The 113,757-nt window shown below is 68.8% G+C and carries 98 protein-coding genes, 1 pseudogene and 1 riboswitch (1 of these 100 only partly in view); of the genes and pseudogenes, 39 read left to right on the top strand and 60 right to left on the bottom strand.

From position 1 onward, the window contains the following. Positions 1–102: 102 nt before the first annotated feature. Together sucC and sucD are read left to right on the top strand one after the other, a co-directional pair. The gene (gene sucC, locus ACTJKH_RS06765) at positions 103–1,269 is read left to right on the top strand and encodes an ADP-forming succinate--CoA ligase subunit beta (protein ID WP_056309122.1); all 1,167 of its coding nucleotides are present in this window, start codon (positions 103–105) and stop codon (positions 1,267–1,269) included. Between the two features lie 27 nt (positions 1,270–1,296). Beyond that, entirely contained in the window at positions 1,297–2,199 is a 903-nt protein-coding gene (gene sucD, locus ACTJKH_RS06760) for a succinate--CoA ligase subunit alpha (protein ID WP_056309120.1), read from the top strand. Positions 2,200–2,247: 48 nt separating this feature from the next. Here sucD and ACTJKH_RS06755 read toward each other — a convergent pair whose 3' ends face one another. Both ACTJKH_RS06755 and ACTJKH_RS06750 read right to left on the bottom strand, forming a co-directional pair. Beyond that, positions 2,248–3,177: a homocysteine S-methyltransferase family protein gene (locus ACTJKH_RS06755; protein WP_440736278.1), complete on the bottom strand. Its 930-nt coding sequence runs from the start codon at positions 3,175–3,177 to the stop codon at positions 2,248–2,250. A gap of 122 nt (positions 3,178–3,299) precedes the next feature. Then, complete coding sequence (locus ACTJKH_RS06750; RefSeq protein WP_210097251.1) at positions 3,300–4,718, bottom strand: NCS2 family permease; 1,419 nt, start codon at positions 4,716–4,718, stop codon at positions 3,300–3,302. 91 nt (positions 4,719–4,809) lie between these two features. Here ACTJKH_RS06750 and ACTJKH_RS06745 point away from each other — a divergent pair, with 91 nt between their 5' ends. From ACTJKH_RS06745 to ACTJKH_RS06710, 8 genes are all read left to right on the top strand, one after another. Next, complete coding sequence (locus tag ACTJKH_RS06745) at positions 4,810–6,204, top strand: cell division protein PerM (RefSeq protein ID WP_440736277.1); 1,395 nt, start codon at positions 4,810–4,812, stop codon at positions 6,202–6,204. A gap of 43 nt (positions 6,205–6,247) precedes the next feature. After that, complete coding sequence (gene purN, locus ACTJKH_RS06740) at positions 6,248–6,835, top strand: phosphoribosylglycinamide formyltransferase (protein ID WP_440736276.1); 588 nt, start codon at positions 6,248–6,250, stop codon at positions 6,833–6,835. A 40-nt stretch (positions 6,836–6,875) separates the two neighbouring features. Then, positions 6,876–8,483, top strand: coding sequence for a bifunctional phosphoribosylaminoimidazolecarboxamide formyltransferase/IMP cyclohydrolase (gene purH / locus ACTJKH_RS06735; RefSeq protein ID WP_440736275.1), 1,608 nt, complete (start codon positions 6,876–6,878; stop codon positions 8,481–8,483). 164 nt (positions 8,484–8,647) lie between these two features. Then, positions 8,648–10,159, top strand: coding sequence for a DNA-3-methyladenine glycosylase 2 family protein (locus ACTJKH_RS06730; protein WP_440736274.1), 1,512 nt, complete (start codon positions 8,648–8,650; stop codon positions 10,157–10,159). Next, positions 10,156–10,653, top strand: coding sequence for a methylated-DNA--[protein]-cysteine S-methyltransferase (locus tag ACTJKH_RS06725; protein WP_440736273.1), 498 nt, complete (start codon positions 10,156–10,158; stop codon positions 10,651–10,653). The genes ACTJKH_RS06730 and ACTJKH_RS06725 overlap by 4 nt, the downstream gene beginning before the upstream one ends. A gap of 270 nt (positions 10,654–10,923) precedes the next feature. Beyond that, positions 10,924–12,864: an ABC transporter ATP-binding protein gene (locus tag ACTJKH_RS06720; RefSeq protein ID WP_440736272.1), complete on the top strand. Its 1,941-nt coding sequence runs from the start codon at positions 10,924–10,926 to the stop codon at positions 12,862–12,864. Beyond that, a complete protein-coding gene (locus tag ACTJKH_RS06715) occupies positions 12,861–14,675 on the top strand; it encodes an ABC transporter ATP-binding protein (RefSeq protein ID WP_440736271.1) in 1,815 nt (604 codons plus the stop codon). The genes ACTJKH_RS06720 and ACTJKH_RS06715 overlap by 4 nt, the downstream gene beginning before the upstream one ends. 122 nt (positions 14,676–14,797) lie before the next feature. After that, entirely contained in the window at positions 14,798–15,601 is an 804-nt protein-coding gene (locus ACTJKH_RS06710) for a hypothetical protein (protein ID WP_440736270.1), read from the top strand. Positions 15,602–15,651: 50 nt separating this feature from the next. Here ACTJKH_RS06710 and ACTJKH_RS06705 read toward each other — a convergent pair whose 3' ends face one another. From ACTJKH_RS06705 to ACTJKH_RS06675, 7 genes are all read right to left on the bottom strand, one after another. Beyond that, positions 15,652–17,088 carry a GH1 family beta-glucosidase gene (locus ACTJKH_RS06705; protein WP_440736269.1) on the bottom strand — a complete coding sequence of 479 codons (1,437 nt, stop codon included), beginning with the start codon at positions 17,086–17,088 and terminating at the stop codon, positions 15,652–15,654. Beyond that, entirely contained in the window at positions 17,085–19,319 is a 2,235-nt protein-coding gene (gene yicI / locus ACTJKH_RS06700) for an alpha-xylosidase (RefSeq protein ID WP_440736268.1), read from the bottom strand. Before yicI ends, ACTJKH_RS06705 begins: the two co-directional genes overlap by 4 nt. Beyond that, complete coding sequence (locus tag ACTJKH_RS06695; RefSeq protein WP_210097262.1) at positions 19,319–20,206, bottom strand: carbohydrate ABC transporter permease; 888 nt, start codon at positions 20,204–20,206, stop codon at positions 19,319–19,321. The genes yicI and ACTJKH_RS06695 overlap by 1 nt, the downstream gene beginning before the upstream one ends. Further along, positions 20,206–21,171, bottom strand: coding sequence for a carbohydrate ABC transporter permease (locus tag ACTJKH_RS06690; RefSeq protein WP_440736267.1), 966 nt, complete (start codon positions 21,169–21,171; stop codon positions 20,206–20,208). The genes ACTJKH_RS06695 and ACTJKH_RS06690 overlap by 1 nt, the downstream gene beginning before the upstream one ends. A 61-nt stretch (positions 21,172–21,232) precedes the next feature. After that, positions 21,233–22,540, bottom strand: a complete 1,308-nt coding sequence (locus ACTJKH_RS06685) for an ABC transporter substrate-binding protein (protein WP_440736266.1) — start codon at positions 22,538–22,540, stop codon at positions 21,233–21,235. A gap of 125 nt (positions 22,541–22,665) precedes the next feature. Further along, complete coding sequence (locus ACTJKH_RS06680) at positions 22,666–23,700, bottom strand: LacI family DNA-binding transcriptional regulator (RefSeq protein ID WP_440736265.1); 1,035 nt, start codon at positions 23,698–23,700, stop codon at positions 22,666–22,668. 189 nt (positions 23,701–23,889) lie between these two features. Continuing rightward, entirely contained in the window at positions 23,890–24,348 is a 459-nt protein-coding gene (locus tag ACTJKH_RS06675; protein WP_210097266.1) for a GNAT family N-acetyltransferase, read from the bottom strand. A gap of 180 nt (positions 24,349–24,528) precedes the next feature. Here ACTJKH_RS06675 and ACTJKH_RS06670 point away from each other — a divergent pair, with 180 nt between their 5' ends. Next, a complete protein-coding gene (locus ACTJKH_RS06670) occupies positions 24,529–26,748 on the top strand; it encodes an NADP-dependent isocitrate dehydrogenase (protein WP_210097267.1) in 2,220 nt (739 codons plus the stop codon). Between the two features lie 72 nt (positions 26,749–26,820). Here ACTJKH_RS06670 and ACTJKH_RS06665 read toward each other — a convergent pair whose 3' ends face one another. Together ACTJKH_RS06665 and ACTJKH_RS06660 are read right to left on the bottom strand one after the other, a co-directional pair. After that, positions 26,821–28,341, bottom strand: a complete 1,521-nt coding sequence (locus ACTJKH_RS06665; RefSeq protein WP_440736437.1) for a L,D-transpeptidase family protein — start codon at positions 28,339–28,341, stop codon at positions 26,821–26,823. Between the two features lie 95 nt (positions 28,342–28,436). After that, a complete protein-coding gene (locus ACTJKH_RS06660; protein WP_440736264.1) occupies positions 28,437–28,847 on the bottom strand; it encodes a RidA family protein in 411 nt (136 codons plus the stop codon). A gap of 25 nt (positions 28,848–28,872) precedes the next feature. Here ACTJKH_RS06660 and ACTJKH_RS06655 point away from each other — a divergent pair, with 25 nt between their 5' ends. The 5 genes from ACTJKH_RS06655 to nagB all read left to right on the top strand — a co-directional run bounded on the left by ACTJKH_RS06655 (position 28,873) and on the right by nagB (position 36,380). Continuing rightward, on the top strand, positions 28,873–30,090 hold the full coding sequence (locus ACTJKH_RS06655; RefSeq protein WP_440736263.1) for an alanine racemase: 1,218 nt from the start codon (positions 28,873–28,875) through the stop codon (positions 30,088–30,090). Next, positions 30,081–33,335, top strand: a complete 3,255-nt coding sequence (locus ACTJKH_RS06650; protein WP_440736262.1) for a family 20 glycosylhydrolase — start codon at positions 30,081–30,083, stop codon at positions 33,333–33,335. The genes ACTJKH_RS06655 and ACTJKH_RS06650 overlap by 10 nt, the downstream gene beginning before the upstream one ends. Before the next feature lie 79 nt (positions 33,336–33,414). Continuing rightward, positions 33,415–34,602, top strand: coding sequence for an ROK family transcriptional regulator (locus ACTJKH_RS06645; protein ID WP_440736261.1), 1,188 nt, complete (start codon positions 33,415–33,417; stop codon positions 34,600–34,602). A 40-nt stretch (positions 34,603–34,642) separates the two neighbouring features. Continuing rightward, on the top strand, positions 34,643–35,608 hold the full coding sequence (locus ACTJKH_RS06640) for an ROK family protein (protein ID WP_440736260.1): 966 nt from the start codon (positions 34,643–34,645) through the stop codon (positions 35,606–35,608). Then, positions 35,601–36,380 (top strand): glucosamine-6-phosphate deaminase, encoded by a 780-nt coding sequence (gene nagB / locus ACTJKH_RS06635; protein WP_440736259.1) that lies wholly within the window; start codon positions 35,601–35,603, stop codon positions 36,378–36,380. The genes ACTJKH_RS06640 and nagB overlap by 8 nt, the downstream gene beginning before the upstream one ends. 11 nt (positions 36,381–36,391) lie before the next feature. Here the strand turns inward: nagB and ACTJKH_RS06630 are convergent, their stop codons facing one another. From ACTJKH_RS06630 to ACTJKH_RS06605, 6 genes are all read right to left on the bottom strand, one after another. Further along, complete coding sequence (locus ACTJKH_RS06630; RefSeq protein ID WP_440736258.1) at positions 36,392–36,799, bottom strand: NUDIX hydrolase; 408 nt, start codon at positions 36,797–36,799, stop codon at positions 36,392–36,394. Beyond that, a complete protein-coding gene (locus ACTJKH_RS06625; protein WP_440736257.1) occupies positions 36,792–38,156 on the bottom strand; it encodes an FAD-binding oxidoreductase in 1,365 nt (454 codons plus the stop codon). The genes ACTJKH_RS06630 and ACTJKH_RS06625 overlap by 8 nt, the downstream gene beginning before the upstream one ends. After that, positions 38,153–38,524, bottom strand: a complete 372-nt coding sequence (locus tag ACTJKH_RS06620) for a YrdB family protein (RefSeq protein WP_259160119.1) — start codon at positions 38,522–38,524, stop codon at positions 38,153–38,155. Before ACTJKH_RS06620 ends, ACTJKH_RS06625 begins: the two co-directional genes overlap by 4 nt. A 29-nt stretch (positions 38,525–38,553) precedes the next feature. Then, positions 38,554–40,620: a sigma-70 family RNA polymerase sigma factor gene (locus tag ACTJKH_RS06615; protein ID WP_440736256.1), complete on the bottom strand. Its 2,067-nt coding sequence runs from the start codon at positions 40,618–40,620 to the stop codon at positions 38,554–38,556. 474 nt (positions 40,621–41,094) lie between these two features. Next, positions 41,095–42,261 (bottom strand): N-acetylglucosamine-6-phosphate deacetylase, encoded by a 1,167-nt coding sequence (gene nagA / locus ACTJKH_RS06610; protein ID WP_440736255.1) that lies wholly within the window; start codon positions 42,259–42,261, stop codon positions 41,095–41,097. Continuing rightward, positions 42,258–43,784, bottom strand: a complete 1,527-nt coding sequence (locus tag ACTJKH_RS06605) for a family 20 glycosylhydrolase (protein WP_440736254.1) — start codon at positions 43,782–43,784, stop codon at positions 42,258–42,260. The genes nagA and ACTJKH_RS06605 overlap by 4 nt, the downstream gene beginning before the upstream one ends. Positions 43,785–43,836: 52 nt before the next feature. Then, positions 43,837–43,921, top strand: a riboswitch (ZMP/ZTP riboswitch). A gap of 36 nt (positions 43,922–43,957) precedes the next feature. On the opposite strand from ACTJKH_RS06605, the gene glyA reads away from it, so the two are divergent. Further along, positions 43,958–45,232, top strand: a complete 1,275-nt coding sequence (gene glyA / locus ACTJKH_RS06600) for a serine hydroxymethyltransferase (protein ID WP_440736253.1) — start codon at positions 43,958–43,960, stop codon at positions 45,230–45,232. Next, complete coding sequence (locus ACTJKH_RS06595) at positions 45,229–46,107, top strand: bifunctional methylenetetrahydrofolate dehydrogenase/methenyltetrahydrofolate cyclohydrolase (RefSeq protein ID WP_440736252.1); 879 nt, start codon at positions 45,229–45,231, stop codon at positions 46,105–46,107. Before glyA ends, ACTJKH_RS06595 begins: the two co-directional genes overlap by 4 nt. A gap of 103 nt (positions 46,108–46,210) precedes the next feature. On the opposite strand, the gene ACTJKH_RS06590 is transcribed toward ACTJKH_RS06595, so the two are convergent. Both ACTJKH_RS06590 and ACTJKH_RS06585 read right to left on the bottom strand, forming a co-directional pair. Beyond that, positions 46,211–46,765 (bottom strand): hypothetical protein, encoded by a 555-nt coding sequence (locus ACTJKH_RS06590; RefSeq protein WP_440736251.1) that lies wholly within the window; start codon positions 46,763–46,765, stop codon positions 46,211–46,213. Positions 46,766–46,823: 58 nt separating this feature from the next. Beyond that, positions 46,824–47,384 carry a TetR/AcrR family transcriptional regulator gene (locus ACTJKH_RS06585; RefSeq protein ID WP_440736250.1) on the bottom strand — a complete coding sequence of 187 codons (561 nt, stop codon included), beginning with the start codon at positions 47,382–47,384 and terminating at the stop codon, positions 46,824–46,826. A gap of 66 nt (positions 47,385–47,450) precedes the next feature. On the opposite strand from ACTJKH_RS06585, the gene ACTJKH_RS06580 reads away from it, so the two are divergent. After that, the gene (locus ACTJKH_RS06580) at positions 47,451–47,927 is read left to right on the top strand and encodes a DUF4188 domain-containing protein (RefSeq protein WP_440736249.1); all 477 of its coding nucleotides are present in this window, start codon (positions 47,451–47,453) and stop codon (positions 47,925–47,927) included. 20 nt (positions 47,928–47,947) lie between these two features. Here ACTJKH_RS06580 and ACTJKH_RS06575 read toward each other — a convergent pair whose 3' ends face one another. From ACTJKH_RS06575 to ACTJKH_RS06535, 9 genes are all read right to left on the bottom strand, one after another. Next, entirely contained in the window at positions 47,948–48,670 is a 723-nt protein-coding gene (locus tag ACTJKH_RS06575) for a DUF6882 domain-containing protein (RefSeq protein WP_440736248.1), read from the bottom strand. A gap of 22 nt (positions 48,671–48,692) precedes the next feature. Further along, complete coding sequence (locus ACTJKH_RS06570; RefSeq protein WP_440736247.1) at positions 48,693–49,334, bottom strand: hypothetical protein; 642 nt, start codon at positions 49,332–49,334, stop codon at positions 48,693–48,695. A gap of 66 nt (positions 49,335–49,400) precedes the next feature. Continuing rightward, the gene (locus ACTJKH_RS06565) at positions 49,401–49,940 is read right to left on the bottom strand and encodes an MFS transporter (protein ID WP_440736246.1); all 540 of its coding nucleotides are present in this window, start codon (positions 49,938–49,940) and stop codon (positions 49,401–49,403) included. A gap of 59 nt (positions 49,941–49,999) precedes the next feature. Then, on the bottom strand, positions 50,000–50,803 hold the full coding sequence (locus ACTJKH_RS06560; protein WP_440736245.1) for an HpcH/HpaI aldolase family protein: 804 nt from the start codon (positions 50,801–50,803) through the stop codon (positions 50,000–50,002). Next, a complete protein-coding gene (locus ACTJKH_RS06555; protein WP_440736244.1) occupies positions 50,788–51,573 on the bottom strand; it encodes a 2-keto-4-pentenoate hydratase in 786 nt (261 codons plus the stop codon). Before ACTJKH_RS06555 ends, ACTJKH_RS06560 begins: the two co-directional genes overlap by 16 nt. Positions 51,574–51,611: 38 nt before the next feature. After that, entirely contained in the window at positions 51,612–52,772 is a 1,161-nt protein-coding gene (gene hpaD, locus ACTJKH_RS06550; RefSeq protein ID WP_440736243.1) for a 3,4-dihydroxyphenylacetate 2,3-dioxygenase, read from the bottom strand. Positions 52,773–52,786: 14 nt separating this feature from the next. Next, positions 52,787–54,283, bottom strand: coding sequence for a 5-carboxymethyl-2-hydroxymuconate semialdehyde dehydrogenase (gene hpaE, locus ACTJKH_RS06545; protein ID WP_440736242.1), 1,497 nt, complete (start codon positions 54,281–54,283; stop codon positions 52,787–52,789). Continuing rightward, positions 54,280–54,966 (bottom strand): GntR family transcriptional regulator, encoded by a 687-nt coding sequence (locus ACTJKH_RS06540; protein WP_440736241.1) that lies wholly within the window; start codon positions 54,964–54,966, stop codon positions 54,280–54,282. Before ACTJKH_RS06540 ends, hpaE begins: the two co-directional genes overlap by 4 nt. After that, positions 54,963–56,444 carry a fumarylacetoacetate hydrolase family protein gene (locus ACTJKH_RS06535; protein ID WP_440736240.1) on the bottom strand — a complete coding sequence of 494 codons (1,482 nt, stop codon included), beginning with the start codon at positions 56,442–56,444 and terminating at the stop codon, positions 54,963–54,965. Before ACTJKH_RS06535 ends, ACTJKH_RS06540 begins: the two co-directional genes overlap by 4 nt. Before the next feature lie 142 nt (positions 56,445–56,586). Between ACTJKH_RS06535 and ACTJKH_RS06530 the strand changes: the two genes are divergently transcribed. Then, complete coding sequence (locus ACTJKH_RS06530; RefSeq protein WP_440736239.1) at positions 56,587–57,966, top strand: MFS transporter; 1,380 nt, start codon at positions 56,587–56,589, stop codon at positions 57,964–57,966. Positions 57,967–58,081: 115 nt separating this feature from the next. Here the strand turns inward: ACTJKH_RS06530 and ACTJKH_RS06525 are convergent, their stop codons facing one another. After that, positions 58,082–58,783: an IclR family transcriptional regulator gene (locus ACTJKH_RS06525; protein WP_440736238.1), complete on the bottom strand. Its 702-nt coding sequence runs from the start codon at positions 58,781–58,783 to the stop codon at positions 58,082–58,084. A 132-nt stretch (positions 58,784–58,915) separates the two neighbouring features. Here ACTJKH_RS06525 and ACTJKH_RS06520 point away from each other — a divergent pair, with 132 nt between their 5' ends. Beyond that, positions 58,916–60,787 carry an FAD-dependent monooxygenase gene (locus tag ACTJKH_RS06520; RefSeq protein ID WP_440736436.1) on the top strand — a complete coding sequence of 624 codons (1,872 nt, stop codon included), beginning with the start codon at positions 58,916–58,918 and terminating at the stop codon, positions 60,785–60,787. A gap of 78 nt (positions 60,788–60,865) precedes the next feature. Next, entirely contained in the window at positions 60,866–61,246 is a 381-nt protein-coding gene (locus tag ACTJKH_RS06515; RefSeq protein WP_210097292.1) for a VOC family protein, read from the top strand. 34 nt (positions 61,247–61,280) lie between these two features. Here ACTJKH_RS06515 and ACTJKH_RS06510 read toward each other — a convergent pair whose 3' ends face one another. Genes ACTJKH_RS06510 through ACTJKH_RS06500 form a run of 3 tightly spaced genes read right to left on the bottom strand, consistent with a single transcriptional unit; the run spans position 61,281 to position 64,282 of the window. Next, entirely contained in the window at positions 61,281–61,715 is a 435-nt protein-coding gene (locus ACTJKH_RS06510) for an NUDIX hydrolase (protein ID WP_259160102.1), read from the bottom strand. 35 nt (positions 61,716–61,750) lie between these two features. Continuing rightward, positions 61,751–62,605, bottom strand: coding sequence for a PhzF family phenazine biosynthesis protein (locus ACTJKH_RS06505; RefSeq protein WP_440736237.1), 855 nt, complete (start codon positions 62,603–62,605; stop codon positions 61,751–61,753). Positions 62,606–62,632: 27 nt separating this feature from the next. Then, positions 62,633–64,282 carry a thiamine pyrophosphate-binding protein gene (locus ACTJKH_RS06500; RefSeq protein ID WP_440736236.1) on the bottom strand — a complete coding sequence of 550 codons (1,650 nt, stop codon included), beginning with the start codon at positions 64,280–64,282 and terminating at the stop codon, positions 62,633–62,635. A 204-nt stretch (positions 64,283–64,486) separates the two neighbouring features. On the opposite strand from ACTJKH_RS06500, the gene ACTJKH_RS06495 reads away from it, so the two are divergent. The 4 genes from ACTJKH_RS06495 to ACTJKH_RS06480 are packed head-to-tail and all read left to right on the top strand — an operon-like array spanning position 64,487 to position 68,485. Then, complete coding sequence (locus ACTJKH_RS06495) at positions 64,487–66,166, top strand: circularly permuted type 2 ATP-grasp protein (protein ID WP_440736235.1); 1,680 nt, start codon at positions 64,487–64,489, stop codon at positions 66,164–66,166. Continuing rightward, on the top strand, positions 66,160–67,086 hold the full coding sequence (locus tag ACTJKH_RS06490; protein ID WP_210097296.1) for an alpha-E domain-containing protein: 927 nt from the start codon (positions 66,160–66,162) through the stop codon (positions 67,084–67,086). Before ACTJKH_RS06495 ends, ACTJKH_RS06490 begins: the two co-directional genes overlap by 7 nt. Next, positions 67,083–67,928: a transglutaminase family protein gene (locus ACTJKH_RS06485; RefSeq protein WP_440736234.1), complete on the top strand. Its 846-nt coding sequence runs from the start codon at positions 67,083–67,085 to the stop codon at positions 67,926–67,928. The genes ACTJKH_RS06490 and ACTJKH_RS06485 overlap by 4 nt, the downstream gene beginning before the upstream one ends. 47 nt (positions 67,929–67,975) lie before the next feature. Then, positions 67,976–68,485, top strand: a complete 510-nt coding sequence (locus tag ACTJKH_RS06480; protein WP_210097298.1) for a phosphoribosyltransferase — start codon at positions 67,976–67,978, stop codon at positions 68,483–68,485. 7 nt (positions 68,486–68,492) lie between these two features. On the opposite strand, the gene ACTJKH_RS06475 is transcribed toward ACTJKH_RS06480, so the two are convergent. The 8 genes from ACTJKH_RS06475 to ACTJKH_RS06440 form a co-directional block, all read right to left on the bottom strand. After that, positions 68,493–70,016: an ATP-dependent DNA ligase gene (locus ACTJKH_RS06475; protein WP_440736233.1), complete on the bottom strand. Its 1,524-nt coding sequence runs from the start codon at positions 70,014–70,016 to the stop codon at positions 68,493–68,495. Between the two features lie 79 nt (positions 70,017–70,095). Continuing rightward, positions 70,096–70,866, bottom strand: coding sequence for an enoyl-CoA hydratase/isomerase family protein (locus ACTJKH_RS06470; RefSeq protein ID WP_440736232.1), 771 nt, complete (start codon positions 70,864–70,866; stop codon positions 70,096–70,098). Between the two features lie 10 nt (positions 70,867–70,876). Continuing rightward, a complete protein-coding gene (paaE, locus tag ACTJKH_RS06465) occupies positions 70,877–72,055 on the bottom strand; it encodes a 1,2-phenylacetyl-CoA epoxidase subunit PaaE (protein ID WP_440736231.1) in 1,179 nt (392 codons plus the stop codon). Beyond that, a complete protein-coding gene (gene paaD, locus ACTJKH_RS06460; RefSeq protein ID WP_440736230.1) occupies positions 72,055–72,561 on the bottom strand; it encodes a 1,2-phenylacetyl-CoA epoxidase subunit PaaD in 507 nt (168 codons plus the stop codon). Before paaD ends, paaE begins: the two co-directional genes overlap by 1 nt. Further along, the gene (gene paaC / locus ACTJKH_RS06455) at positions 72,555–73,385 is read right to left on the bottom strand and encodes a 1,2-phenylacetyl-CoA epoxidase subunit PaaC (protein ID WP_440736229.1); all 831 of its coding nucleotides are present in this window, start codon (positions 73,383–73,385) and stop codon (positions 72,555–72,557) included. The genes paaD and paaC overlap by 7 nt, the downstream gene beginning before the upstream one ends. Further along, on the bottom strand, positions 73,382–73,687 hold the full coding sequence (gene paaB / locus ACTJKH_RS06450) for a 1,2-phenylacetyl-CoA epoxidase subunit PaaB (protein ID WP_056308954.1): 306 nt from the start codon (positions 73,685–73,687) through the stop codon (positions 73,382–73,384). The genes paaC and paaB overlap by 4 nt, the downstream gene beginning before the upstream one ends. After that, positions 73,687–74,682, bottom strand: a complete 996-nt coding sequence (gene paaA / locus ACTJKH_RS06445) for a 1,2-phenylacetyl-CoA epoxidase subunit PaaA (RefSeq protein WP_440736228.1) — start codon at positions 74,680–74,682, stop codon at positions 73,687–73,689. The genes paaB and paaA overlap by 1 nt, the downstream gene beginning before the upstream one ends. Positions 74,683–74,766: 84 nt before the next feature. Continuing rightward, positions 74,767–75,186, bottom strand: a complete 420-nt coding sequence (locus ACTJKH_RS06440) for a pilus assembly protein CpaE (protein ID WP_440736227.1) — start codon at positions 75,184–75,186, stop codon at positions 74,767–74,769. A 94-nt stretch (positions 75,187–75,280) separates the two neighbouring features. On the opposite strand from ACTJKH_RS06440, the gene ACTJKH_RS06435 reads away from it, so the two are divergent. Continuing rightward, positions 75,281–77,404: a RecQ family ATP-dependent DNA helicase gene (locus ACTJKH_RS06435; RefSeq protein ID WP_440736226.1), complete on the top strand. Its 2,124-nt coding sequence runs from the start codon at positions 75,281–75,283 to the stop codon at positions 77,402–77,404. A gap of 29 nt (positions 77,405–77,433) precedes the next feature. On the opposite strand, the gene paaK is transcribed toward ACTJKH_RS06435, so the two are convergent. Genes paaK through ACTJKH_RS06405 form a run of 6 tightly spaced genes read right to left on the bottom strand, consistent with a single transcriptional unit; the run spans position 77,434 to position 84,013 of the window. After that, positions 77,434–78,753 carry a phenylacetate--CoA ligase PaaK gene (paaK, locus tag ACTJKH_RS06430; protein WP_440736225.1) on the bottom strand — a complete coding sequence of 440 codons (1,320 nt, stop codon included), beginning with the start codon at positions 78,751–78,753 and terminating at the stop codon, positions 77,434–77,436. A 14-nt stretch (positions 78,754–78,767) separates the two neighbouring features. Further along, positions 78,768–79,160 (bottom strand): hydroxyphenylacetyl-CoA thioesterase PaaI, encoded by a 393-nt coding sequence (gene paaI / locus ACTJKH_RS06425; protein ID WP_440736224.1) that lies wholly within the window; start codon positions 79,158–79,160, stop codon positions 78,768–78,770. Next, entirely contained in the window at positions 79,157–81,238 is a 2,082-nt protein-coding gene (gene paaZ / locus ACTJKH_RS06420) for a phenylacetic acid degradation bifunctional protein PaaZ (protein ID WP_440736223.1), read from the bottom strand. Before paaZ ends, paaI begins: the two co-directional genes overlap by 4 nt. Further along, positions 81,235–82,101, bottom strand: a complete 867-nt coding sequence (locus ACTJKH_RS06415) for a 3-hydroxyacyl-CoA dehydrogenase family protein (protein WP_440736222.1) — start codon at positions 82,099–82,101, stop codon at positions 81,235–81,237. Before ACTJKH_RS06415 ends, paaZ begins: the two co-directional genes overlap by 4 nt. Beyond that, a complete protein-coding gene (locus ACTJKH_RS06410; protein WP_440736221.1) occupies positions 82,098–82,829 on the bottom strand; it encodes an enoyl-CoA hydratase/isomerase family protein in 732 nt (243 codons plus the stop codon). The genes ACTJKH_RS06415 and ACTJKH_RS06410 overlap by 4 nt, the downstream gene beginning before the upstream one ends. Next, a complete protein-coding gene (locus tag ACTJKH_RS06405) occupies positions 82,826–84,013 on the bottom strand; it encodes a thiolase family protein (protein WP_440736220.1) in 1,188 nt (395 codons plus the stop codon). Before ACTJKH_RS06405 ends, ACTJKH_RS06410 begins: the two co-directional genes overlap by 4 nt. Positions 84,014–84,124: 111 nt before the next feature. On the opposite strand from ACTJKH_RS06405, the gene ACTJKH_RS06400 reads away from it, so the two are divergent. Continuing rightward, the gene (locus ACTJKH_RS06400) at positions 84,125–84,736 is read left to right on the top strand and encodes a TetR/AcrR family transcriptional regulator (protein WP_440736219.1); all 612 of its coding nucleotides are present in this window, start codon (positions 84,125–84,127) and stop codon (positions 84,734–84,736) included. Positions 84,737–84,752: 16 nt separating this feature from the next. Here the strand turns inward: ACTJKH_RS06400 and ACTJKH_RS06395 are convergent, their stop codons facing one another. After that, entirely contained in the window at positions 84,753–85,589 is an 837-nt protein-coding gene (locus tag ACTJKH_RS06395; protein ID WP_440736218.1) for an IclR family transcriptional regulator, read from the bottom strand. A gap of 90 nt (positions 85,590–85,679) precedes the next feature. Between ACTJKH_RS06395 and dhaK the strand changes: the two genes are divergently transcribed. Genes dhaK through ptsP form a run of 3 tightly spaced genes read left to right on the top strand, consistent with a single transcriptional unit; the run spans position 85,680 to position 89,805 of the window. Beyond that, complete coding sequence (gene dhaK / locus ACTJKH_RS06390) at positions 85,680–86,672, top strand: dihydroxyacetone kinase subunit DhaK (protein ID WP_440736217.1); 993 nt, start codon at positions 85,680–85,682, stop codon at positions 86,670–86,672. After that, positions 86,672–87,313 carry a dihydroxyacetone kinase subunit DhaL gene (gene dhaL, locus ACTJKH_RS06385; RefSeq protein ID WP_440736435.1) on the top strand — a complete coding sequence of 214 codons (642 nt, stop codon included), beginning with the start codon at positions 86,672–86,674 and terminating at the stop codon, positions 87,311–87,313. The genes dhaK and dhaL overlap by 1 nt, the downstream gene beginning before the upstream one ends. Beyond that, positions 87,313–89,805 carry a phosphoenolpyruvate--protein phosphotransferase gene (gene ptsP / locus ACTJKH_RS06380; RefSeq protein ID WP_440736216.1) on the top strand — a complete coding sequence of 831 codons (2,493 nt, stop codon included), beginning with the start codon at positions 87,313–87,315 and terminating at the stop codon, positions 89,803–89,805. Before dhaL ends, ptsP begins: the two co-directional genes overlap by 1 nt. Before the next feature lie 58 nt (positions 89,806–89,863). Here ptsP and ACTJKH_RS06375 read toward each other — a convergent pair whose 3' ends face one another. Next, on the bottom strand, positions 89,864–91,183 hold the full coding sequence (locus ACTJKH_RS06375; protein ID WP_440736215.1) for an MFS transporter: 1,320 nt from the start codon (positions 91,181–91,183) through the stop codon (positions 89,864–89,866). Between the two features lie 261 nt (positions 91,184–91,444). Here ACTJKH_RS06375 and ACTJKH_RS06370 point away from each other — a divergent pair, with 261 nt between their 5' ends. Further along, positions 91,445–92,725, top strand: a complete 1,281-nt coding sequence (locus ACTJKH_RS06370; protein ID WP_440736214.1) for a hypothetical protein — start codon at positions 91,445–91,447, stop codon at positions 92,723–92,725. 30 nt (positions 92,726–92,755) lie between these two features. Here ACTJKH_RS06370 and ACTJKH_RS06365 read toward each other — a convergent pair whose 3' ends face one another. Genes ACTJKH_RS06365 through pdhA form a run of 3 tightly spaced genes read right to left on the bottom strand, consistent with a single transcriptional unit; the run spans position 92,756 to position 96,308 of the window. Then, positions 92,756–94,168 (bottom strand): dihydrolipoamide acetyltransferase family protein, encoded by a 1,413-nt coding sequence (locus tag ACTJKH_RS06365; RefSeq protein WP_440736213.1) that lies wholly within the window; start codon positions 94,166–94,168, stop codon positions 92,756–92,758. Then, a complete protein-coding gene (locus ACTJKH_RS06360; RefSeq protein WP_440736212.1) occupies positions 94,165–95,208 on the bottom strand; it encodes an alpha-ketoacid dehydrogenase subunit beta in 1,044 nt (347 codons plus the stop codon). Before ACTJKH_RS06360 ends, ACTJKH_RS06365 begins: the two co-directional genes overlap by 4 nt. After that, positions 95,205–96,308: a pyruvate dehydrogenase (acetyl-transferring) E1 component subunit alpha gene (gene pdhA / locus ACTJKH_RS06355; RefSeq protein WP_440736211.1), complete on the bottom strand. Its 1,104-nt coding sequence runs from the start codon at positions 96,306–96,308 to the stop codon at positions 95,205–95,207. Before pdhA ends, ACTJKH_RS06360 begins: the two co-directional genes overlap by 4 nt. Positions 96,309–96,459: 151 nt before the next feature. Between pdhA and ACTJKH_RS06350 the strand changes: the two genes are divergently transcribed. The 3 genes and pseudogenes from ACTJKH_RS06350 to ACTJKH_RS06340 all read left to right on the top strand — a co-directional run bounded on the left by ACTJKH_RS06350 (position 96,460) and on the right by ACTJKH_RS06340 (position 99,936). Next, positions 96,460–96,897 carry an Lrp/AsnC family transcriptional regulator gene (locus tag ACTJKH_RS06350; protein WP_440736210.1) on the top strand — a complete coding sequence of 146 codons (438 nt, stop codon included), beginning with the start codon at positions 96,460–96,462 and terminating at the stop codon, positions 96,895–96,897. 134 nt (positions 96,898–97,031) lie between these two features. Next, positions 97,032–98,477, top strand: coding sequence for an aldehyde dehydrogenase family protein (locus ACTJKH_RS06345; RefSeq protein ID WP_440736209.1), 1,446 nt, complete (start codon positions 97,032–97,034; stop codon positions 98,475–98,477). Beyond that, positions 98,474–99,936, top strand: a pseudogene (locus tag ACTJKH_RS06340) (GMC family oxidoreductase). Before ACTJKH_RS06345 ends, ACTJKH_RS06340 begins: the two are co-directional and overlap by 4 nt. A 79-nt stretch (positions 99,937–100,015) precedes the next feature. Here ACTJKH_RS06340 and ACTJKH_RS06335 read toward each other — a convergent pair. Genes ACTJKH_RS06335 through ACTJKH_RS06325 form a run of 3 tightly spaced genes read right to left on the bottom strand, consistent with a single transcriptional unit; the run spans position 100,016 to position 103,995 of the window. Beyond that, positions 100,016–101,665, bottom strand: a complete 1,650-nt coding sequence (locus ACTJKH_RS06335) for an amidohydrolase (RefSeq protein WP_440736208.1) — start codon at positions 101,663–101,665, stop codon at positions 100,016–100,018. A gap of 1 nt (position 101,666) precedes the next feature. Next, positions 101,667–102,506: a molybdenum cofactor biosynthesis F family protein gene (locus tag ACTJKH_RS06330; RefSeq protein WP_440736207.1), complete on the bottom strand. Its 840-nt coding sequence runs from the start codon at positions 102,504–102,506 to the stop codon at positions 101,667–101,669. A 31-nt stretch (positions 102,507–102,537) separates the two neighbouring features. Next, the gene (locus ACTJKH_RS06325; RefSeq protein WP_440736206.1) at positions 102,538–103,995 is read right to left on the bottom strand and encodes an APC family permease; all 1,458 of its coding nucleotides are present in this window, start codon (positions 103,993–103,995) and stop codon (positions 102,538–102,540) included. A gap of 241 nt (positions 103,996–104,236) precedes the next feature. Here ACTJKH_RS06325 and ACTJKH_RS06320 point away from each other — a divergent pair, with 241 nt between their 5' ends. The 3 genes from ACTJKH_RS06320 (at position 104,237) to ACTJKH_RS06310 (ending at position 107,534) form a co-directional block, all read left to right on the top strand. Then, complete coding sequence (locus tag ACTJKH_RS06320; RefSeq protein WP_440736205.1) at positions 104,237–104,983, top strand: SDR family NAD(P)-dependent oxidoreductase; 747 nt, start codon at positions 104,237–104,239, stop codon at positions 104,981–104,983. A gap of 70 nt (positions 104,984–105,053) precedes the next feature. Further along, positions 105,054–105,869: an SDR family NAD(P)-dependent oxidoreductase gene (locus ACTJKH_RS06315; RefSeq protein ID WP_440736204.1), complete on the top strand. Its 816-nt coding sequence runs from the start codon at positions 105,054–105,056 to the stop codon at positions 105,867–105,869. Between the two features lie 507 nt (positions 105,870–106,376). Then, positions 106,377–107,534 carry a DUF222 domain-containing protein gene (locus tag ACTJKH_RS06310; protein WP_440736203.1) on the top strand — a complete coding sequence of 386 codons (1,158 nt, stop codon included), beginning with the start codon at positions 106,377–106,379 and terminating at the stop codon, positions 107,532–107,534. A 457-nt stretch (positions 107,535–107,991) separates the two neighbouring features. Here ACTJKH_RS06310 and ACTJKH_RS06305 read toward each other — a convergent pair whose 3' ends face one another. After that, entirely contained in the window at positions 107,992–108,642 is a 651-nt protein-coding gene (locus ACTJKH_RS06305; protein ID WP_440736202.1) for an HAD-IA family hydrolase, read from the bottom strand. 117 nt (positions 108,643–108,759) lie between these two features. Here ACTJKH_RS06305 and ACTJKH_RS06300 point away from each other — a divergent pair, with 117 nt between their 5' ends. Further along, entirely contained in the window at positions 108,760–109,005 is a 246-nt protein-coding gene (locus ACTJKH_RS06300; RefSeq protein WP_440736201.1) for a hypothetical protein, read from the top strand. Between the two features lie 15 nt (positions 109,006–109,020). On the opposite strand, the gene ACTJKH_RS06295 is transcribed toward ACTJKH_RS06300, so the two are convergent. The 5 genes from ACTJKH_RS06295 to ACTJKH_RS06275 form a co-directional block, all read right to left on the bottom strand. Then, positions 109,021–109,713 carry an ABC transporter ATP-binding protein gene (locus ACTJKH_RS06295; protein ID WP_259160047.1) on the bottom strand — a complete coding sequence of 231 codons (693 nt, stop codon included), beginning with the start codon at positions 109,711–109,713 and terminating at the stop codon, positions 109,021–109,023. Beyond that, complete coding sequence (locus ACTJKH_RS06290) at positions 109,710–111,482, bottom strand: branched-chain amino acid ABC transporter ATP-binding protein/permease (protein WP_440736200.1); 1,773 nt, start codon at positions 111,480–111,482, stop codon at positions 109,710–109,712. Before ACTJKH_RS06290 ends, ACTJKH_RS06295 begins: the two co-directional genes overlap by 4 nt. Then, complete coding sequence (locus tag ACTJKH_RS06285) at positions 111,469–112,329, bottom strand: branched-chain amino acid ABC transporter permease (RefSeq protein ID WP_440736199.1); 861 nt, start codon at positions 112,327–112,329, stop codon at positions 111,469–111,471. Before ACTJKH_RS06285 ends, ACTJKH_RS06290 begins: the two co-directional genes overlap by 14 nt. Positions 112,330–112,434: 105 nt before the next feature. Then, positions 112,435–113,604: an ABC transporter substrate-binding protein gene (locus tag ACTJKH_RS06280; protein WP_440736198.1), complete on the bottom strand. Its 1,170-nt coding sequence runs from the start codon at positions 113,602–113,604 to the stop codon at positions 112,435–112,437. Positions 113,605–113,710: 106 nt separating this feature from the next. Next, positions 113,711–113,757, bottom strand: partial view of a nuclear transport factor 2 family protein gene (locus ACTJKH_RS06275; RefSeq protein WP_440736197.1) — the final stretch only. 343 nt of this gene lie beyond the right edge of the window; only the last 47 of its 390 coding nucleotides appear in the window; its start codon lies beyond the right edge, outside the window; its stop codon occupies positions 113,711–113,713.

Here is a 113,757-nt window from a genome sequence, read left to right as displayed (position 1 = left end):
GGGGCCGCCGGGAGCTTTCAGTTCGAGGTAGTAGGCTGGGCGACTGGTCGATGTCTCGACATCGAGAGAATTACCAGACAGCAGCCCAGTGAAGGAACCACAGTGGATCTGTACGAGTACCAGGCACGAGACGTTTTCGAGAAGTACGGAGTGCCGGTCCTCGCCGGCATCGTCGCCGACACCCCTGAGGAGGTGAAGGCAGCCGCTGAGAAGATCGGCGGCGTCGTCGTCGTCAAGGCCCAGGTCAAGACCGGTGGTCGTGGCAAGGCCGGCGGCGTCAAGGTCGCGAAGACCCCCGAAGAGGCGTACGAGGCCGCGAAGGCGATCCTCGGTCTCGACATCAAGGGCCACATCGTCAAGCGCGTCATGGTCGCGCAGGGTGCGCGCATCGCCGAGGAGTTCTACTTCTCCGTGCTGCTCGATCGTGCCAACCGTTCGTACCTGAGCCTCTGCTCGGTCGAGGGCGGCATGGAGATCGAAGAGCTCGCGGTCGAGCGTCCCGAGGCGCTCGCGCGCGTCGAGGTCAACCCGCTGACGGGCATCGACAAGCAGAAGGCGGTCGAGATCGCTCGCGCCGCCAACTTCCCCGAAGACCTGATCGAGAAGGTCTCCGACGTCTTCGTCAAGCTCTTCGACGTCTACAAGGGCGAAGACGCGACTCTCGTCGAGGTCAACCCGCTGGTCCGCACCGAAGAGGGCGACATCATCGCCCTCGACGGCAAGGTCACGCTCGACGACAACGCCTCCGAGATCCGTCACCCGGAGCACGAGGCCCTCGAAGACAAGGACGCAGCCGACCCGCTCGAGGCCAAGGCCAAGAAGAGCGGCCTGAACTACGTCAAGCTCGACGGCGAGGTCGGAATCATCGGCAACGGTGCAGGACTCGTCATGTCGACGCTCGACGTCGTCGCGTACGCCGGCGAGAACCACAACGGTGTCAAGCCCGCCAACTTCCTCGACATCGGCGGCGGCGCCTCGGCTGAGGTCATGGCCGCAGGCCTCGACGTCATCCTCGGCGACCCGCAGGTCAAGAGCGTGTTCGTCAACGTCTTCGGCGGCATCACGGCGTGCGACGCCGTCGCCAACGGAATCAAGGGCGCTCTCGAGACCCTCGGCAGCGCGGCCTCCAAGCCGCTCGTCGTGCGCCTCGACGGCAACCGCGTCGACGAGGGTCGCGCGATCCTCGCCGAGTACGCGCACCCGCTCGTCACGCTCGCCAGCACCATGGACGAGGGCGCTGACAAGGCCGCCGAACTCGCCAACGCCTGATCGCAGAGAGACACAAGGACTAGAGAAATGTCGATCTACCTCAACAAGGACTCCAAGGTCATCGTCCAGGGCATCACCGGCGGCGAGGGCACCAAGCACACGGCACTCATGCTGAAGGCCGGCACCCAGGTCGTCGGTGGCGTGAACGCCCGCAAGGCCGGCACCACGGTCTCGCACACCGACAAGGACGGCAACGCCGTCGAGCTCCCCGTCTTCGCCTCGGTCGCCGAGGCCATGAAGGAGACCGGCGCAGACGTGTCGATCGCCTTCGTGCCGGGCGCGTTCACGAAGGACGCGATGATCGAGGCCATCGACGCCGAGATCCCGCTGCTCGTCGTCATCACCGAGGGTGTCCCCGTGGGCGACTCGGCCGAGGCGTGGGCCTACGCGCAGAGCAAGGGCAACACGACCCGCATCATCGGACCGAACTGCCCCGGCATCATCACCCCCGGTGAGGCGCTCGTCGGCATCACGCCGGCGAACATCACCGGCAAGGGCCCGATCGGCCTCGTGTCGAAGTCGGGCACCCTGACGTACCAGATGATGTTCGAGCTGCGCGACCTGGGCTTCTCGACCGCCATCGGCATCGGCGGCGACCCCGTCATCGGTACGACGCACATCGACGCGCTCGCCGCGTTCGAGGCCGACCCCGAGACCAAGGCGATCGTGATGATCGGTGAGATCGGCGGCGACGCCGAGGAGCGCGCGGCCGACTACATCAAGGCGCACGTCACCAAGCCGGTCGTCGGCTACGTCGCGGGCTTCACGGCTCCCGAGGGCAAGACCATGGGTCACGCCGGTGCGATCGTCTCCGGCTCCGCCGGTACCGCTCAGGCGAAGAAGGAGGCCCTCGAGGCCGCCGGCGTCAAGGTCGGCAAGACGCCGTCCGAGACCGCGGCTCTGATGCGTGAGATCGTCGAGTCGCTCTAAGCGCTATACTCGAAGAGAAGGCCCTGGACTCCACTCCGGGGCCTTCTTTCATGCCCGGCCGGAGTTCTCGCCGAGTCGCTCCCACATCGCCGCGACGTGCCGTGAGTCCGTCCCGCAGCATCCTCCGATGACCCGCACCGACGGCATCCGCTCGAGGAGCGCGGCCACACGCTCGGCCAGTTCGACCGGGTCGCCGTCGTCGAGGGTCTCGGACTCGTCGAGCTCTGCGTGCGAGAGGCGGGAGGCGTTGGGGCGGATGCCGACGATCCGCCGAGCCGTCTCGGCATCCACCGCACGATCGAAGTGGTCGGGATGGGCGCAGTTGAGGAAGTAGGCGTCCGGGGCGTCCGTCGCATCGACCTCAGCGATCGTGTCGGCGAGAGTGCGACCCGACGCGAGCAGCCCGTCGGTCTCGACCGTGAACGAGATCTCGACCTCCACGCCGGCTTCACGCGCGGCGCGGACGACACCGCGCGCCTCCGCCGCGTCGTTGAGCGTGTACGCCGCGATCGCATCCACTCCCGCCTCAGCGAGAGCCCGCACCTGGGCGCGGTGGTAACGGTAGGCGTCGTCGGGCCCCGTCGCGGGGTCCCACGCGCCCGAACGGTAGCCGTCGCCCCGAGGACCGAGCAGGCCCACGATCCGCACCGCAGGCAGACCGGACTCATCAGCGATCTGCTGCAGCAGCCTCACCGCCTCGACGTTGACCCGGCGCAGCGCATCGGCGTCGTACCCGAGCCGAGCGCCCCAGTCGGCGCTGGCTCGCCAGGTGGGCGTCTCGAGGCGCAGCGGAGCATCGTGTGCCCGGGCGATCTCGACGTACCCGCGGTAGTACTCCCGCAGAAGTCTGCGGCCGTCATCCTGATCGACCAGCACGAAAGCGGCGAAGTCGGGAAGATCGATGCCGTGGTGGAAGATCAGATCGGTCTCCAGGCCGCCATCGGTGACGTATCGGCCAGCGACAGTGGACGCGGACATCGGTGCCTGCTCTCCTCGGGTGCTTCCGGTCTAGCACTGCGCGAGGGGCGGCGCCACGGGTCCCGCACACGACAGAGGGGCGGATGCAGCACGCATCCGCCCCTCTGATGTTCGGTCGTCGCTCAGGCGACGCCGAACAGCGCTTCGATCGGCCCGCGGGCGAAGAAGATCACGAAGCCGACACCGACCGCCCAGAGCAGCGGGTGGATGGTCTTGGCGCGTCCGGAGAACGCGTTCACGACGATCCAGCTGATGAAGCCCGCCCCGATGCCGTTGGCGATCGAGTAGGTCATCGGCATGACGGTGGCGGTGAGGAACACCGGCAGCAGCACACGGAAGTCGCTCAGGTCGATGTTCTTGATCTGCGCGAGCATGAGCGCACCGACCAGCACGAGAGCGGCGGCTGCGACCGCACCCGGGACGAGCGAGGTGAGCGGCGTGAAGAACATCGCGACGAGGAACATGGCACCCGTGATGACGGTCGCGAAGCCCGTGCGCGCGCCCTCGCCGATGCCGGCGCCGGACTCGACGAACACGGTCGCCGACGACGACGAGGTGCCACCACCGGCGATCGCGCCGATGCCCTCGACGATCAGGGCCGACTTGATGCGGGGGAAGTCGCCCTTCTCATCGGCCAGGTCGGCCTCCTTCGCCAGGCCCGTCATGGTGCCCATCGCGTCGAAGAAGTTCGAGAACAGCAGGGTGAAGACGAACATCACGAGGGCGACGACGCTGACCTTCTGCAGGTCGAATCCGAAGTCGACCTGACCGATGAGGCTGAGATCGGGAAGCCCGACGATCGCGCCGGTGAAGCCGAAGTCGAGACCGAACGGCCAGATCAGGTTGGCGATCGCGCCGAGCACGGTTCCGCCGACGAGAGCGATGAGGATCGCGCCCTTCACGCGCAGCGCGGTGAGCACTCCGCCGAGCAGCAGGGTGATCACGAAGAGCAGGGTGGGGATCGAGGCGACCGAGCCGCCGATGCCGAGGTCGACGGGCGGCGAGGCGTTGCCGGTGGCGGTGACGAAGCCGGCGTTCACGAAGCCGATGAAGGCGATGAACAGGCCGATGCCGACGGTGATCGCGAGCTTGAGCTGCACGGGCACGGCGTCGAAGATCATCTTCCGCAGCCCGGTGGCCGCGAGGAGGACGATGATCACACCGTTGATCATCACGAGGGCCATGGCCTCGGGCCACGTCACCGTGCCGACCACCGAGAACGCGATGAACGCGTTGATGCCGAGACCGGCGGCGAACGCGAACGGCAGGCGGGTGATCAGACCGAACAGGATCGTCATCACACCGGCGGTCAGCGCGGTGGCGGCGGCCACGGCGGTGCCGGCGAGGGTGTTGCCGTCGACGTCGGGCGTCGACAGGATGATCGGGTTGAGGATCACGATGTAGGCCATCGTGACGAAGGTCACCAGACCCCCTCGGATCTCGGTGCCGATCGTGGATCCGCGCTTGCTGATCTCGAAGAAGCGGTCCAAGGAACTCGTGGGTTCGGCCTTGGACGTGGTGGGGGACGGGGCAGTTGTCATCGGGAAACCTCCGCAGGAGACGATATCGTGTCGCTCGCACCGCGCGCGCCCCCAGGCGTCCACAGGCTTCTCGTCGTAGTCTCGATTCGATATGCAACGCCTCCTCGTCGCGCTCCTCGCCGCCTTCGACGCCGCCATCGCTGCGGCGGTGGGCCTCGTCGTACTCCTGGCCCCGTTGACGCTGCTGTGGACGCTCGCCTTCGGGGCGACGGCGGACTGGGGAGCCCTCTGGCCCCTCACCGGGACGCTGTGGCAGTTCGGCCACGGTGCGCCCGTCGACGTCGACATCTCGACCGGGGTGCTCCGAGCCGCGGGCATCGCCCCGGACGCGGCCGCCTTCACGCTCTCCGTGACTCCGCTCGCGTTCCTGCTGTTCACCCTGCTCTTCGCGGCGCGCTCCGGTGCACGCGCGGCACGTGCGGGCGCATGGATGCTCGGAGCCCTCTCAGGTGCGCTCGCCTTCGGCGTGATCGCGACCGGCGTGGCGCTGACGTCGAACCTCTCGGCGGCTCAGACCGCCCTCGTGCCGGCCATCCTCCTGCCGACGGTCGTCTACCTGGTCGGCGCCGTCTGCGGTGCCGTGCGCATCGCGTGGGAGGACGGCGACGGCGGGTTCCTCGATCGGGTCCACGACGTCGTCGACTCGTGGGGCGACTGGGGTCCTGTGCCGAGCGCCGCCGTGCGTGGGGCGGCGTTCGCCGTCGTCGGAGTGACCGCCGTCTCGGCTCTCGCCGTGGCCGTCATGACCCTGTTCCGAGGCGGCGAGGTGGTCGCCCTGTTCCAGGCCGCGCGCGTCGACGCCCTCGGGGCCGGGGTGATCACGCTCGGACACCTCGCCTATCTGCCCACGATCATCGTCTGGGCGGCATCCTGGCTCGCCGGCCCCGGGTTCGCCGTCGGTGTCGGCACCGCCGTCTCACCTGCCGGCACGCAGCTCGGGGTGGTTCCGGGTATCCCGGTGCTCGGCCTGCTGCCCGAGAGCACGTCCATCTGGATGCTGATCGTGATCATCCTGCCGATCGGAACCGGCGCGTTCGCCGGCTGGGCCGTGCGCTCCCGCCTCGTGTGGGAGGGGACGCCCCTCGGCACGGGGCCTCGTGCGGCGATCGCCGCGGGGATCGGCCTGCTGACGGCCGTGGTCGCCGCCCTTGCGGCACTGCTCGGCGGCGGATCGATGGGCCCCGGCCGTCTCGCCGAGGCCGGACCCGCTGTGCTCCCGTTCGCGCTCTCTCTGGGCGGCGAGGTGCTGCTCGGTGCGGCGATCCTGCTGCTGTCGCCTCGGCACCGTGACGAGCTCGCCGAAGAGCGCACCGATCGATGGGTCGCCGAGATGACCGCATCGGACTTCGCTGTCGACGACTCGACGGATCGTGCGCCCGCCGCGACGACGTGGCCGGTGACACCCTCCGCCTTCGACACCGCCCCTCTCGGCGACGACGGCGGCTTCCGGCTCCCGACGCGGGACCCCGGCGATCCGCTCCGCTGACATGCGGGTCGGGGCGCCGCTGCGGCCCCGGTAGACTGGGCGCGTGCTCACGGTCGCCGTTCTCATCTCGGGCACCGGCTCGAACCTTCGCGCCCTCCTCGAGGCCGCTCGTCACCCCGATTTTCCTGCGCGGGTGGTGGTCGTCGGTGCCGATCGCGAAGCCGACGGCCTCGCTCACGCCGAGGAGTTCGGCATCCCGAGCTTCACGGTTCCGTGGCATGAGCACGAGTCGCGCGAGGCATGGGGTGAAGAGCTCGGACGTCAGCTCGCCGTCTGGAATGCCGACCTCGTCGTGCTCAGCGGCCTGATGCGTCTGCTCCCCGCCGGACTCGTCGCGGATCTCGCGCCCCGCCTGATCAACACGCATCCCGCGTACCTGCCGGAGTTCCCCGGAGCCCATGGCGTGCGTGATGCGCTCGCCGCGGGTGTCTCCGAGACCGGTGCCAGTGTGATCGTCGTCGACGACGGCGTCGACACCGGGCCGATCCTGGCGCAGGAGCGCGTGCAGGTCCTCGACGGAGACACAGAGCACAGCCTGCACGAGCGCATCAAGCCCGTCGAACGCCGACTGCTCATCGACGTGGTGCGCCGCATCGCGACCGGCGAGCTCTCTCTGTCGTCCGCACCCTGACCCGATCCACGCACGCCACCCTCGCACGAAGGAGCCCATCATGGCCGGCCCCCGCCACGACCACTCGCTGTACCGCGATCGCGACACCGTTCCGGTGCGACGCGCACTCGTCTCGGTCAGCGACAAGACCGATCTGCTCGTGCTCGCCAAGGCCCTCTCCGAGGCGGGTGTGCAGATCGTCTCGACCGGCTCGACCGCATCCACGATCCGCGAGGCCGGATACGAGGTCACCGACGTCGCCGCCGTCACCGGTGTCGCCGAGATGCTCGACGGCCGCGTCAAGACGCTGCACCCGAAGATCCATGGCGGTCTGCTCGCCGACCTCCGCCTCGAGGACCATGAGCGTCAGCTCGTCGACCTCGACATCGACCCGTTCGAGCTCGTCGTCGTGAACCTCTACCCGTTCGTCGAGACGGTCGCCTCGGGTGCCGAGGGCGACGACGTCGTCGAGCAGATCGACATCGGCGGCCCCGCCATGGTGCGTGCCGCGGCGAAGAACCACGCGAACGTCGCGATCGTCGTCTCGCCCCAGTCGTACCAGGGCATCATCACCGCGATCGAGAACGGCGGCACGACCCTGACGCAGCGCCGCGAGCTCGCCGCACGCGCCTTCGCGCACACGGCCGCCTACGACACGGCGGTCGCCGCGTGGTTCGCCGAGGGCACGCTGGGCGACGGCGAAGACCTGCCCACTCACCTCACGATCCAGGCCGAGCGCCTCGCGACGCTGCGCTACGGCGAGAACTCGCACCAGCGCGGCGCGATCTACACGCGCGTCGGCGGCCACGGCATCGCCCAGGCCACGCAGCTGCAGGGCAAGGAGATGTCGTACAACAACTACGTCGATGCGGATGCCGCGCTGCGCGCCGCCTACGACATGGTGAAGCCCGCGGTGGCGATCATCAAGCACGCGAATCCGTGCGGTATCGCGACCACCGCCCCCAACGCCCTCGACCCGATCGCGAGCGCGCACATCCGCGCCCACGAGTGCGACCCGGTGTCGGCGTACGGCGGAGTGATCGCCGCGAACGGCACCGTGACGCTCAAGATGGCCGAGAACCTCAAGGACATCTTCACCGAGGTCATCGTCGCGCCGTCGTTCGAGCCTGCCGCTCTCGAGGTCTTCAAGGCGAAGAAGAACCTGCGTCTGCTGCAGCTCCCGGAGGACTGGCAGCAGGAGCGCATGGACGTGCGCCTGGTCTCGGGCGGCCTGCTGCTGCAGGACGCCGACCGGTTCCCCGACGACATCGTGTCGGTCGCGAAGAACTGGGAGCTCGTCTCGGGTGAGCGTCCGAGCGACGAGGAGATGGAGAACCTCATCTTCGCGTGGAAGGCCTGCCGCGCCGTGAAGTCGAACGCGATCGTCCTCGCGAAGGACAACGCCACGGTCGGCGTCGGCATGGGCCAGGTCAATCGTGTCGACTCGTGCCGCCTCGCGGTCGAGCGCGCCGGCGACCGGGCCGCAGGATCCGTCGCGTCGTCCGACGCGTTCTTCCCCTTCGCCGACGGCGCCCAGGTGCTCATCGATGCGGGCGTCACCGCGATCGTGCAGCCCGGCGGATCGGTGCGCGATGAAGAGGTCGTGGATGCTGCGCGCAAGGCCGGCGTCACGATGTTCTTCACCGGAGAGCGTCACTTCTTCCACTGATCCGCGCTCGATCCCGAGCCGATCATCGACGAGACCCCCTTCTGCTGCGTTCAGCGGGAGGGGGTCTCGTCGTCCGATCAGAGTCCGCGCACCGGGTCCTGCGGCTCCACCGTGATGTCCGATTTCCGCCAGTCGGTGTCGGAGACGCGTGCCAGAGTGGAGGCATGAGCTTCCCCGTGACCGACTTCGACGAGCGGTATCGCGCGATCAGTGCGCGCGACACCCGCTTCGACGGCCAGTTCGTGACGGCTGTGCGCTCCACCGGCATCTACTGCCGTCCGAGCTGCCCCGCGCGCACGCCCAAGCCCCAGAACGTGACGTTCTATCGGACCAGCGCCGCGGCCCACGAGGCGGGGTATCGCGCGTGCAAGCGGTGCCTGCCCGAGGCGGCTCCCGGGTCACCGGCGTGGGATCTTCGCAGCGACGTCGCCGCGCGGGCGATGCGGCTGATCGCCTCGGGTGTGGTCGAGCGCGAGGGGGTGTCGGGTCTCGCCCAGCGCCTCGGATACTCCACGCGCCACCTCACCCGGCTGCTGTCGACCGAGCTCGGAGCAGGCCCTCTCGCCCTGGCCAGGGCGCACCGTGCCCATACCGCGCGGATGCTGCTCGTCGGCACCGAGATGCCCGTCTCCGATGTCGCCTTCTCGGCCGGCTTCGCGAGCATCCGGCAGTGCAACGACACGATCCGCGAGGTGTTCGGGCTGACGCCGGGTGAGCTCAGGGCCCGACGGCGGATGCCGGCATCCGCCGTCCCCGGATCGATCGACCTCGTCCTGCCGTATCGCGGCCCGTTCGACGCATCCGGGATCTTCCAGTGGATGGCTGCCCGCGCCGTGACCGGAGTCGAAGAGGTCACCGACACGTCGTTCTCGCGGCACCTGCGGATGACGGGAGGCCCCGCCTGGTTCGAGGTGAGTCAGGACGCGTCCGCGCGCCTCCACCTGCGCGCACGGGTGACACAGCTCGGAGACCTCGCCCCGCTCGTCTCGACCGCACGGCGCATCTTCGACCTCGACGCCGACCCCCTCGCCGTCGATCAGGCGCTGAGCGCGCACCCCGAGATCGCTCCACTCGTCGCCCGCACGCCCGGCATCCGCGTGCCGGGGGCAGCGGATCCGCACGAGATGCTGATCCGCGCGATGATCGGCCAGCAGATCACGGTCGTGGCCGCGCGCACCGCGCTCTCGGCGCTCACCGACGCACTGGGGGAGCGGACCGAGCACGGTCTGCTCTTCCCCACGATGTCCGCGATCGCCGAGCACGGCGCCGAGGTGCTCCGAGGCCCCGGCGCCCGCATCCGCGCGATCGTCGGAGCAGCGTCCGCGCTCGCCGACGGCTCGCTCCCGCTCACCGTCGGAGACGACGGTCTCGAGCAGCGCGCAGCCCTCCTCGCCATGCCCGGCATCGGTCCCTGGACGGCCGACTATGTGCGGATGCGCGTGCTCGGAGACCCCGACATCCTGCTCCCCGGTGACGTCGCGCTGCGTGCGGGCGCCGCGGCCTCGGGCCTTCCCGGCGATCCGGCACCACTGGTGGCCTGGGCCGAGCGTGCGGCGCCGTGGCGCAGCTACCTCAGCGCGCATCTCTGGCGTGCGGCGCCGCCGCGACCGACGCGAGCATCCACCAGCACGAGCGCGACCGCTGTCGCGACTGCCGTTTCGAAGGAGAAGTCATGACCGCTCTCATCCAGACCCTCGACACCCCCGACGGCCCCTTCACGATCCTCGCCGACGACCGGCAGCGGGTGCTCGCGTCCGGGTGGACCAGCGACCAGGCGGCGGTCGTCGGTCGTCTCTCGGCGGCCGCGCGACCGGCCGACGTCAGCGAGAGCGAGACCGAGGCGGCCGTCGCGGTGCGTGCCTTCTACGAGGGCGATCTGTCGGCGATCGACACGGTCGCGGTGGCGCAGACCGGCACGCTCCTGCAACTGGCCGGGTGGTCGGCCCTTCGCGAGATCGAGCCGGGGGAGCCGCTGACGTACACGTCATTCGCCGCACGCCTCGGCAATCCCCGCGCGGTCCGAGCCGCGGCATCGATCTGCGCGCGCAACGCCCCGGCGCTGTTCGTGCCCTGCCACCGCGTGCTGCGCACGGACGGAACCCTCGGCGGCTTCGCTTGGGGTCTCGATGTCAAGGCGAATCTCCTGGCGCGCGAGGCAGGAGTTCGCTGAATCGGGAATCTCTCTTGCGGTCAGCTGGTTCACAGGAATAGGCTGGTGGGCTGTCGCACCGACCGGACGACACAGCCGAGCCCCTGAGGAGGACACCATGACATCGATCGCCTCTGCGCAGATCGCCGCTCTCGGCTCGACCCCGGTGCGCCCGCTCCGCTAGAGCCTTTTCCGCACGCACGACTGCACCGGATGCAGGACTCCGAGAGTCCTTTCGCGCGTCCGTCCCCTTCAGCAACCGCTTCCCCATACGAAACTCGTCTGAGAGACATGTCTTCCTCGCCTTCATCGCAGAACGCCTCACCGTCCTCCGCTCTCTCCACTCCCGCCGCACTGTGGCGCCTGAAGCCCTTCGTCAAGCCGGTCATCTGGCGGCTCGCCGGCGGCGCCGCGAGTGCCCTCGTCGCCGCGATCATCGCCCTGATGATCCCGATCGTCCTCGAGCAGATCATTCGCGGCCCCGTGCAGACCGGCGCGATCAGCGCCATCGCCTGGGGTGCCCTCGCCGTCTTCGGCCTCGCCCTCGGTGAGGCCCTGATGGTCTGGCTGCGCCGTCAGTTCGTGCTCAACCCCGCGACGCAGGTCGAGTACAAGATGCGCACCGAGCTGTACTCACGCCTGCAGACCCTCCCGGTGTCGTTCCACGACCGCTGGCAGTCGGGTCAGCTGCTGAGCCGCATGATGCAGGACATCGGCCTCATCCGCCGGTGGCTGGCGTTCGGCCTCGTGCTGCTCGTGGTCAACATCCTCACGATCGTGATCGGCTCGGTGCTGCTGTTCCGCTGGCACTGGCTGCTGGGTGTCATCTTCATCGTCACGGCGATCCCGCTGTGGATCCGCGGATACCTGTTCGAGAAGCGCTACGGCGCGCTCACGCGTCGCAGCCAGGACCAGGCGGGTGACCTCGCCACCAGCGTCGAGGAGAGCGTGCACGGCATCCGCGTGCTCAAGGCCTTCGGCCGCGGCAAGCACGCGCTCAGCCGATTCAGCCGCCAGGCCGAGACACTGCGCGAGACCGAGATGAGCAAGGCCGGCGCGATCGCGTCGATCTGGTTCTGGCTCGACCTCATGCCGCAGATCGCCTTCGGCCTGAGCCTGATGTCCGGCATCTGGCTGATCTCGCAGGGCGAGATCGATCAGGCGCAGCTGTTCGCGTTCTTCGCGATGGCCGTCGTGCTGCGGTGGCCGATCGAGTCGATCGGCTTCCTGTTCTCGTTCATGCTCGACGCGCGCACGGCGACAGACCGCGTGTTCGACATCTACTCGGAGACCAACTCGATCACCGATCCCGAGAACCCCGTACACATCGCGGAGCCCCGGGGCGAGCTCGCATTCGAGGGCGCGCACTTCCGCTACCAGGATGCGGGAGCGCATGAGCGCGACCTGCTCGACGGCATCGACCTGGTGCTGCGCCCTGGCGAGACCATGGCGCTCGTCGGCCTCACCGGCAGCGGCAAGACCACGCTGACCACGCTGCCGACGCGTCTGTACGACGTGACCGGCGGCCGCGTCACGCTCGACGGGGTCGACGTGCGCGACCTGCCGCTCGCCGAGCTGCGCCAGCACATCGCCATGGCCTTCGAAGACGCGACGCTGTTCTCGGCGACCGTGCGCGAGAACGTGCTCCTCGGACGAGCCGACCTCGACGTGCACAGCGACGAGGCCGAGCGTGTACTGCGCGAGGCGCTGGACGTCGCCCAGGCGGCGTTCGTGGACTCTCTTCCCGAGGGTGTCGAGACGGTCATCGGTGAGGAGGGGCTCAGCCTCTCGGGCGGTCAGCGTCAGCGTCTGGCGCTCGCCCGGGCCGTCGCAGCCAACCCCAAGGTGCTGGTCCTCGACGACCCGCTCTCGGCACTCGACGTCGACACCGAGGCGCTCGTCGAAGAGGCTCTGCGTCACGTGCTCGCCGACACCACGGCGATGATCGTGGCCCACCGTCCGTCGACCGTGGCGCTCGCCGACCGCGTGGCGCTGCTCGAAGCGGGCCGGGTCACTGCCGTCGGCACCCACACCGAGCTGCTCAAGACGAGTCGCCACTACCGTCACGTCATCTCGAGCCTCGAGGCGGAAGAGGCCGCGCGTACCGGCGCGATCCCGATCATCCGCGACGAAGACGACGAGATCGACGAGATCGACGCCGCAGTCCAGGCCGGGATCCGCGAGGAGTCCGCCGACGAAGACATCATCACCGAGAAGGAGGTGCAGCGATGAGCTCCGCCATCACCGGAACCCAGGACGAAGACCGCTCCCGCTACACCAAGGAGGAGAGCAGGGCGATCCGTCGGCGGTCGCTGCATCTGCTGGGCTCGCTCGTCCAGCCGCTGAAGCCGAGGATCGCGCTCGCCGCGGTCGTGCTGGTGATCTCGACCGCCCTCCAGGTGGCGGGGCCGATCCTGATCAGCATCGGCCTCGACCGTGCGCTCCCCGCCGTGCTCGAGCGCGCCGACTGGATGCCGACCTTCATGATCGGCGGCATCTACCTGCTCGCGGGTGCCGTGGCCGCGGCGATGATCGCCTGGTACGTGATCATCGCGGCCAAGCTCACGCAGGCCGTGCTGCTGGACCTGCGCAAGCGGATCTTCCTGCACACCCAGCGCCTGAGCCTGGAGTTCCACGAGTCGTACACGTCGGGCCGCATCATCTCGCGGCAGACGAGCGACCTCGACTCGATCAGGGAGCTCCTCGACGGCGGTCTCAACGAGCTCGTCTCCGGGGTGCTGTTCGGACTCTTCACCTTCATCGCCCTGTGCGTGTGGGACTGGCAGTCGGGTCTCATCCTGGCGATCGGCGGCATTCCGCTGTTCTTCCTGATGCGCTGGTTCTACTCGCGCTCGCAGCTCGTCTACCGCGAATCCCGTGTGATCAGCGCCAAGGTGATCGTGCAGTTCGTCGAGACGATGACGGGCATCCGCGCCGTGAAGGCCTTCCGCAAGGAGCCGCGCAACGACGTCGCGTTCCAGAAGGTCGCCGGAGACTACCGCGACGTCAACCGTCGCTCGATGCTGCTCTTCGGCACGTTCGAGCCCGGCCTGATGGGCGTCGCGGCACTCGTGCTCGGCATCGTCGTGCTCTGGGGCGGCATCCGTGTCTCCGAGGGCGCTCTCACGGTCGGTGTGCTGCTGTCGGCGGTCCTGTACGTGCGCAACTTCTTCGCCCCCATGCAGGAGATCGCGATGTTCCTGAACTCCTACCAGTCCGCGACCGCGGCGCTGGAGAAGGTGTCGGGAGTGCTCGAAGAGGTGCCCACGGTTCCGGACCCCGAGAAGCCCGTGGACCTGTGGGAGTCGCGCGGACACATCGAGTTCGACGAGGTGACGTTCGGGTACAACGGCGAGAAGACGATCCTGCCGAACTTCTCGCTCGACATCCCCGCGGGTCAGACGATCGCTCTCGTCGGCACGACCGGGGCGGGCAAGTCGACGCTGGCGAAGCTGATCTCGCGCTTCTACGACCCGTCGATCGGAAAGGTCACGCTCGACGGCGTCGATCTGCGCAACCTGCATCCGAAGGATCTCCGCCGCGCCATCGTCATGGTGACGCAGGAGGCGTACCTCTTCAGCGGCACGGTCGCCGACAACATCGCACTCGGCAAGCCGGATGCGTCGCTCGACGAGATCAGGGCAGCGGCACGCGCGGTGGGCGCCGACGAGTTCATCTCGTCGCTGCCGGACGGCTACAGCACCGACGTGAACAAGCGCGGCGGTCGCGTGTCGGCGGGTCAGCGTCAGCTGATCTCCTTCGCCCGCGCCTTCCTCGCCGACCCGGCGGTGCTGATCCTCGACGAGGCCACGGCATCGCTCGACATCCCCTCGGAGCGTCTGATCCAGGATGCTCTGCAGACCCTGCTGAAGGACCGCACGGCGATCATCATCGCGCACCGTCTGTCGACGGTCGCGATCGCCGACCGCGTGCTGGTCATGGAGCACGGCGCGATCATCGAGGACGACACCCCCGAGACGCTGATCAGCGGCACGGGCAAGTTCGCCCAGCTGCACGCCGCGTGGCAGCAGACCCTGGTGTGAACCGGCCGGCTCCCGAGCCGGCGCCTGATACCGAGGCCACGACCGATCATCGGTCGTGGCCTCGGTCGTTCGCCTGCCGGTATGCCGAAGCGGTGTCGCCCGGGCCTGGGTAGCATCGGAGTATGGACCCGCTGCTGCTCGCCGTCGAGTTGTGGTGGATCGCGCCCGTCGCCGCCGGGGGAGCCGTCGCCGGCGCGGTCGGACTCCGTCGCCGCAGCACGAAGAGCGGCCGCCGACTCGAGTACGACGCCGCCCGGCACGATCTGAAGACCGCGCAGCAGACGGCTGTCGAACGACGGATGGCCGTGAAGCTGGCCAGGGCTGATGTCGCTCGGATCTCCGCCGAGCGCAGCGCACGGCGCGCGACACCCGAACAGGTCGCCGGGGCCAAGAGAATGCTCCGCGCCAAGGAGAACGACGCCAAGGCCGCGAACGCCGATGTGCGCGCCAAGCAGGTGCGGCTCAGCGCTGCGCGCGCGGCGATCCCCGCGGCATCCGCCCCTCGACCCCTCGAACGGCTGCAGGCGCAGCATGACGCGATCGTCGTGCGCTGGATGCGGTACGAGACCGACGCCGGCCTCCAGATCGCGTACCCGGCGATGACCGACGTCAAGCAGCCGGCGACGGCCGAGTATCTGCGCGCTGCCGGGCACGCGGTCGAGGTTCGCAGGGCGGCCACGGGCCGGGTCAGTGCCACGGACTACGCCGCCTACCGCGATGCCGTCGCCGACCTCGAGCGCGCCTTCGAGGCCGCCGAGCATTCGGCGAGGGTCCAGGCGGGCGAGGCGCCGCAGCCGTCGTCGGCCTGGCAGGATGCGGCGCAGGACATGATCAGCCGCTCCACCGACGCGATCGATCGTGCCGCAGGCGCCGCGGCGTCCGCCCTCGCCGCCTGGAACGCGCGCAAGCGCCCCGACAAGCACTGACCGCCGTCTCCGAAGAGAAGACGGCGGTCAGTTCTGCTCGTGACGGGGCGTCAGGCCCCGATCGTGCGCGAGGCGATGAGCGCGCGGTACCAGTGCCCGGAGTCCTTCACGGTGCGCTCGAGGGTGTCGACGTCGACCCGCACGATGCCGAATCGCTTGGCGTAGCCGTATCCCCACTCGAAATTGTCGAGCAGCGACCACACGAAGTAGCCGCGCAGGTCGACGCCGCGTTCGAGTGCACGATGCGCTGCGGTGAAGTGCCGGCGCAGGTAGTCGGTGCGCTCGGGGTCGTGGACCGCGCCGTCGTCGGCGACCTCGTCGTCGAACGCCGCGCCGTTCTCGGTGACCATCAGCGGCTGCTCCGGGAACTGCTGCGACAGTGAGACGAGCAGCTCCTCCAAGCCCTCCGGTGCGATGTTCCACCCCATCGCCGTGTACGGACCGGGCTGTTCGACGAACTCGACCAGCTGGTCGCTGCCCGGCCAGGCGGTGCCGCCGGCCGCGCCTTTGTGCCCGTCGTTCTGCTGCTTCTCCGAGAGTCCGTCCCACAGTCGCACGGTCGCGGTGGAGTAGTAGTTGACGCCGAGCACATCGACCGGCTGGTTCACCGTGGCGAGGTCGCCCTCCCGCACGAACGACCAGTCGGTGACCGATGCGGTGTCGTCGAGCAGGTCCGCCGGATACTCGCCGCGGAGCATCGGGTGCGTGAAGGCGCGATTCGCGAGAGCGTCGATGCGCCTCATCGCCTCGTCCGCTCCATCGCCCCGACCGCGGAGCACGTGGAAGTTGAGCGTGACCGAGTAGTCGGGATCGCCCGTCGACGTGGCGCGCAGCGCCTGCAGTGCGCGTCCGTGAGCGAGGTTGAGGTGATGGACGGCCGCGAGGGCGGATGCCGGTTCGTGACGCCCGGGTGCGTGACCGCCCTGCCCGTAGCCGAGGTACGCCGAGCACCACGGTTCGTTCAGAGTGGTCCAGGTCTGCACGCGGTCGCCGAGTGCTGCGCCCATGATCTCGGCGTACCGCTCGAACGCGTCGGTGGTGGCGCGGGAGGTCCACCCGCCCGCGTCTTCGAGATACTGCGGCAGATCCCAGTGGTACAGCGTCGCCACCGGACGGATGCCACGGTCGAGCAGCCCGTCGACCAATCGAGAGTAGAAGTCGATGCCGGCCTGATTCACCCCTCCGTCTGCGGTCGGGACGATCCGCGGCCAGGCGATGGAGAAGCGGTAGGCCTCCAGACCGAGATCGCTCATCAGATCGAGGTCCTGCTCCACGCGGTGGTAATGGTCGCACGCCACATCGCCGGTGTCGCCGTTCCACACCTTGCCCGGAGTCCGGCTGAACGTATCCCAGATGGACGGCGTCCTGCCGTCCTCTGAGGCTGCCCCCTCGATCTGGTACGACGCGGTCGCCGAGCCGAAGACGAAGCCCTCAGGAAGGACGAGGCCCGAGCCGCGGTAGTCGCCGGCGGAGGAGAGGAGGCTCATCCGGTCACCTCCGACAGGTTCGCCGCGTAGTCCTTCACTGCGCCGTCCGGTCCGGTCACGGTCACCGTCGCGGAGCCTGTCCCACCGGGGAAGACCCGCAGCTCCAGACCGTCGTGATAGTCGTAGTCGGGCTTGTCGGAGCGTGCGCCCCACGGGAGCACGGTGCCGGGGCGCACATACAGCGGCAGGGAGTCGAAGCCGTGCACCTCCCGGCGCCACCCGCCGCCGACCACGGTCTCGCCCGTGAGGAGCGATGTCCATTCACCTTCGGGCAGGTAGAACTCCACGGTCCCGTCTTCGGAGAAGACCGGCGCGACGAGGAGGCTCGAGCCGAGCATGTACTGGCGGTCCAGATATCCGACCGCGGGGTCGTCGGGAAACTCCAGCTGCATCGGCCGCATCAGAGGCACACCCGTGCGCGACGCGTCGATGCCCTGCTGGTAGAGGTACGGCATGAGCCGCATCTTGAGGTGCGTGAACCGGCGCGTGACGTCGACGGCCTCCTCGTCGAACATCCACGGCACGCGGTACGAGCTCGAGCCGTGGAACCGCGAGTGCGAGCCGAGCAGTCCGAACGCGGTCCAGCGCTTGAAGACCCCGGCATCCGGGGTTCCCTCGAACCCGCCGATGTCGTGACTCCAGAACGCGAATCCTGTGAGAGCGAGTGAGAGCCCGCCACGCAGCGTCTCGGCCATCGAGGTGTAGGTCGAGGTCGAGTCGCCGCCCCAGTGCACCGGCATGCTCTGCCCGCCCGCCGTGGCCGAGCGGGCGAAGAGCACCGCGTCGCCTGCTCCACGAGCCTCGGTGAGCACGTCGTGCACGGCCCGGTTGTAGAGGTCGGTGTAGAGGTTGTGCATCCGCTCCGGATCCGAGCCGTCCGCCCACACCACCTCGGTCGGGATGCGCTCGCCGAAGTCGGTCTTGAAGCAGTCGACACCCTGGTCGATCAGGCGCCGCAGATGCCCCTGGTACCACGCGGTGGCATCCGGGTTGGTGAAGTCGACGAGCCCCATGCCCGCCTGCCACAGGTCCCACTGCCAGACGGAGCCGTCGGCCCGCCGCACGAGGAAGCCCTGCTCGGCCGCCTCACGGAACAGGGGAGAGCGCTGCGCGATGTACGGGTTGATCCAGACGCACACCCGCAGGTCCTTCCCGTGCAGTCGCGAGAGCATGCCCTCGGGATCGGGGAACACCCGGGGGTCCCACTCGAAGTCGCACCAGTTGAACTCGCGCATCCAGAAGCAGTCGAAGTGGAAGACGGAGACGGGCAGCTCCCGCGCGGCCATATCGTCGATGAACGAGGTCACGGTCTTCTCGTCGTAGTCGGTCGTGAAGCTCGTCGACAGCCACAGCCCGTACGACCACGCGGGCACCACCGGCGGGCGCCCGGTCAACGCGGTGTAGCGACCCAGCACGTCCTTCGGCGTGGGGCCCGCGATGACGAAGTACTCGAGCACCTCGCCCGGGACCGAGAACTGCAGCCGCTCGACGGACTCCGACCCGATCTCGTACGCCACATGACCGGGGTCGTTGACCAGCACGCCGTAGCCGCGGTTCGACAGGTGGAACGGAATGCTCTTGTACGCCTGCTCGCTCGATGTCCCGCCGTCGGCGTTCCAGATGTCGACCGACTGACCGTTCTTCACCAGCGGTCCGAAGCGCTCGCCGAGACCGTAGATCAGCTCGCCGACGCCGAGCTCGAGCTGCTCATGCACGAAGGTCGATGCGGTCGGCGCGGTGCCGCCCTGACGAGCGTTGTCGACGATGCCGGCATCCACCTGGGCGTCGGGAGCGAGCCGGATGTACCCCTGCGCCCTATGACCGCTTCCCGTGACGCGGCGCCCGTCGACCTCGAAGGAGAGATCCCAGGGTGCTCCGGGAGCGATGCGCGCCACGAGGCCACCGGCGTCGAGGATGCCGCCGGACTCCGAGATCGAGACTCTCGCCGACGCCGAACCCGTGCCGGGGAGCCCGAAGCCGCCGTGCCACCGCGCGCCCTCGTGATGGGCGATCCGCACTCGGATGATGCCCTCGGCAGGAGACGACAGCGTCGTCGTGAGCACCGGGCGGTTCAGGGTGTCGCCGCGCTTGGTGATGGCCATGGTCGGCGCCGTGATGACGATTCCCGGCCCGTCGGGGGTGTCGCTGGTCTCTGCGATGTCGTAGGCCTCCTGCGCATACAGCGCGGTGACGCCCGGACGCAGTTGCCAGAACCCGTCGGTGAACTTCATTACTTGACTGCTCCTGCCGTGATGCCGCGCGTGAGTGTGCGCTGGAAGATGAGGAAGAAGATGAGCGTGGGGATGATGCCCAGAAGCGCAGACGCGCTCGTGGTGGTCACATCCATCAGACGATCGCCCTGCAGCACGCTGATCGCCACGGGGACGGTCTGGTTGGCGTTCGAGGCGAGGAACGTCAGGGGGATGAGGAACTCGTTCCACGTCCAGATGAAGAAGAAGATGAGCAGCACCGACAGCGTCGGGCGGCTGATCGGGAAGACGACCCGCCAGAGGATCTGCCAGCGGCTCGCGCCGTCGAGGGATGCCGCCTCGAGGATCTCCTTCGGGAACGTGCCGTACACCGACGACAGAAGGTAGGTTCCGAAAGCCGCCTGGATGACGGTGAACACGATGATGACTGACCACACGTTGTCGTAGAGTCCGACCGACTTGAACATGTAGTACAGCGGGTAGAGCAGAGCCTCCTGCGGCAGCAGGTTCGCGAGCAGGAACAGCAGCACGATCCAACTCCGCCCGCGCACCCGTCCGATGCCGATCGCGAAGGCGTTCAGCATCGAGATGACCACCGCGAGCACCGAGACGATGCCGGCGATGAAGATCGAGTTCCACACCTTCTCGGGGAAGTTCACCCGCTCCCAGAACTTGATGATCCCGCCGAAGTCGAGGGTCTCGGGGAAGGCCAGCGGACCCGAGGTCGCATAGTCCACCGGCGACTTGAACGAGTTCACGAGCACCAGGTAGAACGGGGCGATCACGAGGAGCGCGCCGATCACCACGAGCGCCAGCATCAGCCAGTCGACCGGGCGCTTCTTGGTCATGCCGCCGCGGGGGCGGGTCTTCTGCGGCTTGCCGGTGACGATGGCAGTGGTGGCGTGCATCACAGACCCGCCCTTTCCTTGCGCTCGAGCGAGTTCTGCACGCGGATGAAGATGATCGACACGATCACCACGACGATCGTGAGGACCGTCGCGATCGTCGCTCCATAGCCCACGTTCCGCTTCGTGAAGAACTCCTGGTACGCGTAGTAGGCGGGCACGAGAGTCGCGCCCGCAGGGCCACCGCGCGTGATGATGTAGACCGGGCCGAACACCTTCAGAGCGGCGATCGTGCAGGTCAGGGTGACGACGAAGATCTCTGGGCGGATGATGCTCATGGTGATCGCGGTGAACCGCTGGAACCAGTTGGCGCCGTCGAGCTCCGCGGCCTCGTACAGCTCGGGGTCGACCCGTTGCAGCGCCGCCATGAAGACGACCACGGGGTAGCCGAGCTGCACCCACACCATGACGACCATCAGCACGATCAGCGCCGACGGCATCTGGCCGAGCCAGTCATACGCGGGGATGCCGAACCACGCGAGGATCTGGTTGAGCGCGCCGTCGCCGCCCGGTCGGACGATCCAGCCGATCACGATGCCGGCGACCGCGATCGGGAGGATCTGCGGGAGGTAGTACGTGGCGCGCAGGAAGCTGCCGACCCTGCCGCCGAACTTGCGACCGACGACGTCGAAGAGGAGTGCGGCGACGATCAGTCCCACGATCGTCGGGACGACGACCATGGCGATGATCATCCACACGGAGTTCGTGAACGAGGTCCAGAAGTCGCTGTCGGTGAGGATCTTCTGCCAGTTCTCGAGTCCGATGAACTCCGGTGTACGCACACCCTTCCACTTCGTGAAGGTCAGGTACACGTTCCAGATGAGCGGGACGATGACGACGACGAGCAGCAGCACGAAGCCCGGCAGCAGGTACATCCAGTACGCCCCGGTCCCGCCGCTGCGCTGCGGGATCGACGGCTCTTCGGGCGGCAGCGCGGTGCGGCTCTCGCGGCGTGTGGCGAGTGACATGTTCACCTCCAGGAGGATGCGGCGGGGGCGGCGCTGTTCGGCTGCCGCCCCCGCGAGTGGATCAACGGAATTCCGAGGTGCCCTCGTCGTACTGTTCGCCGAGGTTCTTGTTGGTGGTCTCGGCATCCTGCGAACCGGTGATGAGACCCTGCAGCTCCTGCACGATCACGTCGTAGAAGCCGGGCGCGGGCCAGTCCGGGTAGAACGCGAGACCGTCGGCCTCGAGGACGCCGTTGAACGTCTCGATCAGGGCCGCGCTCTTCTCATCGGTGATGTCCGCAGTCTCCGCGGCGACGGGCAGGCCGCCGTTGTTGCCGATGATCGCCTGGATCTCGGGGCGCATCGTGATGTCGATGAACTCGTAGGCGAGTTCCTTGTTCGCGGCGTTCTCGGGCACGACCCACAGGTTGCCCGACGAGCCGAGAGAGAGGTCTGCTCCGGGGAAGGCGGTCATCGTCCAGTCGAAGCCCGTGGCCTCGGAGACGAAGCGACCGAACCACCATGAGCCCGACACGAAGATCGGCGAGGTGCCGTTGATGAACGAGACGCCCGCGTCCTCGGCCTTCACCGACGAGACGTCCGAGGCGATGTAGCCCTTGTCGACGTACTCCTGGAGGGTTTCGGTCGCCGAAGTGACTTCGGCACCCTGCCAGTCGACCTCTCCGTCGTAGAGCTGGTAGGAGTCGACGAAGCTGCGGTCGCCCTCGAGCAGCGCGAGCTGGTACCAGAGCTGGCCGAGGGGATACTCGGCGCCGGCCTCGGCGAGAGGTGTGATGCCCTTCGCCACGAACGCGTCGAGGACGTCGACGAACTCGTCGTACGTCGTGGGGATCTCGAGCCCCGCCGCGGCGAAGGCATCCTCGTTGTAGTAGACGCCGACGAACTCGCCGTAGTTCGGAACGCCGAACCAGGTGTCGCCGCCCATGACGCCGTCTTCGGAGTACTTCGCGGTCGTCTGCAGCGACGGCGCGAGCTTCTCGTCCCAGCCGTACTCGTCGACGGCGTCGGAGATGTCGGAGATCAGCCCGGTCGATGCCAGGAAGCCGGCGGTCGCGTTGCCCTTGTTGAACTCCATGAGGTCGGGTGCGGCATCGGTGTCGAGCACCTGGCTGGCGGTCTTCTGGATCTGCTCGAAGGACTTCTCCTCGAACTCGACCTTCGCGCCCGTCTCCTCCTCGAAGATGGAGATCGCCTCGGCCCAGGCTTTGCCCATCGCGCTGTCGGCGCCCTCGTAGTGCCAGAGTTTGAGCGTCTGCCCGTCTTCGCCCTCGTCGGCCGAGCCGGCGGTGCAGCCGCTCAGTGCGATGCCCGTCACGGTGAGGGCGGCCAGAGCCGCCAACGTCTTCGTCCTGCGGATGTTGCGTGCCATCGTCGGCACTCCTTTCTCGGTGGCCCTGAGGCCGGACACATCGGTGGGTCGGTCTGTTCAGTTGTGGGTCGGTCATCGTCGAAGCGTTTCGACTCCGACCATGCGGAAGCGGTGTCCGCCCATGGTCACTCCCGAGCAGGGGTGACGGAGCCGGCGGAGTGGTACTCGGGAGGTATGAGGTGGATGCGAGCGGGCATGCCCGGCTCATCGAGATGTCGCACGGCGAGATCGACGGCGAGCTCGCACGACTGCTGCGGCACGAGGGGGATGGTGTCGATCGGCACGGGCAGCGCGGCGGTGTCGAAAGAGGCAGCGGCCGAGATCACCGAGACATCGGAGCCGACGATCAGTCCGCGGGCGGCGAGGGTCTCGAGAAGCGCCTCGTGCACGTCGCCGACGGCATGCACGATGAATGCGCGATCGCCGCGGTCCAGTGCGCGCTCCGCGGCTGAGCGCACGGCGGATGCATCGGTCGTCGTCACTCCGGTCGTCGCCCACTCGAGGGTGAGGCCTCGTGCCTCGGCCCGATCCTGCACGCCGCGGAGGAGGCGGCGGGGGAAGTTCGATTTGCGGTACGAGACCTCGGTCTGTCCGAGCAGCGTCACGGCGGTGTGACCGGCATCCGCGAGTCGATCCACGGCGATGTGCCCTGCGGCTTCGAAGTCGAGATCGACGCACGTGAGGCCGTGCGCATCGTCGGGGATCCCGATGAAGACCGTGGGGGAGTGCACCGAGCGCGCGATGTCGGCCCGCTCGTCGTCGGGGGCGACGTCGAGCACGAGGATGGCGTCGACCAGGTTGCTCGCGGCGACGCGGTTCATGCCCTCGGAGGCCTGCTCGTCGGTGAGGAGGAGGATGTCGTACCCGCGGCGGCGAGCGGCCACCGCTGTCGCGAGCACGAACGCCATGTGCGTCGGCGCGTGGGTGTCGGCGCGCAGGGGCTCGGTCAGTCCGAAGATGTTCGTGCGGCGGCCCGCGAGCATCCGGGCTCCCGCGTCGGGTTCGTAGCCCAGCGTCTTCACGGCGTCCTCGATGCGGCGACGCGTCTTCTCGGACACCGGACGTTTGCCGCTCAGCGCATAGGAGACGGTGCTGATCGACACTCCGGCAGCCTCGGCCACCTGGTGGATCGTCGTCATCAGGACTCCATCGTCGCTCATCGGGTGCATCGTCGAAGCGCTTCGCTCCGCGCCTCTGAAGCGATGATAGACAGGCTCGACCCGTGAACGCAACCTTTTTGTGGTTGATCGCAACAAATGCGTCTTCCGGGCGCGGGAGCGTTCCCATGACCGACCGGTCAGGGCGACGGGGCCTCGATGGGGGAGGGGATTCGGGACCCCGCCGCCGGTCTAGGAAGTGATGCGGATCTGGGCGATGACTTCGGAGTACTCGGTCTCGCCGACCGGAGTGAAGCCGACGCGGAGGAAGAACGCCTCCGGGCCGTCTTCTCCGGCCTCGTAGATGACGTTGACGTGGTCGAAGCCGCGGGCGCGCGCCTCTTCGAGCAGGCTCTCGACCGCGAAGCGGCCGACACCCTTGCCCTGGCCCTCGGCGTCGACGTTGATGCGCCACAGCACCGACCGGAAGTGCTCCTCAGGAGCCTCCGCATCGAAGTTGGCGCTGACGAACCCGACGACGTGATCCTCGTCGAGGACGACCCGCTGCCAGGAGGTCTGCGGATTGATGACGGTCGCGGCGATCCCGTAGGACACCGGAGCGAGGAACTGCTCCTGTCCGGGCTTGAGCGACAGGTTGTTCACGGCGACGATCGTCGCAGCGGAGAGTTCGACCATGCGCAGTTCGGACATAGTCACAGGCTAACCCCTCCGGTGGTCACCTGTGCGGAAACGTCGACTTTCGTCAGGGGTCGTCGGGTGCGGAATGCCGGAAGTCGATGCGAGCCCGACCTGTCGGCGGACATGCGTCGGGAGCGCCTCAGGTATCTTGGTATCGAGACAAATATGCCCTCGCGAACGGAGAACCTCCTGGTGACCGACGACGCCATCATCTACACCTACACGGACGAGGCTCCGGCTCTCGCCACGGCTTCCTTCCTGCCGATCATCAAGGCCTACACCGGCCAGGCGGGTATCGAGGTCGAGACCCGCGACATCTCGCTCGGCGGACGCATCCTCGCCGCGTTCCCGCAGAAGCTCACGCCGGAGCAGCAGGTCGGCGACTCCCTCGCCGAACTCGGCGGACTCGCCACGCTCCCCGAGGCGAACATCATCAAGCTGCCGAACATCTCGGCCTCGATCCCGCAGCTCAAGGGCGCGATCGCCGAGCTGCAGTCGCAGGGCTACGACATCCCGGACTTCCCGGACGAGCCGTCCTCGCTCGAGGAGAAGGACGTCCGTGCGCGCTACGACCGCATCAAGGGATCCGCGGTCAATCCGGTGCTCCGCGAGGGCAACAGCGATCGTCGTGCACCCCTCGCCGTGAAGAACTACGCCAAGAAGCACCCGCACCGCAACAAGCCCTTCGCCGAAGGGTCGAAGACTCGCGTCGCCACACTCGGCCACGACGACTTCAAGCACAACGAGCGCTCCTGGGTCGCCGCACACGACGACGTGCTGAGCTTCCGTCACACAGCCGCAGACGGCACCGTGACGGTCCTCAAGGAGGGCCTGAAGGTCCTGCCGCGCGAGATCATCGACGCCACGTTCCTCTCGGCCGAGCACCTCGACGCCTTCCTCGCGGAGACGCTCGAGACCGCGAAGAAGGATGACGTCCTCTACTCGGTGCACCTCAAGGCCACGATGATGAAGGTCAGCGACCCGATCATCTTCGGGCATGTGGTGCGCGCGTTCTTCAAGGACGTGTTCGCGCAGTACGGAGACAAGCTCGCCGCCGCAGGCCTCAACGCCAATGACGGTCTCGGCTCGATCCTCGCAGGTCTCGGCGGCATCGCCGGTGGCGACGAGATCGCGGCCGCGTTCGACAAGGCGATCGCCGAGGGGCCGCGCCTGTCGTATGTGAACTCCGACAAGGGCACCACGAACCTGCACGTCCCGAGCGACGTGATCGTCGACGCCTCGATGCCCGCGCTCGTGCGCAACGGCGGCAAGCTGTGGGGCAAGGACGGCGGCGAGGCCGACACCCTCGCGGTCATCCCCGACTCCTCGTACGCGAGCGTCTACCAGGCCGTCATCGACGACGTGATCGCGAACGGCCCGCTCGACCCCGCCACGATCGGCACCGTCCCCAACGTGGGGCTGATGGCGCAGGCGGCCGAGGAGTACGGCAGCCACGACAAGACGTTCGAGATCGCCGCCGCGGGCACCGTCCAGGTGCTCGACAGCGAGGGCACCGTGCTCATCGAGCACGAGGTCGGCGCCGGCGACATCTGGCGGGCGACCCAGACCAAGCACATCCCCGTCATGGACTGGGTCAGGCTGGCCGTGTCCCGCGCACGCGCCACGGGAGACCCCGCGGTGTTCTGGCTCGACGCCAACCGCTCGCACGACGCGCAGATCATCGCCAAGGTGCACCAGGGGCTCGCGACGCTCGACATCAAGGGCCTCACGATCACGATCCTTGCTCCGGAAGAGGCGACGCGCTACACGCTCGCGCGCATGCGTCACGGCCTCGACACCATCTCGGTGACGGGCAACGTGCTGCGCGACTACCTCACCGACCTGTTCCCGATCCTCGAGGTCGGCACGAGCGCCAAGATGCTCTCGATCGTTCCGCTGCTCGCGGGTGGAGGCCTGTTCGAGACCGGCGCCGGCGGCTCCGCGCCCAAGCACGTGCAGCAGCTCGTCGAGGAGAACTACCTGCGCTGGGACTCGCTGGGCGAGTTCTTCGCTCTCGCCGCGTCGCTCGAGCACTTCGCCGACCGCACCGGCAACGAGAAGGCGCGTGTCCTGGCGGAGACGCTGGATGCCGCGACCGGAACCTTCCTCGAAGAGGATCGTTCGCCTGGCCGTGCGCTCGGCACCATCGACAATCGTGGCAGCCACTTCTACCTCGGCCTGTACTGGGCGCAGGAGCTGGCGACGCAGACGAAGGATGCCGACCTCGCAGCGGCGTTCGCTCCGATCGCGGCCACGCTCGGCGAGAACGAGGAGAAGATCGTCTCCGAGCTCAACGCCGTGCAGGGCAAGGCCGTCGAGATCGGCGGGTACTACCGTCCCGACGACGCGCTCGTGGAGGCCGTGATGCGTCCGTCCGCGACGCTGAACGGCATCGTCGACGCTCTGAACTGACACCGACGAGAAGAGGGGCCGGATGCGAAANCCCCTCTTCCGTACCCCGTGCTGTCTGCGCAGGGCTCGTGATCAGTAGTGCACCGACACTTCGAGGCCCACGGGGGACCACTCGTAGACGTACCGGGCGACATCGATCGGCATGTTCACGCAGCCGTGGCTGCGCGGGGTGCCGAAGTCGTTGTGCCAGTAGGTTCCGTGGAATCCCTCGTCGCCGTTGAAGTACGTGACCCAGGGGACGTTCGGCGTCTCGGTGATCGAACCGTCCGGCTCGCGGCTCTTCATGGTCTGCTCGCGTACGTGCGCGTAGACCTTGAAGTTGCCGGCGTCCGTGGGGGTCGCGCTCTTGCCCGAGGAGATCGCCCACGACCGCACGACCGCGCCGTTCTCGTAGAGCGTCGCCGTCTGGCGGCTCAGGTTCACGTCGATCTTGCGCAGCAGGTTGACGGACTCGAACTTGGTCTCGGCGACCTCGATCGGGAACGCGCCCTCTCCGCCCTCGATGCTCGAGGCGACGTCAGCGGCGAGATTCGAGGTGTCGCCCAGTGCTCGGCCGTTGACCCCGGCGGTCTCGGTGCGAAGGATGTTGCCTGCCGAGTCGACGATGTTGGTCGCATTGACCGGGGCCCGGTCGACAGATGCTGCGAGCGTGTCGACGGTCGTCTGGATCGCCGTCTCGTCGGCTTGGATGCGAAGTTCGCCGTCGTCGTCGATCACCGTGAACCAGGTCGCCGCGACAGCGGGGGCGACGGGAACCGTTCGCTCGTCGCCGATGTAGAAGCCCATCGTGCCGAGCATCGTGTTGATCGACGTGGCGAGGGTGGTGGCGGCTTCGTCGGTGACTGCGGGGGCCGCTTCGGCGGGTCCTCCGGGGAACTCGAGGGTCTTTCCGCCGTCGGCGACGGTGTCGACGATCGCGGCGGTGAGCGCGTCGACGTCGACGGCCGTCCCGGGTTCGGACGGCGTGACGACGAACGTCGCGCTCTTCGCATCGAACACGACGCCGGCGTCCACCGGGTCGACGAAGCTCGACGGCACGGCGCCGCGCAGCGCCGACTCGGCCGTGGCGGGGTCGAGCGTGATGTCGCCCGAGACGGGTTCGCCCATCCAGGAACCGATGTTCCAGAGGGGACGCTCGGCGAAGGCCTCGTCTGCGAGCCCGCGGGCATCGATCGTGGCGCCGAGGTCGGCGCCGGAGAGCACGACGTCGTCGCCCGCTCCGGTGAGCGTGACCTCGGTCTCGGCGACATGCGCGTCGATGACCTCGGCGGCGGCGCCGGGCGTGAGCCACCCGACCGGGATTCCCGCGACGGTCGTTCCGGGGGCGATCAGGATCATCGATGCGGCACCGGCGCCGAGTGCGACGGCACCGACGCCCAGGCCGATCCAGAGTCCGAGGCGCTTCTTCTTGGGCGCGGGCTCGATCGGCGCCCAGGCGAGCTCCGGATCACCGCTGTCGGGCGGCATGGAGTCGGTGGGGGCGTCCCCGGAGTGGGTGGGCGCGACGGCAGTGAGCTGGTCACCGGAGGCGGTCGCCTCGGTCAGCTTCTCGGTCTTCGCATCCTGCGCTGAGATCAGATCGGTCACGAACATCACCCCCCGGTTTCTCGCGTGTCCTTAGCGATATGCTACGCGATCGCAGGTAACGGGGAGGCAACGGTCGTCAGAGCATCGACGCGCCGATCGGTTCAGTCGGTGACGACAGCGAGTCCGTCGATCTCGACGAGCATCTCCTCGCGGGGGAGGCCGGTGAACACGGTGGTGCGCGACGGCAGCGGCACCCCGTCGGTCGTGTGGGCCGTCACGAACTCGCCGTACGCGTCGTTCATGATCGGGAAGTCCTCGCGCGTGGTGAGGTACACGCGTAGCATCACGACGTCGTCGAAGGTCGCGCCGGAGGCTTCGACGATCGCCTTGACGTTCTCGAGCGTGCGCGTCGTCTGGGCGGCGACATCACCCGGGAAGAGATACTCGTTGGTCTGCGGGTCGACCGGTCCCTGACCGGACACCTGCACGATGGGACCCTTGCGGATGCCCTGCGAGAACGTGTGGGCGGGAGCGGGGGCGGCGTCGGTCGAAACGCGGATCTTCGCAGTCATGCGACCAGCCTAGTAGCCTTGTTAGATGCCTCTACAAATCCCGGATCCTGTTCTCGGCGCCTGGACCAAGGGCTTCCCCGCGCATGCGTCGGGGATGCGCCTCTCGGAGGTGCCGGGTGCTGATCTGCACCTCTCCGACCTGGTGACGCCGGTGCTGACCGTCCACGAGTCGGCCCTCGCGCACAACGAGTCGACGGTCTTCGGGTGGGCGGCGTCGCACGGGGTGCTCCTGGCGCCGCATGGCAAGACCACGATGGCGCCCGCGCTCTGGCAGCGTCTGCTCGACGCAGGAGCCTGGGGCATCTCTGTCGCGACGCCCTGGCAGGCCGAGGTGGCCGTGGACGCGGGCGTCTCCACCGTCCTGATCGCGAACGCCGTCACCGACGCGGCGGCAGCGCATCATCTGGGGGATCTGCTCGCTGCAGACGCAGAACTGCGGATCCTCTGCTGGGCCGATTCCGTGGCGACCGTCGAGATCCTCGCCGCAGCGCTCGCGGGAGCGACGAGACCGCTCGACGTCCTCGTCGAGATGGGCGGGGCCGGAGGCCGTACCGGAGCGCGCACGATCGAGGAGGGGGAGCGCATCGCGCGTTCGATCCTCGCGTCACCCGGACTCCGGCTCGCCGGTGTCACGGGATATGAAGGCCCCTTCGGACCTGACCGCAGCGATGCGTCCGTCGAGGCCGTCGACGCCTATCTGCAGACGCTCGTCGCGCTTCACGAACGACTCGCATATCCGGGCGGAGTCCGACCTGTGCTCAGCGCAGGTGGCAGCTCCTTCCCTGATCGTGCGGCGGCGATTCTGGCCCCGCACCGCGATGACGCCGACATCGTGCTGCGGTCGGGAGCCTTCCAGATCCACGACGACGGCTTCTATTCGCGCATGTCGCCGTTCGGTCCGCTGACCTCGACGGCTCCGCTTCGGTCGGCGATGCACGCGTGGTCACGAGTCGTGTCCCAGCCCGAGCAAGGGCTCGCTCTCCTCGACGCGGGGCGGCGAGATGTGCCGTTCGACCTCGATCTGCCGATTCCGCAGAGCGTCGACGGCGAGATCACGGCACTGAACGATCAGCACGCCTTCCTCAGCCTCGCCCCCGGGGCCTCCGTCGCTCCGGGAGACGTCGTGCGTCTGGGACTCTCGCACCCGTGCACGGCCTTCGACAAGTGGCGGGTGGTCGCGATCATCGACGACCCGGATGCTGCGGATCCCCGTGTGCTCGGGGCGGTGTCCACGTGCTTCTGAGTGCGGAGAAGCCGGTGCGGGTGTACCGGGGCGCCACCGTCGTCGACGGGACGGGCGTCGACCGATTCATCGCCGATGTCGCCGTCGAAGGCGCGCGCGTCGTCGCGGTGATCCGCGAGGGCGACGAGAGCGTGCTCGAGCTTCCGGCGGCGGCGGTCGAGGTCGTCGCCACGGGCCTGGTGCTCGCGCCGGGGTTCATCGACATGCACGCGCACAGCGAGCTGGCGGTCCTTCAGGGTGCGAGGCATGAGGCGAAGATCCGACAGGGCGTGACCACTGAGGTGCTGGGGCAGGACGGCCTGGGCTACGCGCCTCTCGACGACGCCACGGCGACGGTCATCCCTGCGCAGATCGCGGGCTGGAACGGCACGCCCGATGAGGTTCCGTGGCGCACGGTCGACGATCTCCTCACCGCCATCGACGCGGTGTCGGTCGCCAATGCGGCGGTGCTGGTCCCTCAGGGCAACCTCCGGATGATGGTGGTCGGACACGAGAACCGTGCGGCGACGAACGATGAGATCGCCGAGATGTCCGACATCCTGGGCGCGGCGATGGACGCCGGCGCCTTCGGGATGTCGAGCGGACTGACCTACACGCCGGGGATGTACGCCGACACCGCCGAGCTCGAAGCGCTGTGCCGCGTCGTCGCCGAGCGGGGCGGATACTGGGCGCCGCACACGCGCAGCTACGGAGGGGCAGCACTGGATGCCTACCGCGAGGCGCTCGACATCGGTCGACGGACCGGATGCCCGATCCATCTCACGCACGCGACCATGAACTTCGCGCCGAACCGCGGTCGCGCCGACGAACTGCTCGCGCTCGTCGACGCCGCCATCGACGACGGCGTGGATGTCACCCTCGACACGTATCCGTATCTTCCGGGCGCGACGACACTCTCGGCGCTCCTGCCCAGCAGGCTGGCCGAGAGCGGTGATCTGCTGGGCACGATCGCCGCACTCGACGCCGAGGGGCGCGAGCTCGTGCGCGTCGAGCTGGAGGAGATCGGCTGCGACGGCTTCCACGGCGAGCGGGCCGATTGGGAAGCGATCCAGATCTCCGGAACAGCCGATCCGGCTCTCGCGGATCTCGTGGGACGCACAGTCGCCGAGATCGCTGCCACCTCGGGCAGGCGTGCGGTGGACGTGGTGCTCGACACGATCCTCGCTGATGCCGGTGCGACCGGCATCCTCATGCACATCGGCGACGAGGACAACGTTCGAGCCATCATGCGCCACCCCCGCCACAGCGGAGGCAGCGACGGGATCCTGATCGGCGCTCGACCGCATCCGCGTGGCCGCGGCACGTTCCCTCGTTATCTCGGACACTACGTGAGAGACCTCGGTGTCCTCACGCTCGAGGAGGCCGTCAGGCACCTCTCGGGCACACCGGCCGCACGACTCGGCCTCGATCGCGGAGACGCGCCTCGTGGCGTCATCCGCGAGGGGGCGACCGCGGATCTGGTGCTGTTCGATCCCGAGACCATCGCGGCGGGCGCGACCTTCGAATCACCCCACGCCGCGCCGATCGGGATCGCCGAGGTTCTCGTCGGCGGCGTTCCGGTGGTGATCGACGGAGCGGTCACGGGGGTGACTCCAGGGCGTGCGTTGCGGAGGACGCCGCCCGCGCATCGTGCGACCGTGCCGTTCGTTGCGTTCGAGATCGACCCGGCCGCGCCGCCGTTCGAGTGGACCGACGACACCCCGATCATCGCGCCTGCGCTGCTCGCCACCACGGCGTCGCGTCTGGGAAGCGTCTCCGCGGGCGACGTGTCGGGGCCAGCGATCTCGCTGCGGATCGACGAGTCCCTCGTGGCCGAGCCTTTCGCCGCCGGACGCGTCGGATCAGAGGCGTATCGGATCTCCGCGTCCGCAACGGGGATCGACGTCAGTGGAGCGAGCCCTGCCGGTGTCTTCCGCGGCGTCACGGTGCTTCGGCAGCTGCGCGAGCCGGGCGTCGCTCGCGCACGCATTCCCGCAGGGACCTGGCAGAGTGCTCCCGCCCACGGATGGCGCGGGGTGATGCTGGACGTCGCCAGGCATTTCCGCCCGATCGCCGACCTGCGGCGACTGGTCGATCAGCTCGCCGATCACCACCTCACGGTTCTGCACCTGCACCTCACGGATGACCAGGGGTGGCGCTTCGCCGTTCCCGGGTATCCGCGGCTGACCGAGATCGGTGCCCGCCGCGAGTCGACGCAGCTCGGACACGGGCCCCTCGCCACGGTGCTGCCCGGCGTCCACGAGGGGTACTACACCGACGCCGAGCTGCGCGATCTCGTCTCCTATGCCGCCGACCGGTTCGTCACGATCGTGCCGGAGGTCGAGCTGCCGGGGCACATCCAGGCCGGTCTCGCCGCCTATCCGGAGCTCGGCAACACCGATGTCGGAGAGCGGGTCACCGCGCCGTGGGAGCGATTCGGCGTGAACCCGCGAACACTCGCCCCGACGGATGCGGCTCTCGCGTTCGGTCGGGCCGCGATCGACGCCCTGGTCGATCTCTTCGACTCGCCCTGGATCGGGATCGGTGGTGACGAGGTGCCGGTGACCGAGTGGGAACGGAGTGCCGCGGCGGGGGAGCGGATGCGCGAGCTCGACCTCTCGACCCCGCATGACGTGCAGCCGTGGTTCACGTCGCACTTCGTGGCGCACGTGCGCGCCCGGGGGCGCACGGCTCTCGCCTGGGACGAGGTGCTCGAGGGGGACGTGCCCGACGGCGTGGAGATCCTCGCCTGGCGCGGGCCCGTCGCCATGCGGGAGGCGCTGCGACGTGGCATTCCGGTGATCGCATGTCCGGATCTCGAGGTGTACCTCGATTACCCGCAGGCGGATTCCGTCGAGGAGCCGATCCGGGTCGGACCGCCGCTGCCGATCGAACGCGCGTACACGCTGCGCGTCGAGGACGGCGCCTCCGGCGGACAGGCCAACGTCTGGACCGAGCATCTGCCGACCCGCGATCGGGTCGATTTCGCGCTGTTCCCGCGGCTCGCCGCGATCGCGGAGCGGCTGTGGGACGGAGGCGACCCGCCGCCGTTCGACGGGTTCGCGCGTCGGCTGCCCGTGCACCTTCGACGGCTCGCGGATGCGGGGGTGCGGTATCGTCCTCTCGACGGCCCGACGCCTGTGCAGCGACGGCCCGGGGTGCCCGGCAAGCCTCTGACGAGGGAGGCACGCGAGGAGATCGTCTCGGGCCTCGTCGCCCGTCTGAGGGAGCGCTCGCCCGCCGCGGCCGAGTCGCCCTCATCCTGATGTAACGTTTCGGTAACCCTCCCTGCGCCACTGCGGGCAGGGGTTGCGTAATTTTTGTTCGTAAGGTCTACTAACAAACATGTCCGTATCGGATGAATCGCGTTCATCGACGTCGCCAGACTTCGTCGGTGCGAGCTCACACGCCTTCGGCCCCGGGCGCCATCTGCGCTCCCGTTCGAAGGTCCTCCCGGAGCACGCGCGCGGTCACAATCGTGCACTCGTGCTGCAGACGCTGTACCACTCGGGGGCGATGAGCCGCGCCGACCTCTCGCGGGAGACGGGGCTGACCCGCGTCACCATCTCCGACCTCGTCGCAGAGTTCATCGCCGACGGCATCGTCATCGAGATGGGCGTGCGCGAGACGGTCGGACCGGGCAAGCCGCCCATCCTCATCGACATCGACCGTGTCGGCCACCAGATCATCGGTCTCGACCTCTCCGGACCCCACGCCTTCGTCGGAGCCCTGCTGAGCCTCGACGGCGATGTGCTCGAGCGTCGTGAGGTCCCACGCCCCGAGACGGCTGACGGAGACGCCGCCTACGCCGCGACTCTCGAGCTCGCCCGCGCCCTCGCGGCGACCGCGACGCAGCCCGTCCTCGGCGTCGGGATCGGCACTCCCGGTGTCGTGCGCCCCGACGGCGTCGTGCTCAGCTCGCCCAACCTCGGGTGGAGCAACCTGCCGCTCGAGGCGAAGCTGGGGATCGATCTCGACCTTCCCGTGCTGGTGCGCAACGACGCCAACGCCGCCGTGCTCGCCGAGTACACGTTCGGTGAGGCCAAGGCCGACTTCATGCTCATCAAGATCGGGCGAGGCGTGGGCGCCGGCGTCATCACCGGCAGCCAGCCGCTGCTCGGCAGCCGATTCGCCGCCGGTGAGATCGGTCACGTCGTGGTCGGCACCGACGGAGGACCCCGCTGCGCCTGCGGCAAGGACGGATGCCTCGAGGCCTGGCTCAGCGAGACACGGCTCCGCCCGGCGATCGATGCCGCGCCGACCTCGCGTGACGAGATCCTGCGCGACGCCGGCACGCGGATGGGTATCGCGATCGCCCCGATCGTGGCCGCGCTCGACCTGTCGGAGGTGGTGCTGTCCGGACCCGGCGATCTGCTCGACGGCGTGCTCATCGACGCGGCGGTCGAGACGCTTCACGCGCGCACGCTCGAGGGAGTCTTCGAGGATGCCTTGATCCGGCGCACGCATCAGGACGACATCGTGCTGCGGGGCGCCGCGGTGATGGTGCTCTCCAGCCAGCTGGGTGTCTCGTGACCCGCGAACCGGCCGCCGTCATGAGCAGGAGCACCATCCGATGACGGCCGCGATCGACGTCGACCTGGCCGGTCGACGGATTCGAGTGGGCCTGGATGTCGGCGGCACCAAGATCGACGCGGTGGCGGTGGGGCCCGAGGGAGAGATCCTGGCGCGCCTTCGCCGTCCGACGGGATGGGGCGAGGACGCGGTCGTCGTCAGCGTCGTCGAGGCCGTCGACGCGCTGGCCGCCGAAGGCGGTTTCACCCGCTCGGACATCGAGTCGGTGGGTGTCGGAATCCCCGGGCTCGTCGACGCCGACACGGGGCGAGTGCTGCATGCGGTGAACCTCGGGGTCGAGTCCCTCGATCTCGCGGGACTCGCCGGTCGTCAGCTCGGGATACCCGTGCGCGTCGAGAACGACGTGAAGGCAGCCGCACTCGGCGCCGCCGTGCTGCGCGGCATCGAGGGCTCCATGGCCTACCTGAACCTCGGTACCGGGGTGGCGGCGGGGATCGTCGTGGACGGCACGATCTGGCGCGGAGCGCGAGGAACCGCCGGCGAGGTCGGGCACCTCTCGGTCGATCCGAACGGGCGTCTCTGCGGCTGCGGTCAACGCGGCTGCATCGAGACGTTCTGCGGTGGAGGAGCGCTGGCGCGTGCCTGGGATCGACCCGGAGCGCTGCCGGTGCGCGACATCCTCGATTCCGCGGACGCCGGCGACGAGCACGCGATCGCGCTTCGTGCCGATCTCTTCCATGGCGGCGCCGCCGCGGTGCGAGCGCTCGTGCTCTCGGCCGACGTCGAGCGTGTCATCATCGGCGGTGGGCTCACCTCGCTCGGTGACCGTCTCCACGCCGGCATCCGTGCCGCCCTCCGAAGCGGAGCCGAGGCCTCCGCGTTCATGCGTTCCCTGCACCTCGACGAGCGGATCGAACTGCTCCCCGCCGGTTCCCCCGCTGCCGCCTTCGGCGCGGCGGTCGTCGGCGCCACCACCCCCACGAAGGAGATCGTGTCCCATGGCTGAAGTCGTCATCGTCGAGAACGCCGAAGCTGCGGGCGCCCTGGTCGCCGCAGAGATCGTCGACCTGATCGACGCTCGTGCGGACGCCGTGCTCGGTCTCGCGACGGGGTCGACCCCGCTCCCGGTCTACCAGGCGCTGCGCGCTCGACTCGCCGGTCGTGACGTCTCACAGGTGCGCGGTTTCGCGCTCGATGAGTACGTCGGACTCGACCCTGCGCACTCCGAGAGCTACCGGTCGGTGATCACTCGCGAGGTCGTCGAGCCTCTCGGCTTCGATCCGACCCGCATCCACGTGCCCAACGGTGCGCTGGCCACGATCCAGCACGCGGGCGACGACTACGAGCACGCGATCGATGCGGCCGGCGGCGTCGACCTTCAGATCCTCGGCATCGGCACCGATGGCCACATCGGGTTCAACGAGCCCGGTTCGTCTTTCGCATCCCGCACTCGTGTGAAGACCCTCACGGAGCAGACCCGGGAAGACAACGCGCGCTTCTTCGACTCGATCGACGACGTGCCGCGCCACTGCATCACACAGGGCCTGGGGACGATCCTGCGCGCCCGTCACCTCGTGCTGCTCGCCTTCGGTGAGGGCAAGGCTCAGGCCGTGGCGGATGCCGTCGAGGGACCGCTCTCGGCGATCCTCCCAGGATCCGCGATCCAGCTGCACCCGCACGCGACCGTCGTGGTCGACGAGGCCGCTGCGTCGCGACTGAAGCTCGCCGACTACTACCGCTACACCTACGCGAACAAGCCCGCGTGGCAGGGGATCTGAGGCCTCGGCCGTCAGCGACCGGCTGAGGGCCACGCGATCGGGAGCAGGTGCTCCACGCTGAGCGGGGCCAGCGGCAGCGTCTCGGCATCATCCGGGGTGATCCACCGCAACTCTGCCAGCTCGGCCTGCACGACGACCTCGGCAGCGGCGATCGAGACCGAGAACGCGTCGGCCACGACCCGATGACCGGGTTCGTTCGCGGCCTCGGAGACGAACGTGCCCAGGGGCTCGAGGTCGCCTTCGTCGAGGCGAAGGCCGAGCTCTTCATGCAGCTCCCGGATCAGGGTCTGCGACGCGGTCTCACCCGGTTCGGGCTTGCCGCCCGGCTGCATGAAGCGGGTCGTGCCCTGCTTGCGGACAACCAGAACACGGCCGGCGTCGTCGACGATCACCGCCGCACTCACTCGGATGTCAGGCATCGACCGCGAAGACCTTGCCGGGGTTGAGGATGCCGTGCGGATCGAAGACCCGGGTGATCTGACGCTGCAGCTCCCACTGATCGTCGCCGAGTTCATCGGCCAGCCAGCGGCTCTTGAGGGTCCCGATCCCGTGCTCGCCTGTGAGTGTGCCACCCAGGGCGATCGCGGCGCGGAACAGCTCGTCTGCGGCCGCCCAGACCTCTGCGGGAGGCTCCGCGCCCTCGAAGATGAAGTTGGGGTGCAGGTTTCCGTCGCCCGCGTGTGCGACCGTCGGGATGGTCATCGAGTGGGCCTTCTCGATACGGGCGATCTCGTCGAACATCGCAGGCATGGCGCTGCGGGGCACTGAGACGTCCTCGATGAGGGTGGTGCCGAGAGCGGACATCGCCGGATGCATCGCACGGCGGATGGCGAGCAGCCGCTCGCCCTCCTCGCGGTCATGGGAGACCTGGGTCTCGCCGTGGTGCGTGGCGAGGATCGTCTCGATCGTGGCGGCCTCGGTGATCGCCGCAGGTCCGTCGGTCTGAATGGTCAGCTGGGCGCTGCCCGCGGCGGGAGAGGGAAGATCGAGCAGCGCGGCGACGGCGGCGAGGCTCGCCGCGTCCATGAGCTCCATGATCGCGGGCTGGACGCCCGACGCCGTCACCGCGGCGGATGCCGCCGCTGCGGAGCGCACGTCGGGGAACGTCGCGGTGACCGTGCAGGTCGTGCCTTCGACGAGGCGGCGGAGTTTCAGGGTCGCACCCACGACGACGCCGAGGGTTCCCTCCGAGCCGATCACGAGCGAGGTGAGGTCGAGTCCGGTGACGCCCTTGACGCTGCGGTGACCGAGGTGGAGCAGTCGACCGTCGGCGAGCACGAGGTCGAGGCCGAGCACCGCATCGCGGACCACCCCGTATTTCGCGCAGAGGAGACCGCCCGCGCCGGTGGCGATGTTGCCGCCCACGGTCGAGATGGCCCGGCTGGCAGGGTCGGGCGCCCACCACAGACCGTGCTCGGCGAGAAGGTCGTTCAGGTCGGCGTTCAGGATCCCGGGTTCGACCACGGCGAGCAGGTCGTCGGCGCGGATCTCGTGGACCGCGGTCATGCGTCGGGTGGAGAGGACGATCTCGCCCGCGCCGCCGTTGGCAGCACCGGCGAGGCCGGTGCCGGCCCCTCGCACCACGACCGGCGTGAGCGTCTCGGAGGCGATGCGCATCACGGACTGGACGTGCTCGACGGTCTCGGCATGGACGACGGCGATCGGACGGCCCGTCGAGGCATGCCCTGACTGATCAGCGCGGGCGTCGTCGAGCGACGCAGGATCGGTGTCGACGAGCGCGCCGAGAACCGAGGTGAGCCGGTCGAGCACGCTCATGCGATACGACGGCGTCCGCTGACGACGCCGGCGCCGACGGCGACCACGGCGAAGGCGATGCCGATGAACGGCTGGTCCATGAGCCACCAGGCGATCGTGACGCCGACATAGATCAGCAGTTCGACGGCCGCGCGGAGGAACGGGTGCAGGCGCAGCACAGCGCGAGGCGAGAGGAAGAGGGCCCAGATCAGGATCACGACCACCGGGGTGCCGATGCCGAGGACGATGTTCCAGGGGAACGGCCACGTGAAGAATCCCCAGAGCGCGAGGCTGCCCACGGCGACGACCAGCACGATCGAGCGGATGATGTCGAGCGGGGCGATCTTCGGGCGCTCGACGCCGGGGACGGAGGCGGGATCCTGAGGCATGGATCCAGTCTATTCGCCGTGATGACGCGTCAGAGCGCGGGAGCGGCCTCGTCGACGGCGGTCGCGGAGTCGGGAACGACAGCGGGCTCGGACGGAGCCGTCGTCTCGACCGGAGCGGGTGCGGGCGCCGGTTCTTCGACGGGCGCCGTCTCCTCGACGGGTGCGGGTGTCGTCTCCTCGACAGGAGTCGACTCTTCGACGACCTCGGCGGGGGCGTCTGCAGCCGGTGCGGGGTCCGAGACCGGGACTGTTTCAGAAGGAACGTCCGAGACCGGCGCGGTGTCCGAAACCGGCGTTGCGGGCACGTCATCCCCGACCGGGGCATCGCAATCGGGGGCCAGGAGCACTGACTCAAGTGTCACGCCGAGCGACGAGAGCGACGTGGTGGCCGGCAGTGCAGGCCCGGTAGCTGTCAGGTAATGGATCTCGACGTCTGCATCCAGGAGGATCTGCACAAAGCCCGGCCGTAGACCGATCGTTCCGATTCCGGCATCGTTCAGTGATGCCCGGTCAGCGCCGCCAGCATGGCCTCCCAGGAGCGCCTGGATGTCAGCACCCGGTTCGCCAGCGACATTGATGGTCACATAGGTGATGGCTTCGTCGTCGAGGCAGATGCTCGTGTCACCGAGTTCGAGCGGAGTCGTCGGAATCTCGGGGTCCGTGCCGCCGCCACCGGGGTTCTCGCCGCCGTTGCCGGGAGTCTCGCCGCCGTTGCCGGGCGTTTCGCCGCCGTTGCCGGGCGTCTCGCCGTTACCCGGGTTCTCGCCGCCCGGAACGACGGGGGGAGCGGGCTTCACCGTCTCGATGGGCGCGGCGGGCGAAACGATTGCGGGTGCCGTGTCTTCTGCGGGCTCGGGAGTGACGGGCGCTTCGACCGGAGGAGCCTCGGGCTCATCCTCTGTCTTGGTGTCGTCGATGATCAGCGGCTTGTCAGCCGACATCGAGGCGTCGGGTCCGACGTCGGAGCTGATCGAGGAAGAGTCGCTGTCGCCGGCGCTCGGCAGAGATGCCGCCGGATTGGCTCCCGCGAGTCCGGGGATGATCGTGGCCGCGGCGACCACGCCGGCGACGACGAGAGCCGCGGAGCCCACGCCGACGAGGGCGCCCACCCCGCTCAGGATCCCGCCGCCCGCTGTCCCACCGGCTCCACCGCCCGCCGAACCACCGGCTGCGCCTCCGGTGCTGCCTGCACCAGCGCCCGCGATGCCTCCGGTCGCGGCGCCGCCGTCGGCGACGACCGCACCGTGCGTGACAGCGGAAGGCATGGCCGCGAGAGCGACGATCGGGGTGCCGCTGCCCTGAAGAGTCGCGAGGTAGCCGGCGGAGCCTGCCACGCCGAGCACGAGCGGAAGAAGCACGAGGGCCAGTCGCTTCGACACGTCCTTCGCCTCTGCGGCGACGATCATGCACCGGGCGCACTCGCCGAGGTGCTCTTCGAGTCGTTTGTGGTCGCGCGTGCTGAGATTGCCGCGCGAGTACGCGCCGAGGTGCTCGATGCTCCACTGGCAGTCGGAGCCGGCAGCGGCGCTGCGCAGATGGGCCTGGATCCAGGCCTCGCGAAGTCCTTCGCGAGCGCGGAAGGCGAGCTGTGAGACGGCTCCGGCCTTCATGCCGAGAAGAGGCCCGGCTTCCTGCGGCTTCATCTGCTCGATCTCGGTGTACCAGAGCACCTCCTGCCAGCGGGAGGGGAGGCTGCGGAACGCCTGAGCGGTCAGGCTGCGATCGAGCGCCTCGCTGGCAGCCTGCTCGGTGCTGTCGGGGTCGGCGACGGTGTCGAGCTCGTCAATGGCCGACTCGCGGCGGGAGCGACCCCAGGCGGCGGCGGTGTTGCGGATGCTGGTGAAGAGGTATGCGCGGAACGAGCCGTTCGGACCGCCGCCCTTGATGATCGCCTGGTAGATGCGCGTGTACGACTCCTGCACGAGGTCGTCGGGGTCGATGGAGGACGTGATCGACCTCGCCACGGACATGCCGGACGGGTAGTGCCGCCTCCAGAGTTCGCCGAATGCCGCCGCGTCACCCGAGCGGGTGCGCAGAACGAGATCGGCGTCTGCGATCGGTTCGTCGTGCGAAATGTCGTCGTGGTCCACAGTCATCCATCTGTCGCGGAGCGCGAGTGCGCCTCCACATGAAGAGACGCGTGAACCCCATTTTCATCACGCGCCTTCTCCATTCTCTCTCCAATCTCCCAGGCTCGCCACCCCTTGAAGGAAAGTTCGTTCACCGATGCTGCTGTCGAGAAACCCCTGTTCAGGCCGAAAACGAATCGAGACGGCGAACATTCTCGAAAAAAATCTGAGAAGTCGCGTAATGAATCGATGGTGCCTTCGTCTCATCACATAGAGACAGCCGACGAGCTCCACCGGGGGGCGGAGCTCAGGCGCTGGTGCAAGGGGTAAGTGCACCGGCATGGCGGGTCGGGCACCTCGGGGGAGGAGCGCTCGGCCCGCCAGCTCTCGACGTGGGGGGAATGTGACGGGGCCGCCGATCTGGGGAACGGCGGCCCCTCACCCACGAAGAGCGCGACCGGAGAACGCAGAGCTGCGCGTCGATGCGCGCGCGGCGTCCGCCTATGGTCGGTCGCCCACCCACACGCGCACGACGTGCAGCTGCGCATCCAGCAGCACGGCGTCGCCGACGTACCCGTCGTCGAGACGGCCGAGACGATCGGCATAGCCGATCGCGCGAGCCGGGGTCTCGGTGAGCGCCCGCACCGCCTCGGTCAGCGTCGCGCCCGCAGCGACCGCTCTGCGCAGAGCGACATCCTGGGTGAGGGTCGATCCGGCGATCGAGCCGGTGTCGTCCGCGCGGGCGATGCCGTCCTTCACCGTCACGCTGACGGCTCCGAGGTCATAGTGCCCGTCGGCGCTTCCGGCGGCCGCCATCGCGTCGGTGATGAGCGCGATGCGGCCGGGGGCGGAGTCGAAGACGAGCTTGACGATGTGCGGATCGAGGTGCACGTCGTCGGCGATCGCCTCGAGCACCACGCGATGGTCTGCGGCAGCGGCCAGGACGGGCCCCGGGGCGCGGTGGTGGATGCCGGGCATCGCGTTGAAGGCGTGGGTCAGCACCGAGGCGCCGGCTTCGAACGCGGCGACGGCCATCGCGGCATCCGCGCTGGTGTGCCCGACGGCGGCCGCGGCACCCGCATCGACGATGAGGCGGATCGCGTCGAGGCCGCCGGGGAGCTCCGGGGCGATCGTCACCTGGCGGATCGTCCCGCGACCTGCCTCGAGCAGGCGTGACACGTCGGCGGCGACGGGGTCGCGCAGCAGAGTCGGCTCATGGGCGCCGTGATGCGCCGGGTCGAGGAACGGCCCCTCGAGGTGCGAGCCGAGGATGTCGGCATCCGTCTCCCTCAGATCGGCGATGTCGGCCACTCGTCGAGCGAGGTCGTCGAGGGGTGCCGTCACCAGCGAGACGACCGCCCGGGTGGTGCCGTGCTCGCGGTGCAGCGCGCGGGCCGTCCTGATCGCGTCGACCCCGTCGTCGAACGACGCGCCTGCGCCGCCGTGCCCGTGGATGTCGATGAAGCCCGGGGTGAGCACAGCGTCGGGCCCGGCGATGACCGTCGCGTCGACGATCTCATCGGCCGGGCCCCAGGTGTCTCCCACGCCGCGGGCGGTGACCCTGCCGTGCTCGATCCGCACCCACGCGCCCTCGACGATCGTGCCGTCGTCGACGAGCCGTGCCGAGTGGATGACGAGTGAGCCCGTCGTCGTCGTGTCGGGTGTCATCGCTCGCTCCAGGGGATCTCTTCTGCGGGGTGGAAATCGACGTGCTCAGCCTTCCACAGGGGTGCCATCGACCCGAGGCGGACGCGGAACGACTCCCAGTCGCGCTCGGGGGCGCTGCGAGGAGACCATGCGATCTCGGCCTGCGCCGCGGCACGGGGGAACACCAGCTGCTCGACATCGCTGAAGGTGCGGGTGGTCTCACTCCACAGCGGCGCCTCGATGCCGAGGATCGCGCTGTCGGGCACGTCGAGCACCCGGGTCGGCTCCCACTCGTACGCCGAGCGGACGTCGATGATCGCCGCCCACGTGAGCCCGAGCGGGAACTCGGCGGTGTACTTCATGTCGAGGTATGCGGCGTCGGCGGCCGACATGATCAGCGCCCCGCCGCGCTCGACGAAATGCGCGGCCTCTGCGGCATGCGTGCCCTCGGGTGTCGTCTTGCCCCAGTACTGCCCGATGGTGCCTTCGGCGATGTCCTTCGCCGCGCCGACCTCGTGCCAGGCGAGAGGGATCTTGCCCTCCTCGAAGACGATCGCGGTCGCCCTCTCGACGAACAGATCGAAGTCCGCCTGAGGAGTGCCGAGCGACTCGTCTCCGCCGATGTGGATGTACGGACCCGGGGTGATCTCTGCGAGCTCCCTCACGACATCGCGGACGAATTCGTAGGTGCGCTCCTCGTGGATGCGAACGCTCGAGTGGCCGACGCCCCAGCCGAGGTAGGGCTCACCGGCGACGGGCAGCGGCTGGCCGAGGCGCGCCGACTCGGCGACCAGGCTGTCGTTCATGACCGGGGCCTCGACGAGGTCGGGGTAGGCGACGCCGATGGCGTGAGTGTGACCGGGCAGATCGATCTCGGGGATCACGATCATGTGGTGCTGGGCGGCATACGCGACGATCTCGCGGTAGTCGTCCTTCGTGTAGAACCCACCCCGGTCGCCGAGCGATGCGGTCGACGACGCGAGCTCGGTCAGCTTCGGCCACGAGTCGATGTGGATGCGCCAGCCCTGGTCGTCGGTGAGGTGCAGGTGCAGGTGATTGAACTTCAGGGCGCTGGTGCTGTCGATGAACTTCTTCACCTCGTCGACGCCGAAGAAGTGGCGCGTGACGTCGAGCATCACGCCGCGTCGCTCGAACCGGGGCGCGTCGGTGATCTCCGCTCGCAGGAATCCCCATCCGTCATCACCCTCGCGGAGCAGCTGCAGCAGAGTCTGCACGCCGTAGAAGAGCCCCGCCTCGTCACCTCCGATGATCTCGACCGCATCCGTGATCGAGAGGGTGTACCCCTCGGGCGCCGCGGAGGCCGGGTCGACCCGCATCACGACATCCCCGGTGGCGGCGGTGGTGGCGGGGGCGGTGGCGTGCGAGAGGCGGATGCCGGTGCGCCGCGCCACGGCGTCGATCAGGTGCACCGTGGAGGGTGAGTCGCCGATGACTCGGGTGCTGTCGGAGATGGGCATCCTGCCCTCGCCGGAGACGATGGAAGCGGGCAGGGGGACGAGAGGCATGGAATGGGGAAGGACCATGAACAAAACCTACCCTGCGCCGCGCCGGGAGCACAGGGAAATCGGCTATGCTTTCACACGTCGCGACTGGCGTCTGGGTGGACTACCACCGGGGAGCGACTGACCACGGAATTCGACCGCGCGCCTGGGCCGATAGGTATACCCCTTCGAATCCGTTGTCAGAGGAGCATGTCATGACCGACCGTTACTTCAACGCCCCGCTCGCCGAGGTCGACCCCGAGATCGCTCAGGTCCTCGATCGTGAGCTCAAGCGCCAGCAGACGTTCCTCGAGATGATCGCATCCGAGAACTTCGTCCCCGTCTCGGTCCTGCAGTCGCAGGGCTCCGTGCTGACCAACAAGTACGCCGAGGGCTACCCGGGTCGCCGCTACTACGGTGGCTGCGAAGAGGTCGACGTCGCGGAGGAGCTCGCGATCCAGCGTGCGAAGGACCTGTTCGGTTCGGAGTTCGCCAACGTCCAGCCGCACTCCGGCGCATCCGCCAACGCCGCCGTGCTGCACGCGATCGCGCGCCCCGGCGACACCCTTCTCGGGCTCGCGCTCGACCAGGGCGGTCACCTGACGCACGGCATGAAGATCAACTTCTCGGGCCGTCTCTACGACATCGTCGCCTACGGTGTGGACCCCGAGACCTCGACGATCGACATGGACGAGGTGCGTCGCCTCGCCATCGAGCACAAGCCCAAGGTCATCATCGCCGGCTGGTCCGCCTACCCTCGCACGCTCGACTTCGCCGCCTTCCGTGCGATCGCCGACGAGGTCGGCGCGCTGCTCTGGGTCGACATGGCGCACTTCGCCGGCCTCGTCGCCGCCGGGCTGCACCCGAACCCGGTGCCGCACGCTCACGTCGTCTCGTCGACCGTGCACAAGACGATCGGCGGCCCCCGCTCGGGCTTCATCCTGACGAACGACGCCGACCTCTCGAAGAAGATCAACACGGCCGTGTTCCCCGGGCAGCAGGGCGGACCCCTCATGCACGTGATCGCCGCCAAGGCGACCGCGTTCAAGCTCGCAGGCACCCCCGAGTTCAAGGAGCGCCAGGAGCGCACCCTGCGCGGCGCGGCGATCCTCGCCGAGCGCCTCTCGCAGCAGGACGTGAAGGATGCCGGCATCGGAGTCCGTTCCGGCGGCACCGACGTGCACCTGGTGCTCGTCGACCTTCGCGAGGCCGAGATCGACGGCAAGCAGGCCGAAGACCTGCTGCACGACATCCACATCACGGTCAACCGCAACGCGGTTCCGAACGACCCGCGTCCGCCGATGGTGACCTCGGGGCTGCGCATCGGCACGCCCGCGCTCGCGACCCGCGGCTTCGGCGACGCGGAGTTCACCGAGGTCGCAGACGTGATCGCTCTCGCACTGCTCCCGGGTGCCGATGTCGAGGCCCTCCGCGCTCGCGTCGACGCGCTCGCCGCAGGCTTCCCGCTCTACCCGGACCTGCAGCAGTGACCGCTGCGATCCTCGACGGCAAGGCGGCGTCGGCTGCGATCAAGGCCGAGCTGACCGAGCGGGTCGCCGCGCTCAAGGCGAAGGGCATCGTCCCGGGCATCGCGACCGTGCTCGTCGGCGCCGATCCGGCATCCCAGCTCTACGTCGGCATGAAGCACCGTCAGTCCGAGGCGATCGGGATGAACTCCATCCAGCGCGAGCTGCCGGCCGACGCGACCCAGGCTGACGTCGAGGCGCTGATCGACGAGCTCAACGCCGACCCCGACTGCCACGGCTACATCGTGCAGCTGCCGCTGCCGAAGCACATCGACACCGATGCGATCCTCGAGCGGATCGACCCGGCGAAGGATGCCGACGGCCTGCACCCGACCAACCTCGGTCGGCTCGTGCTCAACGTCAATAACCCGATCCACACCCCGCTGCCGTGCACGCCGCGCGGTGTGATCGAGCTGCTGCTGCGCAACGGCTACGACCTCACGGGCAAGCACGTGGTGGTCGTGGGTCGAGGGGTGACCATCGGTCGCTCCATCGGCCTGCTGCTGACCCGCCGCGACCTGAACGCCACGGTCACGCTGACGCACACCGGCACGGTCGACATGCCGCGCTACCTGCGCGAGGCCGACGTGATCGTCGCAGCGGCCGGCGTGAAGCACCTCATCCGCGCCGAGGACGTGAAGCCCGGTGCCGCGGTTCTCGATGTGGGCGTGACGCGCGAGACCGACCCCGAGACCGGCAAGAACCTGGTCTTCGGCGACGTACACCCCGACGTGGCAGAGGTCGCGGGCTGGGTCTCGCCGAACCCCGGCGGCGTCGGCCCGATGACCGTCGCACTGCTCATGACCAACGTGGTCGAGGCGGCAGAACGCCTCGTCTGACCTGCATCGGTCCCGATCTGCGCATCCGGTCCCGATCCGCTGACCTCTCCCGCTGATTCGCCTGCGAATCGGGACGAGGTCCGCAGATCGGGACCGTCTGCGTTCAGCCGAGCTCGTCCAGCATCCGGCGCTGCTCCGGCGTCAGCCCGTCCTGGAGCTCTTCACGCGCCTCGGCGGTGGCCTGTGTCTCCGCGGCCGTGGGGGCAGAGGCCGACGCGGCCTTCCTGCCCGAGACTCTGCCCTGCACGGCGTCATACAGCTCGCCGGCCTTCGCCCGCAGCCTGTCGTCGACCTGGTCGTAGATCATCCAGCCGAACAGCAGGAGCAGCGGAGGAAGCGCGTAGCTCCAGAAGCCGGAGGCGCGCACACCGCTCAGCCAGACGACAGCCACCCAGATGATCAGCTCGACCAGGTAGACGAGGACGTACTGCACGACCTTCTCGCCGGTCTTCGTGCGATCGGCCGCGGACTTCGCCGCGGCTTTGCGGAAGGCGCCGGTGAGCAGCGGCTTCACGAACAGCGCGGCGAGAGTCAGGATGACCGCGGCCCAGAGCGCGTGGAATCCGACGGAGACACCGGCGGACAACAGGCCGATGAGCAGCAGCACCGCGACGTTGAACACGTAGAGGGCGGCGAACCGGACGATTCCGTTCTTCATGCGACCAGAATTCCACAATCCTGGATGCTGCGGCACCTCCCTGGCGAGCCGGGAGTGCTCAGCGTGCGGGGAAGGCGCGCTCGACCGCATCCACGACAGTGCCGTACACCGAGTCCCACGGCACGTTCGGGGGAGTCACCCCCGCGAGCTCGAGGCTCACGGCACCGTGCACCTGCGCCCAGACGGTGAGTGCCGCGGCCATCACCTCGGACTCGTCGACGCGTGCCGCGAGTGCGCGTACGAGCGGCGCCATCGCCGTGCTCATGGTCGCGTCGTCCGGGCGGCAGTCCTCGGTGGCCACCCCGCCGCCGAACATGAGGCGGTAGAGCGCGGGGTTGGCCATCGCCCACTCCCGATACGCGAGCCCGAGAGCGCGCAGCCCCTGCGGTTCTGCTGCGGCCTGTGCGTCGCCGAACGATGCGAAGCCGTGCTCGATCACGGCGACGAGAAGCTCGGTCTTGCCGCCGTAGAGGGAGTAGACGGCCGAGGTCGAGGTGCCCGCGTTCTGCGCGATGTCGCGGAGGCTGATGCGCTCAGGCCCCTTCTCGTCGACCATCATGGCGGTCGCGTCGAGGAGGCGGTCACGCAGCGCGTCGTCGTACAGGGGAGGTCTTGCCATGGGGTCGAGCTTACCGTAACGTTGTTGTATAACGCAGTTACATAACTATGTTCCAAGGAGTGAACCATGACTCAGCAGGTCTTTCCCGGCCGCTTCACCGCGGCCCCCGGCCGATCGGATGTCACCGTGTTCCTGATCGGGATGCGCGCGAACAGGTGGTGGCAGATCGGCCGGGTGATGCGGACCGCGAGCAAGATGCCGCCGATGCTGCGCCACCTCGCGACGCACGCGGATGCCGGCATGCTCGGTGCCCACAGCTGGTTCGGCCGCACGACGATCCTGCTGTCGTACTGGGAGAGTCCCGAGCATCTGCAGCGCTTCGCCGCCGACCGGGATGCGCCGCACCTGGAGCCGTGGCGCGACTTCATGAAGACGCTGCAGGGGACAGGCAGCGTGGGGGTCTGGCACGAGACGTATCAGGTCCCGACCGCTGATCTCGAGGCCGTGTACGTCGACATGCCCGCGTTCGGACTCGCGGCGGCCACCACGCACGCACCCGTGGGGCCCGGAACGAAGACAGCGCGCCAGCGGCTGGGCCGCTGACGCGCTGTCTTCGACGAGGATCAGCCCTGGGGGTGCAGGCTGCTCTCGATGTTCGTGATGCGCGCCTGCTCGTCGAAGCGGAACGTCGCCGTGCCTGTGCTGTCGGTGATCGTGGCACCCGTGAAGGCCTCATCGGTCCAGGTGAGTGTCCAGCCGGCCAGGCGGGCGGCATCCCAGACCGCGGTGCGGGCGTCGGGCAGTGCCAGGCCCGAGAGGATGCGGGGGAGGACGATGGCCGCGGAGGCGACCGTCAACGGGGGGAGCGGCGCGTCGAGCAGGAACACCGCGTACGTGCCACCGCCGACCGGTGCGAGGTAGTACGGCGCACGACCGGTGAGCTCGACGGCGACCGCGCCGACCGTGTGAGCGGCCCTCGTGATCCACTCGGCATCGCCGGCCGCGTCTTCGGGGAAGGGGAGTTCGGTCTGGCTGAGCTCGGGAATGCCGTGCTCGGTGCCGTAGTCACGCAGCTGCGCGGCGACACCGGCGGCGTCTCCCTGCGGATGCGCCCACGCCCAGAGCAGCGAGCGCGGCCCGGGGGCGATGGTCGCGACGAGGTGTGCACGCGTCACGAGCTGTCGCGAGGGGTCGTCGTTCGACGTGAAGGTGAGGGTTCCCGCGGCCATGTCGGCATCCCAGCGGTTGTCGCCGAGGCTTTCGAGAGCCGTGGCCAGCGAATCCTGGCGAAGGGCGGTGAACAGTGCGGCACGGTCTGCGAGCGGCTGGAGCGCGGCGAAGGTCATGAGCCCAGTCTCGCCCGGATTGCTATGAATCCGCCAACTCTGCGCGGCCGTTCACGGCGTCGGCCGGGCGTCCCATGCGCCAGACGCTCGGTACGGCGAGGGTCACCACTGCGATCGTCGCGTAGAGGATCCCCGATGTGACGAGCACGGTGGTGACGTCGCTGTGGGTGATGAGCCATCCGTAGACGAGGGTGCCGATGGGCATCACCACGTAGCTCCCGAGCATGTCGTAGCTTGAGACGCGTGACAGCTTGTCGCCCGGGATGTTCTCCATCATCGCCAGGTTCCAGCCCGTGCTGAAGACCTCTGCGCCCGCGCCGGCGATGAACGCGGCGATCGCGAGCAGGATCACGGCCGGGTGCACGCCGAGGGTCGTGAGGGGGATGGCGAACGCGGCCATGCCGATCATCCCGTAGCGGAGTGGCCGCTTGAGCGGGAACCACATCAGGACGAGGGTCATCAGCAGGATGCCTACGCCTTCGGCGCTGACCACCCACCCCCAGCCGGCGATGCCGAGCCGCTCGTCGTTCTTCGCGATGTACGGACCGACGACGCCCCAGGCGCCGATGTGGATCGCGTTCATCACCATGAAGGCGAGCACGATCACCCACAGCCAGGTGCGACTCCAGAACTCGCGCCAGCCGACACGGAGGTCGTGGAACATCGTCGTTCCCCCGGCATGATCCGGGGGAGGGAGCCTGACCAGAGCCAGGACGGGGATGGCGATGACTCAACCGATCCCCTGCACGACCATCGCCCAGGCGGGGCCGGCGGCGGCGACCACGATGCCGGCGATGATCGGCCCGCCGATCGTGGTCGCTGAGCGCACGAACGACAGCATCGCGTTCGCCTGCTGCAGATGCTCGGGCGAGGTGAGCTGCGGGATGATCCCCTGCATCGCCGGCAGCACGAATGCCGTGGAGGCGCCGTTGACGACGGACAGCAGGGCGAGCAGGGGAACCGTGGCCGTGCCGCTGAACAGGAGCGTCGCCATCGCCCCGACCGTCAGGATGTCGATGACGTAACAGGACTGGATGATGAGCGCGCGCGGCAGACGATCGGCGATCACTCCTCCGAACAGCAGGAAGACGATGTTGCTGACGGTGAACGCGGCGAGCACGAGCGACAGGGAGCGGGCGTCGTTGTCGATCTCGAGCACCGCGAAGGCCAGGGCGATCGACGACATCGATCCGGCGATCAGCGTGATCGCGCGGGCGAGGAAGAACCAGCGGAATCCCTTGTCCTGCATCGCCGCGAGGGCGCGGATCATGACGGCGCCTCGCTTCTCTGCATCCGTCAATCCTGCCACCCGGACGGGCGGCGCCGGCGTCAGTAGCTCGCGCGGGGCGCGTCGTCGGATGCAGTGATGAAGCGCGCGGCCAGCGCCTCGGACGCCCGCGCGAGCATCGCCACGTCGGCACCGACGGCGACGAAGTCCGCACCGGCGGCGATGTAGGCGTCGGCCGCGGACGGATCGAAAGCGTTGACTCCGACGGGCTTGCCTGCAGCCTTCACCGCCGCGAAGACCCGTTCCACCGCGGACACGACCTCCGGATGCGCCTGCTGGCCCAGCAGGCCCATCGACGCCGAGAGGTCGGACGGACCGACGAAGACGGCGTCGACGCCGTCGACCGCAGCGATCTCAGCGGCCGCCTCGACTCCGGCAGCCGTCTCGACCTGCACCGTCAGAGACGTGTGCGTGGCGGAGTCCTGAAGATAGCCGTCGACGCGGTTCCAGCGGGCACTGCGGGCGAGAGCGCTGCCGACTCCGCGCACGCCCTCGGGCGGATAGCGGGTCGCCGCGACGGCGGCCAGTGCCTCGTCGGCGGACGAGACCATCGGCACGATGAGGTTCTGTGCGCCGAGGTCGAGGACCTGCTTGATCGCGACGGCGTCGTTGAACGGCACCCGCACGACCGGAGTGATCGGATACGCGGCGACGACCTGCAGTTGCAGCAGGGTCGATTCGAGCGTGTTCGCCGAGTGCTCCATGTCGATGAGCATCCAGTCGAGGCCGGATCCTGCGGCCACCTCGGTGACGAGCGGGCTGCCCGAACAGGCCCACATGCCGATCAGCGATCGGTCGGAGGTGGCGAGCTGCTCGCGGAAGGAGGGGCTCAGATGAAGCGGCATTCGATCGTTCCCATCGGTCCGTAGTCGCACAGCACCTGATCGCCGCGCGACACCCACATCGGGCGTGTGAACGATCCTGCCAGGATGATCTCCCCGGCCTCCAGACGCGCGCCGTGCTGGTGGAACTTGTTCGCGAGCCACGCGACACCGGTGGCGGGGTGCCCCAGCACGCCGGCAGCGACGCCGGTCTCCTCGATCTCGCCGTTGCGCGACAGTACGCCGGGCACCCAGCGGAGGTCGATCTCGTCCGGGCGCTTGCGAACGGTTCCGAGCACCATCGCGCCGTACGCGGCGTTGTCGCTGATCGTGTCCACGATCGTGCGCCCCTCGAGCTCGATGTGCGAGTTCAGCACCTCGAGCGCCGGCACCGCGTAGTCGATCGCCGCGAGTGCGTCGTCGAGAGTGCAGTCGGGGCCCTCCAGCGGATGCTTGAGCACGAAGGCGAGCTCGACCTCGATGCGCACGTTCGAGAAGTGATCGACGGGGATCTCGGCTCCCGACTCGTACACGGTGTCGTCGAACATGACGCCGTAGTCGGGCTCGGTGATGCCCGTGGCCTGCTGCATCGCCTTGGACGTCAGGCCGATCTTGCGGCCGACCAGCCGGCGCCCGGCCGCGACCTGCGAGTCGCGCCACACGCCCTGGATCGCATACGAATCCTCGACAGTCGCCTCCGGATACCGCGCGGTGATCCGAGGGATCACGGAGTGGCTCCGGTCGGCCTCGGCGAGCTCCGCGGCGATCTGCGTGACGGTGTCTGCGGACAGCATCCGTGTCTCCTCTGTGCCTGAACCTGCGGGCGAATCGATCAGAGCTGGTGGCCGAGCTTGTACTCGCCCTGCTTGTACTCGGGCATGGCCTCGTCGTCGGGCCGTGTGTACGAGAAGCCGTCTGCACCGATCGTGACGGCCATCTCGGAGCTGTCGGTGCGCGCCACGACCGGCTGCGGGTTGCCGTCGAGATCGAGCACCAGCGAGGCCTCGGTGTACCACGAGGGCACGACCGGGTTGCCCCACCAGTCGCGGCGCTGGTTGTCGTGCACGTCCCACGTGATGACGGGGTTGTCGGGGTCGCCCGTGTAGTAGTCCTGCGTGTAGACCTCGACGCGGTGGCCGTCGGGGTCGCGCAGGTACAGGTAGAACGCGTTCGAGACGCCGTGGCGGCCGGGGCCGCGTTCGATCGCGTCGGAGCGACGGAGGGCGCCGAGCTTGTCGCAGATCGCGAGGATGTTGTGCTTCTCGTGCGTCGCGAAGCACACGTGGTGCATGCGCGGCCCGTCGCCGCCGGTCATCGCGGTGTCGTGCACGGTGGGCTTGCGGCGCATCCACGCGGCGTACACGGTGCCCTCGTCGTCCTGGATGTCCTCCGTCACGCGGAACCCGAGATCCTGCATGAACTTGACCGCACGCGGCACGTCGGGGGTGACCTGGTTGAAGTGGTCGAGACGCACGAGCTCGCCGGGGATGTGCAGGTCGTAGCGCCACGACATCCGCTCGACGTGGTCGGACTGGTGGAAGAACTCGATGGGGAAGCCCAGCGGGTCGACCACACGCACCGAGTCGCCGACGCCCTTGACGAAGCCCTCGGGGTTGCGGCGCACGTCGCAGCCGAGCTCGGTGTAGAACGCGACGGCGAGGTCGAGGTCGGCCGCCGAGCGCACGCGGTACGAGAACGCGGCGACCGCGGCGATCGGTCCCTTGCGCAGCACGAGGTTGTGGTGGATGAACTCCTCGGTCGAGCGGAGGTAGATCGCCTCGTCGTCCTCTTCCGTCACGTACAGGCCCAGGACGTCGACGTAGAACACCCGGGAGGCGGCGAGGTCGGTGACGACCAGTTCCATGTACGCGCAGCGGAGTACATCCGGGGGCGTGCTCTCGGGTGTCGCCACCGGGTTGTCGGTCTGGATCGGAGCCTCCTGGCTCACGTAGTAGCCCGATGAGGTCAGCGTCTTCGCAGTCTTGTCGGTCATTGCAGGGTCCTTGCTCAGTTCTTGCCGAAGGTCGGGTTGTGGGCGCCGCCGAGCGTGATGTGCACGCTCTGCTGGTCGGTGTAGAAGTCGATCGAGCGGTAGCCGCCCTCATGGCCGAGGCCCGAGGCCTTGACGCCGCCGAACGGGGTGCGGAGGTCGCGCACGTTGTTGCTGTTCAGCCACACCATGCCGGCCTCGACGGACTGCGCGAAGTTGTGCGCGCGCTTCAGGTCGTTCGTCCAGATGTAGGCGGCGAGGCCGTACTTCGTGTTGTTCGCGAGGGCCAGCGCCTCATCATCGGAGTCGAACGGCGTGATCGCGACGACCGGGCCGAAGATCTCCTCCTGGAAGATGCGGGCGTCGGGGGAGACGTCTGCGAACACCGTCGGGGCGACGAAGTTGCCCTCGTCGAATCCCTCGGGGCGTCCGCCGCCGGCGACGAGGCGGCCCTCGGTCTTGCCGATCTCGACGTAGCTCATCACCTTGTCGTAGTGCTCGGGGTGCACGAGCGCGCCGACCTCGGTGGCCGGGTCGTGCGGGTAGCCCACCGTGACGCGCTTCGCCTGCGCGGCGTAGCGCTCGACGAACTCCTCGTAGATCGATCGCTCGACGAGGATGCGGGAGCCTGCGGTGCAGCGCTCGCCGTTGAGCGAGAAGACACCGAAGATGGTCGCGTCGACGGCGGCCTCGAGATCGGCGTCGGCGAAGACGACCGCGGGTGACTTGCCGCCGAGTTCCATCGAGAGTCCCTTGAGGAAAGGAGCCGCGTTGCCGAAGATCAACTGTCCGGTCGAGCTCTCGCCCGTGAACGAGATGAGCGGCACGTCGGGGTGCTTCACCAGGGCGTCCCCGGCGTCTTCGCCGAGGCCGTTCACGAGGTTGAAGACGCCCTGGGGCAGGCCGGCCTCCTCGAAGATCCCGGCCCAGAGCGAGGCGGAGAGGGGTGTGAACTCGGCGGGCTTGAGCACGACCGTGTTGCCGGTCGCGAGCGCGGGGCCGAGCTTCCACGATTCCAGCATGAAGGGCGTGTTCCACGGCGTGATGAGGCCGGCGACGCCGATCGGCTTGCGGTTGACGTAGTTCATCTGCTTGCCGGGCACCTTGAAGGCGTCGTCGGACTGCGCGACGATCAGGTCGGCGAAGAAGCGGAAGTTCTCGGCGGCACGGCGGGCCTGGCCGAGAGCCTGCGTGATCGGCAGGCCGGAGTCGTACGACTCGAGCTCGGCGAGACGGGCATCGCGGGACTCGACGAGGTCGGCGATCCGGTGCAGCACGCGCGAACGCTCGCGGGGGAGCATCCGCGGCCAGGGGCCCTCGTCGAACGCGCGCTTCGCTGCGGCGACGGCGAGTTCGATGTCGGCCTTCTTGCCGGCGGCGGCGGTGGTGTACGTCTTGTTCGTCACCGGGTCGAGCACATCGAACGTGTCGCCGTCGACCGAGTCGACGAACGCGCCGTCGATGTAGTGCTGGATGTGGTCGGGCAGGTCGGCGGGGATACGGGAATCGGTCATGACTCGTCTCCTGGGTTGTGGTGAGAACGTGCGTGGAGCGCATCGAGGAAGGCGTCCCTCGTGCGCAGACGGTGGTTGCGGGCGGCGAGCTCGATCTCGAGCGGGTCTGCACCTGCGCGGATCAGCTCGAGGATCTCGGTGTGCTCCTCGACGGAGTGCTGGGCGCGCCCCGGTACATACGCGAAGGTGGAATCTCGGATGCCGGACAGCCGCGCCCAGCCCCGGTGCACGAGGTCGAGCAGGTGCGGGTTCGGGCACGGCTCGAAGAGCAGCGAGTGGAACTGGCGGTTGAGCTCTGTGAACGCGTGGGGATCGAGGTGATCGAGCATCCGCGTCATCCGCTCGTTGACCGCCTCTGCCGAATCGAGCGCCGCAGCGTCGAGGAGCGGCGCGGAGAGCGCGGTCGCCGCGCCCTCGACCAACCCGAGCGTCTGCATGGTGTGCGCGTACTCGCTCTCGTCGACGAGGGTCACGCGCGCACCGACGTTGCGCTCGAAGGTCACGAGACCCTCGGCCTCGAGGCGCCGGATGGCCTCGCGCACGGGTACGACGCTCATGCCGAGCTCCTCCGCGAGCGAGCCGAGCACGAGTCGGTACCCCGGTCCGAAGACGTGCCCCGAGATGCGGGAGCGGATCCAGGCGTACGCCTGCTCGGACTTGCTGGCGTTCGCGACGGTGGTCATGCGCGCGGTCCGCGGTCGGACGCCGCGCCGGTCGAAGCCTCGTACTTCTCGCGCCAGGCGGCGTTGAGGGGGAACAGCCCGTCGACGGGGTGACCTGCGGCGACCTGCTCGGCGATCCAGGCGTCCTCGATCTCCTGCGCGAGAGTGTCGTCCGCGACCTGCTCGGCGAGAGCAGGCGGGATCACGACGACGCCGTCGCTGTCGCCGACGATGATGTCGCCGGGCTGCACGGTCGCGCCGCCGCACGAGATGGTGATGTCGGAATCCCACGGCACGTGCTTGCGGCCGAGGACCGAGGGGTGCGCGCCCTGCGAGAAGACCGGGAGTCCGATCTCGGCGACCGCGTCGAAGTCGCGCACGCCGCCGTCGGTGACGACACCGGCCGCGCCACGGGCGCGAGCACGCAGCGCGAGGATGTCGCCGAGTGTTCCGGTCGTCGCGTCGCCCCTGGCCTCGATGACGATGATCTCGCCCTCGTCGACGGCGTCGAAGGTGCGCTTCTGCGCGTTGTAACCGCCGCCGTGGGTCTTGAACAGATCTTCACGGAAGGGAACGAATCGCAGCGTCTTCGCGGTGCCGACGATCTTGCTGCCGGGGATGTTCGCGGCCACGCCGTCGATGAAGCACGAATGGTGACCGCGCTTGCGCAGCTGGGCCGAGAGGCCGGCGGTCGGCGCCTCCATCAGCTTCGCGCGCAGTTCGGGGGAGAGGGCGGGCGCGGTCGATTCGGCGGGAAGCCCGGCCTCCTCGCGGGAGCCCCACGCCTCGGTGCGCTGCAGATCGTCGACGGCGGGGAGCGATCCGACCTCGGCATCGAAGGCGATCTCGCCCTGGGTCACGGTCGTCACGAGTCGGCCGGACGTGGGGGAGCCCGCGGCATCCGGAGCATCCACCTCGATCTCGACCACGTCTCCGGGGGCGATCACCGAGGACCCGGCGGGAGTTCCGGTCAGGATGACGTCGCCCGGTTCGAGAGTGAAGTGCTGGGAGAGGTCGGCCACGAGCTGGGCGAGCGGGAAGATCAGCCCGGCGGTCGTGTCGTCCTGGCGCAGGTCTCCGTTGACCCAGGTGCGGATGCGGAGTGCGGTGGGATCGACGGTGCGTGCGTCGATGAGTTCGGGGCCGAGGGGCGTGTACCCGTCACCGCCCTTCGACCGGACGTTGGATCCTTTGTCGTTGGCGCGCAGGTCGTAGAGCCCGAGGTCGTTCGACGCGGTGACCCACCCGACGTGGTCCCAGGCGTCGTCGAGGGAGACGTGGTGGGCCGCGGTGCCGATGACGAGGGCGATCTCACCCTCGAACGCGAGCAGTTCGGTGCCTGCGGGGCGTTCGACCGTGCCGCCGGAGACGCCGACCGAGCTGGACGGCTTGAAGAAGTAGGAGGGGGCTGCGGGCCGCCGGCCACGCTGATCAGCACGTGAGGCGTAGCTCAGGTGGATCGCGATGATCTTTCCGGGGCGGGTGATGGATGCCGTCACGGTGCGCCTCCTCGCGCTCTCGTCGACGCCTTGTGCGTCGTATTCGAAATCATATATCATCGTGTCACCCCTCGGCAAGCAACTCGAAATCATCTCGCGAGCGAGCCGTGACAATGCGGTCACAACCAAAGGAGACACCCCTATGAGCGGGCAGTCACAGGCTGGGTTCACACCCACCGGAACCATCGCGACCCCGGCCGATCGGCGCCGTGTCGTGTTCGCCACCGTCGTCGGCACCACCGTCGAGTGGTACGACTTCTTCATCTACGCCACGGCCGTCGGCCTGGTCTTCGGTCAGCTGTTCTTCGAGCCGCTGGGCGCCAACAGTGCCATCATCGCCTTCGCCACCGTCGGTGTGAGCTTCCTGTTCCGTCCGCTCGGAGCCTTCCTCGCCGGGCACTTCGGCGACAAGCTCGGACGCAAGACCGTGCTCATGTGGACGCTGATCCTGATGGGCGCGGCGACGGCGCTGATCGGAATCCTGCCGACCTATGACGCGATCGGCATCACCGCGCCGATCCTGCTGGTGCTGCTGCGCATCATCCAGGGCATCTCCGCCGGTGGCGAGTGGGGCGGCGCGGTGCTGATGGCCGTCGAGCACGCCCCGCGCACCAAGCGAGGCATCTTCGGTGCATCGCCGCAGATCGGCGTGCCGCTCGGCCTGCTGCTCGCGTCGGGCGTCATGGCGCTGATGACGGCGATCGCTCCCGGCGAGCAGTTCGCGATCTGGGGGTGGCGCATCCCGTTCCTGCTGAGCGTCGTGCTGATCCTCGTCGGCTACTACGTGCGCCGCAAGGTCGAGGAGAGCCCCGTCTTCACCGAGCTCGCCGAGCGCAAGGAGAAGGCGAAGATGCCGATCGTGCAGCTGTTCCGCAAGCACCTGCTGCTCGTGATCATCGCGGCTCTCGTGTTCGCGGGCAACAACGCCGTCGGATACATGACGACGGGTGGCTACATCCAGGGATACGCCACCGACCCCGAGGGGCCGATCGGACTCGAGCGGGGTGCCGTGCTCTGGGCGGTCGCCGGCTCCGCCGTGACCTGGCTGCTCACGACGCTGCTGGCGGGCTGGATCTCCGACCGGATCGGTCGCCGCACGACGTACATCATCGGCTGGGTCATGCAGCTCGTGGGTGTCTTCACACTGTTCCCGCTGGTCAACACGGGAGAGATCGGGATGCTGTTCGCGGGGCTCGCGATCCTCACGATCGGCCTCGGCTTCACCTACGGGCCGCAGGCGGCGCTCTACACGGAGCTCTTCCCTGCCAGCATCCGCTTCTCGGGTGTCTCGATCTCGTACGCGATCGGTGCGATCGCCGGTGGTGCGTTCGCCCCGACCATCGCGACCGCGATCGTGCAGGCGACCGGCTCGACGCAGGCGGTCACCTGGTATCTCGCGGGCATGACGGTGCTCGGCCTGATCGCCACGCTGCTGCTGCGCGACCGCTCCGGAATCCCGCTGGGGCCGGACCACGAGGAGCAGCAGTCCGTGAGCCCGATCTACGGCGTCGCCAAGGCCTGAGCTCGGTCAGCCGTCCACGATTCAGCATCGACGATGGTGCAGGCGATGCGTCGCTCCGGAGCTATCGGGGCGACGCATCCGCCGTCTCTCCGCTCATGCTGAATCGTGAACGGCGTCAGCCCTCGAGCGCGTCGCGGATCGCGGACGCCGAACGCCTGAGCCGCTCGGCGATCTCGGCGTCGTCGAGATCGGTGGCGACGTGCACGACGGCGATCGTCGCGGGGCGCTGACCGCGGAGCACGAGGGGGACCGCGACCGACTGCACGGTGGGGATCACCTCGTCGTGGCTCGTCGCGTATCCGCGCGTGCGTGCTTCGTCGACCTCGGCTCGGAGTGCGCTGCCCGCGTCGGCCGGCCATTCGGAGGCGTGGAGCTGCGTCAGGATCGCCTTCCCCGGTGCGCCGACGGTCACGGAGTGGCGCGCGCCGGGGCGCTGAGCGACGCTCGCGATCGCGTGTCGGGGCTCGATGCTCGCGAGCGTGATGCAGTCGTCGCCGTCGAGGACGCCGAGGAAGCAGGTCATGCCGAGTTCGTTCGCGATCGCGGTGAGCTCGGGGAGAGCCTCGGCCTGCAGGTCGTGGGCGACGCCGGCCGCGAGGGCCGCCATGCGGGGGCCGAGGGTGACGGAACCCGAGCCGTCGCGGCCGATGAGCCGGTGGTCTTCCAGCGTGCGCAGCAGGCGGTAGGCGATGGACCGGTGCACGTCGAGGCGTGCGGCGATCTCGTCGATCGTGAGGGGAGCGCGCGCGTCGGCCAGCACCTCGAGGATCCGGATGCCGCGGCTGAGCGTCTGCGAGGCCGGAGTGCTTTCGGGCATGCGGGGGCTCCCTTGCGTTCCGAGACGAGCGTCTTTAAGCTTTGTTCAATAGTAGAACGTTGTGTTCGAATATAGAACACGATTCGTTCGATGGCAACACCTGACAGAGAAGTCCGGAAGGAATCGACGACGATGCAGTTCCACCACCACGGTTATGTCTCCGGAGACCCCCGCGTGAAGGATGCCGCGGGTATCGGCACGGACCGCCCCGCAGACCTTCCCGACGAGATCGACGTCCTCATCGTCGGCTCCGGACCGGCGGGCATGCTGCTCGCCGCCCAGATGTCGCAGTACCCCGGGGTCTCCACGCGGATCATCGAGAAGCGCGACGGACGGCTCGTGCTCGGACAGGCCGACGGCATCCAGCCGCGCAGCGTCGAGACGTTCCAAGCCTTCGGCTTCGCCGAGCGCATCATCGCCGAGGCGTACAACATCGGCTGGATGAACTTCTGGGGACCGAACCCCGATGCGCCGAGCGAGATCTTGCGCACCTCGCGCACCGCTGACTACGCCTACGACATCTGCGAGTTCCCGCACCTGATCGTCAACCAGGCGCGCGTGCTCGACTACTTCGCCGAGGCCGCGGCGAACGGCCCCGGTCGCATCGTCCCCGACTACGGCATCGAGTTCATGCGGCTGACCGTGCACGACGAGGGCGAGTACCCGGTCGAGGTCGCGCTGCGATACGTCGCGGGGGAGCGGGCGGGTGAGGAACGCACGATCCGAGCCAAGTACGTCGCGGGCTGCGACGGTGCGCGCAGCGGCGTGCGCCAGGCGATCGGGCGAACGCACGTCGGGGGCAGCGCTGCCCACGCCTGGGGCGTCATGGATGTGCTCGTGAACACGGACTTCCCCGACTGGCGCACCAAGTGCGCGATCAACTCGGAGGCGGGAAACATCCTGCACATCCCGCGCGAGGGCGGATACCTCAGCCGGATGTACATCGACCTCGGCGAGGTCGCCGAAGACGACGACCACCGAGTGCGGCAGACGCCGATCGAAAACATCATCGCCAAGGCGAACGCGATCCTCAGCCCCTACACGCTCGACGTCAAGGAGGTCGCCTGGCACAGCGTCTACGAGGTGGGGCACCGGGTGACCGACGGGTTCGACGACGTGATCGACGGGTCGGGCCGCACGCCGCGGGTGTTCCTCACGGGCGATGCCTGCCACACGCACAGCGCCAAGGCGGGTCAGGGCATGAACGTGTCGATGCAGGACGGCTTCAACCTCGGGTGGAAGCTCGGCTCCGTCCTCACCGGGCGGGCGCCCGAGGCGCTGCTCGCGACGTACGGCGCCGAGCGCCGACCGGTGGCCCAGCAGCTCATCGACTTCGACCGGGAGTGGTCGACGCTCATGGCGCGCAAGCCCTCGGAGATCATCGACCCCAGCGACCTCGCCACCTACTACCTCGCGACCGCGGAGTTCCCCTCCGGATTCATGACCCAGTACACCTCGTCGATGATCACGGGTTCCGACGCGCACCAGGCGCTCGCCGCAGGGTTCCCCCTCGGCAAGCGCTTCAAGTCGGCAGAGGTCGTGCGGGTGGGCGACGGCAACGTCGTGCACCTCGGCCACCACGCCAAGGCCGACGGACGATGGCGCGTCTACGCATTCGGAGGTCGGGATGCCGCGACGCTCGACGCGTGGGCGTCGCAGGCGGAGCCTGTGCTGGCGCGCTTCACGCCGGCGGATGCCGATCAGGACGCCGTCTTCGACGTCAAGGCGATCTACCAGCAGCCGTACGAAGAGGTCGAGGTCACGTCGGCTCCCGCGCTGTTCCAGCCGAGGACCGGTCCGCTCGGTCTCACCGACTGGGAGAAGGTCTACGCCGCCGGGCCGTCGAAGTGGACGGAGATCGACATCTTCGAGGCGCGTGAGCTCTCACGAGACGGTGTCGTCGTGGTGGTGCGCCCCGATCAGTACGTCGCCGCGATCCTGCCGCTGGATGCCGTCGATGAGCTGGCGTCGTTCTTCGAGGGGGCATTGCTGCCCGCGTCCTGACAGAGCCCTGGTGGGTGTCGGAGGTCCCGCGTAGCCTGAGGGCCGATGGGCGCCGACGCCCACGACGAGGAGTGTGTGATGACCTGGAAGATCGAGCTCATCTTCATGCCGGTGACCGATGTCGACCGCTCGAAGGAGTTCTACACGAAGATCGGATTCAACCCCGACCACGATCAGGTGCCGTATGAGGGTCTGCGTTTCGTGCAGATGACCCCGCCCGGTTCGGCCTGCTCGATCGCGTTCGGCACGGGGCTCGAGATCCCACTCGAGCCCGGGCAGCAGAAGACGATCCAGGTGGTGGTGCCGAACGCCGATGAGGCGAAGGCTCAACTCGAGGCCGTGGGTGTGACGACGAAGGGCGTCGAAGAGCTGGGCTGGGGCCGCTTCGTCTGGTTCGACGACCCCGACGGCAACACCTGGACCCTGCAGGAGCTGCCGGACTACAGCGCGCAGGCCTGACGCGGCGGGCGGTCAGCGGTCAGCGCGCGGAGCGTCAGCGTGCGGAGATCGTGCGCAGCCCCTCGGGCGCGCCTACCGGGAACAGCACGCGGATGCCGGACTCGATGTCGGCGATCGGCACCCAGCGCACCGGGCTGCCCTCATCGAGGATGCGGAGCTCGGCGTCGAGAGGCACGGCGTCGAGCTCCGCACAGGTCACTGCGAAGACGTGGGCGATCTCGTGCCCGGGTTCGCCCTCGTAGGTGAAGATGTTCTCGAAGACGCCGAGAGGCTCCGCATCCTGGAGCGAGACGCCGAGCTCTTCCATGAACTCTCGACGGAGCGCTTCCGCCGCGGTCTCGCCGAACTCGATGCCGCCGCCGATCGCGCGGAGAAAGTCGAGTCCGCGCGAGCGGTCGTGTCCTTCGAGGGCGAGCACATGCCCGTCTTTCACGGGCAGACCGACGGCGATGTTGCGGATGGCAGGCATCCCGGAAGGCTAACGCAGGCCGGGTTCAGGAGGAATCACCCGATGCGCGTCGCGCCACCGGACACGACGATGCCGCCAGCATCCGGAATGGACACCGTGAGCAGGCTCGGGCGGCGCACGTGCGCACCCTGGTGGATCCCGACCGTCCTCTCGGAGTGGCCCTGCGCACGCAGGTATGCGCCGACGGATGCCGCCGCTGATCCCGTCGCCGGGTCTTCGGTGATGCGACCGACCGGGAACAGGTTGCGCGCGTCGAAGTCCGCAGGGCTCACCGCGTGCAGCACTGTCACGGTGCCGAGCCATCCCTGTTCGCGCATGAGCGCGGCGACGTCGGCGGGGGAGAAGCGGAACTGATCGAACAGCTCTCGGTCGCGGAGAGTGATGACCGGATGCCAGTTGCCGGCGAACGCCTCCTTCGGAGGGAAGCGCTCGTCGAGATCCGCGACGTCGACGCTCAACAGGCTCAGGAGTCTCTCGAGCACCGATGGATCGAGATCGCGCACCTGGGGCTCGACGCTCGTGAACGACACGATGATCCGTGCGTCTGCGTCGGCGACCGATCGCAGCGTGACGGCCCCGGCATCGGTGTCGAAGACCACGTCGCCGGTGCCGTCGCGCTCGGCGAGGGCGACGGCGGTGGCGACCGTCGCGTGACCGCAGAACGGCACTTCCGCCGCAGGCGACCAATAGCGCACCCGATAACGAGGAATCGGTGCATCCGCGGCCCGGCCGACGACGAACGCGGTCTCGGAGTATCCGACGTCGGCGGCGATGCGCTGCATCCGCTCCTCGCTCATGCCGCTTGCGTCGAGGACGACCCCTGCAGGATTCCCTCCAGCGGGGGTCGCCGCGAAGGCGCTGTAGCGCAGGACGTCGAGCTCATCGGTCATGACGAGGAGCCTAGCGATCAGACGGCCTCACGAGTTCACGCGGATGATCTCCTGCTGGTAGGGCGCGATGACGTCGCCCGAGATGCGGAGGTCGAGCAGCAGGAATCGCCGCGTCGTGGCATCTTCTTGCGCCCATGCGGCGAGTCGGTCTAGATCCGCCAGGGTCTTCACGACGACGCCCTCGGCACCGACAGCGGCGCCGAACGCGGCGAAGTCGACCTCGGGGATGCGCATCGGGCCTTCGGCGAGTCCCTTGAGGCCGTAGAGGTTGACCTCGGCACCGTAGGCCGCGTCGTTCCAGATCACCGCGATGCCGCGGCCCTGGGCGGCGCGCACGGCGGACTCGAGGTCGGCGATCGCCATCAGGCCGCCGCCGTCGCCCGACGTCAGCACGACGGTCGACTCTCGGCGGGCGAGGGCCGCGCCGACGACACTCGGCCAGCCCTGTCCGATCGACTGGAACGCGGTGCCGACCATCATCATCCGGTCGGGGGCCGCGACCGGCCAATACATGTTCGCCCAGCCGATGAAGTGCCCGCCGTCGGAGACGACGACGCGGTCGCTCGGAAGGAGTTCTGCGATGCGGCGTGCGGCGGATCGGGGGTCGAGGCGTCCGTCGGCGGCGAGGTCGTCGCCCTCGTCGTACGTGCGAGCGGCGGCGACGTCGACGGTCTCGCGCCACGGCGCCGACGGCGAGGCGGAGCCGACCCGGGTGACGAGCTCCTCTGCGGCGAGACGGGCATCCGCTCTGACGAAGCCGCCGACGTGGGGGTGCGTGGCCGCCGGAGCGATGTCGATCTGGAACACGCGGGTGCCCGGCGCGAACAGCTCGCCGAATCGCATCGTGAACTGGTTGAGGGATGCGCCGAAGACGACCGCGACGTCGGCGGTGCGGACCAGCTCCATGGATCCGTCGGCACCGAAGCCCCCGGTCACTCCGAGGTCGTACTGCGACTCGGGGAACACCCCGCGACCGAGTGCGGACGATGCGGTGAGGGCACCGGTCAGGCGGGCGAGCTCGCCCAGTGCCTCACCGGCACCGGCCAGCCAGGCGCCACGGCCGGCGAGGAGGAACGGGCGGGATGCCCCGGCCAGCGCTGCGGCAATCTCACCCAGCGTGCCCTCGGCGAACTCGCCGCGAGGGGCGAGCGGCGCGGGGAGCCGGGGCGCCGGTGCCTCGGGCACAGCGCCCGCCTCGAGGGCGGCCACGTCGTAGGGGATGGCCAGCACGACCGGCACTCGATAGGTCAGCGCGTGCTCGATCGCGATCACGGTGGTCGCGGCGGCATCCGCTCGGCCGACCGTATACGTACGGGCGCCGACGGCAGAGGCGAGCGCGATCTGATCGACGTCCCACGGGCGAGGACCGGAGGTCGGCTCGTCGCCGACCACGAGCACGAGCGGCACATGTGCCTGCACGGCCTCGGCGAGTGCCGTGAGCGTATTGGTGAACCCTGCGCCGTAGGTCGAGGTTCCTGCGGCGATGCGTCCGGACGCACGGAAGTGCGCGTCGGCGGCCACGACCGCACCCTGTTCGTGGCGGACGGCGGTGAAGACCGCATCCGTCTGCGTCTCGATGGCATCGAGGAAGTAGGCGTTGCCGTTGCCCATCACGCCGAAGACGGCGTCGATGTGCTGGGCGAGCGTGAGGGCGACGTGCGCGGAGACGGTGGGCATGGGGAAGCCTTTCGAGACAGGGACGGAGAACGTGCGATTCCGTATGTGTCTCGCCCCCGCGTCATCGTGGAGTGCTTCGTGCCTCTTTTTCAGGCACCGGCACCAGAGTGCGCCGGACGAGTCGATCCTACAGCCGTGGTCGCTGTCGCGGCTCCGTCTCGTGCGCGTAACACCGCCGAAACGGTGGCAGGGAAACATGCGGTCATGGAGTCGCTGTTCAACGGATACACCTCGCGTCGATCACCCGAGCGGGCAGGGGCTGCTCCGTGGGACGAGATGTTCCCCGCGGACGCCCTGCGCGACGGAGGCGGCGTGAGGCTCCCGTACAAGGACATGTATCCGGCGCTCGCCGGCATGGACGATGCCGAGCTGCGGGCCCGAACCGATGCACTGGCCAGCTCGTATCTCGCGCAGGGGGTGACGTTCGATTTCGCCGGCGAGGAGCGTCCGTTCCCTCTCGACGTGGTGCCGCGGGTCATCGCCGCGGACGACTGGACGCTGGTCGAATCCGGCGTGAAGCAGCGCGTCCGCGCGCTCGAGGCGTTCCTCGCCGACGTCTACGGGCCGCAGACCGCCGTGCAGGACGGCGTGATCCCCGCCTCGCTGATCAGCTCGTCGTCGCACTTCCACCGGCAGGCCGCGGGGATCGTGGGAGCGAACGGAGTCCGCATCCACGTCGCGGGCATCGACGTCATTCGCGATGAGGCGGGAGCGTGGCGGGTGCTCGAAGACAACGTGCGCGTACCGAGCGGCGTCAGCTACGTGCTCGCGAATCGACGGGTGATGGCACAGACGCTCCCCGAGCTGTTCACGAGTCTGCGGGTGCGACCGGTCGTCGACTATCCCGGGCACCTCCTGCAGGCGCTGCGCGCGGCCGCGCCCGCGGGCGTCGATGATCCGACGGTCGTGGTGCTGACGCCCGGTGTGCACAACTCGGCGTACTACGAGCACACGCTGCTGGCCCGCATGATGGGCATCGAGCTGGTCGAGGGGCGCGACCTGTTCTGCTCCGGCGGTCGCGTGTGGATGCACACCACGGCAGGCCCCACCCGCGTCGATGTGATCTATCGACGGGTCGACGATGAGTTCCTCGACCCCCAGCAGTTCCGGCCGGACTCCGTGCTCGGGGCGCCGGGGCTGATGCTCGCCGCCCGTCTCGGCAACGTGACCCTCGCGAACGCCGTCGGCAACGGCGTCGCCGACGACAAGCTCGTCTACACCTACGTGCCCGACCTGATCCGCTACTACCTGGGGGAGGAGCCGGTGCTTCCGAACGTCGACACCTGGCGGCTCGAGGAGCCGGATGCTCTCGAGGAGGTGCTGGATCGGCTCGATGAACTCGTCGTGAAGCCGGTCGACGGCTCGGGCGGCAAGGGCCTGGTCGTCGGGCCCGACGCATCGCGAGAGACACTGGAGGCGCTCCGCAAGACCCTGCTCGCGGATCCGCGCGGATGGATCGCGCAGCCGGTCGTGCAGCTGTCGACGATCCCCACGCTCGTCGAGGACGGGTTCCGCCCGCGGCACGTCGACCTGCGGCCGTTCGCGGTCAACGACGGGCAGGACATCTGGGTGCTCCCCGGCGGGCTCACGAGAGTCGCGCTGCCCGAGGGGCAGTTGGTCGTGAACTCGAGCCAGGGCGGTGGGTCGAAGGACACCTGGGTGCTCGACCCGTCTCTGTTCACCGGGCCTACGACGACCGTGACGGGCGAGGCCGACCCCGCCGCCGACGAGGTGTCGCTCGCCACCGGGGCGATCGCGATCGTGGCGCCGCCTCGGGAGGAACCGCACCAGCCGTTCCTCTCGTCTCCGCAGGACGAGGACCTCGAGCAGCGTCACCACCAGCAACAGCAACAGCAGCAGCAACAGGGAGGTGCGACGTGCTGAGTCGCATCGCGGAGGCGCTGTTCTGGATCGGGCGATACGTCGAGCGCGCGGACGGCACCGCGCGCATCCTCGACGTGCATCTGCAGCTGCTGCTCGAGGATCCGTGGGTCGAGGAGGACACCGCCTGCCGTGCGCTGCTTTCGGTGATGGGCACGACCGCCGACGATGACGCGGTGCTGAGCCGTGACGACGTGGTGCGCCTGCTCGCGCTCGACCGCGACCACTCCGCGTCGATCGCCCACTCGATCGCCTCCGCGAGGGAGAACGCGCGCCGCGCGCGCGAGATCATCTCGACGGATCTCTGGGAGACGCTCAACGAGTCGAACGCACGGATGCCGCGGCGGATCGCCTCCGATAAGACGCACCCGTTCTTCCGATGGGTGCGCGACCGGTCGGCGCTGGCCTTCGGGGTCGTGGACTCGTCGACGAGCAGGGATGAGGCGTGGCACTTCTTCGTGCTCGGCCGGTCTATCGAGCGCGCCGATATGACCGCCCGACTCCTGGCCACGCGGTCGCTCACGGAGGCCGGTGGCCCGAGCTGGACGACGCTGCTGCGCAGCTGCGGCGCGTACGAGGCCCATCTGCGCAGTCACCGTGCCGTACCGACCGCGGCCTCCGCAGTGGAGTTCCTGCTCGTCGATCGGCTGTTCCCGCGGTCGGTGCTCTCGAGCATCCTGCAGGCCGAGGAGTGCCTGCGCGGGATAGATCCGGCCGGTGCGTTCGGAACCCCGGACCGCGCGCACCGGGTGCTCGGTCGTATGAGGTCGGAGCTCGAGTACCGGCCGATCGGCGACACCGTGCATCGTCTGTCCGAGAGCATGGAGGAGGTTCAGGTGGGGATGTCGATGGCGAGTGACGCGATCAGGGAGCGGTACTTCCCCTCGATCGCGATGCCGGTGTGGATCGGAGAGGCGCTGTGAGCCGGCTTCGGATCGTGCACCGCACGGGATTCCGCTACGAGCAGCCGGCGACGGCGTCGTACAACGAGGCGCGGATGCTGCCCCACTCCCGCGACGGCCAGTTCGTGCTGCAGGCGACGCTCGACATCTCGCCGACCGCGACGCAGCACTCGTATGCGGACTACTGGGACACGCGCGTCTCGACGTTCGAGGTGCTCACTCGGCATCAGGAGCTCTCCGTCACGGCGACCAGCGTGGTCGATGTCCGACCGTCACCCCACGCTGTCGCCGGGATCGACTGGGACGAGCTCGCCGCGCGCATCCCGCAGTCGCTGACCCTGGCCGAATGCGTGACGCAGACACCGGCCACCGACCCGGATGAGGAGATGCGCGACCTCGCTCTGCGGATTGAGGCCGAGGGCGGTGGGGTCGACGAGACCGCGTTCGAGATCTGCAAGACCGTGGGGGAGGCGATGGAGTACCGCAGCGGCGTGACCGGGGTGAGCTCCACGGCTCGTGACGCCTGGCCGACGCGATCGGGCGTCTGCCAGGACATCGCGCACGTCGCGCTCGGGGTGCTCCGGGCGGCAGGCATCCCCGCACGGTACGTCTCGGGCTATCTGCACCCCGATCCGACTGCGGCGATCGGACAGTCCGTGACGGGGGAGTCGCACGCCTGGGTGGAGTGGTACTCCGGTGAATGGCGCGGCTACGATCCGACCAACCTGGTCGAGGTGGGCGAGTCGCACGTCTACGTGGGGCACGGTCGCGACTACGCCGACGTCGCTCCGCTCCGCGGCGTGTACGCGGGTCCGAGTGCATCCGAGCTCTTCGTCTCGGTCGAGATCACCCGCCTGGGGTGAACAGGTCCCTGGTCCGGTAGTGCTCCGCGTTGGGGAAGAATGAGACGATGACGGATGCTTCGATCGAGCGCGAGACGCTCACCTGGGACGGCTTCGGATCCGCGACGCGAGACCTCGCGCGCAGCATCCTCGACAGCGGCTTCATGCCCGAGGTCGTCGTGGCGATCGCCCGCGGTGGACTCCTGCCGGCCGGCGCGATCGCATACGGCCTCGGTGCGAAGAACTGCGGCGCGATCAATGTCGAGTTCTACACGGGCATCGGGACGGTGCTCGATGCGCCCGAGGTTCTGCCGCCCGAGCTCGACATGGCCTACCTCGACGGGCGGCGCGTGCTGCTCGTCGACGACGTCGCCGATTCGGGGCGCACCCTCGCCCTGGCCGTGCAGCTGCTGAAGGACAAGGGTGCCGATGTGCGCTCGGTCACCATCTACACCAAGCCGTCGACGATCATCCAGCCCGACTACGCGTGGAAGGACACGGATCTCTGGATCAACTTCCCGTGGTCGTTCCAGGGCACCGTCCGCGAAGAGGACCTCGGGCTCGCGCCGAGCGCCTGAGCTCGTCTCATCCTCGCAGCAGCGCGCGCAGCGTCTGGATCGTGTCGGCGCCTGACGGCGTCTTGTCGGGTCGGTAGCCCTTCACGCGAGCGAAGCGCAGCGCGATGCCACCGGGATAGCGGGGCGATCGCTGGACGCCGTCGATGGCGATCTCGACCACGAACTCGGGGCGCAGGAACACCGTGCTCTGGGTGCGCCGCGTCTCGAGCGGAGGAAAATTCTCGGTCTGCCAGCGCAGCAGATCGTCGGTGAGTCCCTTGAAGGTCTTGCCGACCATCACGAATCCGCCCGGCTCGCCGAACTCTCCGTCGGGATCGAGCGCGCCGAGATGGAGGTTCGACAGCCACCCCTGGCGACGCCCCGAACCCCATTCGGCGGCGAGCACGACGAGGTCGTACGTCAGCACGGGTTTGACCTTCACCCAGGACTTGCCGCGGCGTCCCGCCGAGTAGGGGGCGTCGACGCCCTTGACGAGCACTCCCTCGTGCCCGGCTGCCAGAGCATCTCGGGAGAGCTGCTCGGCGGCCGCGGGATCGTCTGTCACGATGCCCGGCATGCGCCATTCGCCCACCACCCTCTCCAGCTCGGTCAGGCGGGTGGAGAGGGGGTCGTCGAGCAGGTCGCGACCGTCGACATGCAGCACGTCGAAGAACCAGGGGCGCAGCACGAGGTCGCGCGAGACGTCGGCTCCGAACCGCGACATGGTCTCCTGGAACGGGCGGGGGCCGCCGTCCTCATCGAGCGAGAGCGTCTCGCCGTCGAGGATCAGGTCGTGCGCGGGGAGACCTCGCACGATCTCGACGATCTCGGGCACACGGTGCGTGATGTCGGCGAGGCTGCGGGTGTAGACGCTCACGGCGTCGCCGCTGCGGTGCACCTGGATGCGCGCTCCGTCGAGCTTGTACTCGACCGAGGCGCGGCCTGTGATCTCGAGCGCAGCGGTCGGGGTGGCCGCGGTCGAGGCGAGCATCGGCAGCACCGGGCGCCCGACCACGAGGCCGACCGCGTCGAGCTCGGCCTCGGTGCCGGTGAGGGCGAGGACGGCGGTGTCGCCCAGGTCACCGGACAGCATCGCGGCACGGCGCACGGATGCCGCAGGGCGATCGGAGGCGCGGGCGATCGCGTCGAGCAGGACACCGCCGAGTGCGCCCGTGCGCAGTTCTCCGAGCATCGCGCGCGACAGGAAGTCCCACTCCTCGGCGGTGGCACGCTCCGCGAGAGCGGAGAGCAGATCGGTCCGGGCCGCTGCAGACCCTGATCCCGATGAGCCGGCCAGTGACTCGAAGGCCGCATCGACGTCACTGATCGACAGTGACGACCCCTCGGCGTGCCGCACGTCGAGGGCGGTGATCCCGCGCCAGCCCACCCCCAGGCGGCCCTGACGCGGTGTCGCGAGCAGCAGGCCGACGAGGGCGGGCACGTCATCGGCCTCCGCTCGTGCGAGCAGCCGCGAGACCGCGTCGATCTTGGCGAGACGGGATGAGGTGGCGGTGACCTCTTCGGCGGTGGAGACGAGCTCCGAGAGCAACATGGATGCAGTCTGGCATCGGCATCCGACATCGGCGAAGCCCTTGCCTTCGCCCTCTCCGTCGCAGTAGAACAGCGAGGACTCAGCGCCCGCGGAACTCCGGCTTCCGCTTCTCCTGGAAGGCCGCGAAGCCCTCGCGGTAGTCGTCGGTGTCGCAGAGTGCGGCCTGCGCGGCGTTCTCGACCTCGATCGAGTCCCACAGAGCGAGCCGCTCGTCGCGGATCCTCGCGACCAGCTGCTTGCTCGCGAGGAACGCCGCCGTGGCCCCTCGAGCGGCGGTCGCCGCGGCATCCGTCGTCGTCTGCAGCGCCTCGTCGTCGGGGAGAACCCGCGAGAACAGTCCCGACGCCACCGCCTCGGCGCCGCTCATCAGCCGACCCGTGTAGATGAGGTCGAGCGTCTTGTGCGCTCCGAGCCGCTCGACGAAGAGCGCATGGCCTCCGGAGTCGAGGGTGGCCCCGAGCGCGGCGAACGGCGAGCCGATCTTCGCCGACTCCGCGACGTAGACGACGTCGGTGGCGATCAGGAGGCCGAGTCCGACGCCCAGGCAGGCGCCGTGCGCGACAGCGAAGGTCGGCGCGGGAAAGCGCGACATCCTCTGCAGCAGGGGAGTGACGAGGCCACCGAGATAGCCGATCACGTCATCGTCGCGCGGGTCCACCGCCGAGATGTCACGGCCGGCGCAGAACGCCCGGCCCTCGCCGCGGAGCACGAGCGCCCGCACCCCCGCGGCATCGGCTTCGTCGTAGGCTCGCCCGAGATCGCGCAGCGCCTGCTCGTCGAGCGAGTTCAGCTTCGCCGGTGCGTTCAGAACGACCGTCGCGACGTCGTCCTCGATCGTGACATCGATCATCGGATGCTCCTCAGACGTCGTAGTCGACGACGACGCGGTCGCTCGTCGGGTGGGACTGGCAGGTCAGCACGTAGCCGCGTTCGAGCTCGTCGGGCTCGAGCGCGTAGTTCTCGGTCATGGTCACGCTGCCCTCGAGGACTCGTGCGCGGCACGTGCCGCAGACGCCGCCCGCGCAGGCGAACGGGGCATCGGGGCGCACCCGCAGTGCGGCGTTCAGCACCGACTCGTGGGCGTCGACCGGACTCTCGACGGTCGACGAGACGCCGTCGAGGTTCACCTCGATCCGGATCGTCTTCTCGCCTGCCCGCACCTCGACGGGGCGTGCCGCGCGCACCGGCTCATCGCCGGTCGTGAAGAGCTCGAAACGGATGTGCTCCCGCGGCACTCCCACGTCGGCGAGCACCTCGCGGCACAGGTCGACGAGCGAGAGCGGTCCGCACAGGAACCACTCGTCGACGTCTGTCGGGTCGATGAGCATCCCCAGGATGGTCCGCAGCTTCTCTTCATCGATGCGTCCGGACAGCACCGGGGCCGTGCGCTGCTCGCGTGAGAGCACGTGGTGCAGAGTCAGGCGCGTCGGATAGCGGTCCTTCAGGTCGGCGAGGTCCTCGAGGAACATCACGTCGAGCGTCGAGCGGTTCGTGTAGAGGAGCGTGAAACGGGAGGTGTCTGAGCGCGTCAGCACGGTCTGCCCGAGGGCCATGAGCGGCGTGATGCCGGAGCCCGCGGCGATGCCGACGACGTGGCGATGGTCGAGGTCGTCGAGGCCCGAGGTGAACGTGCCCTGCGGGCTCATCACGTCGATCTCGAAGCCCGGGTGCAGGCCCGTCTGCGCCCAGGTGGAGAACAGGCCGCCCTCGTCGCGCTTCACGGCGACGCTGAGGCGGGTCGGCATCCCGGCGGCGATCTGCTCGTCCGTGCGATGCTCGGGCGCGCGGCACAGCGAGTACGACCGGCGCACCTCGGTGCCTTCGAGCGTCGTGCGCAGCGCCACGTACTGTCCGGGCTGGTGGTCGTAGTCATCGGCCAGCGCGGCCGGGACGGTGAAGGTCACCTCGACCGAGTCGTCGGTGAGCGGCCGCACCTCTTCGACGGCCAAGGTGTGGAAGCGCGCGCGCTTCTTCGTGGCCGGCGCGGCGGAGCGCGGAGTGGCCGCCGGCGCGGGGCGGGACACAGCGAACAGCGACATCAGTGCACCTTGAAGTGGTCGAAGGGCTCGAGGCAGGCGCGGCATTCGAAGAGCGCCTTGCACGAGGTGGATCCGAAGCGTGAGACCTCGCGGGTGTCGAGCGAGCCGCACCGCGGGCAGCGCACGCTGATCGCCAGGCGGATCGGGCCGGAGGAGATCGCCGACCGTCCGGTCGGCGGGGCGATGCCGTACTGCGACAGCTTCTGCTTGCCGGCATCCGACATCCAGTCCGTCGTCCAGGCGGGGGAGAGCACGAGACGGACCTCGACCTGTGCGTATCCGGCTGCGGTGAGCGCCAGGATGACGTCGTCGCGAATAGTGTCCATCGCCGGGCATCCGCTGTATGTCGGGGTGATGTCGACTCGCACGGTCTCGCCGTCGACGGCGACCGCGCGGAGCACGCCGAGGTCTTCGATCGTGAGCACCGGCACCTCGGGGTCTGCCACGGCTGCGGCGATCCTCCAGGCGGCGGCCTCGGTGTCGTGGTGCAGGATGTCGGTCACCATGATGCTCCCGGATGCCGCCTGGCGAGCACCTGCATCTCCGCGAGCAGGTGGCCGAGGGGTGTCGCGTGCGCTCCTCGTCGGCCGCCGGCGGACGATGCCGCGACGGTGGGCGTCTCGAGCTCCGCCTCGGTGAAGACGGTGTCGACGACCGCATCGAAACCGGCGCGCAGAGTCGACGGCCGCACAGCCGCATCGCCGAGGCGATCGATGAGCGGCTCGTCGCGGAAGAGTTCGTCGACGTAGGGCCAGACATCGCCGAGCGCACGGATGAGCCGCCGCCTCGATTCGTCGGTGCCGCCGGCGAGGCGAAGCACCCACTGCACTGCGTGGTCGCGGTGGTAGTCGACCTCTTTGAGGGACTTCTCCGCGATCGCGGCGAACGTCTCGTCCGTGCTCGCCCGCAGGGCAGAGTAGAGCTCGAACATGTAGGCCGACACGACGAACTGACGCGCGATGGTCTGCGCGAAGTCACCGTTGGGCTGCTCGACGATCCAGGCGCTGCGGAACTCCGGCTCGTCGCGGAAGTAGGCGAGGTCGTCTTCGGAGCGTCCGTCGTAGGACCCCGCGAAGTGCAGGAACGAGCGGGCGTGGCCGAGCAGATCGAGGGCGATGTTGCCGAGCGCGACGTCCTCTTCGAGCTCCGGTGCACGGGCGATCCATTCGCCGAGCTGCTGAGAGAGGATCAGTGCGTCGTCGCCGAGCCACAGCGCGTACTCGGCGATGTCGGCGGATGCCGCGGCGGCGCCGGTTCCGGTGAGCTCCTCGCTCAGCCGCAGCTCATCGACCGAGACGTCCCCGTGCAGGTCTGCATGGATGTCGTTCACAGGTGCGGCACCCCTTCGGACGCCGTGTAGTACACGGCATGCCGGTAGTTCTTGCCGGCGGGGCTCTCGAAGTAGGCGCCCTTCGCGTCGGGGTCGCTGGTGGTGATCGCATCCGCCGGAACGGCCCAGATCGACACGCCCTCGCCCCGGCGCGTGTAGAGGTCGCGGGCGTTGCGGATGGCCATGTCGGCATCCGGGGCGTGCAGGGACCCGACATGGACGTGGCTCAGACCGCGGTTCGCGCGGACGAAGACCTCCCAGAGGGGCCAGGGTTCGCGTTCGTCGGCTCCCGGCGTCGCCATCACGCCACCGCCTTCGTCTTCAGTGCCTGCTTGCGGGCATATTCGGCGGCCGCCTCGCGTACCCACGCGCCCTCCTCGTGCGCCGTGCGGCGGCGCTCGAGACGTTCGGCGTTGCACGGGCCGTTGCCGCGCAGCACCTCGAAGAACTCGTCCCAGTCGATCTCGCCGATCACGTACTGCCCGGTCTCGTCGTCGAATCGCAGATCGGGGTCGGGGAGCGTGACGCCGAGGATCTCGGCCTGCGGCACGAGCATCCCGACGAAGCGCTGGCGAAGCTCGTCGTTGGTGAAGCGCTTGATCTTCCACTTCATCGACTGGGCGGAGTTGGGGGACTGGTCATCCGGCGGCCCGAACATCGCCAGGCTCGGCCAGTACCAGCGGTTCACGGCATCCTGTGCCATCTGCTTCTGCTCGTCGGTTCCCTGCATCAGAGAGAGCAGGATCTCGAAACCCTGGCGCTGGTGGAACGACTCCTCTTTGCAGACGCGCACCATCGCGCGTCCGTAGGGGCCGTAGGACGCACGGCACAGCGGCACCTGGTTGCAGATCGCGGCGCCGTCGACGAGCCATCCGATCGCGCCCATGTCGGCCCAGGTGGGGGTGGGGTAGTTGAAGATCGACGAGTACTTCGCCTTGCCGCTGATGAGCTGATCCATCATCTCGTCGCGCGTGATCCCGAGGGTCTGCGCCGCGGAGTAGAGGTAGAGCCCGTGACCGGCCTCGTCCTGCACCTTCGCCATCAGGATCGCCTTGCGCTTGAGGCTCGGCGCCCGGGTGATCCAGTTGCCCTCCGGCTGCATGCCGATGATCTCGGAGTGCGCGTGCTGCGAGATCTGACGGATCAGCGTCTTGCGGTATGCGTCGGGCATCCAGTCGCGCGGCTCGATGCGCTGCTCGTTCGCGATGAGCTCATCGAACAGGCGCTCGTCGTCGGAGAGCTGATCGTCGGAGGGCTCGCCGTCGACGAGGGAGAGATCTGCGGGGCTGGTCATCATCGACTCCTCAGTGTCCGATCCTCTTTACTGACCGGTCGTTAGGTAATTCTGACACGGAGGTCGTCGGCGCGCAAGGCGGGGCGCTCAGCGCGAGCGCGAGACGAGGTCGAGAAGCGCTCGACCGTAGGCCTCGGAGGGATCCGGATGCTCGAACCGCAGTGTCTCGCCGGCGATCTCCACCTCGACGACGAACGCATCGGAGACCCGGGTCAGGGTGCGGAAGGTTCCCCGCAGCAGCTCGCGCAGCTGGTCTTCCCGAGGGAGCCAGACCGCATCGGCGAGGGTCACGGCATCGAGCGCCCACTCGGTCGTGCCGTTGAACGCCAGATCCGTGCCGCTGGGTGTCTGACGGGCCTCGATCGTCATCTCGCTGACCGTGAAGACGTCGGCCTCGGCCTCGAGTTCGACCTCGTCGGGAAGGTCGAGCTGGAACCGATCGCCCTCGGCCGGGTGCCACGCGAGACCGGCGTCGCGCAGGGATACGGCCAGTTCTCGGGTGATCATCTCTCCACGGTAGACGACGTCGTCGAGGGCGGGCGCGGATCCGGCTGTGGATGAACGGGACCAGGCTGTCGGTGGCATGAGGCACAGTGGAGACATGACTTCCCCCGCCGCTGTCGACACCCGCACTGCTGCGCTCTCGGCGCTCCGCGAGCTGGTCGGTCGTCCCGATGCCGACTTCCACGACGGACAGTATGAGGCGATCGAGGCCCTCGTCGAGGGGCGGCGCCGCGCGCTCGTCGTGCAGCGCACGGGGTGGGGCAAGTCGGCCGTGTACTTCGTCGCGACGCTGCTGCTGCGGCGGCAGGGGGCCGGCCCCACGGTGCTGGTCTCGCCGCTGCTCGCACTGATGCGCGATCAGATCGCCGCGGCCGAGCGTGCGGGGGTTCGCGCCGTCGCGATCAACTCGACCAACGCGCACGAGTGGTCGGAGGTGATGGAGCAGCTCGACCGAGACGAGGTCGATGTGCTGCTCGTGTCTCCCGAGCGACTCAACAACCCCGCTTTCCGCGAGCAGCAGCTGCCCGCTCTCGTGCGCCGGATCGGCATGCTGGTCGTCGATGAGGCGCACTGCATCAGTGACTGGGGTCACGACTTCCGACCCGACTACCGGCGCTTGCGCGACCTCATCGAGCAGATGCCTCCCCAGGTCCCGGTGCTCGCCACCACGGCGACCGCGAACAGCAGGGTGGTGGCGGATGTCGCGGAGCAGCTCGGCACCGGCGGCGCGGAATCCACGAGTGACCGACCCGAAGTGCTGACGATCCGAGGCCCGCTCGCGCGCACCTCGCTGCGACTCGGTGTGCTGCGGCTGCGTGATTCGGCGAGCCGGTTGGCGTGGTTGCTGAGCCACATCGACGACCTCCCAGGCTCCGGCATCATCTACACGCTCACCGTCGCCGCCGCGGTCGACACGGCGCGACTGCTGCGCGATCACGGTCATGAGGTGCGTGCCTACACCGGGCAGACAGACACCGACGAGCGCACCGAATCCGAAGGGATGCTGAAGCGCAACGAGGTCAAGGCGCTCGTCGCCACGAGCGCACTCGGCATGGGCTTCGACAAACCTGACCTCGGATTCGTGTTGCATCTCGGCGCGCCGTCCTCGCCGGTGGCCTACTACCAGCAGGTCGGCCGTGCCGGTCGAGCGAGCGAGAGCGCGGATGTGCTCCTGCTGCCGGGCGTCGAAGACCGCGACATCTGGCACTATTTCGCGACCGCGTCGATGCCCGACCGCGAGCGGGCCGAACGCGTGATCGGGGCGCTCGGGGACCAGCCGATCTCGACACCGGCGCTCGAGGCGATGGTCGACATCCGGCGCACACCTCTCGAACTTCTTCTCAAGGTGCTCGACGTCGACGGCGCGGTGCGTCGGGTGCAGGGCGGGTGGGTCGCGACCGGACAGCCATGGTCGTACGACGCCGAGCGCTACGAGCGCATCGCCGCCGAGCGCCGCGCCGAGCAGCAGCACATGATCGACTACGAGCAGACCGACGGATGTCGCATGGAGTTCCTCCAGCGCTCACTCGACGACGACACCGCCGCCCCTTGCGGCCGGTGCGACAACTGCGCGGGCATCTGGTTCCCGAGCGAGATCGGCGAGTCAGCCACCACGCAGGCCGCGCAGTCGCTCGATCGCGTCGGGGTCCCCGTCGAACCGCGGCGCGCCTGGCCGACAGGGGCTGACAAGCTCGACGTCCCGGTCAAGGGGCGCATCCCGGCGAGTGAGCAGGCCGGAGAGGGGCGCGCTCTCGCCCGACTGACCGATCTCGGCTGGGGAGGCACCCTGCGCGAGCTTTTCGCCGCGGGGGCGCCCGACGCCGCGGTGACCCCGCAGGTGCTCGGGGGTTGTGTGCGCGTCCTCGCCGGCTGGGGGTGGACGGAGCGCCCCGTCGCGGTGGTCGCCATGCCGTCGCGGTCGCATCCGCTGCTGGTCGACTCTCTCGCCCGCGGGATCTCCGAGATCGGGCGACTGCCGTACCTCGGCGCCCTCGATCTCGTGAACGGCGGACCGACGGGGCAGCCCGGCGGCAACAGCGTCTTCCGTCTCGCCGGTCTGTGGGACAGGTTCAGCGCGCAGGGCCTCGACATTCCCGAGGGCCCGGTGCTCCTCGTCGACGACCTGGTCGACAGCCGGTGGACCCTCACCGTCGCTGCACGCACGCTCCGTCAGGCCGGTGCCACCGAGGTGCTTCCGTTCGTGCTCGCGCTCCGCGGCTGACGACGACGCTCTCCTTCGACCGGAGCATCTCAGCGCAGGTCGTACACGCGCTTGTACTTGCCCTCGCTCCGAGGCAGGGTGCCGGGCTCCTCGACCTCGACGTCGACGCTCGTGCCGATGTGCATCTTGATGCGATGGTGGAGCACCGCGGCAGCGGCATCGCACTCCTCGGCGCTCAACGACGGGTGCCGCTCGATGCGCACGGTCATGGTGTCGAGCTGAGCGACGTGGTGCAGCTCGAGCACGAAGTGCGGCGTCAGCGTCTCGATGCCCATCACGAGCTCCTCGATCTGCGTGGGGAACAGGTTCACGCCGCGCAGGATGATCATGTCGTCGTTGCGCCCGGTGATCTTCTCGATGCGCCGCAGCGCGGGATACGTCGTTCCGGGCAGCAGACGGGTCAGGTCGCGCGTGCGATAGCGGATGACGGGGAACGCCTCCTTGGTGAGCGAGGTGAAGACCAGCTCGCCGAGCTCTCCGTCCTTCAGGCGCACGCCGGCGTCACCGTCGATGATCTCAGGCAGGAAGTGGTCCTCCCAGATGTGCGGGCCGTCCTTCGTGAGCACGCTCTCGCTCGCGACACCGGGTCCCATGACCTCGCTGAGCCCGTAGATGTCGACCGCGTCGATGTCCAGTCGTCGCTCGATCTCCCGCCGCATCTCGTTCGTCCACGGCTCGGCGCCGAGCACCGCCACTCGCAGCGACGTCGACCTCGGGTCGATCCCGGCCGCCTCCATCGCATCCGCGATCGTGAGCAGGTAGCTCGGCGTGCACAGGATGGCATCCGGCTCGAAGTCGGTGATCAGCTGCACCTGCCGGGCCGTCTGGCCGCCGGACACGGGGATCACCGTGGCGCCCAGACGCTCGATACCCGCGTGCGCGCCGAGTCCGCCCGTGAAGAGCCCGTAGCCGTATGCGTTGTGCACCTTCATCCCGGCGCGGATGCCCGCGGCATGCAGTGACCGGGCGATCAGGTCACTCCATCGGTCGAGGTCCCCCTCCGTGTACCCGACCACGGTCGGACGCCCCGTCGTACCGGACGACGCATGGACGCGGCGGACGTCGGCCATCGGCACCGCGAACATCCCGAACGGGTAGCTCTCACGCAGGTCTGCCTTGGTGGTGAACGGAAGCTTCTGCACATCGTCGAGCGCGCGGATGTCGTCGGGGTGAACGCCGTGTTCGTCGAACTTGCGGCGATAGGTCGGCACGTTCTCATAGGCGTGGTGCACCGTCCACTGCAGACGTTCCAGCTGCAGGCGGCCGAGCGCCTCGGGTGAGTGCAGTTCCGTCTCGGTCCCGATCTCTGTGCGTCCGTAGTCCATCGTCGACTCCTTCGTCGCGGTCATGAGCATGTGTCGGATCAGCCCGCCTGCGACCGGTTCGTCGTGAGCGAGCGGCCTCGGACCTCGGCGACGACGTCGCCGGATTCGTCGGTCACGGTCACGTCGTAGAGGCCGTTGCGCCCACTCACGACCCGACGCACGGCGCGTGCCGTCAGTCGCTGGCCCGCGGTCGTGGACTTGAGGAACGTGATGTCGGCACCACCGGCGACGGTGACGCGCTCGTCCTCATTGCAGGCGATCGCGAAAGCGGTGTCGGCGAGTGTGAAGACCAGCCCACCGTGCGTGATCGCGAAGCCGTTCAGCATGTCGTCTCGCACCGTCATCGAGACCACCGCCTCTCCCGGCTCATCGAGCTCGACAACCATGCCGAGCATCGCCGAGGCGGCATCGCGCTGCATCATCGGTCTCATGCGGCCACGCCCTCGGGCGTCTGCTGCTTGTTCACCAGCGTGAGCACGTCGTAGGTCGCCACGAGCTCGTCGCTCTGGTTGCGGATCACGGCATCCCAGCGCACCTCGCCGTACTCGTCGGTCTCCCGCGGGGTGATCTGCTTCGCCGTGAGCTCGACGCGGATCGTGTCGCCGGGGGAGACGGGGGTGATGAACCGCAGGTTCTCCAGGCCGTAGTTCGCGAGCACCGGCCCGGGCTCCGGGTCGACGAACAGACCGGCCGCCCAGGAGACGAGCAGGTACCCGTGCGCCACGCGTCCGGGGAAGAACGGGTTCGCGGCGGCGGCGGCCTCGTCCATGTGCGCATAGAACGTGTCACCCGTGAAGTGCGCGAACGTCTCGATGTCGGCCAGCGTCACCTCGCGCGACGCCGAGACGATCTGGTCGCCGATCCGCAGCTCCGCGAGCGACTTGCGGAAGGGATGCCGGCCGTCGCTGCGTGCCGCAGCACCCGCGTGCCACACGCCGGTCAGCGCGGTGAGCATCTCGGGCGACCCCTGCACCGCGGTGCGCTGCATGTGATGGAGCACGGCGCGGATGCCGCCGAGCTCCTCACCGCCGCCTGCCCGGCCGGGGCCGCCGTGCACGAGGTTGGGCAGCGGTGAGCCATGACCGGTCGACGATCGCGCGTCGTCGCGGTCGAGCAGCAGCATGCGGCCGTTGAAGGGCGCGATGCGTGTGGCCAGTTCCACTGCCTGCGCCGGGTCGTGCGTCGCGATGCTGGTGACGAGCGAGCCGCCGCCCCGAGCGACGAGCGCGGCGGCGTCGGCGGTGGTGTCGTACGTGAGAAGCGACGACACCGGACCGAAGGCCTCGATCGAATGCGCCGCCTCGGACTGCGCGTCGTCGAAGCGCAGCAGCAGAGGCGAGACGAACGCGCCGTCGGGGGCGAGGCCGGTGCTGCCGTCGGCGAGGCGCACCTCGGGAGCATCCGTCGTGCCGACGACGATCTGCGCCCCCGCCGTCTGCAGCCTGCCCACCTGGCGCAGCACCTCGTCGCGCTGCGCGATCGAGGCGAGAGGGCCCATGGTGACGCCCTCCGTGCGCGGGTCGCCCAGCACGGTCTTGTCGGCGATGCGTGCCTGCACCGCAGCGATCACGGCGTCCGCCGATCCGGTCGGCACGATCGCACGGCGGATGGCCGTGCACTTCTGCCCGGCTTTGGTCGTCATCTCGGTCACGAGCTGGCGCACGTACGCGTCGAACTCGGGCGTGCCCGCGGCGGCGTCCGTGCCGAGCACCGAGGCGTTGATCGAGTCGGTCTCGGCCGTGAAGCGCACCCCGCCGGTCTGCACCGCCGGGTGGGCCTTGAGGCTCTCCGCGGTCGACGCGCTGCCCGTGAAGCCGACGATGTCGCCGAGTCGCAGGTTCTCGAACAGGTCGGGCACACTACCGCTCACCAGCTGCAGAGATCCGTCCGGCAGCAACCCCGATTCGACGAGGATGCGCACCATGGCCTCGGCGAGATAGCCCGTGGGGGTCGCGGGCTTCACGAGGGTCGGCATGCCCGCGAGGAACGCCGGCGCGAACTTCTCGAGCGATCCCCACACCGGGAAGTTGAACGCGTTGATCTGCACGGCCACGCCGGGCAGCGTCGTGTAGACGTGGCGACCGAGGAACGAGCCGTCCTTCGAGAGCGGTTCGACCGGGCCGTCGACGTGCACGCGGCTGTTGGGAAGCTCGCGCCGCCCCTTGCCGGAGTAGGAGAACAGCACCCCGATCCCGCCGTCGATGTCGACCCACGAATCGTTCTTCGTCGCGCCGGTGCGGGCGGACAGCGCATACAGCTCGTCCTTGCGCTCGGTGAGGGCGAGAGCGAACTGCTTGAGCAGCACCGCTCGTTGGTGGAACGTCAGCGCGCCGAGGCTCCGCTGTCCGACCGTGCGCGCGTGCTCGAGGGCGCCCGCGAGATCGAGGCCCTCGGTCGAGACGCGTGCGACCACCTCGCCCGTGGACGCATCACGGACCTCGGTGGAGCGTTCGGGCGACGACGGCGTCCACCACTCGCCCTGGACATAGCTCGGCAGATACTCGGTCATCTCTCCTCGTTCCATGCGTAGAACCCTTCGCCGCTCTTGCGGCCGAGTCTTCCTTCGGCGACCATTCGTCGCAGCAGATCCGGTGGAGCGAACCGGGCGCCGAGCGCACGTTCCAGCTCCTCCGCGATGCCCAGGCGCACATCCAGCCCGACGATGTCGGTGGTGCGCAGCGGGCCCATCGGATGCCGATACCCGAGTGTCATCGCCGCATCGATGTCGGCGGCAGACGCGACGCCCTCCTCGAGCATCCGGATGGCCTCGAGGCCGAGCATCACACCCAGTCGCGAGGACGCGAAGCCGGGGGAGTCGCTGACCACGATCGGCGTCTTGCCGAGGGCCGTCACCCACAGGCCGGCGCGGTCGGTCACCGCGGCATCCGTCGCTGTTCCGTGCACGATCTCGACCAGCGCGGAGGCGGGAACCGGGTTGAAGAAGTGGAGGCCGAGGAAGAGCTCCGGGCGCACGCGGTTTGCGGCCAGGTCATCGATCGAGATCGACGACGTGTTGCTCGCCAGCGTCGCATGTGCGGGCATCGCCGCTTCGGCGCGGGCGAGGGCCTGCTCCTTGAGTTCGCGATCCTCGGGCACCGCCTCGATCACGAGATCGACGTCGGCGAACGCCGCGATGTCGCGTCCTGCGGTGAGACGCCCGATGATCTCTGTCTCCTGCAGCGAGAGGTCGCGTTCGACGGATCTGCGGATGCTGTCGCTGACGCGTGCCAGTGCCGCATCCGCGCTCGCCGCATCGCGCTCGACCACGCTCACGTGCGAACCGGCGAGCAGGAACGCATGGGCGATCCCGGCTCCCATGCGCCCCCCGCCGAGCACCCCGACCCCGCGCGGTGCCTTCGCTGTCTCGCTCATCGGTTCTTCCTCTCGAGGAATGCGGTCATCCGGCGGTGCTTCTCGGGCGACTCGAACAGCTCGGCCTGCAGCTCGAACTCGATCGCCGGATGCTGTGCTCGCGGCGCGCGCAGTGCGCGTTTCGTGTGCTGCGTCGCCAGTGGGTCGTTCGCCGTGATGCGGTCGGCGATCGCGTGCGCCGCCGGAAGCAGCTCGTCGGAGGGATGCAGCGACGAGACGAGCCCCCACCGCAGCGCCTCCTCGGCGTCGAGAGTGCGCCCGGTGAGAAGCAGTTCGCTCGCCCGTGCGTCGCCGACGATCTCGGGCAGGCGCCATGTCGCACCTGCTGCGGCGATGATCCCGAGTCCGGTCTCGGGGTTCCCGATGCGCGATGACGGCGTGGCGATGCGGATATCGGCCGCGTAGGCGAGTTCGGCGCCGCCTCCGAGTGCATAGCCGTCGATCGCCGCGATCACCGGCATCGGCAGTTCGCGGACGCGGATGAAGGCCATCGCGTTGATGCCGCGCCTGGCGTCGTCCGCAGTGCGGTCGCGCAGCTGGGCGATGTCGGCCCCCGCCGCGAAGACGCCGTCGGAGCCGGTGACGATGAGCGTCCGCGGCGATGCCTCGAGCGCGGCGCACAACTCGTGCAGGGCGTCGATGGTCTCCTGGTCGATCGCATTGCGCTTCTCGGGGCGGTCGAGCGTGGCGACGACCCTGTCGTCGCGCTCCTCGATGTGCAGGGTCACGGGAGACGCTCCACGATCATCGCCGTGCCCTGCCCGACGCCGACGCACATCGTGGCGAGTCCGTATCGAGCCCCTTCGCGTTCGAGTCGGCCCAGCAGGGTGACGATGAGCCGTGATCCGCTCGAGCCGAGCGGGTGGCCCAGCGCGATGGCTCCGCCGTCGGCGTTGACGATCGCGGGGTCCAGCCCCAGGCGGCGGATGCAGGCGAGAGACTGCGAGGCGAAGGCCTCGTTCAGCTCGACGGCTCCGAGGTCGCCGATCTGCAGGCCCGCCTTCGCGAGCGCCTTCTGCGTGGCCGGCACCGGGCCGAGGCCCATGATCTCGGGAGCCAGCGCGGCTGTCGCCGACGCGACGATCCGCGCGCGAGGCCGCAGTCCATGCCGCTCGACGGCCTCGGCGCTCGCCACGACGATCGCCGAGGAGCCGTCGTTCAGAGAACTCGAGTTGCCGGCTGTCACGACCTCGCCTCCCGCGACGACGGGGCGGAGCGCCGTGAGTGCATCGAGGGTGCTGCCGCGCCGGGGACCCTCGTCGGTGTCGACGATTCCGCGGCCCGTCTCCACTCCGACGATCTCGGGGGCGAAGCGCCCCGCATCGATCGCGGCGATGGCTCGCTGGTGGCTCAGAAGAGCGAACGCGTCGGCATCCCCACGGCTGATCCCGTCGACGCGGGCGACCTCCTCCGCCGTCTCGGGCATCGAGAAGGTGGCTTTGTCGCGGTCGCTCAGGCGTGGGTTCGTGAACCGCCAGCCGATCGACGTGTCGAAGGCGGCGCCGGGTTTCGCCCACGCGCGCTCCGGCTTCGCCTGCACCCAGGGTGCCCGGGTCATGGACTCGACGCCGCCGGCGACGATGAGATCGGCGTCTCCCGCGCGCACGGCGTTCGCGGCGAGTGCGATCGCCGACATCCCCGACGCGCAGAGGCGGTTGACGGTCAGACCGGGGATCGAATCGGGGAGACCCGCGAGCAGCACGGCCATGCGCGCCACGTTGCGGTTGTCTTCTCCTGCCTGGTTCGCGGCTCCGAGGATGACCTCGTCGATCGCCTCGGCGGGTACGCCCGCCCGACGGACGGTCTCACCCACCACGAGGGCTGCGAGGTCGTCGGGGCGGACGGACGCGAGTGCGCCTCCGTACCGGCCGACGGGGGTGCGGACGCCATCGACGAGATAGGCCTCGGACATCGTCATCCTCTCGATCACCAACGCTGGCGATAATTTCAGACCGATCGGTCAGGAATACGATCTCAGATCGCAGAGCGAATGGCAACTCACCGGGAATGACAGACTTGGCCCATGGTGCAGCCCCGATCCGACGTGCCGGCCCCCAAGCGAGGCCGGCCAGGTTATGACCGCGAGCAGGTGCTCGCGGTCGCCGTCAAGGTGTTCAACGAGCAGGGCTACGACGCGACCAGTGTCGCGGACCTCAGCGCGACGCTGGGGCTCACCAAGTCCGCGCTCTACCACCACTTCGAATCGAAGTCCGCGATCCTCGAACTCGCACTGAACGACGCCCTCGACGCGCTCGAGGCCGTCGTCGACGACGCGACAGCCCGGCATCCGCTCGCCTCCGACCGTCTGCGATCGATCATCCGCGGCGCGGTGCACGTGCTCACCGAGAAGCTCCCGTCTGTGACGCTGCTGCTGCGCGTCCGTGGCAACGGCGATGTCGAGACGTCCGCACTCGTCCGTCGCCGCGCTTTCGATCAGAGGGTCACCGCCATCGTCACCGAGGCTCAGGCCGAAGGACTGATCCGCGACGACGTGGATGCCGCAGTCGCCACCAGGCTGATCTTCGGCATGATCAACTCCGTGGTCGAGTGGTACCGCCCCGGTGGACCCGTCGACCCCGACGAGCTGGGCGAGGACATCCTCCGGGTGAGTCTGGACGGGCTGCAGTCGCGCTGAGCCCTGATCCGTGACCTCAGTCGTCCGCGGGCGCGACGCGCGGCGGCCATGACGTCGCGCCGAGCTCCCGTGAGATGTTTCGCGCGGTCTCGCGGAGCGCATTGAGCACGGCATCGGAGGCCGGTGCGTGCGAGGTCGGCATCACGACGGCGACCGCCGCGACGATGTCGTTCGACGCGTCGGCGACGGGGGCGGCGATCGAGGACTCGCCGAGCACCGCCTCATCGGTCTCCGAGGCGCTGCCGCGTTCGGCGATGGCGGGCAGCTCGAGGGTCAGCCGTGCGATGTCGGTGATCGTGTCGCCCGTGAGGCTGCGCAGCGGACGCTCGAAGACCGTGCGCTGGAAGCCGAGGTCGTGGGCGAGGAGCACCTTGCCCATCGCCGAGGCATGCGCGGGGATCGCGACGCCGGTCTCGAGCATCTGCTGGCTGTCGTCCGGGCGCAGGTCGTGGTGGATGACCAGCACCTCGTGGAAGTGCGGGGCCCCGAGGCGCACCGGCAGGTTCGTCCGGCGGGCGAGCTCCTGCGTCCACCGCATGGCGCGCGCCCTGACGTCCAAGGTGTCGAGGTACACGTTGCTGAGTCGCAGCAGCGTCGGCCCGAGCATGTAGCGCTGCCCGCCGCGCTCTTTCGCGACCAGTCCGTGCTCGCGCAGCGACTTGACGATCCCGTGCACGGTCGAGGGGGGAAGGCCCAGGGCGAGGGAGAGATCGGTGATGCCGAGGTGGCGCGCGCCCTGCAGCAGCTCGAGCACCTTGGCGGCGCGATCGATGGCCTGGATCACAGTGGCCTCCTCCTCCGGTTCGTCGTCGAGCCGGGCGGTCGCGTCGGTCGTCCGAGTGGACCTTGACAACTCGACTGCGCCCGAGCATATTCGACATTGACGAATAACTTTCCAATATTGCGAAAGATCGCCACCGCAGAGATCAAGGGAGATCGAACGATGAAGAAGCTCATCAACAACCCCGCCGATGTGCTGGCCGAATCGCTGCGGGGCGTCGCCCTCGCGCATCCGGAGCTGTCCGTCGATTTCGAGACCCAGGTGATCACCCGCGCGACGCCGAAGGACGCGGGCAAGGTCGCGGTGGTCTCGGGCGGTGGGTCCGGCCACGAGCCGCTGCACGGAGGGTATGTCGGAGTGGGGATGCTCGATGCCGCCGTCGCGGGCGAGGTCTTCACCTCGCCGACCCCCGACCGTGTGCAGGCCGCGACCAAGGCCGTCGACCGCGGCGCGGGGGTGCTGCACATCGTGAAGAACTACACGGGAGACGTGCTGAACTTCGAGATGGCCGCCGAGCTCGCCGAGATGGAGGGCATCGAGGTCGGCACCGTGATCGTCGACGACGATGTCGCCGTGCAGGACTCGCTGTACACGGCGGGGCGCCGCGGCGTCGGTCTGACCGTGCTTCTCGAGAAGCTCGTCGGCGCGGCCTCGGAGGAGGGGCAGGACCTCGCATCCGTCGTGGAGCTCGCGAAGCGGATCAACGGCCAGGGCCGCTCGATGGGCATGGCGCTCACGAGCTGCACCGTCCCCGCCGCCGGCAAGCCCACGTTCGATCTGCCGGAGGATCAGATGGAGATCGGCATCGGCATCCACGGCGAGCCTGGTCGTCACCGTGAACCTCTGGCACCCGCATCCGAGATCGCCCGCCAGCTCGTCGAACCGATCCTCGCCGACCTCGACGCGGCAGGACCCGCGATCGTGATGCTCAACGGCATGGGCGGTTCGCCCCTGATCGAGCTCTACCTGATGTACGGCGAGGTGGCGGCGCTGCTCGAGAAGGCCGGAGTGCAGATCGCCCGCAACCTGGTCGGCGACTACATCACCTCGCTCGACATGGCCGGCTGCTCGCTCACGGTGCTGAAGGCCGACGACGAGCTGCTGCGCCTGTGGGACGCTCCGGTGAACACTCCCGGCCTGCGGTGGGGAGCATGATGGCGAGCGTCGGCACCGCAGCACTGGTCGACTGGATCCACCGATTCCGCGACGCCGTCACCGCCAAGCGGGACTGGCTGACAGAGCTCGACTCGGCGATCGGTGACGCCGATCACGGGGCGAACATGGCTCGGGGGATGGATGCGGTCGTGGCGAAGCTCGAGGCGGGCGCGCCGGCCACCGTCGACGAACTGCTCAAGGGGGTCGGCATGACGCTCGTGAGCTCGGTCGGAGGCGCGAGCGGTCCGCTGTACGGCACGTTGTTCCTGCGCATGGGGATGGCCGCCGGGCCCGTGACCGAGCTCGACGCGACGGCGCTCGCAGCCTCGCTGCGGGCGGGGCTCGACGGCATCGTCGCTCGGGGCAAGGCCGAAGCGGGGGACAAGACCATGTTCGACGCGATGGCGCCGGCGGTCGATGCGCTCGACGCGGCCGTCGCCGGCGGAGCGGATCTCGCGGCGGCGACCGCGGCGGCCGCTCAGGCTGCGGCTGTCGGTCGCGACGCGACCCTGTCGCTCGTCGCCCGCAAGGGACGCGCGAGCTATCTGGGTGAGCGCAGCGCCGGTCATCTCGACCCCGGGTCGGCGTCCACGACCCTTCTCTTCGAGACCCTCGCGCAGGCGACGGCGGAATCGTCCTGATGATCGGCATCGTCGCCGTCTCCCACAGCGCACGGCTCGGGGAGGCGGCGCTGGAGCTTGCCCTGCAGATGGTGCAGGGCGACGGGATGCGCGTGCGTGTGGCCGCCGGCGCGGGCGTTGAGCCCGACGGCACACCGATCCTCGGGACCGATGCGGTCGCGGTCGCGGCCGCGATCGACGAACTCGCGGCGGAGTGCGACGGCGTGCTGGTGCTGATGGACCTGGGGTCGGCCGTGCTGAGTGCGGAGCTCGCTCTCGAGCTCCGCATGAGTGATGTGCCCGTGCGTCTGGCTCCGGCACCGTTCGTCGAAGGCCTGCTCGCGGCGGTCGTGTCGGCGGCGGCGGGCGGTTCGCTCGAGGTCGTCGCTCAGGAGGCGTCGGCCGCCCTCGGAGCGAAGACCGGGCAGCTTGCGGACGCGGACGAGGGCGGTGAGGCCGACAGCGGGCCGGTCGCCGATGCGAGGTTCCTCGACGAGGGCTCGTCTCTCCGGTCGGATGCCGTCGTACGCACGGTGACCGTGCGGAATCCGCTCGGCATCCACGCTCGTCCGGCCGCTCTCATCGCCGAGACCTCGGCGGGCGCCGATGTGCGACTCCGGAAGCTGCCGGACGGACCCGATGCCGCGGCCGCGAGCCTCTCCCGAATGCTGATCCTCGGCGCTCGCCAGGGCGACGAGATCGAGCTGTCCGCGACCGGGGCCGACGCGGAGAGCGTCGTCGCGCGCCTCGTCGCTCTCTTCGCCGACGGCTTCGGTGAGGGGACCGAGGCTCCGGACGCTCCCGTGGCAGCAGCGACGCGGTCCGTCGAGACCCGGACGCAGGCTTCCTCATCCGTGGCGGCGGGAACCGTGCTGCGCGGGCGGGGAGTGAGCGGGGGACGCATCGCCGCACCGGTCGTGCTTCTCGCCGCTCCACTCGAGGAGCCGGATGCGACCGCGGTCGTCGCTCCCGCTGATCGGGAGAGCGAGGTGTCCGCGATCGAGTGGGCCGCGGTGGCGGTCGCCGATCAGCTGCGTGCTCGCACCTCGTCGGCGACGGGGGAGGCGCGCGCGATCCTCGATGCCTCCCGTCTGCTCGCGTCCGACCCTGAGCTCGTCGCCGAGGCGTCCGCACTCGTGCGCAAGCGCGGACGCACGGCGGCCCGTGCGGTGTGGGAGACCGCGGTGACGCACGAGAAGGGACTGGCGGCGCTCGGGGGACGAGCCGCAGAGCGCGCCGCTGACATCCGCGACGTCCGCGATCGCATCATCGCGGAGATCCTCGAGGTCGACATGCCCGGGGTCCCCGAGCGCGATGAACCCTTCGTGCTCGTCGCTGCCGACCTCGCGCCGGCGGACACCGCTGCTCTCGACGGCGGCAACTGCGTCGGTCTCGTGACGGAGCAGGGCGGGCCCACGTCGCACACCGCGATCATCGCCCGATCTCTCGGCATCCCGGCGGTGGTCGGCCTCGCCGGTGCGACCGGGATCGCCGCCGGTGCGACCGTGCTGGTCGACGGCGACAGGGGAACGGTCGAGGTCGAGCCCGCCGCATCTCGGATCCAGGCGGCCGAAGCCGCGTCGGTGCTCGTGCCGTTCGACGGTGAGGGTGCTCTCTCCGACGGGCGGCGCATCCACCTGCTCGCCAACGTCGGGGGCGCTGCCGACGCAGCCACCGCTGCAGCCGCGAGCGCGGAGGGGGTGGGGCTCTTCCGCACCGAATTCTGCTTCCTCGATCGAGTCGACGCCCCATCGGTCGACGAGCAGGTCGAGGCGTATCGAGGCGTCCTCGCGGCGTTCCCGGGACGGAGGGTCGTCGTGCGCACGCTCGACGCGGGCAGCGACAAGCCCCTGCCGTTCGCGAACGCGGATCACGAGGACAATCCCGCTCTGGGGGTTCGCGGCCTGCGCATCGCACGACGGTCGCCCACGCTGCTCGACGATCAACTGCGCGCGCTCGCGCTGGCCGCCGACGCGGAGTCGGCGCTCGTCGAGGTCATGGCGCCGATGGTGGCCACGGTCGACGAGGCGAGGGACTTCACCGAAAGAGCCCGAGCGGCCGGCCTCCTGACGGTCGGCGTCATGATCGAGACGCCTTCGGCGGCGCTGCTGGCGTCCGAGATGCTGGAGGTCGTCGATTTCGTCAGCATCGGCACCAACGATCTCGCTCAATACACGCTCGCGGCGGATCGACTGCTCGGAGAGCTCGGCGATCTGAATGATCCGTGGCAGCCCGCGGTTCTGCGCCTGATCGGCGCCGCGGGGGCCGCCGGGCGCAGGTGGGAGCTCCCGGTCGGAGTGTGCGGCGAGGCCGCCGCCGATCCGACCCTCGCCCCCGTGCTCGTCGGACTAGGGGTCACCTCGCTGTCGATGACGCCGCGTGCGCTGGGTCGGGTGGCGGCGGCGCTCGGAGCGGTCACGGAGGCCCAGTGTCTTTCGGCGGCGGAGGCCGTGCTGACGTCGGCGACCGCGGCGGATGCTCGGGCGGCCGCCGCCGCAGTGCTCGGCTTCTGACAGATGAGCGGGCCGGTCGCCTGAACGACCGGCCCGCTCATCTGCCGTCGCCCCGCGCTCAGGCGTGCAGGTCGACGCCCTTCGTCTCCCTGACCATCGACACTCCGATGAGCGAGATGACCGCAGCGATGGCGATGTAGACGCCGATGGTCCAGGCCGCTTGGAACTGATTCATCAGCGATTCGGCGATCATCGTTGCGAACGCCCCGCCGAGGATGGCACCGAGTGCATACCCGATCGAGACGCCCGAGTAGCGGACGTTGGCCGGGAACATCTCGGCGTAGAGGGCCGCCTGCGGCCCGTAGGAGAGACCGAGCGCGAACGTCATCACGAACAGGGCGACGAAGTACCAGAGGATGTTCGCGGTGTCGATCAGGAACCACATCGGCACCGCCCAGAGGGCGAGCGCGATGTACCCGATCTGGAACGTGCGGACGCGCCCGAGTCGATCGGACAGGTGACCGCCCCAGAGCGTGAAGATGAGCCACCCGAAGGATGCGAGCGTCGTCGCCAGGAGCACGGGCGGACGTTCCATGCCGAGGGTGGTGACCGCATACGTCGCGAAGAACGCGATGAGCAGGTAACCCGCGGCGTTGTTGCCGATGAAGATGAGCGCGGTGAGCACGACCTGCTTGGTGTTCTTGCGGAACAGGCGGCCCAGCGGCGCCGAGGCCTCCTGACGGCGACGTCGGAGATCCTCGAAGACCGGGCTTTCATCGACCGCACGCCTGATCACGTAGCCGACGGCGATCAGCACGATCGACAGCAGGAACGGGATACGCCATCCCCAGGCCAGGAACGCCTCGGGGGACATCGAGCTCGTCAGGATCCAGAGCGTGGCGGTGGCGAGGATCATGCCGATCGGAACGCCGATCTGCGGGAAGGCGCCGAAGAGCCCGCGTCGGTTCTTCGGCGCGTGCTCGACGGCCATCAGCGCCGCCCCACCCCACTCGCCGCCGGCCGAGAATCCCTGCAGGATGCGGAGCACGATGAGCAGGATCGGTGCGGCGACCCCGATCGCCGCGTACGTCGGAAGCACGCCGATCAGGGAGGTGGAGAGACCCATCATCACGAGAGTGAACACCAGCATCTTCTTGCGGCCCAGTTTGTCGCCGAGGTGTCCGGCGACGATGGCTCCGAGGGGACGGAAGAGGAAGGAGATTCCGATGGTCGCGAAGGACAGCACCTGCGCGAACCCCTTGTTCTCCTCGGCGATCGGCGCGAGGAACAGTGGGGCGAGAACGAGGCCGGCGGCCTGCGCGTAGATGAAGAAGTCGTACCACTCGATCGACGTGCCGACGAGGGTGCTGGCGAGGACCCGCCGCTCTTCGGCGGGCATGCGCCCTGTCGAGCTGCGTGCGGAGACTGCTGACGTCATGCGAACTCCATTGTTCTGCGGTGGGGAAGAGCGACAGTGAGTCGCCGGTCACTTACCGAATGATCGGTCAGTAAAGTGCGAGCGTAGCGCACATGGAGGCCCAGCCCAAGGGCGGACCTCGTCACATGCCCCTGATGGCATGTGATTCTTCACATTCTGATACCGACATGAAGTCATCTCTGGGTCGGGGCGAGCACCGCACCATATGCTCGCCGCAGGGGCATCGGATCTCGATGTGAAAGCGAAATCGGAGGGTGTGTCATGCGTGTTCTGGAAAAGCGTCGCCGGCTGGTCGGTCTCGGGGCTCTCGGAGTCGTCGCGGTCGTCGTATTGACCGCGTGCACACCCGCGCCGGAGCCCTCGACGTCGCCGTCTCCGACCCCCGAGGCGTCCACGCCCGAGCCGTACGCAGGGCCGGCGGTGTTCGTCGGCGACGAACTCGAGTCCTTCCTGCTCACGCCCGAGGAGATCATCGGACTCGTCCCCGAGGCAACCGAGGTCGGTGATGCGTCGGCCGTTCTCGAGCAGGTGTCCGACGGTGGTGGGGCGTCCGCGAGTCCTGCGATCTGCGAAGCGTTCTATGCGGAGCAGTCGCTCGGCTCGGCAGGAGCGCGAGTGATCGACTGGAAGGTGCCGACGGATCCCGAGTACGGCTTCGGGCGCCTGCTCGTCCTGCAGTTCGCCGACGAGACGCTGGCGCAGGCGCGCATGGATCAGCTCATGCGGGCGGCCGAGCAGTGCGCGGAATTCTCCAAAGAAGGCACTGTGACCTTCGATGCGGTCATCCCCGAGGATGCGGAGAACACGCGGGCTTTCGCAGGGACGCTGCGGGACGCCGCCCTCGGATGGCATTCCTTCGATGCGTTCGCCTCGACCGGCAATGTCATCGTGCAGCTGTGGCAGCCGTTCTCCGGAGATCGGACCTTCGACGCGGAGTCGGCAGCGGTGCTTCTGCAGAGTCGCGCCGAAGAGGCGCGGGCAGCGCTGATCGACGAACTCACGGAGAACCCTCCCGTCCAGGAGGAGGATCCCGCAGCCGACCCTGCGGCGCCGTGGGCCGACTGGCAGATCGGAGTCGGCGGTGTCGGCCCGCTGTCCCTCGGCAGTGAGATCGACGATGTCATCGCCGCCGCCGAGGGGGCGCAGGTGATCGGACCCGAGTACGAAGGCGGACCGACGAAGCTGGTCAACGGCGAGGGAACCGGATCGATGCTCGTGCAGCCGGTCGAGGGCGGCACGACGGTCTGGAAGATCACGGTGGGCGACGAGCGCATCTTCGATGAGGGGGAGCAGGACGGAGAGGTGCTTCCTGCTCGCACCGGTGTGCGGGTGGGGGCCCTGATCTCTGAGGCGATGGCGGCGTTCCCCGAGGGGACGATCGTCGATGTCGCGTCGTCGGGCGACGACTTCTACGCCGTGTCGACCCGTGAGGGCCAGGTGTTCCGGTTCCATTCGGATCGGGACGCCGTCGATGGCGCAGCGACGATCATCGGCATCACGGTGGAGGACGGGACGGCCGCCAAGTCCGCTGTCTTCGGATGACGCGTGGGGTCGTGCCGGCCGGGCTCGCCCTCACACCCTCCCGAACGCGCGCAGCGGATGCTCGATGAGCTCCGTCACTCGGCGGAGGAAGCTCGCCGCGTAGCCGCCGTCGCAGACTCGGTGGTCGAACACGAGTGACAGCTGCACGATGCGCCGAGCCACGATCTGTCCGTCGACCACCCAGGGGCGTTCGATGATGCGTCCGATCCCGAGGATCGCGACGTCCGGATGATTGATGATGGCGGCGGAGCCGTCGACGCCGAGTCCGCCGTAGTTGTTCAGCGTGAAGGTCGATCCGCGCAGGCGTTCGGGTGGCATGGACCCCGCGCGGGCGGTCGCACTCAGTTCGCGCAGCGCCGTGTCGAGCTGGTCGACGCTGAGTTCGTGCGCGCGGGGGATGACCGGCACCATCAGCCCGCGGTCCGTGTCAGCGGCCACCCCGAGGTTCACTCCGTCGAACGAGATGAGCTCCGAGGCATCTTCGCTCAGACGAGATGCGAGCACGGGGTGGTCTTCGAGTGCGAGCAGCACGAAGCGCGCGAGGAGAGCGGTGACGGACGGTGCCTTGCCGCCGTCGGGCACCATCTGCGAGCGCAGGTTCCACAGTTCGGTCGCATCGACATCGACCCAGACGGTCGCCTCGGGGATCTCGGAGCGGCTGCGAGCGAGTTTCGCGCTGACAGCCCTGCGCAGCGGAGACATACGCTCGCGCGACGCGACGGAGAGACCGTCGAGGACGTCTCCGTCGGCGCTCGCGTCTGGGCCTGTGCTCGCGCTCATGCCGTGATGCTGGGCGGCGACACCGTCGACGGCGACATCGACCGCTGCGGCGAGGACGTCGGCGCGGGTGACCGCACCGTCGTGCCCCGTCGGAGAGATCGAGTGCACATCGAGTCCGAGGTCGCGTGCGAGGCGTCGGACGAGGGGGGAGCGGACGGCCACGGGGCGTCGTACCGGAGCATCCGATTCGGGTGCGATCTGCGCCTCCGGTTTCGCCGCCGCGGCGGAATCCGCCGAGGGGTGGGACGGTCGGCTCGGCGCGGTGGTCGCCCGCGCGCGGGGTCGACGCCGGCCGGACGCGACCCGCTCGGACGTGCCGTAGCCGATCAGCACACTGCCGGAACCCGCGCGCTCCTCCTCGCGATACGTCTCCTTCTCGGCATCCGCGGGACGCCCCTCGCTTTCGGAGGCACCGGGATCGCTCACCTCCAGCACAGGGGCGCCGACGTCGATGGTCTCTCCCGGCTCTCCGTGCAGCGCCGTCACGACACCGGCGAACGGCGACGGCAGCTCCACGACGCTCTTGGCCGTCTCGACCTCGGCGATCGCCTGATCCGTGACGATGGTGTCGCCGACCGCGACGAGCCACTGCACGAGGCCCGCCTCGGTCAGACCCTCGCCGAGGTCCGGCAGACGGAAGACCCGGGTGGTCAGAGCGGTCATGACTGGTCCTCTCTGCACTCGTCTTCCCAGTGCAGGGAGTCGATCGCGTCGAGCACACGGTCGACATCCGGCAGATACCAGTGCTCGAGCTTGGGCGGAGCGAACGGGGTGTCGAATCCGGTGACGCGGCGCACGGGAGCCTCGAGGAACTCGAAGCAGCGTTCGAAGACCCTGGCTTGGATCTCCGACGCCACACTGACGTATCCGGGCGCCTCGGCGATCACGACGGCGCGACCCGTCGCCCGCACCGCGGCGGTCACGGTGGCGTCATCGAAGGGCGAGAGCGAGCGGATGTCGACGACCTGCACGCTGCGACCCTCGGATGCCGCCACTTCGGCCGCCTGCAGGGCGAGCGGCACGGAGGCGCCGTAGGCGAGGAGAGTGACGTCGGTGCCGTCTCGGGCGATGCGCGCGGTGCCGATCTCAGCGATGACCGACGTGTCGACCTCGCCCTTGGTCCAGTAGAGCTTCTTCGGCTCGAGGAAGACCACCGGGTCGGGCGAGGCGATGGCCGCGCGGAGCATCGAGTACGCGTCCTGCGGGGTCGACGGGCTGACGACGGTGAGTCCGGGCGTATGGGCGTAGTAGGCCTCGGACGAGTCGCAGTGATGCTCGACCCCGCCGATCCCGCCGCCGAAGGGGATGCGGATCACGAGTGGCATCCGGACGGCGCCGCGTGTGCGATTGCCGAGCTTCGCCACGTGACTGACGATCTGCTCGAAGGCCGGCAGGGCGAACGCGTCGAACTGCAGCTCGACCACCGGTCGCATGCCGTTCATGGCCATGCCGACCGCGGTTCCCACGATGCCGGACTCGGCGAGCGGGGTGTCGAAGCAGCGGTCCTCGCCGAAGCGTGCGGTGAGACCGTCGGTGATCCGGAAGACGCCGCCGAGAGCGCCGACGTCCTCACCGAAGACCACGACCTCGGGGTCGGCCTGGATGGCGTCTGCGAGGGCGAGATTCAACGCGGCGGCCATGCTCATGGTCGACACGCTCGTCGAGCGCTCGTCGACGCGGATGTCGTCGTGTGCGATGGTCATCGGGCACCTCCTGCGGTGGCGTCTGCGGTGCGCTCGATCTCTCCTCGAAGCAGCTGCCACTGCTCCTCGAGCTGCGGAGATCGTGTCTCGGTCACGAAGCGGAAGAGGTCTTCGGGATCGATGTCGGTGTCGGAGTTGAGTGCGTCTCGCATCGCTGCCGCGATGCGCTCTGCCCCCTCGGCATACTCGGCCTCGAGCTCGGTGGTGAGTGCGCCGGTCTCGGTGAGGTGCATCCGCAGACGAGTCAGGGGGTCTCGCGCGACCCACGCCTGCACCTCGGCGCGTTCGCGGTAGCGGGTGTCGTCATCGGCGTTCGTGTGCGCCTGCATCCGATAGGTGTGGGCTTCGACGAGGGTCGGGCCTCCGCCTGATCGTGCGCGATCGACGGCCTCGCCGAGCACGGCCAGCACCGCGGCGACGTCGTTGCCGTCGACGCGCTGCCCCGGCATCCCGTAGCCGATCGCCTTGTGCGCGAGCGAGGGCGCCGCGGTCTGACGGCTGAGGGGAACCGAGATCGCGAACTCGTTGTTCTGCACGAAGAAGACGACAGGGACGTGGAACACCGCCGCGAAGTTCATGGCCTCGTGGAAGTCGCCCTCGCTGGTGGCGCCGTCTCCGCACAGGGCGATGACGACCGTGTCGTCTCCCCTCCGCTTCGCGGCGTAGGCGAAGCCGACCGCGTGCAGCAGCTGTGTCGCCAGGGGAGTGGCCTGTGGGGCCACATGGTGAGCGCGGACGTCGTAGCCGGAGTGCCAGTCGCCCTTCAGCAGCACCATCGCCTCAGCGGGTGCCACGCCCCGCGCGATCACCGCGACCGAATCCCGGTAGGTCGGGAAGAGCCAGTCGTCGGAGGCGATGGCGAGTGCGGCACCGATCTGACAGGCCTCCTGGCCGTGCGACGACGGGTAGACCGCGAGGCGTCCCTGACGCACGAGGGCGCTGGCCTGCTCGTTGATGCGGCGACCTTCGACGAGCCCCCGGTACGCCGACAGCAGTGTGTCGGTGCCGGGCAGTGCGTAGTCCTCGTCGGAGACGATCGCGCCATCGGCGTCGATCAGCTGCACCGCTGCGTCGCGCGGAAGCAGATCTGCATGTTCCATCCGTTCGCCCTCCTTGCCGAACCTGATGAGGCCAGCATGCCTCGCATGCGACAGTCGTCCAAGAGCGTCGGCCCGATCGTGGACGAATGCATCGTGCTTGCCACCACTCGTGCCAAAATGTCAGAATTCCGTGACAGGACGAAGGGGTTCCATGATCACGTTGGACGAGACGGACCACGCGATTCTCGAGCAGTTGCGGCTCGACGCCCGCGCCTCGATGACGGCCATCGCCGAGGTGGTGCACATCTCTCGAGCCGGCGCGCACGCGCGCATCAAGCGCCTCACCGATGCCGGGATCATCACCGGATACACGGTGCGCACCGACCCGGTGCTGCTCGGTCATCACGCGAGCGCGTATGTCACGCTCGCCATCGAGCAGGCCACCTGGCAGGAGGTCAGTGCCAGGCTCCGGATGATCCCCGAGATCGAGCACATGGCGCTGGTCGGCGGCGACTTCGACGTGATCCTGCTCGTGCGCGCGAGCGATGCGCGCGACCTCCGCCGCATCGTGCTCGAGGACATCCAGGCGATCCCGTCGATCCGCTCGACGAGGACGACGCTCATCTTCGAGGACTTCACCCTGATCTGAGCGGCGTCACGGCGCATCCTTCGCGCCAGGACATCTGCGGCGCGCTCCTCGACAAGTGCGCCGCCGCGAGCCATTCGACAATGAGACGAGCGTGCCGGCTCCTCGGCGCGCGACCCGCTCGAAGGAGAGTCCCGATGTCCGAATCCGCCGCATCCGCAGCCGCCGCGCTGCTCGACCGCATCCAGGCTCCGGAGGGCGGTGGGCGGGAGATCCCGGATGCCGCGACGCGTGACGTCATCGGTCGCGCGCCGGTGCACTCGGTGAGCGATCTCGACGCCGCGATCGCTCGGGCGAAGGCCGCCCAGCCCTCTTGGGAGGCGCTCCGTCACGAGAAGCGCAGCGCACTGCTCGTCGCCGCGGCAGACGCGATCGACGCGCACGCAGAGGCCCTCGCGTACCTGCTCTCCCGCGAGCAGGGCAAGCCGCTGAACGGGCCGAACGCGCGCTTCGAGCTGGGTGCGTGCTCGGCGTGGCTGCGCACGAACGCGGCGACCGTGCTCGACCCGCAGGTGCTGGTCGACGACGAGACCCTCCACGCCGAACTCGTGTACAAGGCGGCGGGCGTCGTCGGGGCCATCGGCCCGTGGAACTGGCCGCTGATGATCACGATCTGGCAGATCGGTCCGTCACTGCGCATGGGCAACACCGTGGTCGCGAAGCCGAGCGAGTACACGCCGCTCAGCGTGCTCGCGCTGCTCGCCGTGATGAACGACGTGCTCCCCGCGGACGTGCTGATCGGCGTCTCGGGCGACCGCGAGGTCGGAGCCCGCCTGGCGTCTCACCCCGACATCGCGAAGGTGATGTTCACCGGATCCACCGCCACCGGTCGCCGGATCATCGAGAGCTCGGCGGGGAACCTCGCCCGCCTGACCCTCGAACTCGGGGGCAACGACGCGGGCATCGTGCTCCCCGGCACCGATGTCGCGGCGATCGCGGAAGACCTCTTCTGGGGCGCCTTCATCAACACCGGTCAGACGTGTGCGGCGCTGAAGCGCCTCTACGTGCACGACTCGGTCTACGACGAGGTCGTGGACGCGCTCGCCGGGATCGCGGCATCCGTGCCGATCGGCAACGGGCTCGACGAGAACAACGTGCTCGGACCGCTGCAGAACCGGGCGCAGTTCGACATCGTCTCCCGCCTCGTCGAAGAGGCGAAGAGCCGCGGTGCGCGCGTCGTGACCGGCGGCGAAGCGGCTCCTGAACTCGGCGAGCTGTTCTATCGCCCGACGATCATCGCCGACATCGACAACGACGCCGCGCTCGTGCAGGAGGAGCAGTTCGGCCCGGCACTGCCGGTGATCCGCTACAGCGACGTCGACGAGGCTTTCGAGCTCGCCAACGCGGTCGAGGTCGGTCTCGGCGCCTCGGTGTGGTCGAGCGATCCGGATGCCGCGCGCGAGGCGGCGACCCGCATGGAGTCGGGGACCGTGTGGATCAACTCCCACGGCGGCCTGCATCCGATGGTGCCCTTCGGCGGGGTGAAGAGCTCGGGCTACGGCCTGGAGTTCGGTGTCGAGGGACTCAAGTCCGTCGCCGTGTCGCAGGTCGTGTCGGGCCCCGGACGGAAGGCTCAGGCATGAGGACCGCGATCGTCGTTGGAGCAGGGACATCGGGTGCGATCGTCGCGCGACGACTCGCCGATGCCGGCGTCGAGGTGACGCTGATCGAGGCCGGTGGTTACGACTCGAACCCCGCCATCCACGATCCGTCGAGGGCGGGGGAGCTGTGGCACTCCGCCGACGACTGGGACTTCTACACCGTCCCCCAGGAGCACGCGGCCGGACGACGACTGCATCTGCCTCGCGGCAAGGTCACCGGCGGATCGCATGCGCTGAACGCGATGATCTGGGTGCGGGGAGCCGCATCCGACTACGACGCCTGGGAGCGCAACGGCGCGACGGGATGGGGGTGGGATGCCGTCGAGCCCGTCTACGACGCGATCGAGAACGACCTGCTGCCGGTGACCGACGACTACGCACTGTCGCCGATCCAGGCGTCGATCATCGACGCCGCGGTCGAAGAGGGGCTGCCGCACAACCCGGACTACAACGGGGCACGCTCGACGGCGTCTCGCAGCAGCAGGTGACGATCCGGGACGGGAGGCGCGTGAACACGTGGATGACGTATGCGCAGCCGATCGCCGACCGGCTCACCATCGTCACCGGTCGCGAGGTGCACTCGGTGATCGTCGAAAGCGGTCGCGCAGTCGGGGTGCGTCTCGGAGAGGGGGTGGATGCCGAGGAGCTGCGGGCCGACGAGGTCATCCTCTCCGCCGGTGCGATCGGTTCGCCCGTGATCCTGCTGCGATCCGGCATCGGCCCGGCCGACGAGCTCTCGGCGCTCGGCATCCCGGTCGTCGTCGATTCGCCCTCGGTGGGCAAGAACCTGCACGACCACCTGCTCTCGCCGGTGATCTTCACGACCGAACGTCCGGTGGGTCCGCCGCAGACCGGTGTCTCGGTGACGCAGTCGCATCTGTTCTGGCGCAGCCGTGACGGGCTCGCGGAGCCCGATACGCAGCCCATCCACTTCTCGGTGCCGATGTGGGGCGACCTCGAGCCGCGAGGCGATGACGGGTTCACGCTCATGGCCGGACTCGTCACCCCGCACAGCCGTGGTGCGCTGACCCTCTCCGGACCCGATCTCGCAGACCCGCCCCTGATCGACCTCGCCGCCCTCGAGGACGACCGGGACGTGGCGGCGCTCGCGGCATCCGTGCGGCAGTGCCGCAGGATCGGCGCGCAGCCCGCGCTCGCGGAGCAGTGGGGCGCGATGGAGGTGTATCCCGGGCCCGAGGTGTCGGATGCCGACGTCGAGGACTGGGTGCGCCGCACCGCCATCACCTATCACCACCAGGTCGGCACCTGCCGGATGGGGGCGGATGCCGAGGCAGTGGTCGATCCGACGCTGCGGGTGCGAGGCGTCGAGGGACTGAGCGTGATCGACGCTTCGGTGATCCCGACCGTCCCGACCGGCAACACGAATGCGCCGGCCGCGATGATCGGCGAGCGCGGCGCGAGCTTCCTGCTGGGGCGGTGACATCGGGCCGACTCGCCTCGATCGCTGAAGCCCCCTCCCGCAGACGTTCGCAGGAGGGGGCTTCGGCATCCGTCGGCTGTCAGCTCGCCGTGTACACCTCTCGTCCTTCGAACCAGGTCGAGAGCACGGGCGTGTGCACGATCTCGTCGGCAGGGCCGGCGATCGCATCCCGGGCGAGCACGACGAAGTCCGCGGACTTGCCGGGCGTGAGAGAACCGGTCTCGGTGCCGAGGCCCATGGCCGTCGCTGCATTGATGGTGAAGACCTCCAACGCCTCCTCCGCCGTGATGGCCTGCTCCGGCCACAGCACTCCCGGAGCGCGACCCAGCGGGTCGGCACGGGTCACGAGTCCCTGCAGACCCTCGAGCGTGTTCGGCGACTCGCTGACCGGCCAGTCCGATCCGCCGGCGACGAGCGCGCCGGCGTCGAGCAGGGCACGGTTGGGCTGAGAGTGCTCGGCCCGGTCGCCGAGCACTTCGGCCAGCGCCTGCGGGATGACCCCGGGGAACCAGATGAACGGTGAGATGTCGGCCGACACATCCAGCGCACGCAGACGAGGGATGTCGTCGTCGGCGAGGAACTGGCCGTGCGCGATCTGGATCGGCGTCGTGAAGCCGTCGGCTCGGATGCCCTCGGCGACGTCGAGCACGAGCCGAGCCGAGCCGTCGCCGGTGCAGTGCACCTTGGCCCCGAGTCCCCGCTCGGCCACCGAACGCAGCCAGGCGAAGAGCTCTTCGGCGGTCATCGTCGTCTCGCCATGGAAGTGCGCGCCGTGCACGGCATCGGCCACGTAGGGCTCGAGGAACGAGGCGGTGCGCGCGGGAGGCACCCCGTCGAGGAAGATCTTCACGAAGTCGGGCCGGTGATGGGGCGTGCGGAACTCCTCGCCGCGTGCGATGAGCGGCTCTCCGATCGGATCGAATCCGAAGATCTCGTCGTTGATCAGGAGCGACGAGACGACCCAGGCGTTCAGCTCCTGCGCGCGGTCGAGCGTGGCCAGAGCGTCGAGGATGTCGGTCGACACCCCGGCATCCTGGAACGTCGTGATGCCGAACGAGTTCAGGATCTCGACCCCGCGGCGGGAGGCGGCGACGTGCTGCTCGCTCGTCAGCCCACCGCTGCGGTCGTACGCCTCCTGCACCGGGATGCCGGCCGCTTCCAGCAGCACTCCGGTCGGCGTCCCGTCGTGGGGGTCGAGCACCGTGACCCCAGCGGACGGGATGCTGTCGGCGGTGATCCCCGCGAGCTCGAGCGCACGCGTGTTCGCCCAGCGGTTGTGGCGCGAGTCCTCGACGATGACGACAGGGCGTCCGCCCGCCGCCTCGTCGAGTCGCCGTCTGCTCGTCGTGTTCGCCAGAGCGGGAAGCAGCGTGGTCGACACCGAGCCGCCGACGATCCATGCGTCGGGCGGCAGGGTCGAAGCCCTGTCCCGCACGAGGTCGAGGATGCGGTCGAGGGAGAGTGACGGAGGCAGCGAGAGTTCGAAGAGCTCGGTGCGACCGGCCATCGCGTGGTGGTTGTGCACGTCGACGAAGCCGGGATAGACCGCGGCGGCCCCGACGTCCAGCACTCGCGTGCGCGGCCCGCGATGAGCATCCACCTCCTCCCTGGTGCCGACGGCGAGGATCCGGCCGGCGCGCACCGCGAACGACTCCACGACCGGATGCCGACGATCCGCCGTACGGATCACCGACCCCGTGACGATCAGATCGGCCTCGGCCGCCACCATGTCAGAGCGCTCCGAACAGCGCGGGCTCGAGTCCCGCCGCGTGGTGGGTGGTGGAGAGCAGGCGGCCGTGAGCGCCGAAGGTGAAGTGCGTCGGAACCTCTCCCGACTCGTCGAGGCCGAACAGCACCCCGTGCGAGCGGATCGCGTTCACGTCACGGTGATCGGCGATCGTCACGGACGCGCACGGGATGACCTTCTCGCGCCACGCGAAGATGTAGATGCCGGGGCGCACCTCCCACACGCTGTTCTCGTCGGTGTCTGCGAGCCCTCGTTCGGGGCCGGCGAGGCACTGCCACGAGTACCAGCGCTCCGAGAGATAGACATGCTCGTATGCGTGCTCCTCGCTGTACACCCACTCGACCCGGCGACCGATGAGGGTCGTGGTGGGTGCCGGCTCGGCTCCTGTCACCGCAGCGCCCTCGATCACCGACGGGGCGAAGACGTGCTGCACGCGGGTGCGGCCCTGCTCGGGGGCAGGCAGGATCACCGAGATGACCGCGAGCGCCCGACCGTGACGCAGATCGACGACCAGCGACACGGCCTCGTTCGGCAGATAGTCGTGATGGAACTGCACGAAGTAGAGGTCGTCGTCGACTTCGAAAGCCTCGTAGTCGTCGGTGTCGGAGGCGGCTTCCGTGGCGTCCTCCGCGCCCGGGTGGTAGTCCCAGGTCACCGTGGTGTCGGCGAACCGATGCGAGATGCGGGTTCCTCGTGCGTCGACGACGGTGATCGTCTGACCGCTGAGGGCCGTGGAGTGCGGTGCCTTGTTCGCGTCGAAACCGGGCGCGAGACCTTCGAGGGGCAGCCAGGTGGAGGTGTCTGCGGGGTTCAGAGTCGTCATGTCTCTCCTTGATGGTGGGGTCTGTGGGGCGTCAGCGGTCGCTGAAGCGCTCGAGGTCGGAGGCGAGTCCTTCGTAGACGGCCGGCTTCGATCGCTTCAGGTACGCGCCGTAAATGATGCCGCCGATCAACGCGAGCACGAGCAGCAACGGCATGAGTCGGATCGCGAGCTCTTCGGAGCCGGCGACGATGTTGAAGTTCACGACGGCGAGCACCGAGATCGCGGCGATGCCGAGGAACCCGATCCCGGGAGCGATGAACGTGCTCCACCAGCGGGGGTCGCCCTTGCGCCGGAAGTACACGACGATCGAGATCGCCGCGAGTCCCTGCAGGATCAGCACGCTCAGCGTTCCGAACCCCAGCATCGCGGGCACCAGGGTGAGGATCGGGTCGGCTCCGGCGATCGCGAAGATGATCGCGACGAGCGCGGCGAACGAGGCCTGCACGATGCCGGCGAGCTGCGGGGCGCCGTTGGAGCGAGTGCGGGCGAGGGCCTGAGGCAGGATGCGCGAGCGGCCGAGCGAGTAGAGGTAGCGCGTCGCGGAGTTGTGGAACGCGAGCATGGCCGCGAACAGGCTGACCAGAAGCAGGACCATCATGACCGTGGTGAGCGGCCCGCCGAGGTACTGCTGGGACAGCATGAAGATGAGGTCGCCGGTCGGCAGGTGCTCGAGAGCCGTGGCCTGTGCCTGCGCGACGCCGGTCGCGCTGACGACCGCCCAGGTGGTGACGCCCAGGATCACACCGATCGCGATGATCGAGGTGTAGGTGGCGCGGGGGATGGTGCGCAGCGGCTGCTTCGCCTCTTCGCTGAACAGCGCGGTCGCCTCGAAGCCGAGGAACCCGGTGGCGGCGAGCAACAGACCGATCGGCAACGATCCCGAGAACACGGCCTCGGGGCTGAATGCGCCGAGGTCGTACCCGGTCTGCACGAGCACCGATACGTCGAAGACGACCAGCATCAGCACCTCGAGCACGAGGCAGACGCCGAGGATCTTCGATGAGAAATCGACGCCGACCCTCGCGAGCACGAAGCACACGGCGATCGACAGCAGGCCCCAGACCAGCCAGTTCACGTCGAGGCCGGTGAGGTCGCGGATGATGTTCTGCATGAAGAAGCCGCTGGTGCCGATGGTGCCGACGACGAAGAAGTTGTAGCCGAGGGTCGCGATCAGCCCGGCGATCAGCCCACCCGTGCGGCCGAGACCCTTCACGACGAAGGCGTAGAAACCGCCGGCGTTCACGAGCTGCTTCGACATCTGCGCGTAGCCCACCGCGAACAGCAGCAGGATCACGGCTACGAGGAAGAAAGACATCGGTGTGCCGCCGCCGTTGCCGAGCGCGATCGCGAGGGAGGCGACCACCACGATGCCGGTCAGAGGCGCGACGGCCGCGAGGACGAGGAAGACGATCCCGGCGACGCCCAGTGCGCCGGGTCGGAGAGAAGTGTGGTCCTGCTGCGTCGTGGACGCAGATGTCGGGTCTGCCACGTCGGCTCCTTTGCTCGGTGACGGCCGTGCGTGACGGCCTCGACGACGAGAGACGTCGCCGATAGAGCGATTCTGCTCGGGTGGTGCCCGCGGCGGTTGACGCTGAGCGAAGGACGATGGTTCCAGCGCGCACAGCACCCTGCGTCGCATTCACGGAGCGGAGGAGCGGGAGCAGGATGACGGTGAAGACACCGCCGTCCTCACCGCGTGATCGGCGCAGCGGCGGAGTCTCGGGGAGACCATGGATCTGCAGCTGAACGGCACCACCGCCCTGATCACGGGTGCGGCGAGCGGCATCGGCCGTGCGACCGCCCTCGCGCTCGCCGCGGAAGGGGTCCGTGTCGCGCTGCTCGATCGCGATGCTGCATCTCTCACCGAGGTGGCCGGCGTCATCGGAGGAGCGGTCGTGCTCGTGGCAGACGTCACGGATGAGGCGCAGCTGGCCCGTGTCGTGGAGAAGGCGGTGGACGCGCTCGGTGGGTTGGACGCGGTCGTGTGCTGCGCGGGGATCTCGGGTCCTGTGGGGTCGCCGATCGATGAGATCTCACCGGCTGAGTGGAATGCGGTGTTCGCGGTCAATGTCACGGGGGCGTTTCTCGTGGTGTCGGCGGCGCTCCCTGCGCTGCGCGCCGCCGCTGCCGCATCCGTCGTCCTGATCTCGAGCGACTCAGCGTTCGTCGCCTCCGCCGGCATGGTGCCGTACTGCGCGTCGAAGGCGGCGCTCGTGCAGTTCGGCCGTGCTCTGTCGGTCGATCTGGCAGGCGACGGCATCCGGGTGAACACGGTCGCGCCGTCGATCGTGGACACGCCGATGAGTCGGGGCGATCTCGGAGCGGATGCCTTCGCGGCGCCGCGCTTTCCCGTGCAGACCGCCGAGGAGGTGGCCTCGCACGTGGCGTACCTGGTGTCGCCGCGCAGCCGCGCGATCAACGGCACGACCGTCGTCAGTGACTTCGGATTCTCAGCCCGATCAGGCTTCCCCGCCTGATCCCCATCGACCGGAGGATCGCGCGGGAGCGCAGAGAATCGCGCGGGAGCGCGGAGGAACAGGAGCAGAAATGGGACTTGCAGTGGGATCCACCGTCTCGGGGCGGGTCGTCGTCATCACCGGAGGAGGCACAGGCATCGGCGCGGCGATCGCCGAGCGGTACGCCGCCGAGGGGGCGCACGTCGTCGTCGTCGGACGCCGCGCCGAACCCCTGCGCGCGGTGGAAGCCGCGGTGGGCGCGCACCCGATCGTGGCGGATGCCGCCGACACGGTGTCTGCGAAGGCCGCCGTCGCCGAGGTGCTCGCCACCTTCGGGAGGCTCGACGTCCTCGTAGCGAACGCCGGCGGTCATGGGTTCTCGCCCGTGGCCGACACCGACGATGACGGGTGGGAAGCCGCGATCCGCGCCAACCTCACCACGGCGTTCGTCATGGCGCGGGAGGCGCTTCCGGCGCTGATCGAGGCCAAGGGGCAGATCGTGATCGTCTCGTCCCTGGCAGGGCTCTTCGCTGGGCCCTCTGTGGCAGGCTACACGGTGGGCAAGCACGCGCTCATCGGGCTCACACGAACCCTTGCTCGTGACTACGGGCGTCAGGGTGTGCGGGTCAACGCGATCTGCCCCGGATGGGTGCAGACCCCCATGGCCGACGACGAGATGGACGAGTTCGCGACCCACGCCGGGCTGGGATCTCGCGAGGAGGCGTATGCAGCCGTGACGGCCGATGTGCCGCTGCGTCGACCTGCACGGCCCGCGGAGATCGCCTCGGTGGTGCGATTCCTCGGATCGGGGGAGTCGTCGTACGTCACCGGGGCCGTGATCGTGGCTGACGGTGGATCCCATGTCGTGGATGTGCCGACCATCGCCTTCGACCACGCAGGGATGTAGGGGCGTTCGGTCGCGGGTGGCTCTCAGTCGTGGTGAGGCCCAGCGGTCGCTGTTATCCGGTGGTCGTTGTCGACCCTCCTGCGGTCCTCGTGCCGTTCCTGCCGCAGCCCCTCCTGCAGTCCCTTCCGGTGTTCCTTCTGCGGTTCCTTCCACTGTTTCTCCTGTGGTTCTTTCCGGTGTTCCTTCCGCTGTTTCTCCTGTGGTTCTTTCCGGTGTTCCTTCCGCTGTTTCTCCTGTGGTTCTTTCCGGTGTTCCTTCCGCTGTTTCTCCTGTGGTTTTTTCGGTGTTCCTTCTGCGGTTCCTTCCGCCGCCCTCCGCGGTCTCTTCCGCCGTCCCTTCCGCCGTCCCTTCCGCGGTCCCTTCCGCGGTCCCTTCCGCCGTCCCTTCCGCGGTCTCGTCCGCCATCCACGTGCAGCATTCTGGGAGATTGGAATACGCATCTGAACTGGGGTAATTCGGGGTCGTTTCCGGTCTTCAGTGTCGGTGGTCCCGTGTTGACTTACGGGTATGAACAGCACCGCGGAGCTTCTGGATCGGGTCATCGCCGACCTCGATGCGGTGCTGTCCGATGACGCGCTCGCGGGGCTGTCGGATGCGGACCGGGTGGCGGTGTTACAGGGTGCGGGGGCTGCGTTCCGTCGGGTCGAGGCGGTGATCGTGGAGACGATCGCGACGGGTGATGCGGTGGACTTCCCGCATGCGGCGGGGTGCCGGGGTCTGAACGAGTTGCTGCAGCGGATGCTGCGGGTGGACGTGCGGGCTGCGTCGCGGGTCGACCGGGTCGTCGATCTGGTGCGACGGCCGGTGAGTCTGGCGGGGGAGCGGATGCCGGCCCGGTGGGCGGAGCTGCGGCTCGCGTTGCTGGACGGGGTGGTCGGTGTGGCCGGGTTTCTCGTGGCGACGGGTCCGATCGAGAGGGTGTGGGATCGCCTCACCGTCGATCAACGCCTCGCGGCGGATGTCGCGCTGGCCGGGTGCGCGCGCGGGCACGGCGTCGTGGTCGCCGATGACTCGGATGCGGACGATCTCGAGGCTGATTCGCCGGGGCCTGCGCCGACCGTGCAGGACTTGAAGGCTCTCGCGGAGGATCTCGCGTCGATGTTCGACCCGGACGGGGAAGAACCCAAGGATGAGGTCTCCCGGCGCCGGCGGGGCGTCACGATCGGCCGGCTGAAGGACGGAGTGCACGCGATCCGCGGGTATCTGACCCCGGACGCCGCGGCGCAACTGCAGTTGATCCTGGACGCGATCCTCAACCCCAAGGGCGACGGCCCACCGATGCCCGGCGTGCACTTCTCACCGAGCGACGGTGCGGATACTGATTCTGACGTCGACGTCGACGTCGATGGTGACGCGGATGGTGGCGCAGACGGTGGCGGTGGTGACGCGGATCCGTTCAACTCTGATCCGCGGTGTGTGCTCGATGATCGCACCGTGGCGCAGAAGCGCCATGATGCTCTCGCGATGATCTTTCAGATCGCCGCCCGACACAAGAACATGCCCACTCTCGGTGGGTCGTCACCGGTACTCGTGGTGAACGTCGATGCGAAAGACCTCGCCGCGCACGGTCACGGCGGGTGGGCGACGATCCCGGGATCCGGGGCCCACGTCCCGTCTCCGTCGCGGCGCAGGTCGCATGTTCAGGTTCGATCCAGCGGGTGCTGATGGATGAGGGCCGGATCATCGGGATCACGACCACCGACCGGATCTTCACCGTGTATCAACGGCGGGCGATCATCGCCCGTGACAAGGAGTGTCTGATCCCGGGGTGTCATGTGCCGGCGTCGTGGTGTGAGATCCATCACGTCACCGAGCATGCGCGGGGCGGTCCGACGCACACGGATAATGGTGTGCCGTTGTGCTGGTGGCATCACCGAAGTCTCGGTTCCTCGGGGTGGGAGATCCGGATGAATGATGGTGTCCCGCAGGTGCGGGGCCCGCGGTGGTGGGACCCCGAGCAGCGATGGCGCACCCCACGACTCAGCGCCGCCCGGCTGAAACTCCCCGCGCAGCTCACCCGCGCTGGATGACCTGGGCGTGCCCGATCGAAGCGACCCCGTCACGCGATCGTCGACGCGACGGCTGCGACATCAGGGCATCACCGCATCACGGCATCACGGCATCATCGAACCGTGAGCTCGAAGCCGCCGTCGATCGGCACGACGGCGACCTGGGTGAGGTCATCGACATGGAAGGTCGGTTCATGGGAGATCGCGTGAGAGCCGACGCCGATCACGCGCATCCCCGCGGCGTGAGCGGCCTGGATGCCTGCGCCCGAGTCCTCGAACACGACGCAGTCGGCAGGATCGATGCCGAGCAGCTTGGCGCCCAGCAGGAAGCCCTCAGGATCCGGCTTCGATGCCGACACGTTCTCCGCTGTCACAGTCAGCGACGGAACGGCGAGACCCGCCTGCCCCATGCGCGCATTCATCAGCGTGAGATCGGCCGAGGTCACGATCGCGTGCGGGTAGGGGAGCAGCGCAGAAAGAAGCACATCCGCGCCCTCGATCGCGACGACTCCGTCGACGTCCTGGCTCTCGTTCGCCAGCATCACGGCGTTCTCCCGGATGTTGATCGCGTGGTCGCGCTCCGGCAACATGATCGCCATGCTCTGATGGCCCTGGCGTCCGTGGACGACGCGCAGCACCGTCGCGGGGTCGATCCCGTGGGGCTCGGCCCAGGACAGCCACAGGCGTTCCACGACGGCCGTCGAATCGACGAGAGTCCCATCCATGTCGAGCAGGACGGCGCGGGCGCTGATGGTCTCGGTCATCACCCCAGGCTACTGCGGCCATAACGTCCGCTCATCGCCGACGGTCTGACGGCGGCTGGAGTGCTGCGAAACCGCCTGTTAGTGTGGCGAATCATCGTCGAGAACCGGGGGGATCTCTTGTCCAGCACACCGACACGTCACGGACGCGGTCTTCTGATCGGCGCAGGCGTCATTCTCGTCGCTGCATTCCTCGGCTGGCTCGTCCTCAGAAACCACGGAGGTTGGGGAGTGGACGTCGGCATGGGGAGCATCCTCGGATGGGTGACGCACGGGGTCGCGCTGCCCGTGCTGCTCGGCGGAGTCGCCCTCATCGCCCGAGGGACGACCAGGCCCCCGAGTTCGGACTCAGACACGGACGGCTGACGTCGCTCAGGTCACTCACCCGCCGAGATACGCGCGGTGCAGCAGCTGCGGGTCTTCCTGCAACGCCACCGAAGTGCCCTGGAAGGACACCTGCCCGCCGGCCACGACGACCGCCTCGCGCGCGAGTCCGAGGGCGAGCTGCGTGAACTGCTCGACGAGAAGCACGCCGACGCCCGATTCCGCGATCGAGGTCACGATCGGCATCAGCCGCATGAAGACGACCGGAGCGAGCCCGAGCGACATCTCGTCGATTAGCAGGATCCTCGGCTTCGCGGCGAACGCGCGGGCGAGCACCACCATCTGCTGTTCGCCGCCCGACAGCAGCGCGGTCGGTGAATCGATGCGCTTCTCGAGCTCGGGGAACTGCGCGAGTGCAGCATCCACCTCCGCCGGAGTCCGTGCGGTCAGTGAGATGTTCTCGCGCACCGTCAACGAGGGGAACACCGCGCGGCCCTGTTCGATGTGCACGATGCCGCGGCGTGCCCTGGCCACTCTCGAAAGCTTGTCGAGGGGCTCGCCGTCGAGCGTGAGCGTCCCCGCCGAATGCGGTGTCACGCCCGACACCGATTCGATCAGGCTCGTCTTTCCGGCACCGTTCGGGCCCACGAGCGCCAACACCTCACCGCCTCGGACGGTCAGCGAGACGTCGGAGATCACGGGACCTGCTCCACGGCTGACAGTCACCGCATCCAGTACGAGTTCGCTCACTTCAGCAGCTCCGTCTCTCCCATGTATGCCTTCACGACGGCCGGGTTCGCGAGGACGTCCGCCTGCGGGCCCGAAGCGAGCACCCGACCGAAGTCGAGCACCGTGAGCGTCGGGCAGACCGAGCGCACCAGATCCAGATCGTGTTCGATGATGATCAGCGCCACCCCATATCGATCGGGCAGCTCGCGCAGCCGCGCCGCGAGCGCGAGGTGCTCCTCGTGCGACAGGCCCGCCGCGGGCTCATCGAGGATCAGCAGCCGCGGACGAGCGAGCACGTTCGCGGCCACCTCCACGAGCCTGCGAGTGCCGACATCGACGCTCGACAGGCGCGAGCGCGCGGACGGGCATCCGAAGAACTCCAGCACCTCATCGATGTCGGAGACCGCGAGTCGACGTCGAGCGACGAACCGCACATATGCGCCGACCGTGAGGGCCGGCGGCACCCTGTCCTGCTGGAAGGTCCGTCGCAGCCCCAGTCGCGCACGACGAGTGGGCGACAGGCCGCCGAGATCACGGTCGCCGAGGAGCACCCGCCCGCCGTGCTTCGGAAGGAAGCCGCTGATCGCGTCGACGAACGTCGACTTCCCGGCGCCGTTCGGTCCGATGAGGCCCATGATCGACGCGGCGGGAACCTGGAAGGACACATCGTCCAGCGCCTTGAGCGCGCCGAACTGCACGGTGAGTCCCTCGACCGTGAGCACGGGTGCGCCATCCAGCGCTTGTTCGTCGGCAGTCGCGGTCGTCGTGGTGGTGATCACGGCGGCATCGGCGTCGGCATCCGGGGGCAGCGCCGACAGTGTCGCGGTCGCGGTCCTGCGATCCGCGCGCTTCCAGATCAGATTGCGGATCCCCTGCCCGAGGTTGGTGCCGCTCGTGAGAGCCTGCACGCCCAGCACGCCGAAGACGACGAACGCCCAGTCCTGCGGAACACCCCAGCGCTTGAGCAGCTCGGGGACGACCACCCAGAGGATGCCGCCGAAGATCGCCATGTCGATCAGATGCGCCCCCGACATGATCGCGAGTACGTACAGCGCGAGCGACTGCAGCGGCGTGAAGCTCGACGCGAACGGCAGCTGCACCTGCCCGGCGAGCAGCCCACCCGCGATACCGCCGAGGGCGGCCGAGACCGCGAAGGCCGTGAGTTTGGCGCTCTGCACGCTCTGCCCCGCCGCGGCCGTACCCCGCTCGGAGAACGCGACGGCCTTCCAGCTCGAGCCCCACCGGCCCCGCTGCAGGAAGAACACGCCGAGCGCGCAGACGGCCAGCACGACGATCGAGAGGAAGAAGAACTCCCGATCATTGGAGAACAGTTCGGGCCGCTCGATCGCTGTGCCGTCGGCGGAGCCGGGGAACTGGATCTGCACCAGCGTCACGTCGGCCGCTGCCGCGAAGCCGAGCGTCACGACGGCGAGGTTGACGCCCCGCAGCCGAAGCGCGGGCAATCCCACGAGGATGCCGACGAGACCCGCGGCGATGCCGCCGCACACGAGCCACACGACGAAGCCGCCGGGTGCCTGCATGACGTTGAGGAGCGACACGATCCAGGCGCCGACAGCCGCGAACGTGAGCTGGCAGAGGGCGATCATGCCGGCGGATCCCGTGACGATGCCGAGCCCGAGGATCGCGATCGACGCGATGACCGCGCTGATCGCGAGGAACACGAAGTAGCCCGGCAGCGCCGCGCTCAGGATGGCGCCCACGCCGATCGCGGCGACGGCGACGGCGAAGGGCCAGGACAGACGGAACCAGGGACGGTCAGCGAGCGGCATCCCACACCTCCTTGCGCTGCGTCCACAGGAGGAGGACGACGATGAACAGGAACGGGAGGAAGTTTCGTACGAGGGCGACCTCGTCGATCTGTGCGACGAGGCCGCTGAGCACACCGAGCACCACGCCGCCGATGACGGCGAGGTCGAGGCGACGGAAACCTCCGAGAAGAGCGGCCGCCGCGGCGGGGACGATGAGCATGGCGAGGCTGGTCGCGTCGTTCGACTGCGACGGCGCCACGATGATGATCGCGATCGCGCTGATCACCCCGGTGACGAACCATACGGCGATCGAGAGGGGACGCGAGCGGATGCCGAGCAGCTCGGCCGTCGTCGGCCGCTCGGACAGAGCACGCAACTGCGTGCCGACCCTGGTGCGTCGAAGGACGATCCGCACAGCGACCGCGGTGACGATGGCCATGACGACCGTCGCGACCGTCACCTGGCTGATCACGACGCCTCCGAAGGAGAACGCGGGGCCGGCGATGATCGGGGTGAACGGCTGCGGCTTGTTGCCGAACAGGATGAACGACAGGGAGATCAGCAGGAGCAGCGGCCCGACGGTCATCGCCGACCGGGTCGTCGTGGATGCCTCGGAGAGCCACGTCGCCGCGATCCATCCGATGGCGGCGGAGAGAAGCCCGCCGACGAGCACGCCGAGTACGGAGGCGAGCCAGATCGGCACCCCGAGCTCGCTGACGAACCACACCGCACTGAACGCTCCGAACATCGCAGTCGCGGCCTGTGCGAAGTTGACGACGCGCACGAGGCGGGACATCAAGGTCAGGCATACGCCGAGGACGGCGTAGAGACCGCCGGCGGCGAGACCGGCTATGGCGCCTTGCAGCATGAGGCGTCCTTTCTGATCTGAGGATTCTGATCCCAGGCGGGCCCGGAACAGCGAGGGGGAGAAGAACCTGCCGCCGAGAATGCGCTCGGCGGCAGGCGGGGATGGCTACTCGCCGATGCGCAGCCAGTCGTCGGCGACCTTCTCCCAGGAGTTCGTGCCGGATTCGAGGACGATGGGCCAGCCCGCGGTGTTCTGCGTGCCGAAGACATACGGCGTCCCGACCATCGGGTTCTCGATCGCATCCATTCCCCGCAGCGCTTCGGTGACGCTCTCGCGGGTGATGTCGCCGTCCATGCCCTCGAGCACCTCGATGAAGTACTTCGCCGCGAGGTATCCGCCCTGGCTGAACGACGTGAGCGGGATGTCGTTGGCCTCCATCAGCTCGCGCCACTCGGTGTTGATCTCGTCGTCGTCGGTGAAGGGGTAGAACTCGGCGGGGACGTAGATCCCCGCACCCGCGTTGTCGATCGCTCCGGCGAAGTTCTCGCTGTAGACGCTGGTCAGATACAGCCAGGTGACGTCGTCCCAGCCCTGGGCGTTCGCGGCTTTGACCTGGCCGATCGCGTCGGGCTCGACCGGGTTGATCGCGAGCGCCTTGCAACCCTGCTCGCGCGCCTTCACGATGTACGGCGTGTAGTCCGAAGCGCCGTACGGCACCGTGTCGTCGACGTACTTCGGCTCCTTGCCGGTGATCTCGGTCCACTTGTCGATCGCGGCCTGGTAGGTCGGACGCGTGGATCCTGCGATCTCGAGCAGGATGCAGATGTCGTCGAGCCCGAGCACCTCGGAGCCGTACTGCAGCGTGAGGGTCATGTCGTTGAACGGACCGACGTTCGCCGGCGAGATGTTGTCGCTCGCGAAGCATCCGGTGTCGACGCCGATACCGGGCATCGAGAGGATGTCCTCCTGCTCGTAGTACTTGGCGTTGATCTCGCACTCGATGAGGCTGGCCGAGCCGACGAGCGCCACTGCTCCGTCGCTCCCGACGAGTTCGCGGGCGGATGCGGTGGCGGTCGCCGGGTCTCCCTTGTCGTCGAGGGTCTTGTACTCGATGGTCCGGCCGTCGAGACCACCGGCCTCATTGAACGCGTCGAAGACCGCGGCTGCCGCCTGCGACGCTTCCGGGAAGGTGGCGGGCCCGCTGATCGTGTTCACGGAGCCGACGACGATGGGGGCTCCTTCGCCTCCGCCGCTTCCGTCGTCGCCGGCGCAACCGGCCAGGGTGAGGGCTGCCACGGCGATGAGCGCCGCGGTGCCGGATACTCGCTTGTTCATGTGGTTCCTGCCTCTCGCGTTCGGGTGATGCTGTGTGTTCGGGTGATGCTGTGTGTTCGGGTGATGCTGTGTTCGGGTGGTGCTGTGTGTCGTGCGGGTCGCGCCGTCAATCGCGCAGTGCGCGGTTGACGAGCTCGGTGTCGGTGAACTGCT

The sequence above is a fragment of the Microbacterium sp. 22215 genome, from assembly GCF_052045655.1.
Taxonomy (GTDB): domain Bacteria; phylum Actinomycetota; class Actinomycetes; order Actinomycetales; family Microbacteriaceae; genus Microbacterium; species Microbacterium phyllosphaerae.
Note: the sequence above shows the minus strand (reverse complement) of the source record. Positions and strands in the feature narration are given on the sequence as shown.

What these genes read in the sequence shown, in the direction of transcription:
- sucD (WP_056309120.1), top strand. Translation starts at nt 1,297, where the DNA reads ATGTCGATCTACCTCAACAAGGACTCCAAGGTCATCGTCCAGGGCATC.
- ACTJKH_RS06755 (WP_440736278.1), bottom strand. Translation starts at nt 3,177, where the DNA reads ATGTCCGCGTCCACTGTCGCTGGCCGATACGTCACCGATGGCGGCCTG.
- ACTJKH_RS06750 (WP_210097251.1), bottom strand. Translation starts at nt 4,718, where the DNA reads ATGACAACTGCCCCGTCCCCCACCACGTCCAAGGCCGAACCCACGAGT.
- ACTJKH_RS06745 (WP_440736277.1), top strand. Translation starts at nt 4,810, where the DNA reads ATGCAACGCCTCCTCGTCGCGCTCCTCGCCGCCTTCGACGCCGCCATC.
- purH (WP_440736275.1), top strand. Translation starts at nt 6,876, where the DNA reads ATGGCCGGCCCCCGCCACGACCACTCGCTGTACCGCGATCGCGACACC.
- ACTJKH_RS06730 (WP_440736274.1), top strand. Translation starts at nt 8,648, where the DNA reads ATGAGCTTCCCCGTGACCGACTTCGACGAGCGGTATCGCGCGATCAGT.
- ACTJKH_RS06725 (WP_440736273.1), top strand. Translation starts at nt 10,156, where the DNA reads ATGACCGCTCTCATCCAGACCCTCGACACCCCCGACGGCCCCTTCACG.
- ACTJKH_RS06720 (WP_440736272.1), top strand. Translation starts at nt 10,924, where the DNA reads ATGTCTTCCTCGCCTTCATCGCAGAACGCCTCACCGTCCTCCGCTCTC.
- ACTJKH_RS06715 (WP_440736271.1), top strand. Translation starts at nt 12,861, where the DNA reads ATGAGCTCCGCCATCACCGGAACCCAGGACGAAGACCGCTCCCGCTAC.
- ACTJKH_RS06710 (WP_440736270.1), top strand. Translation starts at nt 14,798, where the DNA reads ATGGACCCGCTGCTGCTCGCCGTCGAGTTGTGGTGGATCGCGCCCGTC.
- ACTJKH_RS06705 (WP_440736269.1), bottom strand. Translation starts at nt 17,088, where the DNA reads ATGAGCCTCCTCTCCTCCGCCGGCGACTACCGCGGCTCGGGCCTCGTC.
- yicI (WP_440736268.1), bottom strand. Translation starts at nt 19,319, where the DNA reads ATGAAGTTCACCGACGGGTTCTGGCAACTGCGTCCGGGCGTCACCGCG.
- ACTJKH_RS06695 (WP_210097262.1), bottom strand. Translation starts at nt 20,206, where the DNA reads ATGCACGCCACCACTGCCATCGTCACCGGCAAGCCGCAGAAGACCCGC.
- ACTJKH_RS06690 (WP_440736267.1), bottom strand. Translation starts at nt 21,171, where the DNA reads ATGTCACTCGCCACACGCCGCGAGAGCCGCACCGCGCTGCCGCCCGAA.
- ACTJKH_RS06685 (WP_440736266.1), bottom strand. Translation starts at nt 22,540, where the DNA reads ATGGCACGCAACATCCGCAGGACGAAGACGTTGGCGGCTCTGGCCGCC.
- ACTJKH_RS06680 (WP_440736265.1), bottom strand. Translation starts at nt 23,700, where the DNA reads ATGAGCGACGATGGAGTCCTGATGACGACGATCCACCAGGTGGCCGAG.
- ACTJKH_RS06675 (WP_210097266.1), bottom strand. Translation starts at nt 24,348, where the DNA reads ATGTCCGAACTGCGCATGGTCGAACTCTCCGCTGCGACGATCGTCGCC.
- ACTJKH_RS06665 (WP_440736437.1), bottom strand. Translation starts at nt 28,341, where the DNA reads ATGTTCGTGACCGATCTGATCTCAGCGCAGGATGCGAAGACCGAGAAG.
- ACTJKH_RS06660 (WP_440736264.1), bottom strand. Translation starts at nt 28,847, where the DNA reads ATGACTGCGAAGATCCGCGTTTCGACCGACGCCGCCCCCGCTCCCGCC.
- ACTJKH_RS06655 (WP_440736263.1), top strand. Translation starts at nt 28,873, where the DNA reads ATGCCTCTACAAATCCCGGATCCTGTTCTCGGCGCCTGGACCAAGGGC.
- ACTJKH_RS06645 (WP_440736261.1), top strand. Translation starts at nt 33,415, where the DNA reads ATGTCCGTATCGGATGAATCGCGTTCATCGACGTCGCCAGACTTCGTC.
- ACTJKH_RS06640 (WP_440736260.1), top strand. Translation starts at nt 34,643, where the DNA reads ATGACGGCCGCGATCGACGTCGACCTGGCCGGTCGACGGATTCGAGTG.
- nagB (WP_440736259.1), top strand. Translation starts at nt 35,601, where the DNA reads ATGGCTGAAGTCGTCATCGTCGAGAACGCCGAAGCTGCGGGCGCCCTG.
- ACTJKH_RS06630 (WP_440736258.1), bottom strand. Translation starts at nt 36,799, where the DNA reads ATGCCTGACATCCGAGTGAGTGCGGCGGTGATCGTCGACGACGCCGGC.
- ACTJKH_RS06625 (WP_440736257.1), bottom strand. Translation starts at nt 38,156, where the DNA reads ATGAGCGTGCTCGACCGGCTCACCTCGGTTCTCGGCGCGCTCGTCGAC.
- ACTJKH_RS06620 (WP_259160119.1), bottom strand. Translation starts at nt 38,524, where the DNA reads ATGCCTCAGGATCCCGCCTCCGTCCCCGGCGTCGAGCGCCCGAAGATC.
- ACTJKH_RS06615 (WP_440736256.1), bottom strand. Translation starts at nt 40,620, where the DNA reads ATGACTGTGGACCACGACGACATTTCGCACGACGAACCGATCGCAGAC.
- nagA (WP_440736255.1), bottom strand. Translation starts at nt 42,261, where the DNA reads ATGACACCCGACACGACGACGACGGGCTCACTCGTCATCCACTCGGCA.
- ACTJKH_RS06605 (WP_440736254.1), bottom strand. Translation starts at nt 43,784, where the DNA reads ATGGTCCTTCCCCATTCCATGCCTCTCGTCCCCCTGCCCGCTTCCATC.
- glyA (WP_440736253.1), top strand. Translation starts at nt 43,958, where the DNA reads ATGACCGACCGTTACTTCAACGCCCCGCTCGCCGAGGTCGACCCCGAG.
- ACTJKH_RS06590 (WP_440736251.1), bottom strand. Translation starts at nt 46,765, where the DNA reads ATGAAGAACGGAATCGTCCGGTTCGCCGCCCTCTACGTGTTCAACGTC.
- ACTJKH_RS06585 (WP_440736250.1), bottom strand. Translation starts at nt 47,384, where the DNA reads ATGGCAAGACCTCCCCTGTACGACGACGCGCTGCGTGACCGCCTCCTC.
- ACTJKH_RS06580 (WP_440736249.1), top strand. Translation starts at nt 47,451, where the DNA reads ATGACTCAGCAGGTCTTTCCCGGCCGCTTCACCGCGGCCCCCGGCCGA.
- ACTJKH_RS06575 (WP_440736248.1), bottom strand. Translation starts at nt 48,670, where the DNA reads ATGACCTTCGCCGCGCTCCAGCCGCTCGCAGACCGTGCCGCACTGTTC.
- ACTJKH_RS06570 (WP_440736247.1), bottom strand. Translation starts at nt 49,334, where the DNA reads ATGTTCCACGACCTCCGTGTCGGCTGGCGCGAGTTCTGGAGTCGCACC.
- ACTJKH_RS06565 (WP_440736246.1), bottom strand. Translation starts at nt 49,940, where the DNA reads ATGATCCGCGCCCTCGCGGCGATGCAGGACAAGGGATTCCGCTGGTTC.
- ACTJKH_RS06560 (WP_440736245.1), bottom strand. Translation starts at nt 50,803, where the DNA reads ATGCCGCTTCATCTGAGCCCCTCCTTCCGCGAGCAGCTCGCCACCTCC.
- ACTJKH_RS06555 (WP_440736244.1), bottom strand. Translation starts at nt 51,573, where the DNA reads ATGCTGTCCGCAGACACCGTCACGCAGATCGCCGCGGAGCTCGCCGAG.
- hpaD (WP_440736243.1), bottom strand. Translation starts at nt 52,772, where the DNA reads ATGACCGACAAGACTGCGAAGACGCTGACCTCATCGGGCTACTACGTG.
- hpaE (WP_440736242.1), bottom strand. Translation starts at nt 54,283, where the DNA reads ATGACCGATTCCCGTATCCCCGCCGACCTGCCCGACCACATCCAGCAC.
- ACTJKH_RS06540 (WP_440736241.1), bottom strand. Translation starts at nt 54,966, where the DNA reads ATGACCACCGTCGCGAACGCCAGCAAGTCCGAGCAGGCGTACGCCTGG.
- ACTJKH_RS06530 (WP_440736239.1), top strand. Translation starts at nt 56,587, where the DNA reads ATGAGCGGGCAGTCACAGGCTGGGTTCACACCCACCGGAACCATCGCG.
- ACTJKH_RS06525 (WP_440736238.1), bottom strand. Translation starts at nt 58,783, where the DNA reads ATGCCCGAAAGCACTCCGGCCTCGCAGACGCTCAGCCGCGGCATCCGG.
- ACTJKH_RS06520 (WP_440736436.1), top strand. Translation starts at nt 58,916, where the DNA reads ATGCAGTTCCACCACCACGGTTATGTCTCCGGAGACCCCCGCGTGAAG.
- ACTJKH_RS06515 (WP_210097292.1), top strand. Translation starts at nt 60,866, where the DNA reads ATGACCTGGAAGATCGAGCTCATCTTCATGCCGGTGACCGATGTCGAC.
- ACTJKH_RS06510 (WP_259160102.1), bottom strand. Translation starts at nt 61,715, where the DNA reads ATGCCTGCCATCCGCAACATCGCCGTCGGTCTGCCCGTGAAAGACGGG.
- ACTJKH_RS06505 (WP_440736237.1), bottom strand. Translation starts at nt 62,605, where the DNA reads ATGACCGATGAGCTCGACGTCCTGCGCTACAGCGCCTTCGCGGCGACC.
- ACTJKH_RS06500 (WP_440736236.1), bottom strand. Translation starts at nt 64,282, where the DNA reads ATGCCCACCGTCTCCGCGCACGTCGCCCTCACGCTCGCCCAGCACATC.
- ACTJKH_RS06495 (WP_440736235.1), top strand. Translation starts at nt 64,487, where the DNA reads ATGGAGTCGCTGTTCAACGGATACACCTCGCGTCGATCACCCGAGCGG.
- ACTJKH_RS06480 (WP_210097298.1), top strand. Translation starts at nt 67,976, where the DNA reads ATGACGGATGCTTCGATCGAGCGCGAGACGCTCACCTGGGACGGCTTC.
- ACTJKH_RS06475 (WP_440736233.1), bottom strand. Translation starts at nt 70,016, where the DNA reads ATGTTGCTCTCGGAGCTCGTCTCCACCGCCGAAGAGGTCACCGCCACC.
- ACTJKH_RS06470 (WP_440736232.1), bottom strand. Translation starts at nt 70,866, where the DNA reads ATGATCGATGTCACGATCGAGGACGACGTCGCGACGGTCGTTCTGAAC.
- paaE (WP_440736231.1), bottom strand. Translation starts at nt 72,055, where the DNA reads ATGTCGCTGTTCGCTGTGTCCCGCCCCGCGCCGGCGGCCACTCCGCGC.
- paaD (WP_440736230.1), bottom strand. Translation starts at nt 72,561, where the DNA reads ATGGTGACCGACATCCTGCACCACGACACCGAGGCCGCCGCCTGGAGG.
- paaB (WP_056308954.1), bottom strand. Translation starts at nt 73,687, where the DNA reads ATGGCGACGCCGGGAGCCGACGAACGCGAACCCTGGCCCCTCTGGGAG.
- paaA (WP_440736228.1), bottom strand. Translation starts at nt 74,682, where the DNA reads ATGATGACCAGCCCCGCAGATCTCTCCCTCGTCGACGGCGAGCCCTCC.
- ACTJKH_RS06440 (WP_440736227.1), bottom strand. Translation starts at nt 75,186, where the DNA reads ATGATCACCCGAGAACTGGCCGTATCCCTGCGCGACGCCGGTCTCGCG.
- ACTJKH_RS06435 (WP_440736226.1), top strand. Translation starts at nt 75,281, where the DNA reads ATGACTTCCCCCGCCGCTGTCGACACCCGCACTGCTGCGCTCTCGGCG.
- paaK (WP_440736225.1), bottom strand. Translation starts at nt 78,753, where the DNA reads ATGACCGCGACGAAGGAGTCGACGATGGACTACGGACGCACAGAGATC.
- paaI (WP_440736224.1), bottom strand. Translation starts at nt 79,160, where the DNA reads ATGAGACCGATGATGCAGCGCGATGCCGCCTCGGCGATGCTCGGCATG.
- paaZ (WP_440736223.1), bottom strand. Translation starts at nt 81,238, where the DNA reads ATGACCGAGTATCTGCCGAGCTATGTCCAGGGCGAGTGGTGGACGCCG.
- ACTJKH_RS06415 (WP_440736222.1), bottom strand. Translation starts at nt 82,101, where the DNA reads ATGAGCGAGACAGCGAAGGCACCGCGCGGGGTCGGGGTGCTCGGCGGG.
- ACTJKH_RS06405 (WP_440736220.1), bottom strand. Translation starts at nt 84,013, where the DNA reads ATGTCCGAGGCCTATCTCGTCGATGGCGTCCGCACCCCCGTCGGCCGG.
- ACTJKH_RS06400 (WP_440736219.1), top strand. Translation starts at nt 84,125, where the DNA reads ATGGTGCAGCCCCGATCCGACGTGCCGGCCCCCAAGCGAGGCCGGCCA.
- dhaK (WP_440736217.1), top strand. Translation starts at nt 85,680, where the DNA reads ATGAAGAAGCTCATCAACAACCCCGCCGATGTGCTGGCCGAATCGCTG.
- dhaL (WP_440736435.1), top strand. Translation starts at nt 86,672, where the DNA reads ATGGCGAGCGTCGGCACCGCAGCACTGGTCGACTGGATCCACCGATTC.
- ptsP (WP_440736216.1), top strand. Translation starts at nt 87,313, where the DNA reads ATGATCGGCATCGTCGCCGTCTCCCACAGCGCACGGCTCGGGGAGGCG.
- ACTJKH_RS06375 (WP_440736215.1), bottom strand. Translation starts at nt 91,183, where the DNA reads ATGACGTCAGCAGTCTCCGCACGCAGCTCGACAGGGCGCATGCCCGCC.
- ACTJKH_RS06370 (WP_440736214.1), top strand. Translation starts at nt 91,445, where the DNA reads ATGCGTGTTCTGGAAAAGCGTCGCCGGCTGGTCGGTCTCGGGGCTCTC.
- ACTJKH_RS06365 (WP_440736213.1), bottom strand. Translation starts at nt 94,168, where the DNA reads ATGACCGCTCTGACCACCCGGGTCTTCCGTCTGCCGGACCTCGGCGAG.
- ACTJKH_RS06360 (WP_440736212.1), bottom strand. Translation starts at nt 95,208, where the DNA reads ATGACCATCGCACACGACGACATCCGCGTCGACGAGCGCTCGACGAGC.
- pdhA (WP_440736211.1), bottom strand. Translation starts at nt 96,308, where the DNA reads ATGGAACATGCAGATCTGCTTCCGCGCGACGCAGCGGTGCAGCTGATC.
- ACTJKH_RS06350 (WP_440736210.1), top strand. Translation starts at nt 96,460, where the DNA reads ATGATCACGTTGGACGAGACGGACCACGCGATTCTCGAGCAGTTGCGG.
- ACTJKH_RS06345 (WP_440736209.1), top strand. Translation starts at nt 97,032, where the DNA reads ATGTCCGAATCCGCCGCATCCGCAGCCGCCGCGCTGCTCGACCGCATC.
- ACTJKH_RS06335 (WP_440736208.1), bottom strand. Translation starts at nt 101,665, where the DNA reads ATGGTGGCGGCCGAGGCCGATCTGATCGTCACGGGGTCGGTGATCCGT.
- ACTJKH_RS06330 (WP_440736207.1), bottom strand. Translation starts at nt 102,506, where the DNA reads ATGACGACTCTGAACCCCGCAGACACCTCCACCTGGCTGCCCCTCGAA.
- ACTJKH_RS06320 (WP_440736205.1), top strand. Translation starts at nt 104,237, where the DNA reads ATGGATCTGCAGCTGAACGGCACCACCGCCCTGATCACGGGTGCGGCG.
- ACTJKH_RS06315 (WP_440736204.1), top strand. Translation starts at nt 105,054, where the DNA reads ATGGGACTTGCAGTGGGATCCACCGTCTCGGGGCGGGTCGTCGTCATC.
- ACTJKH_RS06310 (WP_440736203.1), top strand. Translation starts at nt 106,377, where the DNA reads ATGAACAGCACCGCGGAGCTTCTGGATCGGGTCATCGCCGACCTCGAT.
- ACTJKH_RS06305 (WP_440736202.1), bottom strand. Translation starts at nt 108,642, where the DNA reads ATGACCGAGACCATCAGCGCCCGCGCCGTCCTGCTCGACATGGATGGG.
- ACTJKH_RS06290 (WP_440736200.1), bottom strand. Translation starts at nt 111,482, where the DNA reads ATGCCGCTCGCTGACCGTCCCTGGTTCCGTCTGTCCTGGCCCTTCGCC.
- ACTJKH_RS06285 (WP_440736199.1), bottom strand. Translation starts at nt 112,329, where the DNA reads ATGCTGCAAGGCGCCATAGCCGGTCTCGCCGCCGGCGGTCTCTACGCC.
- ACTJKH_RS06280 (WP_440736198.1), bottom strand. Translation starts at nt 113,604, where the DNA reads ATGAACAAGCGAGTATCCGGCACCGCGGCGCTCATCGCCGTGGCAGCC.